Origin of the sequence: Streptomyces sp. 3214.6 (assembly GCF_900129855.1) — a bacterium.
GTDB classification, from domain to species: domain Bacteria; phylum Actinomycetota; class Actinomycetes; order Streptomycetales; family Streptomycetaceae; genus Streptomyces; species Streptomyces soliscabiei.
The window spans coordinates 4,627,285-4,742,627 of the sequence record NZ_LT670819.1; the positions used below are offsets into that span (position 1 = coordinate 4,627,285).

General features: G+C 69.9%; 97 protein-coding genes, 1 tRNA gene and 7 pseudogenes (2 of these 105 only partly in view). 48 read left to right on the forward strand and 57 right to left on the reverse strand.

The features are described 5' to 3' along the window. From B5557_RS20815 to B5557_RS20850, 8 genes are all read right to left on the reverse strand, one after another. On the reverse strand, nucleotides 1-457 hold the 5' portion of the coding sequence (locus B5557_RS20815; RefSeq protein ID WP_079660892.1) for an MFS transporter. 1,013 nt of this gene lie to the left of the window's left edge; the window shows 457 of its 1,470 coding nt (coding positions 1-457); its start codon is at nucleotides 455-457; its stop codon lies beyond the left edge, outside the window. 64 nt (nucleotides 458-521) lie between these two features. After that, on the reverse strand, nucleotides 522-1,553 hold the full coding sequence (gene fbaA, locus B5557_RS20820; protein WP_079660893.1) for a class II fructose-bisphosphate aldolase: 1,032 nt from the start codon (nucleotides 1,551-1,553) through the stop codon (nucleotides 522-524). Nucleotides 1,554-1,670: 117 nt separating this feature from the next. After that, a complete protein-coding gene (pyrE, locus tag B5557_RS20825) occupies nucleotides 1,671-2,225 on the reverse strand; it encodes an orotate phosphoribosyltransferase (RefSeq protein ID WP_079660894.1) in 555 nt (184 codons plus the stop codon). A 10-nt stretch (nucleotides 2,226-2,235) separates the two neighbouring features. Further along, the gene (locus B5557_RS20830) at nucleotides 2,236-3,024 is read right to left on the reverse strand and encodes an aldose epimerase family protein (RefSeq protein ID WP_079660895.1); all 789 of its coding nucleotides are present in this window, start codon (nucleotides 3,022-3,024) and stop codon (nucleotides 2,236-2,238) included. 64 nt (nucleotides 3,025-3,088) lie between these two features. Then, entirely contained in the window at nucleotides 3,089-3,892 is an 804-nt protein-coding gene (locus tag B5557_RS20835) for an SRPBCC domain-containing protein (RefSeq protein WP_107472617.1), read from the reverse strand. 124 nt (nucleotides 3,893-4,016) lie between these two features. After that, on the reverse strand, nucleotides 4,017-5,666 hold the full coding sequence (locus B5557_RS20840; RefSeq protein WP_079660897.1) for a polyamine aminopropyltransferase: 1,650 nt from the start codon (nucleotides 5,664-5,666) through the stop codon (nucleotides 4,017-4,019). Nucleotides 5,667-5,745: 79 nt separating this feature from the next. Further along, nucleotides 5,746-6,306, reverse strand: a complete 561-nt coding sequence (locus tag B5557_RS20845) for a DUF2617 family protein (protein WP_079660898.1) — start codon at nucleotides 6,304-6,306, stop codon at nucleotides 5,746-5,748. Between the two features lie 408 nt (nucleotides 6,307-6,714). Next, a complete protein-coding gene (locus B5557_RS20850; protein WP_079660899.1) occupies nucleotides 6,715-7,032 on the reverse strand; it encodes a hypothetical protein in 318 nt (105 codons plus the stop codon). A 141-nt stretch (nucleotides 7,033-7,173) separates the two neighbouring features. On the opposite strand from B5557_RS20850, the gene B5557_RS20855 reads away from it, so the two are divergent. The 3 genes from B5557_RS20855 (at nucleotide 7,174) to B5557_RS20865 (ending at nucleotide 9,063) form a co-directional block, all read left to right on the forward strand. After that, entirely contained in the window at nucleotides 7,174-8,373 is a 1,200-nt protein-coding gene (locus tag B5557_RS20855) for a pyridoxal phosphate-dependent aminotransferase (protein ID WP_079660900.1), read from the forward strand. Nucleotides 8,374-8,535: 162 nt separating this feature from the next. Next, entirely contained in the window at nucleotides 8,536-8,793 is a 258-nt protein-coding gene (locus tag B5557_RS20860; RefSeq protein WP_037676836.1) for a type II toxin-antitoxin system Phd/YefM family antitoxin, read from the forward strand. A gap of 9 nt (nucleotides 8,794-8,802) precedes the next feature. Further along, entirely contained in the window at nucleotides 8,803-9,063 is a 261-nt protein-coding gene (locus B5557_RS20865) for a Txe/YoeB family addiction module toxin (protein ID WP_067029017.1), read from the forward strand. A 70-nt stretch (nucleotides 9,064-9,133) separates the two neighbouring features. On the opposite strand, the gene B5557_RS20870 is transcribed toward B5557_RS20865, so the two are convergent. Beyond that, nucleotides 9,134-10,354 (reverse strand): hypothetical protein, encoded by a 1,221-nt coding sequence (locus B5557_RS20870; RefSeq protein WP_159424404.1) that lies wholly within the window; start codon nucleotides 10,352-10,354, stop codon nucleotides 9,134-9,136. Here B5557_RS20870 and B5557_RS20875 point away from each other — a divergent pair. From B5557_RS20875 to B5557_RS20890, 4 genes and pseudogenes are all read left to right on the forward strand, one after another. Continuing rightward, a pseudogene (locus tag B5557_RS20875) lies at nucleotides 10,265-12,222 on the forward strand (DEAD/DEAH box helicase); the annotation flags it as partial. The gene B5557_RS20870 and the pseudogene B5557_RS20875 sit on opposite strands and share 90 nt — an antisense overlap. After that, entirely contained in the window at nucleotides 12,219-13,532 is a 1,314-nt protein-coding gene (locus tag B5557_RS20880) for an SWIM zinc finger family protein (protein ID WP_079660902.1), read from the forward strand. The pseudogene B5557_RS20875 and the gene B5557_RS20880, both read left to right, overlap by 4 nt. Before the next feature lie 157 nt (nucleotides 13,533-13,689). Continuing rightward, a pseudogene (locus B5557_RS20885) lies at nucleotides 13,690-13,917 on the forward strand (aminotransferase class I/II-fold pyridoxal phosphate-dependent enzyme); the annotation flags it as partial. Nucleotides 13,918-14,149: 232 nt separating this feature from the next. After that, complete coding sequence (locus B5557_RS20890; protein ID WP_079660903.1) at nucleotides 14,150-14,998, forward strand: S1 family peptidase; 849 nt, start codon at nucleotides 14,150-14,152, stop codon at nucleotides 14,996-14,998. A gap of 266 nt (nucleotides 14,999-15,264) precedes the next feature. Here B5557_RS20890 and B5557_RS20895 read toward each other — a convergent pair whose 3' ends face one another. The 7 genes from B5557_RS20895 to B5557_RS20925 form a co-directional block, all read right to left on the reverse strand. Continuing rightward, nucleotides 15,265-18,840, reverse strand: a complete 3,576-nt coding sequence (locus B5557_RS20895; protein ID WP_079660904.1) for a BTAD domain-containing putative transcriptional regulator — start codon at nucleotides 18,838-18,840, stop codon at nucleotides 15,265-15,267. Between the two features lie 266 nt (nucleotides 18,841-19,106). Next, complete coding sequence (locus B5557_RS20900) at nucleotides 19,107-19,730, reverse strand: hypothetical protein (protein WP_231976424.1); 624 nt, start codon at nucleotides 19,728-19,730, stop codon at nucleotides 19,107-19,109. Nucleotides 19,731-19,904: 174 nt separating this feature from the next. After that, entirely contained in the window at nucleotides 19,905-20,855 is a 951-nt protein-coding gene (locus B5557_RS20905) for a sporulation-delaying protein SdpB family protein (RefSeq protein ID WP_079660905.1), read from the reverse strand. Between the two features lie 17 nt (nucleotides 20,856-20,872). After that, nucleotides 20,873-21,364, reverse strand: coding sequence for an SdpA family antimicrobial peptide system protein (locus B5557_RS20910; protein WP_159424405.1), 492 nt, complete (start codon nucleotides 21,362-21,364; stop codon nucleotides 20,873-20,875). A gap of 109 nt (nucleotides 21,365-21,473) precedes the next feature. Next, entirely contained in the window at nucleotides 21,474-22,115 is a 642-nt protein-coding gene (locus B5557_RS20915) for a hypothetical protein (protein ID WP_231976425.1), read from the reverse strand. 431 nt (nucleotides 22,116-22,546) lie between these two features. Further along, the gene (locus B5557_RS20920) at nucleotides 22,547-23,041 is read right to left on the reverse strand and encodes a hypothetical protein (protein WP_180291552.1); all 495 of its coding nucleotides are present in this window, start codon (nucleotides 23,039-23,041) and stop codon (nucleotides 22,547-22,549) included. A gap of 736 nt (nucleotides 23,042-23,777) precedes the next feature. Continuing rightward, nucleotides 23,778-25,424, reverse strand: a complete 1,647-nt coding sequence (locus B5557_RS20925) for a M4 family metallopeptidase (RefSeq protein WP_079660907.1) — start codon at nucleotides 25,422-25,424, stop codon at nucleotides 23,778-23,780. 227 nt (nucleotides 25,425-25,651) lie between these two features. On the opposite strand from B5557_RS20925, the gene B5557_RS20930 reads away from it, so the two are divergent. After that, nucleotides 25,652-25,933 (forward strand): hypothetical protein, encoded by a 282-nt coding sequence (locus tag B5557_RS20930; RefSeq protein WP_079660908.1) that lies wholly within the window; start codon nucleotides 25,652-25,654, stop codon nucleotides 25,931-25,933. An 8-nt stretch (nucleotides 25,934-25,941) separates the two neighbouring features. After that, nucleotides 25,942-26,310 (forward strand): hypothetical protein, encoded by a 369-nt coding sequence (locus tag B5557_RS20935; protein ID WP_079664904.1) that lies wholly within the window; start codon nucleotides 25,942-25,944, stop codon nucleotides 26,308-26,310. Nucleotides 26,311-26,416: 106 nt separating this feature from the next. Here B5557_RS20935 and B5557_RS20940 read toward each other — a convergent pair whose 3' ends face one another. Both B5557_RS20940 and clpB read right to left on the reverse strand, forming a co-directional pair. Beyond that, a complete protein-coding gene (locus B5557_RS20940) occupies nucleotides 26,417-26,971 on the reverse strand; it encodes a YbjN domain-containing protein (protein WP_079660909.1) in 555 nt (184 codons plus the stop codon). Nucleotides 26,972-27,155: 184 nt separating this feature from the next. After that, the gene (gene clpB / locus B5557_RS20945) at nucleotides 27,156-29,753 is read right to left on the reverse strand and encodes an ATP-dependent chaperone ClpB (protein WP_079660910.1); all 2,598 of its coding nucleotides are present in this window, start codon (nucleotides 29,751-29,753) and stop codon (nucleotides 27,156-27,158) included. Nucleotides 29,754-29,983: 230 nt separating this feature from the next. Between clpB and B5557_RS20950 the strand changes: the two genes are divergently transcribed. Next, a complete protein-coding gene (locus B5557_RS20950) occupies nucleotides 29,984-30,397 on the forward strand; it encodes a pyridoxamine 5'-phosphate oxidase family protein (protein ID WP_079660911.1) in 414 nt (137 codons plus the stop codon). Nucleotides 30,398-30,595: 198 nt separating this feature from the next. Here the strand turns inward: B5557_RS20950 and B5557_RS20955 are convergent, their stop codons facing one another. Next, complete coding sequence (locus B5557_RS20955) at nucleotides 30,596-30,931, reverse strand: hypothetical protein (RefSeq protein WP_079660912.1); 336 nt, start codon at nucleotides 30,929-30,931, stop codon at nucleotides 30,596-30,598. Beyond that, entirely contained in the window at nucleotides 30,928-31,203 is a 276-nt protein-coding gene (locus B5557_RS20960; protein WP_079660913.1) for a hypothetical protein, read from the reverse strand. The genes B5557_RS20955 and B5557_RS20960 overlap by 4 nt, the downstream gene beginning before the upstream one ends. 142 nt (nucleotides 31,204-31,345) lie before the next feature. Between B5557_RS20960 and B5557_RS20965 the strand changes: the two genes are divergently transcribed. Next, on the forward strand, nucleotides 31,346-32,329 hold the full coding sequence (locus B5557_RS20965; RefSeq protein WP_079660914.1) for a helix-turn-helix transcriptional regulator: 984 nt from the start codon (nucleotides 31,346-31,348) through the stop codon (nucleotides 32,327-32,329). Between the two features lie 76 nt (nucleotides 32,330-32,405). Further along, a pseudogene (locus tag B5557_RS20970) lies at nucleotides 32,406-33,392 on the forward strand (helix-turn-helix transcriptional regulator); the annotation flags it as partial. Here B5557_RS20970 and B5557_RS20975 read toward each other — a convergent pair. Beyond that, the gene (locus B5557_RS20975; protein WP_079660915.1) at nucleotides 33,361-34,473 is read right to left on the reverse strand and encodes a helix-turn-helix transcriptional regulator; all 1,113 of its coding nucleotides are present in this window, start codon (nucleotides 34,471-34,473) and stop codon (nucleotides 33,361-33,363) included. The pseudogene B5557_RS20970 and the gene B5557_RS20975 overlap by 32 nt on opposite strands. 386 nt (nucleotides 34,474-34,859) lie before the next feature. Here B5557_RS20975 and B5557_RS20980 point away from each other — a divergent pair, with 386 nt between their 5' ends. From B5557_RS20980 to B5557_RS20995, 4 genes are all read left to right on the forward strand, one after another. Next, a complete protein-coding gene (locus B5557_RS20980) occupies nucleotides 34,860-36,407 on the forward strand; it encodes a circularly permuted type 2 ATP-grasp protein (protein ID WP_079660916.1) in 1,548 nt (515 codons plus the stop codon). Then, nucleotides 36,404-37,336, forward strand: a complete 933-nt coding sequence (locus B5557_RS20985; RefSeq protein WP_079660917.1) for an alpha-E domain-containing protein — start codon at nucleotides 36,404-36,406, stop codon at nucleotides 37,334-37,336. Before B5557_RS20980 ends, B5557_RS20985 begins: the two co-directional genes overlap by 4 nt. 2 nt (nucleotides 37,337-37,338) lie before the next feature. After that, on the forward strand, nucleotides 37,339-38,193 hold the full coding sequence (locus B5557_RS20990) for a transglutaminase family protein (protein ID WP_079660918.1): 855 nt from the start codon (nucleotides 37,339-37,341) through the stop codon (nucleotides 38,191-38,193). An 82-nt stretch (nucleotides 38,194-38,275) separates the two neighbouring features. After that, nucleotides 38,276-38,866 (forward strand): hypothetical protein, encoded by a 591-nt coding sequence (locus B5557_RS20995; protein WP_159424406.1) that lies wholly within the window; start codon nucleotides 38,276-38,278, stop codon nucleotides 38,864-38,866. Between the two features lie 31 nt (nucleotides 38,867-38,897). Here the strand turns inward: B5557_RS20995 and B5557_RS21000 are convergent, their stop codons facing one another. Continuing rightward, nucleotides 38,898-40,007: a sugar ABC transporter substrate-binding protein gene (locus B5557_RS21000; RefSeq protein WP_079660920.1), complete on the reverse strand. Its 1,110-nt coding sequence runs from the start codon at nucleotides 40,005-40,007 to the stop codon at nucleotides 38,898-38,900. 394 nt (nucleotides 40,008-40,401) lie between these two features. Between B5557_RS21000 and B5557_RS21005 the strand changes: the two genes are divergently transcribed. Beyond that, nucleotides 40,402-42,426: a fibronectin type III domain-containing protein gene (locus B5557_RS21005; protein ID WP_107472618.1), complete on the forward strand. Its 2,025-nt coding sequence runs from the start codon at nucleotides 40,402-40,404 to the stop codon at nucleotides 42,424-42,426. A gap of 31 nt (nucleotides 42,427-42,457) precedes the next feature. Here B5557_RS21005 and B5557_RS21010 read toward each other — a convergent pair whose 3' ends face one another. The 5 genes from B5557_RS21010 to B5557_RS21030 all read right to left on the reverse strand — a co-directional run bounded on the left by B5557_RS21010 (nucleotide 42,458) and on the right by B5557_RS21030 (nucleotide 48,230). Next, entirely contained in the window at nucleotides 42,458-44,188 is a 1,731-nt protein-coding gene (locus B5557_RS21010) for a type IV secretory system conjugative DNA transfer family protein (RefSeq protein WP_079660921.1), read from the reverse strand. Between the two features lie 46 nt (nucleotides 44,189-44,234). After that, a complete protein-coding gene (locus B5557_RS46270) occupies nucleotides 44,235-46,343 on the reverse strand; it encodes a peptidoglycan DD-metalloendopeptidase family protein (RefSeq protein ID WP_079660922.1) in 2,109 nt (702 codons plus the stop codon). Nucleotides 46,344-46,350: 7 nt separating this feature from the next. Then, the gene (locus tag B5557_RS21020; protein ID WP_079660923.1) at nucleotides 46,351-47,028 is read right to left on the reverse strand and encodes a hypothetical protein; all 678 of its coding nucleotides are present in this window, start codon (nucleotides 47,026-47,028) and stop codon (nucleotides 46,351-46,353) included. A 259-nt stretch (nucleotides 47,029-47,287) separates the two neighbouring features. After that, nucleotides 47,288-47,659 (reverse strand): DUF4913 domain-containing protein, encoded by a 372-nt coding sequence (locus B5557_RS21025; RefSeq protein ID WP_079660924.1) that lies wholly within the window; start codon nucleotides 47,657-47,659, stop codon nucleotides 47,288-47,290. Nucleotides 47,660-47,696: 37 nt separating this feature from the next. Then, nucleotides 47,697-48,230 (reverse strand): hypothetical protein, encoded by a 534-nt coding sequence (locus tag B5557_RS21030; protein WP_079660925.1) that lies wholly within the window; start codon nucleotides 48,228-48,230, stop codon nucleotides 47,697-47,699. Between the two features lie 328 nt (nucleotides 48,231-48,558). Between B5557_RS21030 and B5557_RS21035 the strand changes: the two genes are divergently transcribed. The 13 genes from B5557_RS21035 (at nucleotide 48,559) to B5557_RS21095 (ending at nucleotide 62,889) form a co-directional block, all read left to right on the forward strand. Continuing rightward, entirely contained in the window at nucleotides 48,559-50,256 is a 1,698-nt protein-coding gene (locus B5557_RS21035; protein WP_079660926.1) for a conjugal transfer protein, read from the forward strand. A gap of 66 nt (nucleotides 50,257-50,322) precedes the next feature. After that, the gene (locus B5557_RS21040) at nucleotides 50,323-50,586 is read left to right on the forward strand and encodes a hypothetical protein (protein ID WP_079660927.1); all 264 of its coding nucleotides are present in this window, start codon (nucleotides 50,323-50,325) and stop codon (nucleotides 50,584-50,586) included. 64 nt (nucleotides 50,587-50,650) lie between these two features. Further along, entirely contained in the window at nucleotides 50,651-51,136 is a 486-nt protein-coding gene (locus B5557_RS21045; RefSeq protein ID WP_079660928.1) for a hypothetical protein, read from the forward strand. Between the two features lie 87 nt (nucleotides 51,137-51,223). Beyond that, nucleotides 51,224-54,217 carry an ATP-binding protein gene (locus B5557_RS21050; RefSeq protein WP_079660929.1) on the forward strand — a complete coding sequence of 998 codons (2,994 nt, stop codon included), beginning with the start codon at nucleotides 51,224-51,226 and terminating at the stop codon, nucleotides 54,215-54,217. Further along, a complete protein-coding gene (locus B5557_RS21055; protein ID WP_079660930.1) occupies nucleotides 54,214-54,972 on the forward strand; it encodes a hypothetical protein in 759 nt (252 codons plus the stop codon). The genes B5557_RS21050 and B5557_RS21055 overlap by 4 nt, the downstream gene beginning before the upstream one ends. Nucleotides 54,973-54,978: 6 nt before the next feature. Then, the gene (locus B5557_RS21060) at nucleotides 54,979-55,572 is read left to right on the forward strand and encodes a hypothetical protein (RefSeq protein WP_231976426.1); all 594 of its coding nucleotides are present in this window, start codon (nucleotides 54,979-54,981) and stop codon (nucleotides 55,570-55,572) included. 98 nt (nucleotides 55,573-55,670) lie between these two features. Further along, the gene (locus B5557_RS21065; protein ID WP_173877710.1) at nucleotides 55,671-57,860 is read left to right on the forward strand and encodes a hypothetical protein; all 2,190 of its coding nucleotides are present in this window, start codon (nucleotides 55,671-55,673) and stop codon (nucleotides 57,858-57,860) included. Nucleotides 57,861-57,900: 40 nt separating this feature from the next. Continuing rightward, a complete protein-coding gene (locus B5557_RS21070; RefSeq protein WP_079660932.1) occupies nucleotides 57,901-58,530 on the forward strand; it encodes a hypothetical protein in 630 nt (209 codons plus the stop codon). A 106-nt stretch (nucleotides 58,531-58,636) separates the two neighbouring features. After that, entirely contained in the window at nucleotides 58,637-59,188 is a 552-nt protein-coding gene (locus B5557_RS43775; protein ID WP_159424407.1) for a hypothetical protein, read from the forward strand. Beyond that, nucleotides 59,185-60,258, forward strand: a complete 1,074-nt coding sequence (locus tag B5557_RS21080; RefSeq protein ID WP_079660934.1) for a hypothetical protein — start codon at nucleotides 59,185-59,187, stop codon at nucleotides 60,256-60,258. Before B5557_RS43775 ends, B5557_RS21080 begins: the two co-directional genes overlap by 4 nt. Then, nucleotides 60,255-60,905 (forward strand): hypothetical protein, encoded by a 651-nt coding sequence (locus tag B5557_RS21085; protein ID WP_079660935.1) that lies wholly within the window; start codon nucleotides 60,255-60,257, stop codon nucleotides 60,903-60,905. The genes B5557_RS21080 and B5557_RS21085 overlap by 4 nt, the downstream gene beginning before the upstream one ends. 133 nt (nucleotides 60,906-61,038) lie before the next feature. Then, nucleotides 61,039-62,580, forward strand: coding sequence for a WhiB family transcriptional regulator (locus tag B5557_RS21090; protein ID WP_079660936.1), 1,542 nt, complete (start codon nucleotides 61,039-61,041; stop codon nucleotides 62,578-62,580). Nucleotides 62,581-62,625: 45 nt separating this feature from the next. Further along, nucleotides 62,626-62,889, forward strand: a complete 264-nt coding sequence (locus B5557_RS21095) for a hypothetical protein (RefSeq protein ID WP_079660937.1) — start codon at nucleotides 62,626-62,628, stop codon at nucleotides 62,887-62,889. 36 nt (nucleotides 62,890-62,925) lie between these two features. Here B5557_RS21095 and B5557_RS21100 read toward each other — a convergent pair whose 3' ends face one another. Beyond that, a complete protein-coding gene (locus B5557_RS21100) occupies nucleotides 62,926-63,585 on the reverse strand; it encodes a Uma2 family endonuclease (RefSeq protein ID WP_079660938.1) in 660 nt (219 codons plus the stop codon). 104 nt (nucleotides 63,586-63,689) lie between these two features. Further along, nucleotides 63,690-64,148 carry an ATP-binding protein gene (locus B5557_RS21105; protein WP_079660939.1) on the reverse strand — a complete coding sequence of 153 codons (459 nt, stop codon included), beginning with the start codon at nucleotides 64,146-64,148 and terminating at the stop codon, nucleotides 63,690-63,692. A gap of 218 nt (nucleotides 64,149-64,366) precedes the next feature. On the opposite strand from B5557_RS21105, the gene B5557_RS21110 reads away from it, so the two are divergent. Together B5557_RS21110 and B5557_RS21115 are read left to right on the forward strand one after the other, a co-directional pair. After that, nucleotides 64,367-65,248 carry a helix-turn-helix domain-containing protein gene (locus tag B5557_RS21110; RefSeq protein ID WP_079660940.1) on the forward strand — a complete coding sequence of 294 codons (882 nt, stop codon included), beginning with the start codon at nucleotides 64,367-64,369 and terminating at the stop codon, nucleotides 65,246-65,248. A gap of 10 nt (nucleotides 65,249-65,258) precedes the next feature. Next, the gene (locus B5557_RS21115) at nucleotides 65,259-65,441 is read left to right on the forward strand and encodes a DUF397 domain-containing protein (protein WP_079660941.1); all 183 of its coding nucleotides are present in this window, start codon (nucleotides 65,259-65,261) and stop codon (nucleotides 65,439-65,441) included. Here B5557_RS21115 and B5557_RS21120 read toward each other — a convergent pair. Next, the gene (locus B5557_RS21120) at nucleotides 65,428-65,976 is read right to left on the reverse strand and encodes a hypothetical protein (protein WP_079660942.1); all 549 of its coding nucleotides are present in this window, start codon (nucleotides 65,974-65,976) and stop codon (nucleotides 65,428-65,430) included. The genes B5557_RS21115 and B5557_RS21120 overlap by 14 nt on opposite strands. Nucleotides 65,977-66,028: 52 nt before the next feature. Between B5557_RS21120 and B5557_RS21125 the strand changes: the two genes are divergently transcribed. Beyond that, entirely contained in the window at nucleotides 66,029-68,686 is a 2,658-nt protein-coding gene (locus B5557_RS21125; protein WP_079660943.1) for a hypothetical protein, read from the forward strand. A gap of 91 nt (nucleotides 68,687-68,777) precedes the next feature. On the opposite strand, the gene B5557_RS21130 is transcribed toward B5557_RS21125, so the two are convergent. The 5 genes from B5557_RS21130 to B5557_RS21150 form a co-directional block, all read right to left on the reverse strand. Beyond that, nucleotides 68,778-69,245, reverse strand: a complete 468-nt coding sequence (locus tag B5557_RS21130) for a heat shock protein transcriptional repressor HspR (RefSeq protein ID WP_079664907.1) — start codon at nucleotides 69,243-69,245, stop codon at nucleotides 68,778-68,780. A 5-nt stretch (nucleotides 69,246-69,250) separates the two neighbouring features. Next, nucleotides 69,251-70,429: a molecular chaperone DnaJ gene (dnaJ, locus tag B5557_RS21135; RefSeq protein ID WP_079660944.1), complete on the reverse strand. Its 1,179-nt coding sequence runs from the start codon at nucleotides 70,427-70,429 to the stop codon at nucleotides 69,251-69,253. A 57-nt stretch (nucleotides 70,430-70,486) separates the two neighbouring features. Next, nucleotides 70,487-71,149, reverse strand: coding sequence for a nucleotide exchange factor GrpE (grpE, locus tag B5557_RS21140; RefSeq protein ID WP_079660945.1), 663 nt, complete (start codon nucleotides 71,147-71,149; stop codon nucleotides 70,487-70,489). Further along, nucleotides 71,146-72,987 (reverse strand): molecular chaperone DnaK, encoded by a 1,842-nt coding sequence (gene dnaK / locus B5557_RS21145; protein WP_079660946.1) that lies wholly within the window; start codon nucleotides 72,985-72,987, stop codon nucleotides 71,146-71,148. The genes grpE and dnaK overlap by 4 nt, the downstream gene beginning before the upstream one ends. A gap of 95 nt (nucleotides 72,988-73,082) precedes the next feature. Beyond that, entirely contained in the window at nucleotides 73,083-74,498 is a 1,416-nt protein-coding gene (locus tag B5557_RS21150; protein ID WP_079660947.1) for an MraY family glycosyltransferase, read from the reverse strand. Nucleotides 74,499-74,705: 207 nt separating this feature from the next. On the opposite strand from B5557_RS21150, the gene B5557_RS21155 reads away from it, so the two are divergent. From B5557_RS21155 to B5557_RS21165, 3 genes are all read left to right on the forward strand, one after another. Continuing rightward, nucleotides 74,706-76,997 (forward strand): (Fe-S)-binding protein, encoded by a 2,292-nt coding sequence (locus B5557_RS21155; protein WP_079660948.1) that lies wholly within the window; start codon nucleotides 74,706-74,708, stop codon nucleotides 76,995-76,997. Between the two features lie 212 nt (nucleotides 76,998-77,209). Continuing rightward, the gene (locus tag B5557_RS21160) at nucleotides 77,210-78,262 is read left to right on the forward strand and encodes a Yip1 family protein (protein ID WP_079660949.1); all 1,053 of its coding nucleotides are present in this window, start codon (nucleotides 77,210-77,212) and stop codon (nucleotides 78,260-78,262) included. Nucleotides 78,263-78,492: 230 nt separating this feature from the next. Further along, the gene (locus B5557_RS21165; RefSeq protein ID WP_231975984.1) at nucleotides 78,493-79,281 is read left to right on the forward strand and encodes a hypothetical protein; all 789 of its coding nucleotides are present in this window, start codon (nucleotides 78,493-78,495) and stop codon (nucleotides 79,279-79,281) included. A 39-nt stretch (nucleotides 79,282-79,320) separates the two neighbouring features. Here the strand turns inward: B5557_RS21165 and B5557_RS21170 are convergent, their stop codons facing one another. Both B5557_RS21170 and dcd read right to left on the reverse strand, forming a co-directional pair. Next, a complete protein-coding gene (locus B5557_RS21170; RefSeq protein ID WP_443031263.1) occupies nucleotides 79,321-79,830 on the reverse strand; it encodes a phosphoribosyltransferase in 510 nt (169 codons plus the stop codon). A gap of 41 nt (nucleotides 79,831-79,871) precedes the next feature. Beyond that, the gene (gene dcd / locus B5557_RS21175) at nucleotides 79,872-80,447 is read right to left on the reverse strand and encodes a dCTP deaminase (protein ID WP_079660951.1); all 576 of its coding nucleotides are present in this window, start codon (nucleotides 80,445-80,447) and stop codon (nucleotides 79,872-79,874) included. Between the two features lie 670 nt (nucleotides 80,448-81,117). Here dcd and B5557_RS21180 point away from each other — a divergent pair. Both B5557_RS21180 and B5557_RS21185 read left to right on the forward strand, forming a co-directional pair. Continuing rightward, nucleotides 81,118-82,566, forward strand: a complete 1,449-nt coding sequence (locus tag B5557_RS21180; protein WP_079660952.1) for a M1 family metallopeptidase — start codon at nucleotides 81,118-81,120, stop codon at nucleotides 82,564-82,566. A gap of 191 nt (nucleotides 82,567-82,757) precedes the next feature. Further along, a tRNA-Gly gene (locus B5557_RS21185) sits at nucleotides 82,758-82,831 on the forward strand. 110 nt (nucleotides 82,832-82,941) lie between these two features. On the opposite strand, the gene B5557_RS21190 is transcribed toward B5557_RS21185, so the two are convergent. From B5557_RS21190 to B5557_RS21200, 4 genes are all read right to left on the reverse strand, one after another. Continuing rightward, nucleotides 82,942-83,199 carry a DUF6221 family protein gene (locus B5557_RS21190; RefSeq protein ID WP_143688204.1) on the reverse strand — a complete coding sequence of 86 codons (258 nt, stop codon included), beginning with the start codon at nucleotides 83,197-83,199 and terminating at the stop codon, nucleotides 82,942-82,944. Between the two features lie 4 nt (nucleotides 83,200-83,203). Next, nucleotides 83,204-84,379, reverse strand: a complete 1,176-nt coding sequence (locus tag B5557_RS21195; RefSeq protein WP_079660954.1) for a tyrosine-type recombinase/integrase — start codon at nucleotides 84,377-84,379, stop codon at nucleotides 83,204-83,206. A gap of 543 nt (nucleotides 84,380-84,922) precedes the next feature. After that, nucleotides 84,923-85,084, reverse strand: a complete 162-nt coding sequence (locus B5557_RS43780; RefSeq protein ID WP_159424408.1) for a hypothetical protein — start codon at nucleotides 85,082-85,084, stop codon at nucleotides 84,923-84,925. 877 nt (nucleotides 85,085-85,961) lie between these two features. Further along, nucleotides 85,962-86,399 carry a hypothetical protein gene (locus tag B5557_RS21200; protein WP_159424409.1) on the reverse strand — a complete coding sequence of 146 codons (438 nt, stop codon included), beginning with the start codon at nucleotides 86,397-86,399 and terminating at the stop codon, nucleotides 85,962-85,964. A gap of 1,516 nt (nucleotides 86,400-87,915) precedes the next feature. Between B5557_RS21200 and B5557_RS46275 the strand changes: the two genes are divergently transcribed. After that, a complete protein-coding gene (locus tag B5557_RS46275) occupies nucleotides 87,916-88,503 on the forward strand; it encodes a DUF4145 domain-containing protein (RefSeq protein ID WP_159424410.1) in 588 nt (195 codons plus the stop codon). A gap of 334 nt (nucleotides 88,504-88,837) precedes the next feature. Continuing rightward, nucleotides 88,838-89,140: pseudogene (locus tag B5557_RS46280) on the forward strand (transposase); the annotation flags it as partial. Nucleotides 89,141-89,152: 12 nt separating this feature from the next. Here B5557_RS46280 and B5557_RS21220 read toward each other — a convergent pair. The 5 genes and pseudogenes from B5557_RS21220 to B5557_RS21240 form a co-directional block, all read right to left on the reverse strand. Beyond that, nucleotides 89,153-91,165, reverse strand: a complete 2,013-nt coding sequence (locus B5557_RS21220; protein ID WP_079660958.1) for a S9 family peptidase — start codon at nucleotides 91,163-91,165, stop codon at nucleotides 89,153-89,155. Nucleotides 91,166-91,547: 382 nt separating this feature from the next. After that, nucleotides 91,548-91,738, reverse strand: a pseudogene (locus tag B5557_RS45265) (transposase); the annotation flags it as partial. Nucleotides 91,739-91,763: 25 nt separating this feature from the next. Next, a complete protein-coding gene (locus tag B5557_RS21230) occupies nucleotides 91,764-92,162 on the reverse strand; it encodes a type II toxin-antitoxin system VapC family toxin (RefSeq protein ID WP_079660959.1) in 399 nt (132 codons plus the stop codon). A gap of 284 nt (nucleotides 92,163-92,446) precedes the next feature. Continuing rightward, on the reverse strand, nucleotides 92,447-93,343 hold the full coding sequence (locus B5557_RS21235) for a nuclear transport factor 2 family protein (RefSeq protein ID WP_079660960.1): 897 nt from the start codon (nucleotides 93,341-93,343) through the stop codon (nucleotides 92,447-92,449). A gap of 30 nt (nucleotides 93,344-93,373) precedes the next feature. Further along, nucleotides 93,374-95,143: a protein-arginine deiminase domain-containing protein gene (locus tag B5557_RS21240; RefSeq protein WP_231975985.1), complete on the reverse strand. Its 1,770-nt coding sequence runs from the start codon at nucleotides 95,141-95,143 to the stop codon at nucleotides 93,374-93,376. A gap of 131 nt (nucleotides 95,144-95,274) precedes the next feature. On the opposite strand from B5557_RS21240, the pseudogene B5557_RS46285 reads away from it, so the two are divergent. Both B5557_RS46285 and B5557_RS21250 read left to right on the forward strand, forming a co-directional pair. Then, nucleotides 95,275-95,569, forward strand: a pseudogene (locus tag B5557_RS46285) (transposase); the annotation flags it as partial. 499 nt (nucleotides 95,570-96,068) lie between these two features. Next, on the forward strand, nucleotides 96,069-97,775 hold the full coding sequence (locus B5557_RS21250) for an RICIN domain-containing protein (RefSeq protein WP_079660963.1): 1,707 nt from the start codon (nucleotides 96,069-96,071) through the stop codon (nucleotides 97,773-97,775). Nucleotides 97,776-97,828: 53 nt separating this feature from the next. Here B5557_RS21250 and B5557_RS46290 read toward each other — a convergent pair. The 5 genes and pseudogenes from B5557_RS46290 to B5557_RS21275 all read right to left on the reverse strand — a co-directional run. Further along, a pseudogene (locus B5557_RS46290) lies at nucleotides 97,829-97,969 on the reverse strand (non-reducing end alpha-L-arabinofuranosidase family hydrolase); the annotation flags it as partial. A gap of 65 nt (nucleotides 97,970-98,034) precedes the next feature. Continuing rightward, nucleotides 98,035-98,820, reverse strand: coding sequence for a hypothetical protein (locus B5557_RS21260; RefSeq protein ID WP_079660964.1), 786 nt, complete (start codon nucleotides 98,818-98,820; stop codon nucleotides 98,035-98,037). Beyond that, nucleotides 98,817-99,347, reverse strand: a complete 531-nt coding sequence (locus tag B5557_RS21265) for a SigE family RNA polymerase sigma factor (RefSeq protein ID WP_079660965.1) — start codon at nucleotides 99,345-99,347, stop codon at nucleotides 98,817-98,819. The genes B5557_RS21260 and B5557_RS21265 overlap by 4 nt, the downstream gene beginning before the upstream one ends. A 424-nt stretch (nucleotides 99,348-99,771) precedes the next feature. Next, the gene (locus B5557_RS21270; RefSeq protein ID WP_079660966.1) at nucleotides 99,772-100,485 is read right to left on the reverse strand and encodes a TetR/AcrR family transcriptional regulator; all 714 of its coding nucleotides are present in this window, start codon (nucleotides 100,483-100,485) and stop codon (nucleotides 99,772-99,774) included. Between the two features lie 51 nt (nucleotides 100,486-100,536). Further along, nucleotides 100,537-102,153 (reverse strand): gamma-glutamyltransferase family protein, encoded by a 1,617-nt coding sequence (locus B5557_RS21275; RefSeq protein WP_079660967.1) that lies wholly within the window; start codon nucleotides 102,151-102,153, stop codon nucleotides 100,537-100,539. Between the two features lie 184 nt (nucleotides 102,154-102,337). On the opposite strand from B5557_RS21275, the gene B5557_RS21280 reads away from it, so the two are divergent. The 3 genes from B5557_RS21280 (at nucleotide 102,338) to B5557_RS21290 (ending at nucleotide 104,958) form a co-directional block, all read left to right on the forward strand. Further along, complete coding sequence (locus B5557_RS21280) at nucleotides 102,338-103,213, forward strand: ABC transporter substrate-binding protein (protein WP_079660968.1); 876 nt, start codon at nucleotides 102,338-102,340, stop codon at nucleotides 103,211-103,213. 31 nt (nucleotides 103,214-103,244) lie between these two features. Beyond that, a complete protein-coding gene (locus B5557_RS21285) occupies nucleotides 103,245-104,090 on the forward strand; it encodes an amino acid ABC transporter permease (protein ID WP_079660969.1) in 846 nt (281 codons plus the stop codon). Between the two features lie 85 nt (nucleotides 104,091-104,175). After that, complete coding sequence (locus tag B5557_RS21290; protein ID WP_269460224.1) at nucleotides 104,176-104,958, forward strand: amino acid ABC transporter ATP-binding protein; 783 nt, start codon at nucleotides 104,176-104,178, stop codon at nucleotides 104,956-104,958. A gap of 218 nt (nucleotides 104,959-105,176) precedes the next feature. Here the strand turns inward: B5557_RS21290 and B5557_RS21295 are convergent, their stop codons facing one another. Both B5557_RS21295 and B5557_RS21300 read right to left on the reverse strand, forming a co-directional pair. Then, the gene (locus B5557_RS21295; RefSeq protein ID WP_079664909.1) at nucleotides 105,177-106,358 is read right to left on the reverse strand and encodes a hypothetical protein; all 1,182 of its coding nucleotides are present in this window, start codon (nucleotides 106,356-106,358) and stop codon (nucleotides 105,177-105,179) included. Between the two features lie 388 nt (nucleotides 106,359-106,746). Continuing rightward, nucleotides 106,747-107,751 (reverse strand): LysR family transcriptional regulator, encoded by a 1,005-nt coding sequence (locus B5557_RS21300; protein WP_079660971.1) that lies wholly within the window; start codon nucleotides 107,749-107,751, stop codon nucleotides 106,747-106,749. Nucleotides 107,752-107,870: 119 nt separating this feature from the next. Here B5557_RS21300 and B5557_RS21305 point away from each other — a divergent pair, with 119 nt between their 5' ends. Continuing rightward, entirely contained in the window at nucleotides 107,871-108,791 is a 921-nt protein-coding gene (locus B5557_RS21305) for a zinc-binding dehydrogenase (RefSeq protein WP_079664910.1), read from the forward strand. 86 nt (nucleotides 108,792-108,877) lie between these two features. Continuing rightward, nucleotides 108,878-109,312, forward strand: a complete 435-nt coding sequence (locus tag B5557_RS21310) for a nuclear transport factor 2 family protein (protein WP_079660972.1) — start codon at nucleotides 108,878-108,880, stop codon at nucleotides 109,310-109,312. A 243-nt stretch (nucleotides 109,313-109,555) separates the two neighbouring features. On the opposite strand, the gene B5557_RS21315 is transcribed toward B5557_RS21310, so the two are convergent. Then, on the reverse strand, nucleotides 109,556-112,486 hold the full coding sequence (locus B5557_RS21315) for a SpoIIE family protein phosphatase (protein WP_079660973.1): 2,931 nt from the start codon (nucleotides 112,484-112,486) through the stop codon (nucleotides 109,556-109,558). A 161-nt stretch (nucleotides 112,487-112,647) separates the two neighbouring features. On the opposite strand from B5557_RS21315, the gene B5557_RS21320 reads away from it, so the two are divergent. Continuing rightward, nucleotides 112,648-112,728: a twin-arginine translocase TatA/TatE family subunit gene (locus B5557_RS21320; protein WP_443031363.1), complete on the forward strand. Its 81-nt coding sequence runs from the start codon at nucleotides 112,648-112,650 to the stop codon at nucleotides 112,726-112,728. Nucleotides 112,729-112,768: 40 nt separating this feature from the next. On the opposite strand, the gene tatA is transcribed toward B5557_RS21320, so the two are convergent. The 3 genes from tatA to mgtA form a co-directional block, all read right to left on the reverse strand. After that, nucleotides 112,769-112,996 carry a Sec-independent protein translocase subunit TatA gene (tatA, locus tag B5557_RS21325; RefSeq protein WP_079660974.1) on the reverse strand — a complete coding sequence of 76 codons (228 nt, stop codon included), beginning with the start codon at nucleotides 112,994-112,996 and terminating at the stop codon, nucleotides 112,769-112,771. Between the two features lie 116 nt (nucleotides 112,997-113,112). After that, nucleotides 113,113-114,834, reverse strand: coding sequence for an LCP family protein (locus B5557_RS21330; protein WP_231975987.1), 1,722 nt, complete (start codon nucleotides 114,832-114,834; stop codon nucleotides 113,113-113,115). Between the two features lie 303 nt (nucleotides 114,835-115,137). After that, nucleotides 115,138-115,343, reverse strand: the end of a protein-coding gene (mgtA, locus tag B5557_RS21335; RefSeq protein ID WP_443031264.1) for a magnesium-translocating P-type ATPase. The gene runs 2,452 nt beyond the window's last position; only the last 206 of its 2,658 coding nucleotides appear in the window; the start codon falls outside the window, past its right edge — the gene reads right to left on this strand; it ends in the stop codon at nucleotides 115,138-115,140.

The window sequence follows — 115,343 nt, forward strand, 5'->3', positions numbered from 1 at the left end:
CGACGGCCGCCCCGATGCCCCCGAACCCCGACCACAGGCCGACCGCCCGCCCCCGGTCGTCGCGGTGGAAGGAGGCCTGGATGATCGCGAGGGAGCCCGGCGTGAGGAGCGCGCCCCCGACGCCTTGCAGGGCACGGGCGGCGACCAGCACCCCGGCGTTCGCGGCGAGCCCGCACAGCAGCGAGGCGGCGGCGAACCACACCACCCCGACCAGGAAGACCTTCCGCCGCCCGTACCGGTCCCCGAGAGAACCGCCGAGCAGGATCAGCCCGGCCAGCGTGAGCAGATAGGCGTTGACCGTCCACTGCAGGGCGGCGAGGTCGGCGTCCAGGTCGCGGCCGATGCGCGGCAGGGCGACGTTGACGACGGTCGAGTCCAGCAGGGCCATGCTGGAGCCGAGCACGGTGGTGAACAGGATCCACTTGCCCTGGGGGGAGGCCAGCCGGACATCGGGCATGTCCTCAGGTATACAGCGAGCCCGGCGTCGTGGGCAGACGCCGGGCTCGGTGCACCGTACAGACTTACTTGATCTTCTGGCCCGCCGAGCGCAGGTTCTGCGTGGCCTCGAGGACACGCGCGGCCATGCCCGCCTCGGCCAGCTTGCCCCAGGTCCGCGGGTCGTAGGTCTTCTTGGAGCCGACCTCGCCGTCGACCTTCAGGACGCCGTCGTAGTTGCGGAACATGTGGTCGGCGACGGGACGCGTGAAGGCGTACTGCGTGTCCGTGTCGATGTTCATCTTGACGACGCCGTTCTCCAGCGCGGTCGCGATCTCCTCCGGGGTGGAGCCGGAACCGCCGTGGAAGACGAAGTCGAACGGCTGGGAGCCGGCCGGCTTGCCGTACTTCGCGGCGATGCCCTCGTTCAGCTCCTTGAGCAGGTCGGGGCGGAGCACGACGTTGCCCGGCTTGTACACGCCGTGCACGTTGCCGAAGGACGCGGCGAGCAGGTAGCGGCCCTTGTCGCCCAGGCCGAGCGCCTCCACGGTGCGCACGGCGTCGTCGACCGTCGTGTACAGGGAGTCGTTGATCTCGTGCGAGACGCCGTCCTCCTCGCCGCCGGTCGGGGTGATCTCCACCTCGAGGATGATCTTCGCGGCGGCGGTGCGGGCCAGCAGTTCCTGCGCGACGGAGAGGTTGTCGGCGAGGGTCTCCGCCGAGCCGTCCCACATGTGCGACTGGAACAGCGGGTTGCGGCCGGCCTTGACGCGCTCCTCGGAGATCGCGAGCAGCGGCCGCACGAACCCGTCGAGCTTGTCCTTCGGGCAGTGGTCCGTGTGCAGCGCGACGGTGACCGGGTACTTCTCGGCGACGATGTGCGCGAACTCGGCGAGGGCCAGGGCGCCCGTCACCATGTCCTTGCTGTACTGGCCGCCCGCGAACTCGGCGCCACCCGTCGTGATCTGGATGATGCCGTCGCTCTCCGCCTCGGCGAAGCCGCGCAGCGCCGCGTGCAGGGTCTGGGACGAGGTCACGTTGATGGCCGGGTAGGCGAACTTGCCTGCCTTCGCCCGGTCGAGCATCTCGTTGTAGACCTCGGGGGTTGCGATGGGCATTCGTCCGCTCCTTGGGTGTGCGGGTTGCGTGCTGTGAACTGGGTGCTTACGGCCCTGACCTAGACCTGGGATGCGACGTCATCGTCGTCCCCATCTTTCCAGACATGCCGGGGCAGGTCAGTCGAGGCCCAGGTCGTCCTTGGAGAACGCGAACAGGTAGGGCACCCCCGCGCCCTCGCGGATCTTCTCGTCGGCGCCGGTCGCCCGGTCCACGATGGTCGCGACGGCCACCACCTCGGCGCCCGCCTCGCGCACGGCCTCCACGGCGGCGAGCGGCGAACCGCCGGTGGTGGAGGTGTCCTCCACCACGAGCACGCGCCGGCCCGCGATGTCCGGGCCCTCGACGCGCCGCTGCAGTCCGTGCGCCTTCGCCGCCTTGCGCACGACGAAGGCGTCCAGCCTGCGGCCCCGCGCGGCGGCCGCGTGCAGCATGGCGCCGGCCACCGGGTCGGCGCCCATCGTCAGACCGCCCACCGCGTCGAAGTCGAGTTCGGCGGTCAGGTCGAGCAGCACCTGCCCGACCAGCGGCGCGGCCTCCCCGTCGAGGGTGACGCGTCGCAGGTCGACGTAGTAGTCGGCCTCCAGACCCGACGACAGGGTCACTTTGCCGTGTACCACGGCCTTGTCCTTGATCTGCTGCAGCAGCGCGCCGCGTACATCCACGTCCGTCATGCCCCTCAGCTTAGAGGCGGCTCCAGCGCCAGGTGGTGTGGGCCTCCAGCGGCTCCAGGGGCGTGACCAGGCGCGGGAGGGTGTTCAGGCCGTCGGGCGGGCCGGTCTGCGGCTCCACGCACACGGCCGCCTCCTGCTCGTCGTAGACGACGACCCATTCCTCAGGGCTGGTCACCCGCACCGCGAGCTGTCCGGGCCAGGTGAGGGTGACGTCGACGCCGCCGGGCATGCCGAAGCAGTCGTCCCACGGGCCGGGCGTGGGGTCGATGCGGTTGCCGGTGGGCAGATGGTCGTCGCCGCGTTCCTCCTGCCAGGCGGGCTCGAAGGCGACCCGCACGTCCTCGTCCCCGAGGTTCCGGTTGAACCACGGGTGCCAGCCGATCTGCGCCGGGAACGACGAGTCGTACGTCTCCACGGCCATCCCGAGCGTCAGGGCGTCCTCGGCGAGCGTGACCACCTGGGTGACGCGGCCCGCGTACGGCCAGGGCTCCACCAGGTCGTACGTCAGCACGACCTCGTCCGCCGTCCGCCGCGCGACCTTCCAGACGCCGTCGCGGACGGTGCCGTGGATGGCGTTCGGCGCGGCGTTCAACGGCATCTGGTGGACGGTTCCGCCGTCCCGGAACCGGCCGTCCCGGATCCGGCCGCACCAGGGAACCATCGGGAAGCACCCGAACCGCTTCCCCTGGCGCAGCAGTTCGAGGCCGCCGACGCGCAGCCCACCGACCCGGCCGCCGTTGCCCGGCTGCACGGTCACCTCCGCGTCGCCCGCGGTCAGCGTGATGTCTTCGTTACTCACGGGACGAGCCTAGTGGGGCGATCAAGGGGGTCCCGGCCGGAGGGGGCTCGACCGGAGATCGGCGTCAACCGCGCCGGCGCAGTGCCCTGCCGACCACGATCGCCGACGCCACCACGAGTGCGGCCGCGGGCGCGGCCCAGCGCAGGGTGCTGTTGGGTACGACGGTCTGCGGGGCCGGGACGGGAGCGTAGCGTCCGCGCGGCGGAGCGTGGTCGACCTCCTCGGCGCTGCGCCCGATCATCGTCCGACGCGCGTGCGCCGCCTCGGCGGGCGGCTCCCCGGGGGCGGTGAGGTCCTCGAAGACGGGGGCGGGGGGCAGGGGCTCGTCCACGTCGCCCACGTCGTCCACGTCGTCCATGTCGTCCTCGTCGTCGAGGTCGTGGACGTCGATGACCTCGACGTCGTCGCCGCCGTCGTCCGCCTCTTCGGCTTCGGCCGTCTCCTCGGCCGCGCCCGCTCCCAGGTTTGCCGCGAAGCGGTTCAGCAGGCGGGCGATCGCCGAGTCCACCGTCTCCGGCGGCAGTTCGGTGACCCGGCCGTCGGCCGACGCCGTCCCCTCGAAGCGGAGCGTCGTGCCGGCGCCGGTCTCCCGCAGCCGCAGGGTGAGGGCGAGTTTCACCGTGCCGCTGCCGCGGGCCTCGGTCGCGTCGCCCTCCACGGCGTACGTACCGTCCTCGCGTGGCGTGACGCGTACGGCACCCCGGTAGGTGATGGTGTGGCCGCCGATACGCACCTTCAGCCGCCCGGCGACGGGCTCGGTGCCGGCGTCCTGCTGGAGGCCGGGGACCGCCCGGGCCACCTGCGCGGGGTCGGCGAGGGCCGCCCGCAGCCGCTCGGCCGGAACCGGAACCAACACCTCTTGCTCCATGAGTGGGGAGCCTACCCAGCGGTCACCGGAAAGCACCCGGCGAAACCGGGATTCGGCCCTGCCGAGCTCCGACCGGTGGTACGCGACCGCACTCGGAGCAGGCCACTACGGCGTCACCCCGGCGTCAGTACCGTGGATGGATCAACGTGGAGGCCCGTACGCCCGGCACCCGGGTGTCCTGTACGGCCCGGGCGTCCGCGGTCAGGTCCGCCTGGGTCAGGGTGTGCAGGGGGAGCTCGGCGTGGTCGAGGCGCAGGGGTGGGCCGGGGGCCGGGCCGGGGGCGGCGGTGGCCAGGACGAAGCCCCAGTCGCCGGGGGCGCGGGAGGTGTCGGCGGTGCGGTCGGGGCCGGCGGTGAAGCCGGTGTCGCGGCCGTCGACGCGGTAGGGGGCGGTGTGCAGGCCCGCCGCGCGCATCGTCGCCTCGACCGTCCAGAACACGCGGCGCCGGGTCGCGACCGGGCCGGCGTGCACGGCGAGGCGGCCGCCGGGGGCGAGCGCGCGGCGGGCGAGGCCGTAGAACTCCTGGGAGTAGAGCTTCGTGCTGGCCGTGATCCCGGGGTCGGGCAGATCGGTGACGATCACGTCGTACGTCGCCGGGGGCGCTCCGCGCAGCCAGTGGAAGGCGTCCGCGGTGGCGACGTGGACGCGGCTGTCGCCGTAGGCGTGATCGTTGAGGCGGGACAGGGCGGGGTCGGTGCGGGCGAGCCGGACCAGGCCGGGGTCGAGGTCGACGACGTCGACGCGGCGCACGCCGGGGTGGGTGAGGGCCTCGCGGGCGGCCAGGCCGTCGCCGCCGCCGAGGATCAGCACGCGCGCGTGCGGCCCGTTCATCGCGGGGTGGACCAGGGCCTCGTGGTAGCGGCGCTCGTCGCGGCCGCCGACGCGGAGCCGGCCGTCGAGGTAGACGTCGAGGGGCCGGCCCTCGACGCCGCCGGTGAGGACGATCTCCTGGACGCCGGTGCGTACCGCCACCCGCACGTCGTCGCCGTACACGGCCTGCCGGGCGGCCTGTTCGAAGTCGTCGACGAGGACGGCGGCGGAGGCGAGGACGCCGAGGACGGCGATGTTGGCGACGAGCAGGAAGCAGCGGGCGCGGCAGGTGAGGTCGCGCCGGAAGAGGCCCAGGACCAGGGCGGCGCCGGCGATCACGTTGACCCCGCCGGTCAGCAGCGAGCTCGTCAGCTGGCCCAGCAAGGGCAGCAGCAGGAAGGGAAAGGCGAGGCCGCCGACGAGCGCGCCCACGTAGTCGGCGGCGAAGAGGTCGGCGACGGCGCCACCCGCGTCCTGGCGGCGGATGCGCTGGATGAGCTCCATGAGGAGGGGGACCTCGGCGCCGATGAGCAGGCCGATGGCGAGGGAGAACGCGACGAGGAGGATGCGGGGGCCGTCGGCCCACAGGCCGCCCCAGTCGCCCGTCCAGGCGAACACGGCGTACAGCGCCATGGCGCTGCAGCCGCCGACCAGGGCGAGGCCGGCCTCCAGGGCGCCGAAGCCGGCCGCGGCGAAGCGGCGCAGCCGTTTGGCGGCGAGGGAGCCGATGCCCATCGCGAAGACCATGACGGACAGCACGACGGAGGCCTGGGTGACGGAGTCGCCCATCAAGTAGGAGGCGAGGGCGACGAGTTCGAGTTCGTAGACGAGTCCGCAGGCCGCGCAGACGAAGACGCACGCGAGGACCAGCAGCCGCCCGGTGTCCGGCCGGACGGGGATCCTCGCGGGTCCGCGCCAGGGCGGCGGGGCACCGGGTGGGGCCGGCGCGTGCGGTTCGATCACGACTGCGACGTTACGTCACGGCGCGGGTACCCTTCGTCACCCACACGTGTGAACTCGGGGCTGTGGAGGCGCCGGGCGTTTAAGTCACCGTCCACTGGGGGGTGCCGGTCGGGGACGGGTCGTCGAGGCTCGCCGGTACGCGGATCCCGACTCTCGTCCGGGTCGCCACCAACTGCCCGTCCTGCGGGTAGGCGTGCCAGGTGCGCCAGTGGACCTGGCCCTCGTGACGGTGGGCGAGCAGGGCGGTGAAGGCGTGCGGGCTGCCGGGGAAGACTCCGGCGAGGCCGTGCGGATGCTCGGAGACGAGGGCCAGGAGTTCCTGGGCGCGGCCCGCGAACTGGCCGGGCGAGAGCACCTCGACGCGTGCCGCGAACTCGTACTCCCAGTCGCCCAGCCGCTTGGCGACGCCCAGCGGGAGGGGGGTGCTGCTGCCGGGGATGCAGGCCACTGTCTCCGAACAAGAGCCCTGGTCCTCGTCCAGCAGCACCTGGTGCGAGGCGCCGAGCAGTCTCAACTGGAGTTTCGCCCCGCCCAGTTCGAGGTCGAGGGTGGCGAGGGCGGGCAGCGGCTCGCGCCCCAGGGCCCAGGCGAGATCGGCCGCGCGCGTGTCGGTGTAGGAGGTGTTCAGGGTCGTGAGCATGGGTCGACTCCGCGGAGACGCAAAGAAGAGAGGTTGGGTCCGGCGCACCCCGGTCGACACCGGGAGAACGGCCCCGGTCAGCCCGGTCTGGGAAGGTCGTCCGCTCGGGACGTCCGAAGGGGTCCGAGGGGCTGCGTTGGTGTTTTAGAGGGAATCATGAACTGTGGTGGCGCCACAGCGTTTTTACCCAACTTCGTGGGGTTTCCATCCCTCGGGGGGCTCCACAGCGCAACTGTTCAACTGTGGCGCACGCCAGGCGGTGGGAGATGCATCCGCGCGCCCCACATGAACGGCGCGACCGCGGGTACACGCTGCGGCCGCCGGCGACGTGGCGCGACCGCGGAGCCCGTGGTCGGCCGGGCCCCGCGGTCCGGATGCGGCTCCCCCCGGGAGCTCGGCTGCCCCGTGTCAGCTGCCTCCGCCGCATCCGCCGCCGCCGCAGGACGACCCGCCCCCGCAGGAGTGGCCGCCGCCGCAGGAGTGGCCGCCGTGACCGCCACCGTGACCGCCGTGGTGGCCGCCGCCGGAGCCGCTGTCTCCTCCGCCGGAGCCGCTGTCTCCTCCGCCGGCCCACCAGCTGCCGCCGGCGGCTGCGCTGCCGCCCCCGCCGTGTCCGTGGGACCGGCCGCCGCGGTGCGACCTCGCGGCGTTGCTCTTCCCCGCGTTGACCACCAGGGCCGCCACGAACACGATTCCGATCACCGCCAGGATGATGCCGAAGACCATGGCGCCACCCTCCTTCCCTCTTCCCCCGAAGCGGCCCCCCGTGGGCGCCTCGCGCGCCGCGTGAGCGTTGCGTGAACGGGGGATGCCCGGCCGTCCCGGCCGCCAAAGCGGAGTTGAGGAACTCCAGAGCTTCGGCGCAGGATGTCGGGCATGACCTCCACCGCGCGCCCCTTCCTCAACCGTCGCCTCGCCGAGTTCGGGACGACGATCTTCGCCGAGATGTCCGCCCTGGCCCTCGCGACGGGCTCGATCAACCTGGGCCAGGGCTTCCCGGACACGGACGGCCCCGAGGAGGTCCGCGAGGCAGCCGTGCGGGCGCTGCGGGACGGACGCGGCAACCAGTACCCGCCGGGGCCGGGCGTCCCCGAGCTGCGCACGGCGATCGCCGGCCACCAGCTCGGCCGCTACGGCCTCTCCTTCGACCCGGACACCGAGGTCCTGGTCACCGCCGGCGCCACGGAGGCCATCGCCGCCACCCTGCTGGCCCTCCTGGAGCCCGGCGACGAGGTGGTGGCCCTGGAGCCTTACTACGACTCCTACGCGGCCTGCATCGCCATGGCGGGCGCCGCGCGCGTGCCCGTCACGCTGCGCCCGGACCCCGAGCAGGCCCGGTTCCGCCTCGACCTGGACGAGCTGCGCGACGCGGTGACGGACCGCACCCGGCTGTTGCTGATCAACACCCCGCACAACCCGACCGGCACGGTCCTCACCCGCGAGGAGCTGACCGCGATCGCCGAGCTGGCGGTGGAGCGGGACCTGCTGGTCGTCACGGACGAGGTGTACGAGCACCTGGTCTTCGACGAGGCCGAGCACGTGCCGCTGGCGACCCTCCCCGGGATGCGGGAGCGCACGGTCACCATCGGGTCGAGCGGCAAGACGTTCTCGTTCACCGGCTGGAAGGTCGGCTGGGTGACGGCGACCCAAGAACTCACCTCCGCCGTCCGTTCCGCCAAGCAGTTCCTGACGTACGTGGCCTCGGGCCCCTTCCAGTACGCGGTCGCCGAGGCGCTGCGCCTGCCGGACAGCTTCTTCGAGGAGTTCCGCGCCGATATGCGACGTAAGAGGGAGCTGCTCGCGGACGGGCTGGAGCAGGCGGGTTTCAAGGTGTTCCGGCCGGCAGGCACATACTTCGTCACCACCGACATCCGCCCCCTCGGTGAGACCGACGGCTTCGCCTTCTGTCGCGCCCTCCCCGAGCGGGCGGGTGTCGTCGCCATCCCGAACGCGGTCTTCTACGACCACAAAGAGACGGGGGCACCCTACGTCCGGTTCGCGTTCTGCAAGCGCATCGAGGTACTGGCGGACGCGACGGAACGGCTCCGCAAGGCATTCGCGCCCTGATCACCGTTCCTCAGGGCCGGTCGCCACATCCTCGTTGCCCGCCGCACATCACCCGCCCGGAACTTTCGCGCCAGAGGCCGCCCGGTCTCGGGCGTCATTCCGGCGCTTGCCGCACCACAGGAGTCGACGTACAATTTTCTGTACGTGAAGGGAGGGTAGATCGTGAAGACCATGACGTATTCCGAGTCGCGCGCACGGTACGCCGAGGTGCTCAACTCCGTCACCGACGACCGCGAAGAGGTCGTCATCACCCGGGCCGGACATGAGCCGGTCGTCATCGTCTCACTTGAGGACTACGAGTCGCTGAAGGAGACGGCGTACCTGCTACGGAGCCCGGCGAACGCCCGGCGCCTGCTCGCCTCCATCGACGAGTTGGAAAACGGCGGCGGCACCGTACGCGAGCTGGCGACCGACGAGTAACGGCCGCGAATGAAGATCACATTCTCCTCCCGCGCCTGGGAGGACTACCTGTGGTGGCAGCTTCAGGACCGGAAGATCCTGAAGCGCATCAACACACTCATCGCGGACATCGCCCGGAACGGCAATGAGGGGATCGGCAAACCGGAACCGCTCAAGCACGGGTTCCAGGGCTACTGGTCGCGCCGCATCAACGACGAGCACAGACTGATCTACAAAGCCACCGAGGATGGCGTCCTGATCGCACAGTGCCGCTACCACTACGAGAGCTGACCGGACTCGAGCGGATCGAGCACAGCCTCTGTCGGCCTCAGCGTCGCGTAGCGGTCAGCACCTCGGCACCTCATCCTCGACGCTGGGATCCGACTTTGGTCGCGGACCTGCGCAGTCGCTTCGCCAGTGCCTTGTCCCGAGCCCTCAGAAGCCGCCCTGCCGCCTCCAGCACGGCCCCGGTGGCGGGGTGGCGGCAGCGCCACAGGTCGTCGGCGGCCTGTTCCAGCAGCGGCAGCACCGAGTCCCCCTCCTGTTCCAGGAACATGGCGAGTGCCTCGTCCGCCACGCCGAGCGGGCCCCACAGATGGTCCACGAGCCTCCACAGCTGGAGTTCCGGGCCGTGTCCTTCGGGGATCTCACCACGGTCGGCCAGCGTGATCGCCGCGGTCTCGGCGCAGCCGGGGACCTGGGAAGCCGCGGCTTTGCGCAGGACCGCGAGCGCTCGCGGTTCATCGAGTTCCGCGAGCACCGGCGCGGCGGCAAGGCGGTGGAGGGCAGCATCGGCTTCCAGACCGGCGCAGGCGTCGATGAGCTGGACTGCGGCTGAGCCCTGGCCCCTATGACTGATCCATCCGGTGATCTCGGAGTGGGCGGACTCCTGGTCGTAGTCGAGCAGGGCGTCGAGCAAGGTCGGGGCGTCTGCGTCGGCCAGTTCGCCGATGAGAGGAGCGTGGAATCCCTCGGCGAGCAGGTACTCGCGCAGTCCGTGGCGTCCCAGCGGAGTGAGCCGGAGCCGTGTCCCGGCCGGCGGAGTGCCGTCGCCGTCCTCGGCGCTCGCCTCGATACCGAGGATGCCGAGGATGACGTGATCCCGCTGCCGGCTCGTCTCCGGACCGGTCTCGACCTCCGCCGCCTGATACTCGGCGAGGACAACGGCCGCCTGGTCGAGGATCTGCAGGAGGAACAGTTCGACCAGCCGTGCCTCCTGCTTCGGGAGCCCCTCGCGAAGAGCGCCGACGAGCAGCGCGGTGTCCAGCCATTCGCCGTCGGGAACCTCGTACAACGCCCGCAGCACCACCGCCGTCAGGCCGAGGCCGTCCTCGTCCTCTATGTCCACCGCGCCCAGCAGCACCGGGGACAGGCCGAGGTTCCCGAGGTCGTTCAGATCGTCGAGGTCCTCTCCGAGCGCATCGCACCAGAGTTCCAGTACTCCCTCGTCTTCCGCGGCAGCGGGCAGGCCGGCACCGGGGTGGGCGACGCCCCTGCCGGCCTGGAACTGTCCGACGAGGAGGCCCAGGCGCTGCTGGGCGACGCGGCGGAAAGCCTCGCCGCCGCCGGGGTCGCCGTGCACTGGCCCAAGGAACTGGTTCGCGAGCTGACCGCCTCCGGCGTCCTGGAACCCGTACGCCGCCAGGGGACGCAGTCCTCGGCCGAGTCCTTCCTGTCCTCCGGCGGCCTGTTGGACTTCCGCTGGCAGGTCGCCCTCGGGGACCGGGAACTCACCGCGGAGGAGCTGGAACGGCTGGTCCAGGCGCACCGGCCGATCGTGCGGCTGCGCGACCAGTGGGTGGTCGTGGACCAGGAGCTGGTCCGCCGGCTGCGACGGGCCGCGCAGTCCAGGACGGCGACGTTCACCGCGATCGACGCCCTGGGCGCCGCGCTGACCGGCAGCGTCGAGGTGGACGGCGAACAGGTGGCGGTCACCGCCGGCGGCGTACTGGAGGAACTGGACTCCGGATCGCCGACCCCGAGGCCCGCGCCGCGCGCGAGCCCCGGGGACAGCCGGAAGCCCTTGCCGCGCCCCTGCGCGACTACCAGTTGCGCGGCCTGAACTGGCTGCACCGGATGACCTCGCTCGGCCTGGGCGGCTGCCTCGCCGACGACATGGGCCTGGGCAAGACCATCACCCTGATCGCTCTCCACCTGCGCCGCCAGGAACGGCAGACCACCGCCGGCCCCACCCTGGTGGTCTGCCCCGCCTCGCTGCTCGGCAACTGGGAGCGCGAGATCCAGCGCTTCGCACCGGACACCCCCGTGCGCCGCTTCCACGGCCCCGGCCGCGACCTGGCCGGCCTCGACGGTGGAGCGGACGGCGGCTTCGTCCTGACCACCTACGGGACCATGCGCCGCGACACCGAACGCCTTACCACGCAGCCCTGGGGACTGCTCGTCGCCGACGAGGCCCAGCACGTCAAGAACCCGCACGCGCTCACCGCCCAGGCTCTGCGCCGGATCCCCTCGCGGGGGCGGGTCGCACTGACCGGCACCCCGGTCGAGAACAACCTGTCCGAACTGTGGTCACTGCTCGACTGGACCACCCCCGGCCTGCTCGGCACGCTCACCTCCTTCCGCGACCGCTACGCCACGGCTGTTGAAGGCGACCGCGACGAACAGGCCGCCCGGCATCTGGCCGCGCTGGTCCGCCCCTTCCTGCTGCGCCGGCGCAAGTCCGACCCTGGCATCGCTCCCGAACTACCGCCCAAGACCGAGACCGACCAGCCGGTGTCACTGACGAAGGAACAGGTCTCGCTGTACGAGGCGCTGGTACGCGAACTCATGGCTGAGATCGAGGAGAAGCAGGGCATCGCCCGGCGCGGCCTGGTGATGAAGCTGCTCACCGGCCTGAAGCAGGTCTGCAACCACCCCGCGCAGTTCCTGAAGGAACCCGCGGGATCCAAGCTCCCGGGCCGCTCGGGGAAGCTGGAACTGCTGGACGAACTCCTGGACACCGTCCTGGCCGAGGACGGGTCGGCCCTCGTTTTCACCCAGTACGTGGCCATGGGCGCTCTGATCGAGCGCCACCTGGCCGACCGCGGCGTGGACACCCTGTTCCTGCACGGAAGCACCACGGTCAAACGCAGGGAGGAGATGGTCGACGCCTTCCAGAGCGGGGAGAAGAAGGTGTTCCTGCTGTCCCTCAAAGCCGCCGGTACCGGTCTGAACCTGACCCGGGCCGGACACGTCATCCACTACGACCGCTGGTGGAACCCAGCCGTGGAGGACCAGGCCACCGACCGCGCCTACCGGATCGGACAGACCCAGCCGGTCCAGGTGCACAAGCTGATCGCCGAGGGGACCGTGGAGGACCGGGTCGCCGAGATGCTCCGTCAGAAGAGGGAACTGGCCGACTCGGTGCTGGGCTCGGGCGAGGCGGCGTTCAGCGAACTGAGTGACAGCGAGCTGGCCGAACTGGTCACGCTGCGAAGGACGGGACGATGACCGGGCGCAACCGGCCGGGCGAGTCGGCCGCCCGTACCTTCGAGGCACTCCCGCCGACCAAGGGCAGCCGCGCGCCCTTCGCCGAGTCCTGGTGGGGCCGCGCGTGGCTGCGGTCCTTGGAGGAGTCCTCCCTGGACTCCGGCCGCCTCTCGCGCGGCCGGACCTACGCGCGCGGCGGCGCGGTCGGACCGGTCACCGTCGCCCCCGGCTCGGCCGCCGCCCCGGTGCAGGGCAGCCGCCGCACCCCGTACCGCTCCAGGGTCCAGGTCGAGCAGCTGACGGACCAGCAGTGGGACCGGCTGCTGGACATGATCGCCGAGCGGGCCGCCAACATCGCCGCACTGCTGGACGGCGAGATGCCCGCCGGGCTCGCCGACGACGCGGCAGCCGCCGGTGTCCCGCTGCTGCCCGGCCCACGGGACCTCGACCCCGAGTGCAGCTGCCCCGACTGGGGCTACCCCTGTAAACACGCCGCGGCCCTCTGCTACCAGGTCGCCCGGCTCCTGGACCGCGACCCCTTCGTACTGCTGCTCCTGCGGGGTCGTGGCGAGCGGGAGCTGATGGACGAGCTCGGCCGCCGCAACACCGCCCGCGCCTCCGCCGAAGCCGCGGCGGACACGGCAACCGCAGGCACGGGCCCCGCGGCGCCCCCGGCCCGGCCCGGCGATCCCGCCGGGCCCGCCTTCGTCTCCCGCACCGCACTCCCGCCCCTGCCCAGCCCGCCGCCGCTGCCCGAACGGTCCGGCCGCGGCCCCGCACTGGTGGACTCGGCCGTCCCGGAGCCCGGTCTGGACCCGGCCGCGCTCGAACTGCTCGCCGCCGACGCCGCGACGCGTGCCCACCACCTGCTCGCCGCAGCCCTCGGCGCACGGCACGCCGACACCGCCCCACCCGCCCCGCTCACCGAATGGCAGGACGCCGTACGCCTCGCCGCCACTCACCCCACCCTGGACGTCTTCGCCAGGATCGCTTCGAACTGCGGCCGCACCCCCGGCGAACTCGCAGCCGCCACCCGCGCGTGGCGGCACGGCGGCGTGGCATCCCTGGACACCCTGGAAAGCCCCTGGAACCCGCCCGCCTCCCGCCTGGAGCGCGACCGCGAGGCGCTGCGAGCGGACTGGGCCGACGGCAGACCACCCCGGCTCCGCTCCTGGCGAAACCGCTGGACCGTCGAGGGCCGCGACGCCCAACTGCGCCTGGGCCGGGACGGACTGTGGTACCCGTACACCAAGGACCAGGGCACCTGGTGGCCGGCCGGACCGCCTGACGCCGATCCCGCCGTCGTCCTGACCGCTCTCCTCGAAACATGATGCTCGGGATGCCCCGCGATCCACCGATTCCGTCCCCGGCCGCACGGTGCGTTCGGTCGCGCGGCGGAGATGCGCGGATCCGGTCGGCGTCCCGACCGGCAACGGCGGACTCGGGTGAGCCCGGTGCGCCACATATGAATGAGTGCGTGAACGAGGAGTGGCCTGGGTGACGGCGACCCAAGAACTCACCTCCGCCGTCCGTTCCGCCAAGCAGTTCCTGACGTACGTGGCCTCGGGCCCCTTCCAGTACGCGGTCGCCGAGGCGCTGCGCCTGCCGGACTCGTACTTCGAGGCGTTCCGCGCCGACATGCGAGCCAAACGCGAACTGCTCGCGGGCGGCCTGGAGCAGGCGGGGTTCACGGTCTTCCGCCCGGCGGGCACGTACGTGACGCGGAGCCAGGAAACAACCCGACCGGCGACAACTGACTTCGGCGGCCCCGCGTGCCCGCATCGGCATGCGTAGGTGAACGAGGCGGTCGGATGTCGCTGATATCCGCGCTGTCCTCGCGGCTGAAAGGCGCCCCTTGATCTCTTGCACCCCTACGCCAACAATGTGCATGACAAAACAGTGGGTGGCCGGAAGGTTTCCGGTCGCCTTGTCATAAGGGGACCCCCACGTGAGAAAGCCTCTCGTCGCCGCGATCTTCGCTCTGGCCGTCGCCGGGGCGGGCGCGGTGCCCGCGGTCGCGGCGCCCGTCGGCGTCAAGCCCGCGGCCAAGGCGGCCGAGCCGACGCTCCAGGCCGTCAGCCTCGCCGGCACGGTGGCGCTCAGCAACTGCTCCGGCTCGCTCGTCCGCTTCCCGAACTCCGTGGACACCGACCCGGCGCTGGTGCTCTCCAACGGACACTGCAGCAGCCTTATGGACCCGGGGGTGGTCATCACCAACCGGCCGGCCAACCGGCCGTTCAGCCTGCTCGACTCATCAGGCGCCCAGGTCGCCACGCTGAAGGCCGAGAAGCTCGCGTACGGGACGATGACCGACACGGACGTGGCGATCTACCAGCTCACCACCACCTACGCGGCGATCAAGAGCTCGTACGGGGTGTCGGCGCTGACCGTGCGGGACACACACCCGACCGTCGGTACCGCCGTAACCGTGGCGTCCGGCAGCTGGAAGATGCTCTTTGACTGCAACGTCGACGGGTTCGTCCACCAGCTCAAGGAGGGCAAGTGGACCTGGAAGGACTCGGTCCGCTACACCTCCGCCTGCCAGACCGGCGGCGGCACCTCCGGCTCTCCGGTGATCGACCAGTCCACCGGTGAGATCGTCGCCGTCCACAACACCGGTAACGAGGACGGCGCCTCCTGCACGGTGGACAACCCCTGCGAGGTGGACCCGAGTGGCAACGTCACCGTTCGCAAGGGCATCAACTACGGCCAGCAGACCTACCAGATCCCGGCCTGCTTCACGACCGGCAACCAGCTGGACCTGAACGCCGCCGGGTGCACGCTGCCGAAGCCGTAGCGCTCCGTTGTCAGGTAGAGCGCGCTGACCATGACCTGCTCGGCGCGAGCGTTCATGTCCGTGACGCGCTGGGCACGGTAGGCATCCCAGTCGTCGATCGACGCAACTGTGCGGGGCCCGATGCGTGCCCCGCACAGGGAGACGGATCCAGGATCGACTTCGGTTGAGTCCGCCCACCGGGCAATGTGCGAACGCCGAAGAACGATGGCGATGACGAAGAGCGTTTTGGCGACGGGCGTTTTGGCGACGGGCGATGGGCGACGGGCTCAACCCTGATGAGATGTCATGCCCAGGGCGCGGAAGATGTCCTGGGCCTCCTTCCGATACAGGGCCGGGTCCTCCTCGCCGGTCGCGGCGACGGCGCGGCCAAGGATGTCGAGGCTCTCGGCCAGGGCCCTGCGCCAGCCGGTGCCGCGGTGCACCGCGAGGGCCTCGTGGGCGCGGGCGGCGGCGGTGGCCGCTTCGCCGTGCAGCAGTTCGGCACGGGCCAGGGCGGTGAGGGCCTCGCCCTGCACCATCAGGTGATCCGTACCCCGGGCGATGTCCAGCGCCCGGGAGATCTGCTCCCGGTCGGGGTGGTTGGTCACGGCGGCCAGGCCGAGCAGGGCACGTGCCCGCAGTTCGTCCGCGCCGCGTTCCTCGGCCAGCTTGAGCGCTTCCCGGTAGACGACATCCGCCTCGCCGGGGCGGCCGAGGGCGAGCAGGACGCTGCCGAGGGCGATGCGGGCGTCCGCGCGGTAGTGCTCCTCGCCGTCCTGGTCGAAGAGACGGGTGGCGGTCGTCGCCATGTCCAGGGCGGTGGTGAGGTCACCGGCGTCGCGGTGGACGGAGGACTGGAACCGCAGCACGTACGCCTCGCTGCCCTGTTCGCCGCTCTCCCGGACCATCGTCAGGGCGGTCGTCAGGTGGTGCGCCGCCCGCGCGGGATCCCCGAGGAGGTACAGGGTGCGTCCCAGGTTGGCGTGGGTCAGGATCCGGTTGTGCTGGGAGTCGAGGTTGCGCGGAGCACGCTCGGCCCGCCGCAGACGGTCCAGTGACTCGGTCAGGCGGCCCAGGTCGCGCAGCGTGATCCCGAGCGTGAGCAGGACGACCGGGTGGCCGTCCGGCATGCCGTTGCGCCGGTCGATCTCCGTGGCCCGTTCCAGGTACTCCGCGCCGCGTGTCAGCCGGCCGACGAGCCAGTTCACACTGGCGAGGTTGGTGAGCGCCACAGCCGTACCCTCCAGCCAGCCGCCTGCCTCGGCGAGGGCGAGCGTCTGCTCGAAGTGAGGGATCGCCGCATAGGGGAGGCTCTGGTGGAGGTTCGCGGCGCCGAGCAGGTTGTGCATGGCGGCCTGGGCCACGGGCTCGTCGGCGGCACGGGCGGCGTCCAGGGCGGCCCGGCCGAGGGCCGCCCAGTCCACGGCGATCTTGCGGGTCCAGGAGTGGCCGACGAGGGTGTAGGCGAGCCGCCAGGAGGCGGGGTGGCACTCGGCGGCTGCCTGCTGGACGGCCGCGGCGAGGTTGGGCAGTTCGTCGTCCAGCCAGCGGATCGCCGCGGCGGCGTCGGGGATGCGAGGCGGGGGCACGGCGTTGCCGCGGCCGGCGCCGCCGTCGCCATCACCACCTCCGTCGCCGTGAGTGCCGCCGTCCGGGCCGCTGGTGCCGGTGGGGGGCAGGGGGGCCTGGCCGGGGTACAGCAGTTGGGCGCAGTGGCCCGTGGCGTTCAGCAGCCAGGTGTACAGGGCGTCGGAGGCCGCGTGGCGGTCCTCGGCGGTCTCCTCCAGGCGCAGCCGCTCGGCCGCGTACAGCGCGACCAGGTCGTGGCGGCGGTACCGGCCGGCCCGGTGTTCCCGCAGCAGATGGGCGGCGGTGAGCCGTTCCAGTAGCGCGGCGGCCTCCGCGGGGGCGAGGCCCGCGACGGCCGCGGCGGCGTCGAGACCGGTCTCCGGGCCGGGCACCAGGGCCAGCAGACGGAACATCCGCCGGACCGGGGCGTCGAGGGCGTGGTACGAGAGGTCGAAGGCACCGCGTACGGCGGTGGTCTCGTCGCCGGTGACGGACAGGGCGGTCAGCCGGTCGCCGTCGCGCAGTTCGGCGACCTGTTCCTCCAGTGTGCGCCAGGGGGTGTGGTCGAGGTTGGCGGCGGCGATCCGCAGCGCCAGGGGGAGGTGCCCGCAGGCGTGGGCGAGTTCGGCCGCCGCCCACGGGTCGGCGTCGACGCGCGCCGCGCCGAGGGTGCGATGCAGCAGGAGCCGGGATTCGGCGGGGCTGAGCACGTCCACCCCGATCCGACGGGCGCCGTCGCGGGCGGCGAGTCCGGCCAGCCGGTCGCGGCTGGTGACCAGCACCAGACAGCCGGGCCCTCCGGGCAGCAGCGGCCGGACCTGCTCCGCGTCCGCCGCGTTGTCCAGGACGACCAGCATCCGCCGCTCGGCGGCCAGTGTCCGGTACAGGTCGGCGGCGGTCTCCGGCGTCCCCGGAATGGCTTCCGCGGCCACCCCCAACGCCAGCAGGAACCGGGTCAGCGCCTCCACGGGGCGCACCGGGCCCTCCGGTGAGTGGCCGCGCAGGTCCACGAAGAGCTGGCCGTCGGGGAAGCGGTCACGCACCCGGTGCGCCCAGTGCACGGCGAGGGCGGTCTTGCCCGCTCCCCCGGCACCGGTCAGGGCACAGACCCCGCTCCCACCGCCCGGTCCCTCCCCGGAGGCGGGCAGCAGGGCGTCCAGCCGGGCCAGGTGATCGTCGCGTCCGGTGAAGAACGCGGCGTCGTAGGGCAGCAGCGCGGGGGCGATCGGCGGGGCGGCGGGTGCCGGTGCCTGGGCCTGGGCCTGCGCCTGGGCCTGGGCCTGGACCTGCGGCCGGGAGGTGGCGGCGCGCGGTACGTCCATGCGCAGGATCCGCAGATGGGCGTCGGTCAGCTCCGGACCCGGGCGGACGCCGAGCTGGTCGTCCAGACGGTCCCGCAACGCCGTGTACAGGCTCAGGGCGGCGGCCTGCTCGCCCGAGGCCGCGAGCGCGAGCAGCAGCCGGGCGTGGACCCCTTCGTGCAGTGGCTCCAGGTCGGCGGTCCGGCGCAGTTCGTGGACGGCGTTCTCCGTCGTACCGGCGGCCAGGGCGCTGTCCGCGTACGCCTGGACCAGGGACAGACGCAGCCGGGTCAGGCCCACGGCGGAGGGGTGCTCGCGCAACCCCGGCGCCATGCCCTGGAGGACGGGGCCGCGCCACAGCCGCAGGGCGGCCTCGGCCCGCGCGTACGCCTCGGCCCGGTCGGCGGGCTCGCCCCCGTCGTCGGCGAGGCAGGGCAGGGCGCGCGAGGCCAGGACGGTGAACCGCGCCGCGTCCGAGTCCTGTTCGTCCAGGTCCAGTACGTAGCCGGTCCGGGTCCGGCGCAGTACGCCGCCGGGCGGGTCCTCGGGGTGTGTCGCCGGGGTGAGCAGCCGGCGCAGCCGGGCCACGTAGGTGTGGACCATGTTCGAGGAGCTGGCCGGGGGTCGGCCGTCCCACAGGGTGTCGACGATCTCGTCCTGCGACACGGCGGTGCCCGGGTGCAGACCGAGCAGGGCCAGCAGAGCGCTCTGTTTCACCGCGCCGGGTTCGGCGGGCCGGCCGGCCACCTGGAGCAGGAGGGGACCGAGGACGTCGAGCCGGAGCCGCCGTTCGTCGCCGGGTTCCGGCGCGCTGTCCTGTCCCAGTACCTCCATGAGCCTGAGCACCGACGGGCTGCGCGGTGAGCGCGCCCGGCCCCGCTCGATCTCGCGGATGGTGCGGGTGCTGACCCCGGCGAGTTCGGCGAGCTGCGGCTGACTCAGACCCAGCTGCGCCCGACGGCCACGGAGCCAGGCCCCCAACTGCTCAGGCATGCACCCCTGCTTCTCCCCGCATCCCCGCCGCCCGGCACCGGCGGCGGCCTGACCAAGCGGAACCTCCCGCCACGGATGGATGACAGTACGTGTGCGAGCCACCGTTTGGAGAGATCATTCTCCGCCAACAAGCGGCCGAAAATCCTCAGGCGGAAATTATCTGACGTCATGTCAACTTTCTTCTCATACAGGTGACTTGTACAGCCGAACCGCATCAGCACGCAGGGCGGCTCCGCCGCACGCGACGGAGCCGCCCCTTCGAGGATCTACTTGCCGGCCAGCAGCTTGGTCACGATCGCGACGGCCTTCTCGGTCGTCAGACCGCTCTTGCCTTCCTCGAAGCCCTCCCTGAACACCAGCTTCGTCACGGCTATGGCCACATTCGCCACAGCGACCACGTTCACGACCGCGACCTTGTTCGTCGTCACGAAACTAATCGTGTTGGCGCCCACGGCGGCGCTGGTGTTCTTGCCGGTCACGATCACCGCACCGGAGCCGGTGCCCGTTTCAGTGACTTCCTTGCCGATAGTCGCAGCCATAGTGTCCAGCCGCTCCAGCCCGTCACGGACCCGGAACGGGTCACCCGAGGTGACATCCGCGCGGAACTCCTCGGCGAACCCCGACTCCTTCAGCGTGGCCAGCGCCAGAAAGACCTCCACGTCCCTGGGGGTCGCCCCGACAACCTTCCCCTGCACCAGCGCCAGCTCCGGATACTGCTTGGCCACCACCCCCTCACCCATGAACCCCAGGATGATCTCCGCCGCCGTGAATCCCGAGCACTTCTGCTCCGCCTTGGTCAGCTGCTCCGCGTGCGTCGGCTGCACCGACGCCCACGACACACCCGCCGTACCCGTCGACGCCACCACGCCCACAGCCACCGCGAGCGCCACCGCACGCGCCCCCACAACCAGACGGCCTCGGCTCTTACGCATGATGAGTCCTCATCTCTTGTCGAAATCGGTTTCCACACGACACGGAGCGCCCCCGCCCAGAGACGACCGACCGGGGGCGATGCACGAAAGGGGGCGGTGCCCCAAGGGAAGTTCGGGCCGCCGAAGCGTCCCTCAGCCGGGAACGAGAGTCGTGTCCCGCAGCGATGTCTCGGGCGCCTCGTCGTCACGGGCCGCGCGCCGCGCTCGTAGCGCCGCCAACCGGGGAAGGGCGAGGTTCGTGGTCGGAACCTGGTAGGCGATGACCAGGGCGCCGAACATGATGAACGCGAAGCTGAAGAGGCCCATGAAGAGCGCGATCCCCGCGTGGAGAGCGATTCCCAGCCAGAGCGTCTTGCGGCGCACCTCGGCCTTCCAGAAGAGCGAGAACGCTAGGGCGAGTTCCATGACGAGGACTCCCCAGGTCAGGGCGGTGACCGTGTACGCGTTCTCCAGCAGGGGCTGCATCACGGGCTGCCAGAACGGCAGGAGACCGAAGAACGGATCGTTGAGCCAATAGGCGAGCGCGGTACCGTCCGCCCATTCCGCCACGCCGAACTTCGCCACAGACGACTGGAAATAGATGCCGGCCACCTGGATCCGGATGGCCCAGTGAGTGACGTAGCAGAAGGCGGCGGCGGAACCGCCGAGTTGCTTAGCACCACCCTTGGTGCTCCAGTGCCACCTTCTGTCGTCCACCAGCCCGAACGGAACTATGGACAGGGTGAGGATCAGGGCCACCGTGTCTCCGCCGTCGGGCAGACTGAGCGAGGAGGCGATGCTGAACGCGACCCACCAGTGCGGTATCACCCAGAACCTCGGCCGCCAGCCGATCATCACGGGGATCAGAACGGCTGCCAGCAGATAGCGGCGCACCTCCGGACTCAGCGCGTCCCCGCCGACACAGAATCCCGAGATCGCGGACAGCCCGTCGCAGTACGGGGCGTCCTTCATGCCGATGACGGGATGGAACAGGGCCGCGGCCGGGGTGAGGAACAGTGTGGCGAACATGCCCACGGCGATCAGCGTGCGCATCAGACCGTACACATTGGTGCGTGGGTCGAACCGTTCGGCGGCTTCGGGCACCGCCGGAATCCTGAGTCTCAGCACTGGATGTTCACCTCCGCCGCCTTCGTGACCCGATACTGACCTTCTGTCAGCTTTCGCCAGGCCCATGGAATCGGTTCCTCAAGGGTGAGCACGGCCTTCCCGCACAGCGTCGGGATCGGAGAATCGTTGCGGATCTTCGGAGCCTTGCCGAAATCGTCGAGGCCGCAGTCGGAGACCGTGTACCCCTTACATTTCTTCCAGGCCCGCCCCGGTGTGGCATACATCAGGGTTGCCAGCTCGGGGCCTTGGGCCCGTGTTCTTCTGCTGGCCCCGAACAGATTGGACGCGGACGCGTTGGGTCCGATGAGCAAGCTCCGTGGCGGCCCGTCGGACGAAATCCTGTAAGCACCGTTCGACGGGCTCCGGGGACTCTTCGTGAAGAACGACCAGCCCTGGGGCCAGACCTTGCTGACGTATTGACGCGATGCGACGACTCCCGGCGAAGTGACTGCCGAACTCGGCAGGGCCACCAGCAGCGACGTCACACCGACCGTTCCCCACAGAACGGCTCCGCCGAAGAAAGCTATGCGAGACATGTCTTCTCACCCCCAAGGGCGGCTCCGCCGCACGCAGCGGAGCCGCCCTTTCGAAGATCTACTTGCCGGCCAGCAGCTTGGTCACGACCGAAACGGCCCTGTCGGTCGTCAGACCGCTCTTGCCTTCCTCGAAGTCCGCATTGAATGAGACCAAGATCACGGTGTTATGGTCGCCGGTGCCCGGGTCCACGGGCCCCTCGGCACCTTCCTTGTCCGCATTGAAATTGACCAAGATCACGGTGTTATGGTCGCCGGTGCCCGGGTCCACGGGCCCCTTGGTGACTTCCTTGTGGACGGCCACGCCCATGGCGTCCAGCCGCTTCAGCCCGTCACGGACCCGGAACGGGTCACCCGAGGTGACATCCGCGCGGAACTTCTCGGCGAACCCCGACTCCTTCAGCGAGGCCAGCGCCAGAAAGACCTCCACCTCCCTGGGGGTCGCCCCGACAACCTTCCCCTGCACCAGCGCCAGCTCCGGATGCTGCTTGGCCACCACCCCCTCACCCATGAACCCCAGGATGATCTCCGCCGCCGTGAATCCCGAGCACTTCTGCTCCGCCTTGGTCAGCTGCTCCGCGTGCGTCGGCTGCACCGACGCCCACGACATATTCGCGGCACCCATCGACGCCGCCACGCCCACAGCCACCGCGAGCGCCACCGCACGCGCCCCCACAACCAGACGACCTTGGCTCTTACGCATGATTCCTCATCTCTTCTCGAATCGGCTTCCACACGACACGGAGCTCGCATCCATTGGGCTGCGGCGTCTCCGCTCCTCGACTCTAGAAAAACGGGGTCAACAGAAAGCTGGACGGATTCTTGACCCATCCGCCACCCACCTGACCTGCAAAAACACGCCCACCGGCCCGCACACAGGCAGCCGCACCGGCAGTTCCTTGCCGGTAACCGGAAAACGCATGGCTTACCGAGGCAGTCGACCGCCTGCATTCAACCGGCCCCGGTCTTTGCCGCGTTTCCCATCTGGGGGAGGTCTTGTGCCGCAAACGCCAACAGGTCACGCGCCCACGGGCGATGAGGTCCACCACACGGACCTGGACCCGAGGGCGGCGTCGTTGGTTGGGCATGGCGAAGGGGCCGCATCGAGATGCGGCCCCTTCGTGGTCTTGTGTATCAGCAGTGGGAAGCGCCCCCCGGGCGGTTGTTGAGGAGGTACACCCTGCCTTTGTCTTTCAGGACGGCGGGCGGACAGGTCGCGATCCACGCGGCCCCTGCGTCATGGTTCTTGACCTTCTTGTCACTGCAGTACTCGACGCGGTCCAGGGTCTTGAAGCACTGGAACGCCGGGTAACCGCCAGCCTCCGGGGACTCTTCACCGGAGCAGCTGAGCGCCTTCTCCGGACGGGGGTCGAGGAGGTACGGCTTGCTGGTGACGCCCTTCAGGACGTCCGACGGACAGGACCCGATCCACGCGGCCCCTTCCGCATCGTTCTTGACCTCCATGTCGCTGCAATACTCGCCGCCCACGGTCTTGAAGCACTGGTAGGCCGGGTAACCGCCACCCTCCGGGAACTCTTCACCAGTGCCGGCAGCGAAGGTGGTTCCCGACACGGCGAGGAGGCCGGAGACGGCCAGAAGGGCGGCGGGCAGGACGGTGCGGATACGCATGGCTCTCCTGTGGATGTGATCGGGGTGTGAGTCGGGCCGTTTTCCTCTGGGCTTCTCGCGAAACCCCGTCGGTCGGCCGCTTTCTGAGCCAGAGCCTAGGAAGCGGCCCCACAGAAAAGGCTGGAGCCGTTCTGGATCCGTCGGACCGGTCTGCCTATAGCTGCCGACCTGCGAAAACGCCGCTCATTGAGTGCGGTGGCGCATCGTGACCGGCAAGGCGGATTGAGGAAACCGGCAATCGACCGGCAATCGCGCCGCAGGGCGGCGTCGTTCAGGTGATCCGTCCGGTTCGATCACGTGATGCCCACCCAGGCCGATCGCCATCTTCGTCGGGGAGCAGACTGCCGGGGAACCTTTTCGTTCTGGCCCCTGTGGCTGTTCAGTGGCCATTCCCCCCGCCACGGGTGCCGGCTGCGGGATGTCGCACGAGAGTGCACGCCTGCCGCCGGTGAAAGGAGGGTGTGCAGCCCGAGTTGGGCGGCGGCAGCGCAGTTCTCGAGCCGGTCGTCGACGAAGAGCGAAACACTGGACCTGGCCGGCCGAATCGAGGGCGCCGCAGCGGGCGGGCCCGCCGCAGGGCCTACCCGGCCTTGCCCCGCCTCCCGCGCGGACCGCCCTCGAAAGTGGGGCGCACCGGCTCGGCCGGCGGCCGCTGCGGTCCCCGGCCCGGGGCCGCAGCGACCGCATGACCGTCGTCACGCATGACCGTCGTGACGCGTCCGCCGCAGGATGCCGCTCAGTTCACGTTGACCGCGCTCCAGGCCGCCGCCACCGTGTCGTACTCCGCGCTGCCCGCGCCGTAGAGGTCGCGGGCCGCGTTCAGGGTGGCCGCCCTCGCTCCGGAGTAGTTCGTCGTGGACGTCATGTAGACGGTCAGGGCGCGGTACCAGATCGCGCCGAGCTTGGCGCGGCCGATGCCGGAGACAGTCGAGCCGTTGTACGTCGGGGAGTTGTAGGTGACCCCGTTGATCGTCTTCGCGCCGCTGCCCTCCGCGAGGAGGTAGGCGAAGTGGTTGGCGACGCCGGACGAGAAGTGGACGCTGAGGTTGGCGACCGAACTGCTCCAGTAGTCCGCGGAACCGCCGTCCCTGCTCGGCTTGTCCATGTAGCGCAGAGCGTCGTGCCCGAAGCCGGAGCGGACGACCTTCTCGCCGATCAGGTAGTCGCCGGGGTCCTGCGCGTTCCCCGCGTAGAACTCGACCAGCGTTCCGAAAATGTCGGACGTCGCCTCGTTCAGACCGCCGGACTCGCCCGAGTAGACCAGTCTGGCCGTTCTCGAGGTCACTCCGTGGGACATCTCGTGGGCGGCCACGTCCAGCGAGACCAGCGGCCCGAAATGGGTGCCGTTACCGTCGCCGTAGGACATGCAGAAGCAGTCGTCGTTCCAGAAGGCGTTGGAGAGTTTGTTGCCGTAGTGGACACGGTTGTAGGAGCCCTTGCCGTCGTTTCCGATGCCGTTGCGGCCGTGGACGTCCTTGTAGTAGTCCCAGGTCATATCGCTGCCGTACTGGGCGTCGACAGCGACAGTCGAGCGGTCGGCGGTCGTGCCCGTACCCCAGTGGTTGTCGTCGTCCGTGAAGAGGGTCACGGGGACGCGGCTGCCGCAGGTACCGCCACTGCACACGTCGGTCTTGTCGGCCGCGTCAGCGGTGTAGGTGTTGCCGCGTGTGGGGTCCTTGAGCTGGTAGGTCGATCCCGAGAGGGTCGTCTCCAGCGGGAGCGTGCCGGCGTACAGGGAGTTGCCGTCGCCGGTGGCCGTCTCCATGGTGTCCCAGGCATCGATCCGGGCACCCGTACGGGCATCGGTCAGCACGGTGCGGGCGACCGGGTTGCCGAGCGAGTCCAAGGCGGTGGCGTACGTGCGCCAGGCCAGTCTCGGGGCACCGTGCAGGGCGTCAACGACGAGTTGGGGCTTGGCGTTCACCTGCTTCAGCGCGTCGCCCGGCTTGGCCGCGCGCAGGGCGTTCACGGCGACGTCGGCCGCCTCGGTGGCCGACACCTTCGGGGTGGTGCTCGGCAGTGAGATCGCCGCCCTCGTCGCCCGGTCGGCGCCGCGGTAGGTGCCGTCGGGGGCCAGATGGACGACTAAGTCACCGCCCAGGACGGGGAGTTGGCGGTAGGTGCGGTCGTAGCGGACGTGCTGGGCGCCGTCCTTGTCCACGATCACGTCACGCACGGAGGTGTCCTGCGCGGAGGTGAGGCCCAGGGCCGCGGCCCGGTCGGCGAGGGCCGCCGACGCGTTGTCGAGGGCGGTGGCCCGGGTCGGCCTGTCGGCCGCCTCGGCGGCCGGGGGGAGTGAGGCGGCCAGAAGTGTGGCGGTGGTGGCGGCGATGCCGACGGTGGCGAGACGGGAGCCTCGGACGTGCTGCCGTATCCGACTCATCAGTGTCTTCTGTCTCCTTGAGAAGGCGCCGTGGGGGCGCGTGCCCGGGGGGTGGCACAGGGGGGGTGGCACAGGGGGGGTGGCACATGAAGGGGCGCTGAGGGCAGCGCTGATCTTGTCCTGGCATTCAAGAGGGCACATGCCTGTCATGTCCATACCCGCTGCGCGATGGACGGGAGAAGCGCAGCAACGGGAGAGGACCGTTTCCGCGACCGCCCTCGACACCCCTGAACCGGGGCCTCGGAACTGGTGGGTTCACGTATCCAGGGAGTCGACAGGGCGACGCCCGCGACCGGCTTGCCGAGATAGCCGCTGGGGAAGGACTGTCTCTCCGCGCCTACCTGGCCAGGCTCGCCGAGACCCTCCTCACTCCGGCGGAGCGGGCCGAACGGGCGGAGAAGGCACGGGCGGTGCTGCGGGCGTGGAACGGATACGACCCGAACGAGGACGAGCGGGCCGAACTGGACGCCGAACTCGACCGTCGCATGGCCGAAGCGGGTGCCGCGTGATCCGTGATGTGCACGTGTTCCTCGACGACAGCGCACTGGTGGCCGCCGGAAGCGGCAACGTCCTGGCCTCGCGGCTGATCCATCGTGCTCATGCCGAGCAGGGCTGGTTCCTGTACGCCACTGTGTGCGCCCTTGTCGAGGCCGACCGCGCCCGGCCGGGCACAGCAGAGCACCTTGCCGCGCTGCCCGGCATCGTGACCGTCGACCTGGACCTGCCGGCCGCCCTGTCGGTGGCCCGAGCGACCACATGGGCCGACGCCCACACTCTCTACGCCGCTCAGCCCAGCCCCGACCGACCGGATGGCGCCTTGATCGCGACCATCCGGCCGCACACATGGAAGGAGCAGCCGGCGCGCACGCTGGACCTCAGTCCTTGATCCAAGCGACAAGCCGCACCGAACATTTGGCCGGGACGGACGGGAGCGGGTGCCCCTCCACAGGCTGTGGACGGGCACCCGCTCGACGTAGGGGCAGGTCCTGGACCTACTCGTCGTCCTCGGCCTTTTCGATGCCCTCGCCGGGGTTGCCGTCGGCGTCGTTGATCTCCGACTCCAGGCCCAGCTGCTCCACGAGCCACTTGTCGAACTCGATCGCCGCGCGCACCCAGCTCACCGTCGAGGAGACGAACAGCTCGATGTTCACGCCGGCGCCGATCAGCAGCTGCGCCTCGCCGATGAGGCGGACGGTGCCGTCGTCGTGGGTGTGGGTGTAGACCTTGGGCCACAGGGTGCGCCGGTTCCAGTCGTCGATCGACTCCAGCAGCTGCACCTTGTCGTCGATCTTGTGGGGCCGGTCGTAGAACGTCCGCACCGAGTAGACCTGCTGGTCGCCCTCGCCGCGGAACATGAAGTACGTACGGAACTCCTCCCACGGCGCCGCGAGGTCACCCTCGTCGTCGACGACGTACTTCAGCTCCATCTGGTCGAGGAGCTGCTTCACGAGATCCTGGTCCGGGACGACGGGGCCCGCCGGTCCACCCTGGGGCTGCGGCTCGGGCTGGCCCCCGAAGTTCGGAATCGAGGACGGGTCGATGGACATACTGGGTACTCCCGCGGTCGTCTGGATCGTCCGGCCATCGCTGAGACCAGACGTATAGCCCACCCTCTCTCTCTTGCCCCGTGCCCGGCAACCTGCCCCGGCCGACAGGCTTCCACCACGCGACGGATCAAGGACGTGAGCACCCGAACGCCGGGACCCGCGTCCCCTCACCTCGGCCCCGGAACTACAGCGTCTTGCCCGTCGTAGGGCCGACGATCAGGCCCTCTCCGAACGCGTCCACACGGACCGTGTCGCCGTCCTTGACCTCGCCCGCCAGGATCTCCTTGGCGAGGCGGTCGCCGATGGCCGTCTGGACCAGGCGGCGCAGGGGCCGGGCGCCGTAGGCCGGGTCGTTGCCCTCGTCGGCGAGCCAGGCCAGGGCCGCGTCGGTGATCTCCAGGGTGAGGCGGCGCTCCGCCAGCCGCTTCGCGAGGCGGTCGATCTGGAGGCGGGCGATCCGGCCGAGCTCCTCCTTGCTCAGCGCCGAGAAGACGACCAGGTCGTCGAGCCGGTTGAGGAACTCCGGCTTGAAGGACACCCGGACCACCTCCAGGACCTGCTCCTTCTTCTCCGCCTCCGTCGTGACGGGGTCGACCAGGTACTGGCTGCCCAGGTTCGACGTCAGCACCAGGATCGTGTTGCGGAAGTCGACCGTGCGGCCCTGGCCGTCGGTGAGCCGGCCGTCGTCCAGGACCTGGAGCAGGACGTCGAAGACCTCCGGGTGCGCCTTCTCCACCTCGTCCAGCAGGACCACGCTGTACGGGCGCCTGCGGACCGCCTCCGTGAGCTGGCCGCCCTCCTCGTAGCCGACGTAGCCGGGGGGCGCGCCGACGAGCCGGGCGACGCTGTGCTTCTCGCCGTACTCCGACATGTCGATGCGGATCATGGCCCGCTCGTCGTCGAAGAGGAAGTCGGCGAGGGCCTTCGCGAGCTCGGTCTTGCCGACGCCGGTCGGGCCGAGGAAGAGGAACGAGCCGGTGGGGCGGTCCGGGTCGGAGATGCCCGCGCGAGAGCGGCGTACGGCGTCCGAGACGGCCTGGACGGCCTCCGTCTGGCCGATGAGGCGGCGGCCCAGCTCCTCCTCCATGCGCAGCAGCTTCTGCGTCTCGCCCTCCAGGAGGCGGCCGGCCGGGATGCCGGTCCAGGAGGCGACGACGTCGGCGATGTCGTCCGAGCCGACCTCCTCCTTGACCATGGTGTCCTTCGCGGCCTCCTCCTCGGCCTCGGACGCGGCCTCCAGGTCGCGCTCCAGGGTCGGGATCTCGCCGTACAGCAGCTTGCTGGCGGTGTCGAAGTCGCCGTCGCGCTGGGCGCGCTCGGCCTGGCCGCGCAGGTCGTCGAGCTTCTCCTTCAGCTCGCCGACCCGGTTGAGGGACTGCTTCTCCTTCTCCCACTTGGCGTTGAGGCCGCGCAGCTCCTCCTCCTTGTCGGCGAGGTCGCGGCGCAGCTTCTCCAGGCGCTCGCGGGAGGCGGCGTCGGTCTCCTTGACGAGCGCCAGCTCCTCCATCTTCAGCCGGTCCACGGACCGCTGGAGCTCGTCGATCTCGACGGGGGACGAGTCGATCTCCATGCGCAGGCGGGAGGCCGCCTCGTCGACCAGGTCGATGGCCTTGTCGGGGAGGAAACGGGAGGTGATGTAGCGGTCGGAGAGCGTCGCGGCGGCCACCAGGGCGCTGTCGGCGATCTGGACCTTGTGGTGGGCCTCGTAGCGGCCCTTGAGACCGCGCAGGATCGCGATGGTGTCCTCGACGGTCGGCTCCGCCACCAGCACCTGCTGGAAGCGGCGCTCCAGCGCCGGGTCCTTCTCGATCCGCTCGCGGTACTCGTCGAGCGTCGTCGCGCCGACCATGCGCAGCTCACCGCGCGCGAGCATCGGCTTGAGCATGTTGCCGGCGTCCATCGCGGAGTCGCCGCCGGCGCCCGCGCCGACGACCGTGTGCAGCTCGTCGATGAAGGTGATGATCTGGCCGTCGGAGTCCTTGATCTCGGCCAGGACGGTCTTCAGCCGCTCCTCGAACTCGCCCCGGTACTTGGCGCCGGCCACCATCGCGCCGAGGTCGAGCGCCACGAGCCGCTTGTTCTTCAGCGACTCCGGGACGTCGCCCTTGACGATCCGCTGGGCCAGCCCCTCGACGACGGCGGTCTTGCCGACGCCGGGCTCGCCGATGAGGACGGGGTTGTTCTTCGTACGGCGGGAGAGGACCTGCACGACCCGCCGGATCTCCTGGTCCCGCCCGATGACCGGGTCGAGCTTGCCCTCACGGGCGGCGGCGGTGAAGTCCGTGCCGAACTTCTCCAGGGCCTTGTACTGGCCCTCGGGGTCGGCGCTGGTCACCCGGCGGCCGCCGCGGGCCTGCCGGAAGGCCTCCAGCAGCTTCTTCGCGGTCGCGCCCTGCTGGGTGAGCACGTCACCGGCCTGGCCGCCCTTGGCGGCGATGCCGATGAGCAGGTGCTCGGTGGACAGGTACTCGTCGCCGAGGTCGCGGGCGCGGCTCTGCGCGTCGGCGATGACGGCGAGCAGTTCGCGGTTGGGCTGCGGGGGCGCGACAGTGGACCCGGTCACGCTGGGCAGCGAGCCGAGCGCCTTCTCGGCCCCGGCGCGCACGGCGGCCTGGTCGGCGTCGACGGCCGCCAGAAGGTCGACGATGTTCTCGTTGTCCTGCCCCTGGAGCAGCGCGAGCAGCAGGTGGGCGGGGGTGAGGTCGGCGTGTCCCTGGGACACGGCCCTGCTGCCGGCCGCGTTGATCGCGTCCCGGCTCCGGTTGGTCAGCTCGGCGTCCACGTTCGCTGTCTCCTCCTTGCGTCAGCGCTACCCGTTACTGACTCAGTCAGCGTACACAAAGTTGAGTCTATTCCGCTCAAGGTGTGCGGAACAGGGTGGGACGAGAGTTGGGGGTGGGGGACGGCGGGGGGACGGCGGGGGGACGGCCGGGGGGGCGGCGGGGGGACGGCGGGGGGACGGCGGGAGGGGCGGCCCGGGAGGGGCGGCCCGGGAGGCAGTAGTTTCGGGCCATGGCCGCATACCCCCAGGACCCGAGCGCCCCCGACGCGCCGTATCTCGCCTTCTGGCGCGAACGCCATCTGTGCACGCTGACCACACCACGCCCGGACGGCAGTCCGCACGTGGTTCCGGTCGGAGTGACCTACGACCCCGAGGCCGGCCTCGCCCGGGTCATCGCGAACAAGACGAGCACGAAGGTGGGCAACGTCCTGGCGGCGGGCCCGGCCGGCGCCCGGGTCGCGGTGTGCCAGGTGGACGGGCGGCGCTGGGCCACGCTGGAGGGGCGCGCTCAGGTGCGTACCGAGCCGGAGCGGGTGGCGGAGGCCGAGCGGCGGTACGCGCAGCGGTACGGGCGCACGCCGAGCCCGAACCCCGCGCGCGTGGTGATCGAGATCGAGCTGACCCGGGCGATGGGGCAGGGCTGACGGCGCGGCCGGCGACGCGGCTGACCGGATTCCGGTTCTGTCCCGTTGTGTTCCGGCGTCGTTTTCCGGCCAACGCTCAAGCGGGTGCATAACCCGAAATATCCCCGCAAACTGCAGCGGCGTCACCGTGTTCAGGTCACGGTGACGCCGCTGCGGGGGGAAGCGCCTGAGCGATCTTTTTACGACGGGGGAATCGCGTCAGGCACTGCGGGGGGTGGCTGAGGTGGTCTTCAGGGGCGGGGCCTCGGTCTCGACGAGCCGGTGGTCCCGCTGGTCCAGGTTCACAAAGATCATTCCGTATCGAATGGCGCACCGCACGGGCTGCGGTGCTCCCCGGGGCTTGCGCAGGCACCGGTAGGCCCGTACGTCCTCGTCCTCGTCGCGCGTCACGACGACCGGCTCACCGAAGACCGTCACCATCAACGAGTCACCACTGTGGGGGATGGCGGTGACCAGGTCGATGAAGTGCCAGCCGGAGCGGTAGGCGGTGGCCATTTCGCGGCGGAAGGAGCGGTCGTCGGGTGGAGTGGTCATGACTCGGCGACCCACGTGCTGTCGGCGGGAGCGACCCAGGTGCTGTCGCCAGGAGCGACCCAGGTGCTGTCACGCGGCACGTCCGCCGCGGTCACGACCCACGTGCTGTCGCGCGGTGCGACCCAGGTGCTGTCGCCGGCCACGACGGCGGTGCCGGCGCCCGGGCTCCACGTACTGTCGCGCGCCGTGTCGCCCGTCGTCCCCGCAAGGCCGCTCAGCGCTCCGAAGGCCAGGGCGGCGGAGAAGGCGGCGGCAAGCGCCGAGCGAAGCATTCTCTTATGCATAGTCGGCTTCGTCCTCATTTGAAGGTCACCTCTCCCCCGTCGACTACGACGATGGCCCATTCGGGCACGTCATGGCCACACAATCGATGCATCATGTTCCTGCACGTTCAGGACCCTGGGGGGTGGAGATTTGACGAAAAATGAGACAAAGCAGACACATCCTCATGCGTCGACTGAGCTGTGCGAGGAAGGTCGCCGTCTCTATGGGAACGCACTTCGGACGGGCCGCATAGCCCGTGCGGACGTGGAGCCCGCTCCGTGTTTGATGGAGTTCGCCCTGCTTCATGCCGACCCCGACGACGCGAACTGGCTGCGCCCGGTGCCCCCGTCGATCGCCCTGTCCCAGCTGCTCAACCCGATCGAACGCGAGATCACCCAGCGCAGACGGCTGTCGGTCGAACTCGCCGACGCTTTCGAGCCGTTCATGACCCTCAGCGCCCAGCCGACGCCGACCACGCACTCGATCACGGTGCTGGAGGGCATCGACCGCATCAACGCGGCGCTCGATCTGGCCACCTCCCAGTGCCAGACCGAGATGCTCACCGTCCAGCCGAGCCGCCGCCGCCTGGAGCACACCCTCGTCCAGGGCCTGGAGCGCGACAGACCGCTGATCGAACGCGGCTGCCGCATCCGGACCCTCTACCAGCACACGGCCCGCTACAGCCCCGAGACCCTGGCCTACGTCTCCCAGTTCACCGACGGCAAGGTCGAGTACCGCACCATCGACGAACTCGTGGAGCGGCTGATCATCTGCGACGAGACGGTGGCCTTCATCCCGACCCGCGACGACGGTCAGGTCGCCCTCGAACTCCGGCACCCGGGGCTCGTCCGCTACCTGATCAAGGTCTTCGAGTTCATGTGGGGCCGCGCCGTACCCCTGGCCACCGGCGCCCCGTACGAGACCGCGCCCGACGGCATCACGGACATCCAGCACTCCATCGCCAAGCTCCTCGTCGAGGGGCACGTCGACGAGGCGATAGCCCGCCGGCTCGGTATGAACGTCCGCACCTGCCGTGCCCATATCGCCAAACTCGCCACCGCCCTGGGCAGTGGCAGTCGTGCCCAACTCGGCTTCCTCATCGCCCAGTCGGGCATCCTCAGACAGGAACCCTGACACCCGCACGATCTCACGGACGCACGACCTCACGGACGCACGACCTCACGGACTCACGGACAGGAGGCAGACCGCAGTGAGCGCGCCGCCGCACCCCCACCACGGCGTGGAGAACCTGTGCGCCGCGGGCGCGAAGCTCTACGAGCAGGCCCTGCACGACGGACGCGTCAAGACCGAGGCGGCCGAGACGGCGGCCCCGTGCCTGCTGTCCTTCGGCCTGCTGCAGCCGGTCGTCGACGACCTCGCCCAGCTCGAACCCGTGCCCCCGGCCCTCGCCCTGCACCGGCTGCTGCGCGCCTCGGGCACCCGCATCGCCGAGGAACGGCGCCGCGAGGAACAACTGGCGACGCTCTTCGAGCCCCTCATGCGCGTCACCGGCAGCCGCACTCCCCCCACGGACCCCACCTCCCTGCGGATCATCAGCGGCACGGAACGGATCAACGCGGCCATCACCGAGGCGATGGCCGAGGCGACCGACGAGGTGCTGTGCATCCAGCCCCACGTGCACTACAGAGGGCCGCGCGGCGAGGCTGCCCAGGCCGTCGCCATGGCCCGGGACCAGGCGCTGCTGGACCGGGGCTGCCGTATCCGCACCCTCTATCAGCACACCCAGCGCCACCAGCCGCTCGTCCTGTCCCGCTACGAGCAGCTCCGCGGCGCCGCGGAGGCCCGCACCCTGGACGAGGTCACCGACCGGCTCATCGCCATCGACGGAACGGTCGCCTTCATCCCCGCGGGCGAGGACGGGCTGCTGGCCCTGGAGGTCCGCCACCCCGCCCTCCTCAGGTACTTCACCACCACCTTCGACCGCCTCTGGCGGCTCGCCATCCCCATGTACCCCCAGGCGGTCCGACGCCCCTCCCTGGACGGGGTGACGCCCCGCCAGCAGGCCATCGCCGCGCTGCTGGTCGAGGGCCACACCGACGCCGTCATCGCCGACCGCCTCGGCATGAACATCCGTACCGCCCGCGTCCACATCGCCAAGCTCGCCGCCACCCTCGGCAGCGAGAGCCGCGCCCAACTCGGCTATCTCATCGGCCGGTCGGGGATCCTTGACCGGGAACAGCACCGGGGGCGGGAGCAGGCGCCGGAGCAGGTGCAGGAGCCGGGGCAGGTGCAGGGGCCGGGGCAGGTGCAGGTTCAGGTGCCGGGACACTGACGCCCGACGGGCGGTCCAGGCCGACCTGGGCTATGCGGACCCCCAGTTGGGTGCGGCTGGCGGCGCCCAGGGTCTCGGAGAGACGGGCGATGTGGGCACGGCAGGTGCGGACGCTGATGCCCAGGCGCTCGGCGATGACGGCGTCCTGGTGGCCCTCGGCCAGCAGGGCGGCGATGGACTGCTCGCGGTGGGAGATGCCCTCGATGCGGGTGTCGGGGAGCGGGGCGGTGAGCGGGATCGCCAGCCGCCACAGCCGCTCGAAGACCGTCACCAGGTAGGAGATCAGGGCCGGGTGGCGCAGCTCCAGGGCCATCGTGCGGTCGGTGTTCGCCGGGATGAAGGCGACCGTGCGGTCGAAGAGGATCAGCCGGTCGATGACCTCGTCCAGCGTGCGGGCCTCCACCGCGTCGCCCATCAGCTCCAGGTAGGTGAGCAGGCCCTGGCCGTGCCGGGCGACATGGTTGTACAGGTCGCGCATGCGCACGCCGCGGCCGCGCAGTTCCAGCGCCCGGTGCAGGCCCTCCGACAGTTCGTGCTCACGCCGGATGCCGCCGGGCTGCACGGTGAGGACCTCCGTCGTGCACGCCTCGGTCGCCGCGTCCAGCGCGGCCTGGATCCGGGAGGAGCCGTCCAGGACCCGGATCGCCGCGCCCTCCCCGGCCGTCGCGCCCCGCGCCGGACCGCCCAGGCCCGCGTACCACTCGAAGGCGGCGACGGCCGCGCCCATGCGCCGCCCGCTCGCGCTGACCTCGTCGTAAAGTCCGTGCAGCAGCCGGGTCATGACCTCCTGCGGGGAGGTCGGCACCAGCCAGTCCATGTCGTCGGGGTCGGGGTGCAGAAGGGCCAGTTCGAGGAGGCACGGGACCGGCTCGGCGTCGGTCCGGGCCACCCGACCGCGCCGTACGGCCCGGGAATACACGCGGTCCCCGGCGTCGCACAGTCGGTCGGCGCCGTGTGGATGTTCCTCCGTCCCGTGCCCGGCCATCGCCCATCCCACCCCCGCCCACGCCGCTTCCGGAGCGCAACTATGCGCGGCCCGGACCGGGTCCGCAACACGGCTTGTCCGGCCGAGGCCGAGGAAAACCACCCGTCTGCGTGAGTTCCTCCCGGCCTCCTCCCCCCGCACTGCAACAAGCTGATGGTGGTGCGGGGCCTTTGCAGCGGTGCATCGTTGACTTCCGTCTTCCCCCGGGTGCTCCCCACTCGGGGGAAAGCGGAACCAACCCGGCCGGACCACGGGGGAGTCCGGCCGGGCTCCGGATCATCCCCGCATGCCCTTGCGCCCCGAACGCCCCGGTACCCGGGGCACCCGTGCGCTCCCGGAAATATCCGAGTGATCGTCGTGTTACGTCCCGCACTTAACGTCGGCCCATGGCGGACATATTTGACGCGTACGCGCTGGCCGACGCGTGGGACGAGATGTTCGAGCGGCCGGGTGAGGTCAGGACCGCCTATGAGCCGGTGCTGGCGGCGCTTCAGCCGATCGAACCAGGTGAACTGCGCTTCAGGGCCGACCAGATGGCCCGCGCCTTCACCGACCGGGGCGTGACCTACGCCTTCGCGGGCGAGGAGCGGCCCTGGCCGCTGGACCTGGTGCCCAGGATCCTCGACGCACTGGAATGGGATTTCATACAACGGGGCGTGAGTCAGCGGGTCAGGGCCCTGGAGGCCTATCTCGCCGACGCCTACGGGCCCTGCCGCGCCTTCGAGGACGGGGTCGTGCCCTGGCGGCTGCTGCTGGGCTCCCCGCACTTCCACCGCGCGGCCCACGGGGTCGAACCGCCCGGCGGGGTGCGCATCCACGTCGCCGGCATCGACCTCGTCCGGGACGAGGCCGGGGACTTCCGGGTCCTCGAGGACAACGTCCGGGTGCCCAGCGGGGTGTCGTACGTCATCGAGAACCGGCGGGCCATGACCCGGGTGTTCCCCTCCCTCTTCGACGGGCAGCACGTCGTGCCGGTGGACGGCTATCCGGCACGGCTGCTCGCCGCCCTGCGCGCCGCCGCGCCCGCGGGGACCGCGGACCCGCGGGTCGTCGTCCTCACCCCCGGGCCCAGCAACGCCGCCTACTTCGAACACGCCCTGCTGGCCCGGCTGATGGGCGTGCAGCTGGTCGAGGGGCACGACCTGGTGTGCCGCAACAACCGGGTGTGGATGCGCACCACGAAGGGCGAGGTCCCTGTCCACGTCGTCTACCGGCGGCTCGACGACGACTTCCTCGACCCGCTCCACTTCCGCCCCGACTCGGTGATCGGCTGCCCGGGCATCATGACGGCGGCCGTGGCCGGACGGGTCACCCTCGCCAACGCCGTCGGCAACGGCGTCGCCGACGACAAGCTGCTGTACACCTACGTCCCGGACCTGATCCGGTACTACCTCGGCGAGGAACCGATTCTCCCCAATGTGGAGTCGTACCGCCCCGACGAGCCCGGGCAGCTCGACGCCGTCCTCGACCAGATCGACAAGCTGGTCATCAAGCCGGTCGACGGCGCGGGCGGGCAGGGCATCGTCATCGGCCCGAAGGCCGACGCGAGGACGCTGGACAAGACACGCAAGGCGGTCGCCGCCGACCCGCGCGGCTTCATCGCCCAGCGGCCCGTCGCCCTGTCCACCTCCCCCACCCTCGCGGGTGAGCGCATGGCGCCGCGCCACATAGACCTGCGGCCGTTCGCCGTCAACGACGGCACCGACGTCTGGGTGCTGCCCGGCGGGCTGACGCGCGTGGCGCTGCAGGAGGGCAACCTGATCGTCAACTCCAGCCAGGGCGGCGGCTCCAAGGACACCTGGGTCCTCGCCGAGGGCCCGGCGGACGGGCCGGCCGCCCTGCCGGCCGACGACGCGCCGCCGGCCGTCGCACCCCGCCAGCTCGGCCCCGACGGAACCCCCGCCGGCGTACAGGAAGGGGCGCAGCAGCAGTGAACGACGTGATCCTCTCCCGCATCGCGGAGGCGCTGACCTGGACCGGCCGCTATGTCGAACGGGCCGACGCCACCGCGCGCATCCTCGACGCCTATCTGCACCGCATGCTGGAAGACCCCTGGCGCGACGAGGACGCGGCCTGCCGGTCGCTGTACGCGATCCTCGGCGTCGACGCGGGCCCCGACCCCGTCGACATGCAGCAGGTCCTCGACCAACTGGCCTTCGACTCCCGCTCCACCTGCGCCATCGAGGGCGCGCTGGGCGCCGCCCGGCTGAACGCGAGGAGCGCCCGCGAGGCCGTCTCCTCGGCGATGTGGGAGTGCCTGAACGCCACCTGGCACGCCCTCGCCGACCAGCGCCGCGCGGCCCGCCGCACGGGACCCTACGGCTATCTGGAGCTCGTCCGCAGCCGCGCGGCCCTCTTCTTCGGGCTCGCCGACTCGACGATGAGCCGCGACGACAGCTGGCGGTTCGTCGTCCTGGGCCGCAGCCTGGAGCGCGTGGACATGACCGTACGGCTACTGTCGGTACGCGTCCTGGACGCCGCGCACGCTCCCGACTGGCCGACCCTGCTGAGCGCGTCCGGCGCCGACGAGGCGTACGCGCGCGTGTACGGCGGTTTCGGCGACACCCCGAGAGTGGCCGAATTCCTCCTTTTGGACCGGGACTTCCCGCGCTCGGCGCTCCACGCGCTGACGACGGCCGAGGAGTGCCTCTCGGCCCTCGGCCGCCCCCGCCAGGACCCCGCCCGCCGGCCCATCGGCCGGCTGCGCACCCGCCTCGAATACCTCGACACCCACGCCCTGGAAGAACAACTGCCACTGCTGCTACGGGACTTGCAGACCGCCTGCATGGCCTCGGCGGAGGCGGTCGCCGAGCGGTTCTTCCCGTACCAGGGGCCCGTCGTATGGGCCCAGGAAGGAGCGTGAGCATGAGCGCCAACGGCACCCGCAGGCTCCGTATCCGCCACACCACCCAGGTCTCCTACGCGCAGGCGGCGGTCTCCTCGCACAACGAGGTCCGGATGACCCCGCTCACGCTGCCCGGACAGACCACCCTGGACGCCCGGGTGACCATCCGCCCGGCGGCCACGACCTGGTCGTACTGGGACTACTGGGGCACCCAGGTCACCGCCTTCGAGCTGATGGACCCGCACGCGGACCTCACCATCACGGCGTCCAGCCTGGTGGAGACGTCCCCGCCGGCCGGCCTGCCGCCCTCCCCCGCCTGGGCGGAGATCACCGAACGCACCGCCACCTCCCGGCTGCTGGAGTTCGCGGGCCCCACGGTCCGTACGACGGTCCCGCCGAAGCTGGTGAAGAAGGCGCGGAAGGCGGCCGCGGGCCTGGACCCGCACGAGACGGTCGTGGCCGTGTCCTCGCTGGTCGCCGACCGGGTGACCTACCTGCCCGGCGTCACCGGCGTGAACACCTCGGCCGCCGAGGCCTGGGAGCAGGGGGCGGGCGTCTGCCAGGACATCGCGCACGTCACGATCGCGCTGCTGCGTGGCCTCGGGCTGCCGACGCGGTACGTCTCCGGCTATCTCCACCCCGAGCGGGAGGCGGAGCTGCACCGCCCGGTGGCCGGGCAGAGCCACGCCTGGGTCGAGTACTGGGCGGGCGACTGGCACGGCTACGACCCCACGAACCGGACCCGGGCCGACGAGTCCCACGTGGTGGTCGGCCGGGGCCGCGACTACGACGACGTCACCCCGCACAAGGGCGTCTACCGGGGGGTCGCCGGCGGGCCGCCGGAGGTGACGGTGGAGTTCACGCGGGTGGCGTGAACCGGGCGCGTGACGGGGCCTCCCCTTTCCGGGGCGGCCGCCGGACAATCCAGGTATGGCGAGGAACCGGGCAAGGAACCGTGTGACGAACCGTGCAAGGAACCGGGTACGGAACCGGGTACGGGCCCTGACCATGGGGGCGGTGCTGTGCGCGGCGGCGGGCTGCGGAGGGGGCGGGAGCGACGGCGAACCCTCCGCCGCCTCCTCCGCCGCCTCCTCCGCCACGGCCACACAGGCGGCCTCCCGCCCCTACAAGGACGGGCATCTCACCTTCACCCTGCTGTTCCTGCGCTGCGGGCTGAACGCGGTCTCCGGGTCACACAGCGAGGGACAGCCGGACGGGCAGTTCTGCTGGGCGCGGCTGCGGGTGGACAACCAGGACCCGCAGTTCCACACGTACGTGGCGAAGAGCCAGCGGCTGGCGGGCGTCCCCGGGCGCCCGGGGACGCCCGACACCTTCGCCATGGCCGTACGGCGCCAGCACGACAGGGTGGAGATCGGCGGGCACGATCTGATCGAGGTCGAACTCTGGTACGACGTCCCGCGCGACGCCAAGGTGAGCGGTCTGCGCGTCTCGGGCGACCGCGATCCGGCCGGCTATCTGAGCACCAGCCCGGCGCCGTTCACGCCGGGCGGGGTCCTCATCGCGATGAAACCGCTGATGGGCTGGTAGCCGACGGGCCCAGGGACACGACCCAGGGACCTCAGCTCAGCTTCAGGGCGTCGCAGGCGGCCTTGTACTTGGCGGTGCAGATCTGGGCGACCGTGAAGATGCCGTCGGCGATGACGGTCGTCTTGATGTTGCTCTTCGTCAGCGCGACCACGGTCTGCAGCTTGGCCGGAATGCCCTTGGTGGTCGGGCTGTCGACCTTGTCGCGGGTGAGGGCTTCGAACTGCAGCTCACGGCCCTGGACCTTGGCGACGGCGGCCTGGGCGGCGGCCGCGGCCATCGCCGGGTACGGCTTGTAGACGCTCATGTACTGCTCGCCGGTGATGATCCGCTGCACGGCCGGCAGCTCGGCGTCCTGACCGGTGATCGGAGGCAGGTCGCTGTCGCTCATGCCCGCCGCCTCGAAGGCCTTGACGATGCCGCCGGCCATGGCGTCGTTGGCGGAGTAGACACCGGCGATGTTGTTCTTGCCGAGCGCCTCGATCGCCTTCGTCATCTCGGCCTGGGCGATCTTCGGGCTCCACTTGTCGGTGTCGTACGACTTCGCGATCGTGACCCGGCCGTTGAGCTCGCTGAGCGCGCCCGCCTTGAACTGGCCGGCGTTCGGGTCGGTGGGCGCGCCGTTCACCATGACGATCTTGTCCGCGGTGCTGGGGTTGCTGATGGCCTCCGCGAGGCTACGGCCCTGCACCTCACCGACGAGCTCGTTGTCGAAGGAGACGTACGCGTCGATCGGGCCCTGGGCGAGGCGGTCGTAGGCGATGACGGGGATCTTCGCGTCCTTGGCCTTCTGCACCATGGGCGCGATCTCCTTCGCGTCGACGGCGTCGAGGAGGATGATGTCGACCTTGTCGTCGATCATCTTCTGCATCTGGGTGTTCTGCGTCTTGGTTTCCCCGTCGGCGTTCGCGTACTCGGTCGTGCCCTTGTTCTGCGTGAGCTCGGCGACCGTCTTCTTGATGATGGGGTAGTCGAACTGCGCGTACCGGGTGTTCGTCTCCTCCGGCATCAGCACGCCCACCGTGATGTCGTTGCTCCGGGTCGGTGTCGCGCTGCCGCTGCTCTCCGAGGCTCCCAGCATCCCGCACCCGGCGAGCGAGAGGGACATCGTGGAGGCGACCACGGCTATGGCGATACGACGCATTCGGGGCTCACTTCAGGTGCGTTCGGTGCGATTCCGGGCACACATGGGTGCGACATGGTGACCCAGGTGTCTCAAAAGACAACGCGGCGGCGACCGCCGGAGTCAAGCAGAACCGGTTAACGAAGGAGCAACGTCACACTCCGCTTAGCGGACGAAGACGCATGGAGACGAAGCGAAGACCTTGCGAAGACCTGTCGGAGACCGGTCGCGGAATCCGCTGTGCGACCGTCGCGGAAATCGCCGTGCGCCGATCCGGAAATCGGGCGGGAAATGGTCCAAGGAGCCGTACAACCAACGCCGTTCCTCACGGGTCATGATCACGACAGGGCTCATCACGACCCGCTTCATCACAACCCCGCCTCATCACTCCAGGCTTCGTTCGACGAGAGGACCCATGCGCCCCGCCAAGAGCCCCGCCAGACTCGCCACGGCCGTCGTGCTCGCCACCACCGGCGGTCTCGTCACCACCGCCGTCGTCATCGCGCCGACCGCCTCGGCCGCGACGACCTGCGCCTCCCCGGTCTACGTACGCCAGATCTTCGCCAACACCACGTTCTCCGGCCCGGCGAGGCAGACGGGCTGCGATGCGGCGATCTCCGAGAACTGGGGCGCCAAGGCCCCCGCCTCCGGCCTGCCGTCCGACAACTTCGGCGTCCGGTGGACGGTGACAAGGGACTTCGGCTCGGGCGGGCCGTTCGTGTTCTCGGCCGCCGCGCGGGACGGGATCCGGGTCTACGTCGACGGCGTCCGCAAGGTCAGCCTCTGGAAGAACGGCACGGCGACGGTGAGTCAGGCCGTCAACGTGACCGTCCCGTCCGGCAGGCACACCCTCCGCGTCGACTACGTCAACTGGACGGGCGCCGCGAACGTCGGCTTCGGCTACACGCCCCGCACGTCGGCGACCGTGGACAAGGTGCGGCCGCTGGCGCCGACCGGCGCCGCCTGGGACCACACCCCGCACACCGGCGGCGGCGAGGCCGCGATCCTGCGCTGGGCCGCCAACAAGGAGATGGACCTCGCCGGTTACCGCGTCTACCGGCGCCCGCAGGCCGATGCCGCCTGGACCCGGGTCGGGGCGACCACACTCCGCACGTTCACCGACGTCCCCCCGTCGACCGGACAGTCCTACCTCTACCAGCTCCGCGCCTACGACAAGGCGGGCAACGAGTCGGCAGGCACCGCCGCCCTCGGCCCGGTCCCGACGCCGGACCTCACCGCGCCCGCCGCGCCGGTCCTGACGGTCACGCCCACCGTGGACTCCAACGACCTGTCCTGGACGGCCCCGGCGGACGTCGTCGCCTTCTCTATCTTCCGCAAGGAGACCTCGGGGACCGAGTGGACCGAGCACCCGGAGATCACCGACAGGAGCTGGAGGGACACCGGCGCGGTGTACGGACGGTCCTACGACTACAAGGTCGTCGGGTACGACGCCGCCTGGAACCACTCCGAGTCCGCCGTCGTCAGCGGCCGGCCCACCATCGCCCCGCCGCAGAACGTCACGGCCGCCACCCCGTCGTACGGCGCGGTGATCACCTGGACCGAGCCGGCCGGCGGCGACACCACCGCCTACACGGTCCTGCGCTCACCCGCCCCGGCGGACGGCACCCGGACCTGGACGGCCATCGACTGCCGCAGCCGTACGACGAGCACCGACGGCACCGGCGCCACGGTCCGCTCCTGCACCGACTACGACGGTGACCAGGGCGCGACCTACGCCTACGCGGTGCGCCGGAAGGACTCCTACGACCGCTGGTCGGTCCCCTCCCGGGAGATCCTCGTCACCCGTCCCGGCGACGAGATAGCACCCCCGGCCGTCACGAACCTGACCGCCCAGCCCCTGGAGTACGGCATCAAGCTCGACTGGGACCCGAGCCCGGTGGCCGATCTGAAGGAGTACTGGCTCTACGAGCAGCCGACGCGGTACGACGAGCCCCGGTACCTCGGCATCGTCGACGCGTCGAAGTCGGAGACCGTGCTGCGGACGCCGGCGAACGGCGAGGCGCGGCGGTTCGTCGTCGTCGGCGTCGACAACTACGGCAACGTCGCGACCTTCCACAACTGGGAGTGGAGCGAGCCCGTCGCCACGGTCGAGGTCACCGAACTCGACCTCGGGCCGACCACCCCGGCGCCCGAGGTCACGGCCTGCGACCTGAGCGCCTCGGCCGTCCGCACGGGCGGTGTCATGGTGGACCCCTACTGCTTCGGGGCGCGCTTCACCGAGGCCGACGGCTACCACGTCCACCGCTGGGACCGCAGCACGAACAGCTGGGTCCGCCTGACCGACTCGCCGGCGACAACCTCCTACTGGACCGACACCACCGCCCCCGCCGGGACCACCCTCTACTACCTGGTCTCGTTCACGGAGGCGGACGGCACGGAGGCGTTCACGAACGTCGCGGAGGCCGTGACCCCGGGGTGACCGGCGCGGTCGCGGCCAGGTCGGCGGCGGCTCAGCGCGCCCCCGGGTCGTACTTCCTCAGCGAGGCCTGGACCTCGGCCGCGTACGCGCCCTCCCACCACGGGACCGTCTCGACCAGCACCGGCTTGGTGCCGGAGGCGAGGACGAGGGCCCGGCCGGGGGGCATGGCGCCGAGGTCGGAGACCTGAAGGACACGCTCGCGGCGCGTGGACTCGCTGATCGCACGGGCGCCGGACCAGCCGCCGAACTCCGACTCCCGGCTGGTCTGGTACTCGCGCAGCTCGTATTCGCCGGCCAGTTCGCTCAGGTCGCCCAGGAAGCGGGTGTCGGAGACGCCGCCGCCGTACACGCGGACGTTCGCGGCGGACCACAGCTTCTCCATGCCGCGCTCGCCCCACACCTCGATGCCCTGCGCCCAGGACTGCAGGATCGTCATCAGGATGATGCCGCGCGAGCCGTAGTGGGAGTACAGGTCGGGCAGGGAACGCCAGCGGCAGACGTTGGCGGCCTCGTCGAGGACGCCGACGAGGGGCAGCGGGAGACGGCCGCCGCGCTGGGTGGTGGCGTACTCCTCGGCGGCCTCGACGACGGCGACGGTCAGCGCGGTCACGAGCGGCCCCGCGGAGTCGCGTCCCTCCCGGCTGAGCGAGTACAGGGTGCCGCCACTGCGGACGAACGCGTGCGGGTCGAACTGCCCCGCGTACTCGTCGGCGGGCGGTGTCACCCACCGGTTGACCTCCGGATTGACCAGGCAGGACGCCATCTGCTGGGCGACGCCGTAGATGCCGCTGCGCTGCTTGTCGGGGGCGTTGATCACGCCGGCCAGTCCGTCCGCGGGCATGGCGTGTCCGGCGCCGCGCAGGATCCGCTCCGGGGCGTCGTCCTTGGGGTTGGACAGCCAGGTGTAGATCTGCGTGATCGGCGCCTTGGCGCAGGCGGCGGCGAGCAGCAGGTTGGCGAGGAGGTCCTGGCCGGCCGGGTCGAAGAAGGCGTCGGTGGCGGCGTTCGCGTCACGCGAGCCGCTCGCGAAGTGGTCGGCCATCTTGCGGGCCTTGGCGACGTCGGTGACGTACGACAGGGGGTTCCACCACCAGCTGGGCTCCTCCTGCGCGAGCTGCTGCGGATCGAACACCCACACCGGTCCGCGCGCGGTGCGCGGGCCCCGGGTGGCGTCCACGATGTCCCGCTTGTTGGAGGTGACGAGGACGGCGCCGGGCCCGTCGAGGATGGCGGGGATGGCACGCCGGGTCGTCTTACCGGTCCGCGGCCCCCAGATGTCGACGTGCATGTCCTCGTACGACCCGTACAGCGGCTGCCGTCCCTTGACGGACCGTCCGATGAACACGCCGGGCGTGGACGACTGCACGCCGAGGCGCTCGGCGGTGGCGGCGGCGCCCTTCATGGTCAGCTTGCCGAGCTCCTCGCCCTGCGCGAGATGCTTGGCGGCGCCGTCCACGTCGGGCTTGTTCCGGAAGCGCTCGCGCACCCGGTACCCGGCCAGCGCGAGAATCCCGACGACCACGGCCTCCCCGGCCGCGACGGCACTGGCGGGCGAACCCGGCCAGCTGTAGTCGCCCTTGATCACCTCGACGAGGAACGTCAGCGGATTGGAGGCCGGCGCGGGCGCGTCGGCGTATCCGGCCCCGATCTTCGCCGCCAGCCAGGCCCCGGCGGCGACGACGAGCACGACCGCGACGGCGATGACGATCTCAAAGGTCCAGTCGTCCTCGGCGCGGGGCTTCTTCTTCTGTTCTGCGGTCACCCGCGGGTCCGTCCTTTCTGGACTTCTGGGGCTGTCTGAGGGGGGGTCAGGCGCCCGTCGCACTGCTCGTGCCGTCGCCCTCGACCGCGTTCGTGCCCTGCGGGATCGGGACGCGGTAGACGCCGGTGATCTCGGCCTGGTAGTCCCAGGTGCTGAACTCGACCGACTTGCCGGGACGCGGAGCATGGATGATCTTGTGGCCCTTGGCGTCCCAGACCAGGCCCACATGGCTCGACCTGCCGCCGCCTTCCGGCCCGAAGAAGATCACGTCACCGGGCTGGGCATCCGACAGATCCACCTTGTACTTGCTCAGGTAGGGCTGTTGCGAATACGTCGTACTGCCGATGTCGATCTTTCCGTCGCTGGCCATGTAGTACGCCCACTGCGTGAAGCTCGAACAGTCGAAGCTGGTGGGGTTCTGCCCCTGCAGGCGCGGCGCGCCATAAACGTACGGGGTGCCGATGCCGCGCTGGGCCCAGCCGAGGACGGCGCGGATCACCGGGTCGTCGGAGTCGGGGATGACGCCGGAGGCGCCGGCTCCGTCGGGCGCGACGGCCGCGCCGCCGTTGCCCTGGGCGCACTGGGCGTACTGGTCGTCCCTGCTCTGCTCCGCTGAACCGGGGACCGTGCCGTAGTCGGGGTTGGCGGTGACCCGGCCGTCCATCCAGGCCTTCGGGTCGACCATGCCGGGGCCCTGGTCCTGGCCGGCGACGAAGGGGTTGTCGACGCCAGGGATCCGGACCTCCCAGTGCAGGTGAGGTCCGGTGACGTTACCGGTCGCGCCGACCGTGCCGATCTGCTGGCCACGCTTGACGGTCTGCCCGACGGACACCTTGATCGAGGTCTGGTGTGCGTAGAGCGTGATGACGCCGTCCGCGTGCTGGATCTCCGTCTCGTTGCCGTACGAGCCGCCGGGGCCCGCGTGGACCACCTTGCCGTCGGCCGGGGCGTAGATGGGGGTCCCGGACGTCGCCACGAGGTCCAGGCCGGTGTGGTAGCCGAGGCTCCACATGCTGCCGTTCTGGTGGTACGGCGTGCCCAGCGAGTAGGTGCCCTCCTTCATGGGCCACTGCCAGTCCTTACCCCCTACCACGGTGGGCTGCTTGGCCTCGGGGAAGGCGACGGTCGTCACGCTCGCAGTGCTCGCCGGTCCCATGGTGTACGCGGCCGGCGCCATGGCGGTGGTGGTCTCGCCGTCGTCGTCCATGGGGGGCGTGGACCACGAACGGGCCGGGGACGAGGGGATGCTGAGGGCCTTGGCGGGCTGGGCGTCGTTGCCCACCGGCTCCGGGATGTCCGACTGCTGTCCGAGGGTCGGGAAGTCGGGGTTCTTCTCGATCGTCTCCTTCAGATGCGCGTACCAGCGCTCGATGAGGTCCTTGTCACCGGTGAGCACCCCGCGGTAGCGGGCGGCCTGGGTGAGGACGACCCGCGGGTAGATCGTGTTGGAGGCCGTGGAACCGGAGTAGTTCTGCAGCGCCTTGAAGGGCTCGGTCTCGGCCTTCTTGGCGTGCAGGAACTTGGCGGCCGCCCAGGCCGCGTCGTCGATGTTGTAGAGGTCCTTCTTGCCGTCGTCGTTGCCGTCGGAACCGTAGTCCGTCCAGGCCGGGGGGCCGAACTGCAGGATGCCCATGTAGCCGAGGGAGTTCTTGCCACCGGGTGCGGCCGACTTGTCCTGGCCGAACTTGGTCTCCTGGTACATCTGCCCGGCGATGAGCGTCCAGTCGAGGCCGTCGTAGTTGGCGGCGGCACGCATCGCGGCGAGGATCATCTTGGGCGGTATCTCGGCGCGGGCGGTCTCGCTCGGCATGTACATCTTGCCGGCCGGCATGATCGGGTTGGTGGCCGCGGCGTCACCGGTGTTACCCGCGTTGGCGTTGTTCGCGTAGTCGCCGCAGGCCGCGTTCGTCGCGCCGTTGCCGACGCCCCCGACCATGCTGCCGATGAGCAGCAGAACCAGGAAGACCACGGACGCGGCGGCCAGCCCGCCACCGCCGCCGATGATCATCCACCACTTGAAGCTCTTGTCCTTCTTCTTGCCGCCGTCGCCGTTCTGGCCTCCCCCGGACCCGGCCGCGAGCTTGCCCGCCTTCTTGGCTGACTTGGCGACCTTCGCGGCCTTCGCCGCGGCCGCGAGTACAGCGGGTGCCACCACGGCCGGTTCACTCCCCCGAGTCTTCGGAGGAGCCGACGTTGCCGAGTCCGAAGACGTCGAAGCCGGAGACCTCCCACCGAGTGCCGTCCTCCTTGACGGTCACCAGCCACTCGTTCTCCTCGGTCGAGGACTGCCCGCCGGAGGTGTGCGTGGTGGTGACCTTCACCAGGCTGGATATCGTCCTGCCGCTGCCGCGCACCACGTCGTCGGCTATCACCGCGTCGCGCTCCACGACCGCCGCGCCCTTGGACGAGCACTCCTGCGCCTGGCAGGTGGCCCACTCCTTGCCGGACGGCAGTACGGTCGCCTGCTTCATCTGTGTGTCGCCGGTGGTGAGTCCGAGCAACGGGGTGCTCCAGGCCGCCGCCTTGCTGGTGTGGTCGTAGGTGGTGAGCCCGGCCATGTACCTGGCCATGACGGCGTGGGCCTCGGCCACTTCGGAGGGCTCGACGATGGGGGTGGCACCGCCACTGGGCGCATCGGCGCCCGAGGACCCCGAAGACCCCGAGTCCGCGGCGGCGCCGTTGCGACCGCCGGAGGTGGCGGCCGGCGCCGCGTCCGTGCCGTCATCGCCGCCGTCGTCTCCGTCGAAGACGGTGAACACCGTCAGCACGAGAATCAGCAAAGCGCCGAGCACGACCAGAGGCAGCAGTACCGTGCGCTTGTTCTCGGCAGGCAACTCCACGTTCCCGCGCCTTCCTTGTGCTCAGCCGGTACGGCGGTCGACGGGTGACCGGGACACGGTAGGTGGCGGCAACAACGTGAGGTCTGGGGTTTTCCCGACGGGGAAAGGGGCGGGCGCCCCTCGGGAAAGGGCGGGAAAGCGGTCCGCCGTCAAGCCACAGCGGTCACTGCGTCCCAGCCCAGCGCACAGCAATGCCCCAGGTGGCCATGGGGAGAGCATGGTCGGCTTCGCACTCCGCTCACCGCGATTCCTCCTCCGCTCACCGCGATTCCTCCGGCCGCGGATCCACCGGCAGCGGGTCGAAGGGGTAGGCCGTGTGACCGTCCTTCGGCGAACAGGCGGCGAACGGGCCCGAGTCGGCGTCCATCAGGACCCGCAGGTGGGGATCCGCATGGTGCAGCCACCAGGTGGACATGCCGAGCGCCGGATCCTGGCGCAGGTGTTCCCAGGCCAGCCAGAGGGCGGAGAGGCGGGCGCCGGCCTCGGGGTGCTCCCACCATTTCGGGCACCAGGTGGCCGAGGAACCGTTGATGCGGCGGCGGATCAACTGGGCGAGGTAGTCGGAGACGAAGACGAAGACGTCCGCGAAGTAGAACTCCGGTTCCCTGGCGGGCTCTTCGGTGCCGCTCATCCTTGCCCCTGTCGGTCGGTCTGCGGTGGTCACGGGATCAGGTCAGGAAGATACCGAGCAGCAACACCACTGCCACGATCGCGCCCATGACGATGCGCGCCGTCGGATCCTCGCGTTCCCAAAGGTCGTGGACGACGCTCCAGCCGCTCATCCGCGCCGCACGGCCCCCCTGCAGTCGGGCGGTCAGGCTTTGCTGCTCCTCGTCGACGACCTCGTCGTCCGCCGACTGCGGCTCGGGATCCTCGTCGAACCCGACCGGCAGCCCCTGCTGCTCCTGGGCCACGAGAACCATCTGTTCGAGGAGTTCGGGAATCGTGTTCGGGGTCAGGGGATAGGCGAAGGTGCCGTACGGCGTCTCCACGCACAGGCGGGCCTGCCAGGGGTCGCCGGGTTCGTAACCGTCGACCCAGGCACGTTCGGCGTGGAACACCTGCGGTGCCTGGAAGGCCGCCGCGGCGACGGGGGCAGGGGTCTGCTGGACCGGCGGGGCCTGCTGGACCGGCGGGGCCTGCTGAGGGATCTCCCAGGTTGGCGGGTCGGGCTGCTGCGGGTTCCCGTTGTGGTCGGTCAACTCTCGTCCTTCGCCGGGTCCGTCGGGTCCAGGGGGTGCCGGGGCGGTGCCGGGCACGTCGGGCAGACATGCCCAGCGCATTGTGGGGCCGGCGCGGGTCGGCGCGGCACGGAGTCTTCCCGCCGTGTCCCTGACACTTTTCCCGACAGGTTTCCCCGAGGGACCCCGCCGGGAATTCACCGTCTCCCGGCGAGGAAAACGACACCGGTCCCGTGACGGGTCTTTGTCACACTGCCAGCGCACCTGGCTGGGCCAGGGCCCGTCGTGCGGTGCGGTCGTGAACCCGCCCAGGCGGACGGGGAACCGACTCGCTGGAGTAACCGACTCGATGACAGACCACAACAGCCCTGCTGGCGCGGTCGGCGGAGGCCAGCCTTCCGGGCAGCCCGGGTCCTTCGGTCCTTCCCAGCAGCCACCGCAACAGGCGTGGCAGGGACAAGGGCAGCAGGCCCCTGCCCCGCAGCCCGCCGCCCCGCAGGCTTCCCAGCCCCAGCCCCAGCAGCTCCCCTCCGACGCGGCCCGCGCACAGGTCGCCGCCGCCTGGGTGCGCAACACGCCCCGGGCCGGCCAGGCCGTCGTACCGTCGCTGCCGCCGCGGGAGACCCGCCCCCAGGGCGAGTCGAAGAAGGAGAAGCGCGAGCGGGAGCGGGCGGCGCGCAAGGCGGCGTACGAGCAGAAGAAGGCGGAGAAGGAGCAGCGCAAGCGGGGCGGTACGGCGACGGCTGCGGCCCCCGCGCCCGTCGCGCCGACCGCGGCTGCCCAGCACATCGCCCCTACCGCCACCGCGTCGGCGCCCCAGGCCCCCGTCGCCGGTGCCCCGACGCTTTCGCTCAGGCCCACGGCAGGCGCTCCCGCGCACACCGCCACCTCGGCCGGTGTCACCGCCCCCGCGCACACCGCCCCGAAGCCCAGCCCCGACCGTGACTTCGTCGTCCCGAAGCCCGGCGGCCGGATCCCCACCGGCGGACGCCGCACGCACGTCGCGCTCCGCGCCACCCTGCTGATCACCACGTGCGTGTTCGCACTGGGCTCCTGCGGTGTGATGGGACTCGTGGTCGGCAAGTCGTCCGGTGCCACCACCGCCGGACTGGACGAGGCGGACGCCACCCGCTATCGCCTCACCGAGTTCCCCACCGAGCAGGCGGCGGCCTTCGCGGAGCAGTACGCACAGCTCTGCATGACGTTCTCCCCGGACACCTCGTCCACCCGCCGGACCGACCTCGCCCGCTACGCCTCCGCCGGCGTCGACCCCGAGTGCGGCTGGAGCGGCGAGGGCACCAGCAAGGCCGTCTCGGCCACCTGGGACGGAACTGCGGAGAGGCTTCCCGAGTTCGGTGACCACGGCCGGTACATCGGCGTTCAGGTCCGGACGGACGACGGCACGCTCACCACGCTCACCGTCCCGGTGTACGTGCAGAACCTCAAGACGGGCGAGGGCATGCGCGTCGCCGGCGACGTCGGCCAGATGCCGTTGCCCGCGCGTGCGGACGTGCCGGAGCTCGACCAGCGCGACGAGGTCGTGGACGACACGCTCTCCACTCAGCTCCAGCAGAAGGTGCTGCCGGGCTACTTCGAGGCCTGGGGCGCCTCCGACGCGACCGCGATGTCCCGCTTCATCACACCCGACGCGACCCTGACAGCCACGACCGGTCTTGCCGGGCGCATGACGAAGCCGCAGGTCGGCACGGTCGTCGCGCTCGTCCCGGCGAGGGTCCAGGGCACCGACCCGTACGCCTACAGCGCCGGACAGGCGGTCCAGGTGCGCGTGGTCGTCGACTGGAGCGACGCGAAGGGCGTCGCCGTCAGCCGCGCGTACCGGATGACGATCGTGAACACGGCCCAGGGCTGGTTCGTCAAGGACATCCGGGGCGGCGTCCTCGACGAGCAGGGCGGCCGGGCCGACAGCGACGAGACCGACAGCGACGCCGCGACGGGGAGTGCCTCCCCGTCCGCCCCGGCCTCCCCGTCCGCCTCCCGCTCGACGACCCCCCAGGCGCCCAAGAGCAAGCAGCCCGGCAAGCCCTGACCGGCACCGCACCGCCGTCACCCCCCGCGCCACCTACCACCGCTCCACCACCCGAGAGGAATCACCATGTACCTGGCAGCCGGTACGACACTGGACGAGATGTTCGGGCAGATCGAGACCATCCTCCGCAACGCGGGCACCATGGTCGCCGTCATCGCCCTGCTCATCCTCGGCATCCGCATGCTGATGTCGATGAAGCGCGGAGACGGCATGCGCGAGGCCTTCCAGGGCTTCGGCATGATCGCGCTCGCCGCCCTGATCATCGGTGGCGCCGGCGGCCTCGCCGGCGTACTGATCGGCCTCGGCAGCCAGATCGGCGGCGGCAACTGACCCACCGTCCGGGCCTTGCCCGACGGTCCGTCAGTAGCCGTCCCTACCAGGGGAGTTCGCAAGCATGAGCCAGGAGGCACCGCCGGAGCCGCTGGTCGCGTACGACCACACCGATCTGGTCAACCGCCCCAAGCGGATCTGGAACTGGGGCAACATCCCGCTGCCGGGCCTGCTGCTGCCCGCACTGGGCGCGGCCTTCGGCTTCGGGCTGATCTGGCTCATCGCGCTGTTCACGATGTCGGCGTTCCTGCCGTTCCTCGGGATGTCGATGTGGACGTCGATCCTCTACTTCGGGCCGCCGTTCGCCGTCTACTTCGTCTGGGGACGGCCGCTGCCCTCGGCGCTCACGCTGAGCCAGCAGCTCGTGGTGTGGACCGACTGGTGGTTCCAGCCCAAACGCCTGCAGGGCCTCGCCGCCGACCAGGAGCCCGAAGAGCTGCACTGGCAGGTCATCCTCTTCACCCCCGGCTCGCCGCGCTGGCAGGCCCGCTACGACGCCGCGCGCCGGACCGCCGCCGCACGCGGCAGCGCCTTCTCCACCTACCGCTGACCCCTACCTCTCCTACCTCTCCTCCCTCACCTCTCCTCCCTCACGTCCTTCACGTCCTTCACGTCGACCACCGCAGGTGACTCCTCCATGTTCATGCTGATCCTTCTGGGCGGGGCGGCCGCCTTCTTCGTGGTCGCCATGATCATGGCCGCCTCGTCGAGCAAGAAGAACGGTCAGGGCGGCCAGGGCGGCTCCAGGCAGTCGTCCTCCTCCCGCTCCAGGCCGTCCGGCTCCTCGGCGTCCGCCCGCCGCGAGGACCTCCGTCTCCCCTACCGCTACGCCGACGACATGATCTTCGTGCACGGCGACTCGGTGTGGACGGGCATGGTCCTGCCCAACGCCATCGACGAGTACCTGAACGCCGGCGAGCTCCAGGCGATGGCCGAGGGTCCGGCCCGCGGTCTGCTCAACCTGGCCCGCGGCGACCGCAACGTCGAGTGCCACTACCGCAAGGTCTACCAGCCGATCACCGCGCTGACCTGGGCGGAGGAGCTGAACGCGATCGCCTGGGAGCCCACCGAGAACTACAAGGCGTACAACCTGCGCAAGGCCGAGTACCAGGAGCGCATCGGCGCCAAGCGGGAGCGCAACATCCTGCTGGTGAAGCTGGGTTCGCTGAAGCGGACCAGCGGCGGCACCGGTGTCCTGGCGCAGGACGACGAGCCGTACGACGAGCCCGGCCTCCTCCAGGGCGTGCGTGGCGCCGCCGACCAGGCCGCCGCCACCGCGACCGGCGTCGCCGACGAGTACCTCTCCCCGCACGTCCTCGCCGAGTGGACGCAGACGGCCGTCGAGGTTCACGAGAGCCTGGAGGGCCTCAAGGGCACCCCGCTCAGCCGCGAGGAGCTCGTCTGGCTGATCCGCAAGCCGCTCCACGGCGACCTGCCGGTCCCGCCGGAGCCGGTGCTCGGCTCGCGCGCCTGGGGTCCCAACCAGTTCGACCTGGTCGTCGACTTCTCCGGCGAGAACCGCAAGACGCACATCGTCCTGCACCAGTACGACGAGGTGACGGGCGAGCAGCAGACCAGCTACACCACGACACTCGTGGCCGCCAACTGGCCCGCGGAGACCCGCTTCCGCCAGTCGACGGCCTGGGCGCGCTACGCCGCCCAGCACGTGGACTTCCCCGTCGAGATCGACATGCGGTTCACGCTCATCCCGTACCTGAAGTTCAAGGACCGCGCCGACAAGATCCGCGGCAACCTCGTCGACGAGATGAACGACATGGCCAACTCCGGCCGCAGCCCCGACACCAAGCTGGCCACCCAGGTCACCCGCGCCCAGGAGCTCGTCGACGACATCGAAGAGCACAAGATGCCGGGCATGGAGGCGCAGATCCGCTTCACGATCTCGGCTCACGACGTGAAGGAGCTGGAGCGCCGGCGCCGCGTCCTGGAGATGCAGTTCAAGCAGGACCTGAAGGTCACGCTGCTGCGCCCGACCCGCCAGCAGTGGCGGCTGCTCCAGTCCCAACTTCCGGGCGACGCACCCAAGTTGCCGATCGCGCCGTATCTCCGTCTCCAGGAGGTAGAGCAGCTCGGCGCCGGACTTCCCACGGCCGGAACGGAGCTGGGCGACAACCCCGAGCAGCGGTCGGGCAAGCGGCTCGGCTGGGTCGGCAACCTGGTCGGCTGGGCGGGCAAGATGCCGGTCCACTACTCGCTCCACGTCGGTCCGGCCCGCAACGACGGCGGTGGCCTGGCCATCGTCGGCGCGTCCGGCGGCGGCAAGTCGTCGCTGGCCCTGCAGAAGTTCTACGAGGAGTCGGAGTCGGGCGTCCGCTGCCTGGTCATCGACCCGAAGACCGACTTCGCCCAGATGTGCTACTACCTGGCCTTCGGCGCCCAGGTGAACGACCCGGCCTTCGCGGGCGACGCGGAACAGGGCCTCCTCGGCACCCCGCAGAGCCGGTTCCAGCCCGTGAACCCGGAGTTCTGGGCGGAGACGGAGGTCGTCGACCTCCTGAAGGGGCAGGCGGGCGTCCTCGACCCGTGGGTCATCGCCCGCGACGTCCCCGCCGGCCGCCTCCTCGCCGAGTCCATGCTCCGCGGCTTCCTCGGCGACGAGGACTACCAGCGCGTTCGCCTCCCCGTCATCGAGGGCATGGCGACCGTCATCGGCCGCTACAACTCCGCGATCCGCCAGGCCGTCGAGCAGGGCTACACCGCCCGCGACGCCGAACTCGCCGTCCCCCGCCCCACGTTGTGGCAGGTCGTCGACGAGGTCGTCGCGGCGTACGACCACGCGGTGGCCAGCGGCGACCGCGAGGCGATCAAGGACCTGAAGCTCGCGCAGATGCTCCTCACCGAGCTGCGCACCCTCCCCTACGCCCGGCTCGCCTTCGCCGAGCACCCGCAGCCCCTCTCCAGCATGCGCAAGCGCCGCACCGTCATCACCCTGCGCGGCTTCCAGTCGCCGGCGGCCTCCGACCCGCGCAACTGGAACCCGGCGGAACGCCTCGCGGCGACAGCCCTGATGGCGGTCGTGGAACTGGGCAGCCAGATGCTCGACGTCGGCTACGAGAAGAACCCGGTGACCGGCGAGATCGGCCTGCGCCCCAAGGCGCTCTTCGTCGACGAGGCGTACGTCGTCACGGCGACCGAGTCCGGCCGCGACCTGATGCGCCGCGCGCTGAAGCAGGGCCGCTCCTACCTCGCGGTCACCGTCCTGATCACCCAGCAGGCCATCGACCTCGTCCAGATCGAGGACTCCGAGGCCCGCAGCGGCGGCGCCAACCAGATCCACACCGTCTTCGCCTTCAAGCAGAAGTCGGCGCAGGAAGCCTCCCTGGTGGCCCCGCTCCTGGGCCGCCCGGAGAACGACCCGAAGGTCATCGCCGCCCTGCAGGAACTCCGCACGGGCGTCTGCCTCCAGCGCGACGCGGACAAGCGCGTCGGCACGGTCGCCGTCGACCTGGTCTTCAAGGAGATCCTCGCCGCCACCGACACCAACGGCACCACCCGCCCGGCCCGCCAGGGCATCAACCCCCCGCTGAGCGTCTGGGACTGGACGTTCCTGCAGGAGGCGGAGGAGGACCCGGCGGCCTCCCAGCCCGCCACGCAGGAATCGGCCGCCGTATGACCCCGCCCGACCCCACCTCGTCCCCGGAGGCCCGTCCCCCCATGTCCCTGCCCAAGCCCCTGACCAAGCCCCTGACCAAGCCCCTGACCACGGGCATCGTCTCCCTGGCCCTGCTCACCGCCTTGACCGGGTGCGGGTCCGACTCCGACTCCGGCTCCGGTTCGGACGGCAAGGGTTCAGCCACCTCCTCCTCCGCCGCCTCCGGATCGGGCTCGGACTCCGCGTCCAAGAGCCTTCCCAGCGCCAAGACGCTGAGAGACGTCCAGGAGTTCATCTCCGGCGCGGGGCTCCCGTGCAACAACCTCACCGAGGACGAGAGCGCGAACGGCACACCCGCAGAGGGATTTCTCGGCCCCTCGGACGAGGACGACACCGAGGCCCAAGCAGCCGAGAAGGACGCCTGGGGGATCAGGAAGTCCGGCTTCTGCGGAGAAACCCGGTCCGACATCGGCGGCTGGGTCATCTACCTGCTTGGCGACATGAAGGCGTTCCAGGAGAACTACCGCAAGCAGGCCCAGGAGTTGGCAAAAGAGGGGGGTTGGACCGGCTCGTTGACATACGGGCGGTTCTTCGTCGGCGCTGACTTCATCATCGACCCAACGAACGTGCAGACGAGCAAGACCCTGCTCGAAGCCGGGATGTTGGTGGAGAACTGCGACCCCAAGTTCAAGGTTCCCGAGGGATACGTCAAGAAGGACGCGCAGGCGAGCGGCTGCGTGCTGACCAACTACCTCCTCGATCCCCTGGACCAGTAGGCAGACATGAAACTCGGGAAAGCACTCACCATCGGTGTCACACTCGTCGCGTTCACGGCGGCCGCAGGGTGCGGAAGCAACGACGACAAGGGCGAGAACAGCGGGAGCGAAAGCCCGACCGCCAGTTCTTCCGGCAGCACCGGGCAGGACGCGGGCGGCGGCCTGCCCAAGGCGGCGGACCTGGCGTCCATCGCGTACTACGTGAACAAGCACACCCCCTGCCTGGACCTCAAGACGGGCGCCGACTACGACGCCAACCACGACGGCGACAAGACCGCGTGGGGCGCCGACGAGGCGGCGGACCCGTCCTGGGGCATCAAGGAACGGGGCGTGTGCAGCGACGGATCCAATGACCCCGTCGCCCTCCTGTCCGTGGCGGACATGAAGAAGTTCCAGACCGCGGCCAAAGCGCACAACGAGAAATTCCTGGTCGGCCAGGACTTCGCGGTCATTCCGGTCGGAAGCCAGGCGATCCAGGAACTGCAGAAGTCCGAGCTCCTGTTCCTGACCTGCGATCCGGACTTCTCGGCACCGAGCGGTTTCCAGAAGTCTCCGGGCCTGGTCGACGGCTGTGTGCTGAGCAACTACTTCGGCGACTGAACCCGCACATCGAGCACCTCAACCTTGCCCACGCGTACCCCGAAGGAAGACAGATGCATCCGCGCAACGCACTGAGCCGTCGAATACGGAAAGCCGGTGTGGCCGCCCGTGCCGGCCTCTTCGTGGTGCTGGCGCTGATCGCCCTCACCCTGGCCGCGCCGAGTTCGGCGTACGCGGACTTCTCCTGCAACTTCACCGGCGACGAGAGCTACCACATGGACTCGCCGGGCAGTAACGGCGAGGGCATCATGCCCGCTGTCGTGCAGTGGGAGGACGGCGGCGGCTCCAAGAACCTCGGCGACGAGAAGGGCACGGTCAAGGGCGCCTTCAAGGTGGAGAAGGGCGAGGCCCAGCGCTACACCCTGTATGAGTTGAACGGCATGCGAGGCCTGAACTGGTCCATGACCTTCAAGGGCAGGGGCAACGCCGCCGAGAAGAACGGCACGTGGGGCAGCGGAGCCGATTCCTGCAAGGTCATGGCCTACGTCAACAACGGGATCGCGGACGCCGTCTTCTACGGCACCAAGGTGCTCACCCGGTTCTCCATCTCCATCAAGGAGATGGCCTCCAACCCGAGCCCCTTCTCGGGCCTCTACACCGGCCGCGACAACGTGGTGACGACCCTCCGTGACAACGTCCTGAAGCCCGCCCTCACGGTCATGATCCTGCTGGTCGGCCTCTGGGTGTTCACCAAGTGGCGGAAGGGGGACATGCGTGAGGTGTGGGCGGGAGTCTCCTGGACCGCTCTGACCGTGATCGCGGTGATGGCCTTCCTCACCGGCAACAACTACGACAGGGTCGTACAGAGTTCGGACGAATGGATCGCCAGCGCCAACTCCGCACTCAGCTCGACCGTACTCGCGGGCGTCTCGGGCAAGATGCAGAGCCCCTGCGATCTGCCCAACAACGGCAAAGGCCTGCCCGGAGAGGTAGGTCTCCGGTTGTCGAGCTGCGCCATGTACGACACCCTCGCCTTCCGCCCCTGGGCCATGGGCCAGTTCGGCGATGTGGGCGCGAACTGCGTCTTCAGGAAAGACAGCAACGGAAAGGTCTCCGGCACGGACGGGACCTGCACTTTCAGCAGTGACACCAAATACGACTGCTACTGGGGCGAGAAAGGCACGCCCCGCTGCGGGGACCTCCGCGTGCGCCAAGCGGTCGCCCAGTCCTGGACCAACGTCGATGACCAACGCGGGGACGACAAGCCGAACGGAGACAAGTTCGGGGATTGGGAAACCATCCGTATCGAGATCGCCGGCGGCGAGGATGTACCGGACAAGAAGCTCTACCCGGTCGCCTTCAACGACTGGGCCGGCAAGAACGCCACCGACCGGGTGGGCATCGCCTTCTACTCCCTCGTGGCCGCCTTCATCGTCGGCGTGATGGTCCTCGCGCTCAGCGCGCTCACCCTCCTGTGGCACGCAGTCACACTGATCCTGATCATGCTGTTGCCGCTGGTCGCCACGCTCGGCATCCACCCCTCCCAGCAGAAGCTGCTGAAGAGCTGGCTGGAGACGTTCATCCACAGCTTCGTGCTGCGCGCCGGCTTCGGCGTGATCCTGACCGTCCTGCTCGTCCTCTACCAGATGATCCTGCCCGCGCAGATCGCCCTCGGCACCCAGCTGCTCATGCTGCTGCTGGTCACCGTCGCCGTCGTGATGATGCTGAAGAAGCTCCTCGCCGGGAACTTCACCCCGCAGGTCGCGGGCGGCGAGGACACCCTCGGCATCCGGGACGGCGCGAACGCCACCTTCGACAAGGCCGCCGCCATGGCCCCGGGCCTCGCCATCGGCTCGGCCCGCGCCAGCGGCCGCGTCGCGAGCACCACCGCCAAGGGCACGGGCCGCGCGGCCGGCAGCACGCTGCGCGGCGGCGCCTGGGCGGTGGACAAGTTCGCCAACAAGGGCCGGGGCCGCGCCGCACTGCAGAAGCGAGGCTGGCTCGGCCAGTCCAAGCAGGAGCAGCGGCAGACCGCGTACCGGTCGGCGGAGGGGGCACGCGAGGCCCAGGAGGCGAGGAACCGCCCGCCGGAGGAGCAGGAGGCCCAGTCGCCTCCCACCCCCAGGCGCGGCCGCCGGGTCAGCGACTCGGGTGCCAAGCAGGCCCCGCAGCAGTCCACGCCGCCGACCGAGTCCCGCCCGGCTCCCGCGCCGCAGTCGCAGCCGTCGGCGCCACGCCCCCGGCCCGCACCGGCCGAGGCACCGCCGGCGCCGCGGCAGCAGACGCCCCCCGTGGCCCCGGCGCCCCCGCCGCCCCGGGACCCGCGTGGCCCCAGCGGCCGCGTCTGACCCCGCCCCCTGCCCGTAAGCAGCATCAGAGGAGCCACCCATGCCCGTCCTGACCGCCGACCGCACCCCCGACCAGTTGGTCGCGGAACTGGAGCGGCTCGTCGAGGTGGACTGGCCCACGGTGTGGGCGGGGGTGCCGGACGACGAGGAGAAGCGCTCGCACTGGTGCGCGGGGTTCGGCTGGCGACCGCTGTGGTTCGAGGCGGGCCAGTGGGTCCGTACGGCCCAGGGCGCCCGCCTCCACCTCGCCTCGGTGGCTCCCGCCCGCCCGGTGACCCGCGTCGAGCACGCCCTGTGGTCGGTCCGGGCGGGCGCGGCGGCGGAGAACGAGTCCCTGATGGCGCTCGCCGCCGCCAAGTGGCCTGCGTACGTCACCGCCGTCCAGGCGGTGCTGAGCGTGCCCACCTGGTCCGGTGACTGGGACACGGCAGGCTTCCCCGACTCCCCGGGACGCGGGTACTGGCGGGACGCGGAGTGGCGAGGGGTCCACCGCGACCCCTACCGGCTGGCGGTGTGGTCCTTCCGTACGCCGGGAGCACCGCTGTTCGTGCTCAAGGCGAACCTGGCGGCGGGTACGGCGGCGGGTTGGGGCCCGGGCAGTGCGACGATCTCCCTCGCCTGCCACGGGCCGGCCGACGCCGAGGACGACGGCCCCGGCTGGCTGTTGTGACGACTGTGCCGACCACCGAGACGAGAGACTGATCATGGGCCTCACTTCTGGACCTCAGGACCGCACCCCGCAGGAGCTGGTCACCGAGCTACGCGGACTGGCCGACGTGGACTGGCCGACCGTATGGTCCGGCCCGCCCTACCCGGGTAAGGGCCTGGACATGTGGTGCGCGCAGTTCAACTGGGTGCCGACCAGTTTTGAGCGAGTGCTCCAGGTGCGTACCGACAGCGGCGGCACGTTCACCCTCAACAACCTCGCCGGCAGTTGGGCCCCGGTGACCCACGTCAGCCACTGGGTTTGGGGCGCCGGGGCCGAGACGGCTGACGACAACCCTGCAGTACTGGCAGCAGCGGCACGTACGTGGCCGGTGTACCTGGCTGCTGCCTGCGCTGTGCTGGGGGAACCGACTTGGGAAGGTGCCTGGGATGCCGATGACTTCCCCGAGAACCTCGGCAGTCACGATGTCGGATCACGCGACTTCCGACTCACGCACAAGGATCCACATCGGCTCGCCTACTGGCTGGGGACGGAGAGCACCAGCCCGATGATCGTCATGGAGATCAGCCTGGCCGCGGGCACCGCACAGGACCTCTTTGACGGGGCCGCAAATCTGTCCCTGAAGTTCTATCCGCACCCTGTTGAGATCGGAGACCTGTGAGCGCTCCCCTGATACCCCAGGAGGTCGAGAACCTCGCGATCCAACTCGCCAACGAAGAGGCCGGGCGGGCCGCGGAGGCGAGATCACGGGAAGGCGCGACCGCCATAGTCCTCCGCCTCAAAACGGAGGCGGCCGCCGCAGGCATGCCCGTCAAGGAATACATCGACGCCCTGACCAGGGACCCGGAGGGAGTCACCCCTCCGGAAGGCACCAGCCCCACCAGCGCCTTCTGGTCGCACGGCACCAATCACCCGAAAGCCCCGGCGAACTGGAAGGGCGACCACGTCCTCGACAACCGGTACGTCGCCGAGGCCTGGGCACGCATCGAGAATGACCGCGACGCGGGTTCGGCGCGAACCCTCGAAACGACGGAGGGCGGCCGCCGACTGAACGAGATGTACCTCTTCGAGGACGCGGTACGCCAGGCTCTCGGTGGCGACGAGAAGGGCTTCACATACGAGTGGGCCCGCGACTGCTGGGGCAGCATCTCCCAGACCTACGCCGAGGCCTCCCAAGGCCCTGTCGTCGTGTTCGCCGAGACCGCCCACACCCGCTCGATCCTGTACAACCGCGAGCTCCCGACCCTCCAGACCAACCCGAACGTCGGCCTCGACAACATCCACTTCGCCTACGCGGCGCCCCTGGACTGGCCGACGGAGGCACGGGCCGAGATCGGCACCAACACGGTACGCGCTCAGGTGCAGGTCGACGACCCCACCCTCCCTCACTACGTCGACCCGGCCGCGTACCCCACGCAGGACCCCATCGCGCGTAAGGCAGCCGTGGCCGCCGAATGCGCGTCGGTGACAGCCGAACGCACCGAACGAGCTGCGGAGAAAGCCGGCACCGCCTCCAGCGCGACAGAGCCGAAGGCCCCGGAAGCCGAGACACCCGCAGTGGAAGCCCCGGCACAGCCCGAGAAGCCGACGGCCGCCGTGCCTGTGTGGCAGATGGGCTTCAAACCCACCCCCGTCAAGCTCGAAGCAGATTCCTCTGGCCCCTCCGTCGAGTCGGTGGCCCCGCCCGAGCCCTCTCTCGGAAAACAAGCCACAGGCACGGGGTTGGGATGAACACGAGAGGCAAGACCGCGCGGCGAGACACGCCCCCGCCGCCCAAGAACCTGGCCCAGACACTCCGCCGTCTCCTCCACCAGGACGAAAACGACCCCTGGGCGGTCAAGCTCCTTCCGCGGATCGTCTTCGGCCTCGCCGCCGCCTACACCCTCTTCGCCATAGCCTCCGAGAGCGGCTCCGGCTTCGTCACGGTCTGCGCCCTGATCCTCGTCGGCGCGGTGGTCTGGCTGCTCCGCCGCCGCACACAGCTCCTCCTGGGCCTCGGCTCGACCATCCTCTCCGCCGCGTTCACCGGCTACTTCTCCGCGGTGGGGGACTCCGTCCGCGCGTCCACCAGTGCGACCGTCACCGGCCAGGCCGCCTTCGGCTACTGGGCCCTCGCCGGCATGGCCCTCCTCGGCGCGTGGATGGTGAAGGATCACCCGGGCCGACGCGGCGTCACCGTGCTCCTCGCGGATGTGATCCTCGTCATCGCATCCGTCGTCGGGATGTTCCTGCCAGAAGCAGGCGTACCGGTCGGTTTCCTCGCCGTGATCGCGGTCCTGGCGCTGCGCGGAAGCACCGCGAAAGCGGTTGTGGCCCGTTCCCGCCGGGCACTCGGCCGCCTGCGGCCGCACAAAGCCACTGACCCGACGGACAGTTGAGGCTCGTGTGAACTTTTCGTCTCGTCACTGTGCCAGATCGGCACATGCTTTGCAGATGCGTTGCACCTGGTTGACGGGTCGTTCTAGAGTCCCCTCCGATCACGGATCACCACGGGGGACAACACACATGCGTATGGCCAGCCATACGGTGCTGCACGCGCGCCCAGCGCGCGGGCCGGTACGAGGGTCGACGGCGGGTGCCCACATACCCGACGCCGCCCTGCCCTGCCAGCGCCGACCGGACGTCTTCCAGCACCCGCTGCTGGAGGCGTCGACGGACATCCCGGACGCCTCACCCGACACCTCACCCGAACAGCGCCACCAGCACCTGGTCCTGCTCCGCACCGCCCGTGACCTGTGCGCTTCCTGCCCGCTGTGGGCGGAATGCCTCCAGGACGCCGTCGCCCACGCCGAGCCCTACGGCTACGCGGCCGCGACCACGCTGGAAGACCGCCGCTGGATCCGCCGCGCCCTCGCCATCGGCGACACGAACGGCAATTTGCCCACCCACCCGACGGACGGCCCCGCCTCCGCAACCGGCACCGGCACGAGCTCCGGTTCCGGTTCCGGCGACACCTCCCGCCGACTGCTCCGGCTGCGCTCCCGCACCACCGACGCGGCCGCCCGGCACGCCGCCGAGCGAGGCCTGCCCGAACTGGAGCAGGTCCTCGACGCGTTCGACGCCCGTCAGGATCAACTAGCCTCCTATCAGAGGCAGTTGCCCGCGATACCGAGGCAGTTGCACGAGCACACCGCCGCACAGTCACCCCACAGCGACAGACATCCCCACCCGCACGCACACCCGGAAAGCAGGAGCGAGGACATGGCAGCGGCCGAGTCCGGGCAGCGGATCGCCTTCTCGTACGAGGATCCCGCCCAGGCCGTACGACAGGCTCTGCTGGCCCCCCTGGTCCGCTCTGCCCTGCCCACGCTCGACAGCCTCGAGCAGCTGCTCACGATGCTGGCGAGCGTGCCCGGCGGCGACATCGCCTCGGAGCTGCCGGACAACCTCCGCGCCGTACGCAAGGCGGTGGAGGCACTGGCCCCGCCCCCCGAGGACGCAGGCCGGCGCTCCTCCGGTCCCACCGCACCCAGCACCTCCACCGCCCCCGCCACCGGCAGCCCCCTCCGCGCCCTGACGGGCTCGGTCTCCGTCGAACTCGCCACCACCGACCCGGTGGCGGCCCTGCGCCGCGACTTCCTGGAACCGCTGCTGCGCGAACTGGCCTCCTCCCTCGCCAACATCGAGAAGGTGGCGACCATGCTGGCCGCGACCTCGGACGGCGACGAGGTCCGCCTGGAGCCGATCCGCGCCGCGCTCCAGGGCATCCGGGCACGCCTCCCGCACCCGACTACCCCTTCCGGGGGAACGACCGCAGGCACCGCCCGCCAGTCCACCCCCCTCCCGGCTCACGCGGCCGCCCCCAGCATCCGGGCCGCCGTGGAAACAGCCGTGTCCACGTTTCCCGGCCCTTTCTCCGCCCGCGACGTCCTGCGCGCACTCCCGCCCGGCATCTACGGCGACCCGTCGAAAACGATCAGTAACGTCCTGTCCGCGCTGGTCAAGTCGGGCCGCCTGCAACGCCTCGCCCGCGGCACGTACGCTCGCACCGTGGACGTCGCCATGGACGTCACCGCGGACGTCCCCGATCAGGACGAGGCGAAGAGCGCCTGAGCCGGACCCGAGCCGGACCCGAGCGAGAAGGAACCGAGACCCCCGATGACCGAACCGACGCCGCCACCTCCGCCTCCCGCCACGGCGGACGCCCAGGTGCACGTCTTCTCCCCCAACGCCGGCCTGATCGACGGCGTCCCGGTCACCGCCCCGCCCTACGGCGACATCCAGGACGTGGTCCTGTCGATCCTCCAGCAGCGAGCCCAACAACTCGGAGCCCCCACCCCGGCCACGATCACCGACAACCGCTACGGCGGCGCGATCCGCCTCCTGATCCACCCGGACGGCACGACGGAACAACTGGGCTGAGCGGCTTCGGCTTCCGCCTGGACTTCCGCTTCGGATTCAGCCCCTCTTGGGCCCGGTGATCGCCTCACCGATGACGAAGCCCTTCGCGGGGCCCTCGGGGATGCTGACGTCCGTCCCGTAGGGCACGCGATGAATGTCCTCCCAGTCGGCCTTGTCGGGGCAGGGCCCGGTGAACAGGGTGACGGCACCCTGGTCGTCGTAGTCATCGATGAGGACGTATACGGGGATGCCGGCGCGAGCGTACTCGCGGCGCTTCTTCACACGGTCACGCTCAAGGCTGCGTGTGCCAGGGGAGGCGACTTCGAAGACGACTCGCACTCCGGCGGCGGTGAGGCCGAGGCCGTCGTCCGTCACGTAACGCTCAGGGTCCCTGGCGACGACGAACAGATCGGGGACCCATGCGGAGCCCTCGTGGATAACGTTCGTGTCGTTCCGGGTGGCGAAATCGCCACCCTTCAGAAACTCTCCCAGCGCCTCGTCGAGCAGGAAGATGATCTGGCTGTGTGAGTAGCGGCCGGTGGGCGACACCTCGATGGCTCCCTCGATGATCTCAGCGCGGTAGCCCTCGGGGAGTTCCATGGCCTTCCATGCCTGCCAGACGACCTCGTCCAGGTCGGATCCGTTCTCCGGCAGGGACACAGGCTCGATCATGGTGTCAGGCATCGTCTCGGGCCTCTCGTGCGCAAGAGCGGTCATGGCGGCATCACCTCCTCAAGTGTGGGCTTGGCGTCCCTTGGGGCACAAGCGACGCGATCACGGTAGGTACTGCAATAGGACCGACCAGGGGAAATAGACCCTGTTCACCCGTTCGAGCGACGAAGAAACGATCTACCGCTCCCGCCCAACTCGAACCACACCCCCTTCGCATACCGCCCAGCCCGCTCATCGGCGACACCCCACACATCCGCCATCTCCTCGACGAGCGCGAGCCCTCTCCCCCAACAGGCGACGGCCCCGGCGGCGGGGTACGTGACGACGGGCGGGTCAGGACTCTCGTCGAACACGCTGACCCGCAGACCGCCCGGCGAGAGCCGGATACGGAGCATGGCGGTGCCCTTGGTGTGCAGGTGCACGTTCGTGACGAGCTCCGAGGTGCACAGGGCCGCCGGCATGACGAGGGACTCCCGGTCATGAGTGAAGAGAACGGCGCGGACGAAGTCCCGGCACACGCGGGGCGAGGTGACGTCGGCGGGGGCGAACAGGCTGTATTCCCAGGTGAGTTGAGCTGGGCGGTGGGCGGCACGACGGGCGGGGTTCATGGCGGGCGGCTCCTTTACATGCCCGGCGATGGCGTCGCCCACAGGGTGTGGGTGCTCTGTCGGCTTATGGGCAGCAGACATTGGATGGTTTCAGTGCGTGACTGATTCCACACCCAAGGTAGTGACACGGGTTTACAATTTTCAAGCTAGTCACTCAGATCAGTGGACGAACTCACCCGATCCGGAGAGACTTTGGGCGACCGGACGAGGAGTAACCCGTGGGACTGCGCACCACCATCACCGAGCGCCAGCGACGACTCGGCTACGAACTCAAACAACTGCGCGAACGAGCGGGATTGAGTGCTGGTGAGGCCGCCGAGCGGATCGGTATGGGCCGGGCCCAACTGAGCCAGATCGAGACGGCGAAGACGACGATCCTCACGGAGCGACTCCGCGAGTTGTGTCACCTCTACGCATGCAAAGATGAGACCTATATCGATGCGCTGGTCGCCATGTCCGAGGCCACCGGCAAGGGCTGGTGGACAGCCCACAAGAAGCCCATGGAGCAAGGGCCGCTGAACATGGCGGAACTGGAAGCTGGTGCCGTGGCCCTACGGGTACACCAACACCTGCTCATCCCCGGCCTGTTCCAGACAGAGGACTACGCACGAGCCATCTTCGCCACCCCCGGCCTGGGCTTCGAACGCGTCGAGGAGGCTCTGGAGTTCCGTATGGAACGACAGCAGGTACTCACCGGCGACGACCCGCCCGCCGTGCACGCCGTGGTCCACGAGTCCGCCCTGCACATGCGATTCGGTGGCACCGAGGTGCTGCGTGGTCAGCTGCTCCGTCTCATCGAGCTGGCCCGGCTGCCCCACATCACCGTGCAGATCTACCCGTTCACCTCGCGGGCCCATCCCGCCCTCTCCAGCAACTTCGTACACGTCATCCCCGCCGTCGCCGAACTGGGCACCGTGGTGCTCGAACAATTCGGCAGCTTCCAGTACCTGGGCGACCGCGACAGCCTGACCCAGTACGGGACACTTTTCGAGAGCCTCACCCAGTACGCCCTGGCCCCCGTCAACGTATCGTTGGCCCCGGAAGCACACTCCATGAAGGACTCGCTGGCCCTCATCCAGCATCTGCTCTACACCCTTTGAGGAGGCCCCGGTGCCTGAACAACTCACCTGGCAGAAGTCGTCGTTCAGTGGCGGCCCCCAGGGCGAGTGCCTCTACCTCGCCCCCACCCCCGACGGAACGATCCGCCTCCGCGAGAGCGACACCCCGGACGTCATCCTGTCCACCACCCAGGAGACCCTCGCAGGCCTCCTGCACCACCTCAGGGGGCGCTGACCTCGTCGATGTCCGCGAGGACTGCGCGAGCCTGCCTGATGTTCATCTCGAGAATGTCACGCTCGAACTTGCGCGGCTCGCGCCGATAGCGGGCCTTGCCTACTTCGGAGGTGAAGGCGCTTGCCGGAACGGCATCCTCCCCCGGCGGAATGAACTTGGGAATCTCTTCGAACGCCGCAACGGCATAAGCCACCGCATCACGCAATTGGTAATGCTCGGACTCAGGTGTGTTGAGGAGCTTCACTCCGGCTGATTCGGAGATCCGGAAGGCGATTTCAGCGAACTCTCCCGGGTCGATGATCTGTGACGGCTCCGAGCCGCCGAACGCGGGAGGAGGAGGCGGAATCTCCTCAGCCATGCGGAAGGTGAAACGGCGAGTCGTGCCGCACTGCCTGCAAGCACCCTCGTACACCGCCACGATGTCGTCGCCGTGCTGTTCCAGACGATGCTGGCGCTCGAAGTCACCAGATCCGCACTCGCAAGGATGCAGATCCATGTAGAGGTGTGCTTCAAAGGCTGAGCGCGCTGTCAACATGGCATGATCCTACGGGCCGTTGATGAGCATGTAGACGGAAGGTACGGGGGACGTGCTGCTACCGGAGTCCGAAGAGGCCACTGCCGCACTGCTGCGCGACCGGCAGGCAACGCTGGTCGCGGCGGCGGAACACAATCTGGAGGCCGTGGCGTTCGTCGTCCTGGGAGAGCGGTTCGGCTCGTGCACGAAAATACCGCGCACGAAGGACGAACGGGAGCACTTCCTTCTGGAGGACACCCAGGGCGGCTCGGCCAAAATCTGCGTGGATGCCATTCCTATGGAGATGGGCACCATCGCCTACACGGTGACGAACACGACGTCGGGCTACTACATCGTGCAGCTATCCGACCGTCTGCCGAGCGAACACCTGTCCCGCGTCCTCGCCCACGAGGTGGGTGAACTCGTCGCCGTACGCGACCGCTCCAGCCAAGGGCTGGCACCTGTGCGCGAGAACTTCCTGAACCAAGGGGCCGAAATCGGTGACCGCGCCGAATTGTCGAGCCAGGACCACGGACGCATAGGCGAACTCAACTGGCTCGCCACCCGAGCATCCGACGTGGAACTTCCCGAGCAGCAACGGGCCGAGGCACGTTCCGAACTCTCAGCAATGCTCGACCGATGCGGTATGAGGCCCGTAGCCGCCTTGGCGGAGGCGGACACCTACAACGCCGAATCCAAGGCAGCTCGTGCAAGACACCTTGCGTCCAAGGACTTCCTCTCCGTCGATGCCGAACGCCTGGTCGACGCCCTCGCCCACCCCATAGAACAACTCCCCCCGGCCGACGCCACCGCCCTCCAGGCATCCCGCGACGCAGCCGTCCGTGCCCAACGGCAGGTCGAGGCGTTCATCGGCCGGCGGGAAGTCACCATGCCCCTCCCCGGCTACGACCAGAACGGCCTCCCCCTCCCCCGCGACCAGTTGGCACCCGCCGCCGCGCAGTGGGCGGAGTACCGCGCCCAGGTCAGTCAGCGCACCGTGCAGTCGCTGGCGGGGCAGCTCGCGGCCGGGCAGTTCCCGTTGCGCCAAGTAGTCATCGGCGGCGGAGCGAGCCTCACCGGACGCAGCCCGGACGCGCTGCTGATCGACGGCGTCGGCCGGTGGCACCTGGACCCCGGGGACGGCATCGTGCAATCCGCGGACCAGGACCGGGATCTCGCCCAGTGGATGGGCGTCGACCCGTACGCGGCGGTCGAGGATCCCCGGCACCGTATCTCCATCCACGCCGTCCGCGTCTGGGAGGACCAACTCGCCACCCAGGGCGACCTGGTGAACGGCCACGCCCGGCTGCGGCTTGGCCGGAACGGCGAACTCCTGGCCGAGGTGCGCCCGTTGGGCGAGGATGGCAAGGAGAGCCCAGCCCCCCTCTGGGTGGCCTGCGACGGCACCCCCAGCATCGCCACCGGTCTGACCCCGGAGGTCGTACCGGGCATGCCGCGCGGCGACTTCGCCGTGGAGAGCCGCGCCGAAGCCGTACGGCTGATCGGCGACCGGCTCCGGGAGCTGGAGGGGCAGGGGACGGCCGGTGCGGGTGAGTTGCGCGCCTGGCTGACGCAGGCCGAGCGGGGCGGCGCGGACACCCGTACCGTGCTCGACGCCCTGAACGCCTCCCCAGCACTCAAGGACGCCCTTATATCCGGCCTGGAGCCCGACGCCGCCACCCGCATGGGCAACTGCTTCACCGCCCTCGACTCGACCCGGAAATGGGAGTCCGCACGTGAGGCGGCGCCGGGGCGGGCGCTGCTGGGCGACGAGGTCGCCGAGAGCCGCTTCGACGCCCACGCCGCCAAGGAGTGGATCGTCGTGGGTTCCGGCGGAACCGCCGTCGCCAACGCGGAGATCATCCTGATCCAGAACCGCGAGGCCCACGTCACGATCATCGGCTCGAAGCCGCCGCCGGCGCTCCAGCACCAGGTCCAGTTCCCGGCGATGCAGGAGAAGTACGGCCACGGCGAGAACGGCGAGAAGCGGCTGTCCTTCGTCGAGGCCCGCGTCGGAGCGATCGAGACCTACCAGGACGAGCAGGGCGTCACCCGCTTCCAGGTCCCCTACGTCGACCAGGACACCAAGGAGCGGCACATGGCCCGCGGCGACGGCTACGTCACCAGCCTCGGCCGCACCAACCCGCTCCCGCCCGCCCTCCAGGACCTCGCGAACGCGGTGCGCGACCGGGGCGGCGAGATCTCCGGGGACCTGCTGTTCGACAGGGACGACCAGTACATCGGCTACGGCCTCACCTTCGCCGTGGACGGCCACGAACACCGCGTCGACGTGGACGGCGCGGCCTCCTGGCAGCTCCCGCGCGAGGTGTTCGCCCCGGAGACGGGAATCCAGGGCGAGCTGAACCGGATGGGCGTGCGCGGTCTGCCGTCCGAGACCGGCAACGCGGCCCCCGGCTTCTCCCCGATCGCCCGCCAGAGCGCCCTGCGCGCCCGCGCCGTCGCGGCGGCAGCAGCCGGCGACGAGACCGCCGTACGACGAACACCGACCGTCCCGGAACGCTGGCGTCGCCCGGAACCGAGCCAGAACCAGACCCGAGGCCAAGTCCAAGAGGCGGCCCCCACCCCCTCCGTCCCCGGCTCCCACCTCTGGCAGCTGGGCATGCCCCAAGGCGCTACGACCCGACCGTCCGCCCCCGCCCGGCAACCGCAGCAACAGCCGCCCGGCCACGAACCCCCGACCCCGACCCCGACCGTCGGCATGGGCGACTGACCGGCCGTGAACAACAGCGAAGGGGCCCGGAGTCGAAACTCCGGGCCCCTTCCCATATACACCTCAGCCGGTACACCTCAGTCGGTGCGCATCAGTCCGACGACTGCTGCCGCTTAGGCCTCCACACCACCAACGCGCTGGTCTGCTGTACCTCCTGGTACGGCACCAGGTCCCGTCGGTACGACGCGTGCACCGCCGCCTCGCGCTGCTGCATCGCCGCGGCCGCGCCGTCCAGCGCGGCCTCCATCTCGGCCACCCGGGACTGCAGGGCGGCCACCTGGTTCTCCAGTTCGATGATCCGCTTGATGCCGGCCAGGTTGATGCCCTCGTCCTGGGACAGTGCCTGCACCGTGCGGAGCAGTTCGATGTCACGGGCCGAGTAGCGTCGGCCCCGACCGGCGGTGCGGTCAGGGGAGACGAGGCCCAGACGGTCGTACTGGCGCAGCGTCTGCGGGTGCAGGCCGGAGAGCTGGGCCGCCACCGAGATGACGTAGACCGGGGTCTCCTCGGTCAGTTCATACGGCCCACGAAAACTGTCACTGCGTCGACGGCCGTCCATCACTCTCAGGCTCCCTTCGCGGCCTCGAACAGCTCCTCCCGCGGGTCCTCGCCCGCGGTCGCCTCGCGATACGCCTCCAGCGCGTCACGAGCCTTCCCCGACAGGTCCTTCGGGACACTCACCTCCACGGTGACCAACAGGTCGCCGCGGGTGCCGTCCTTGCGGACCGCGCCCTTGCCCCGCGCCCGCATGGTGCGGCCGTTGGGCGTGCCGGGCGGCAGTTTCAGGGTCAGGGACGGTCCACCGAGCGTCGGCACCTTGACCTCGCCGCCGAGGGCCGCCTCCGTGAACGTCACCGGCACGGTCACCGTCAGGTTGTCGTCCTTGCGGCCGAACACCGGGTGGGGGTCGACGTGTACGACGACGTAGAGGTCGCCGGACGGGCCGCCCCGCTCGCCGGGTGCGCCCTTGCCACGCAGGCGGATGCGCTGCCCGTCCGTGACCCCGGCCGGGATGCGGACCTGCATGGTCCTGGAGGACTTGGCGCGCCCGCTGCCCTTGCAGTCCAGGCAGGGGTGCTCGGCGATCAGGCCGCGGCCCTTGCAGTCGGGGCAGGGGTCCGTGAGGGAGAAGCCGCCGCCGGAACCCCGCGCGACCTGGCCGGTGCCGACACACGTCGGGCACACGCGCGGCGTGCCGTTCTTGTCACCCGTGCCGGAGCACGCCTTGCAGGGGGCCTGCGAGGACATGCGCAGCGGGACCGTCGCACCCTCGATGGCTTCCGTGAAGGTGAGGGTGACCTCGGTGTCGATGTCCTGGCCGCGCCGGGGCTGGGTACGGGTCGTGCCCGGGCCGCCGCGGTTGAACAGGCCACCGAAGACGTCCCCGATGCCGCCGCCGAAGCCGCCGGAGGCCCCGCCGGTCTGGGCGCCGCCTCCGAAGAGGTCGCCCAGGTCGAAGTTGAAGGAGCCGCCGCCCGCTCCGGGGCCCGGACGGAAGCCGCCGTTGCCGAAGAGGGCGCGTGCCTCGTCGTACTCCTTGCGCTTCTTGGGGTCACCGAGGATGTCGTTCGCCTCGGAGATCTCCTTGAAGCGCTCCTCCGCCTTGGCGTTGCCCTTGTTGGCGTCCGGGTGGTACTCGCGGGCGAGCTTCCGGTACGCCTTCTTGATCTCGGCCTCGGTGGCGTCCTTGGGGACGCCGAGGACCTTGTAGAAGTCCTTCTCGATGAAGTCCTTGGTGCTCACCCTCGACGTCCCTCCTCTCGCGTAGTCACGACGATCGCCAGGGCGATCGCGTCAAGCTCAGCCCTCGTCCGGGCCACCGCTCTCCTTGTCGTCCGCCGCCGCCGTCTCGGCCTCGTCGGCCTTCGTGGGCTGTGCGCCGGGCTGCGGTTCGGCCACGGCCACCCGCGCGGGGCGGATGGTTCGCTCGCCGATTCGATACCCAGGCTGCAGAATCGCCACGCACGTCGTCTCGGTGACGTCGGGCGCGTACGAGTGCATCAGGGCCTCGTGGATCGTCGGATCGAAGGGCTCGCCCTCCTTGCCGAACTGCTGCAGGCCCATCTTGGCGGCCACGGTCTCCAGCGACTCGGCGACGGACTTGAACCCGCCGAGGAGTTCGCCGTGTTCGCGCGCGCGGCCGATGTCGTCGAGCACGGGCAGGAGCTCGGTCAGGAGGTTCGCGATGGCGATCTCCTTGACCGCGATCCGGTCGCGCTCGACCCGACGGCGGTAGTTCTGGTACTCGGCCTGGAGGCGCTGGAGGTCCGCGGTGCGCTCGCCGAGCGCGGTGCGCACCTGGTCCAGCTGGGCCACCAGACCGGCTGTCTGGTTCGCGTCCCCGGCCGGGGCCGCCCCCTCCGCCGAGGCGGAGGAGGGGGCAGCCTTCGGCTCGGCGTCTTCAGGGGTGGCGCCGGAGGGGACGTCGGGCTTCTCCTCGAAGCCCGGGGTCTCCTCCGTCACGCGGCACCGTCCCTGCGCTCGTCGTCCACGATCTCGGCGTCCACGACGTCGTCGTCAGCCTTGGGGGCCTCGGCGCCGGCGGACGGACCACCGGCGGCCTGGGCGCCCGCGTCGGCGTACATGGCCTGGCCGACCTTCTGGGAGACCGCGGCGACCTTCTCGGTGGCCGTGCGGATCTCCGCGGTGTCCTCGCCCTTGAGCGCGGCCTTCAGCTCCTCGACGGCGGCCTCGACCTCGGTCTTGACCTCGCCGGGGACCTTGTCCTCGTTGTCCTTGAGGAACTTCTCCGTCTGGTAGACGAGCTGCTCGCCCTGGTTGCGGGCCTCGGCGGCCTCGCGGCGGCGGTGGTCCTCGTCCGCGTACTGCTCGGCCTCCTGGCGCATGCGGTCGACCTCGTCCTTCGGCAGCGAGGAGCCGCCGGTGACGGTCATCTTCTGCTCCTTGCCCGTGCCGAGGTCCTTCGCGGTCACGTGCATGATGCCGTTGGCGTCGATGTCGAAGGAGACCTCGATCTGCGGGACGCCACGCGGGGCCGGCGGCAGACCGGTCAGCTCGAACATGCCGAGCTTCTTGTTGTAGGCCGCGATCTCGCGCTCGCCCTGGTAGACCTGGATCTGCACCGACGGCTGGTTGTCCTCGGCCGTCGTGAAGATCTCGGAGCGCTTCGTCGGGATCGTCGTGTTGCGCTCGATGAGCTTGGTCATGATGCCGCCCTTGGTCTCGATACCGAGGGACAGCGGGGTCACGTCGAGGAGCAGGACGTCCTTGACCTCACCCTTGAGGACACCGGCCTGGAGCGAGGCGCCGATGGCGACGACCTCGTCCGGGTTCACACCCTTGTTGGCGTCCTTGCCGCCGGTCAGCTCGCGGACGAGCTCGGCGACGGCGGGCATACGGGTCGAACCGCCGACGAGAACGACGTGGTCGATCTCGGAGAGGTTGATGCCGGCGTCCTTGATGACGTTGTGGAACGGCGTCTTGCAGCGCTCCAGCAGGTCGGCCGTCAGCTGCTGGAACTGGGCGCGGGTGAGCTTCTCGTCCAGGTGCAGCGGGCCCTCGGCGGACGCCGTGATGTAGGGCAGGTTGATCGAGGTCTCGGTGGACGAGGACAGCTCGATCTTCGCCTTCTCGGCGGCCTCGCGCAGACGCTGCAGCGCCATCTTGTCCTTGGCGAGGTCCACGCCGTGGCCGGCCTTGAACTGCTGCACCAGGTAGTCGACGACACGCTGGTCCCAGTCGTCACCACCGAGGTGGTTGTCGCCGTTGGTGGCCTTCACCTCGACGACGCCGTCACCGATCTCCAGGAGGGACACGTCGAAGGTGCCGCCGCCGAGGTCGAAGACGAGGATCGTCTGGTCGTCCTTGTCGAGGCCGTACGCGAGCGCGGCCGCGGTGGGCTCGTTGACGATACGAAGGACGTTGAGACCGGCGATCTCGCCCGCTTCCTTCGTCGCCTGACGCTCGGAGTCGTTGAAGTAGGCCGGGACGGTGATGACCGCGTCGGTCACCTTCTCGCCCAGGTAGGCCTCGGCATCCCGCTTGAGCTTCTGCAGGATGAACGCGGAGATCTGCTGCGGGTTGAAGGGCTTCCCGTCGAGCTCGATCTTCCAGTCGGTGCCCATGTGACGCTTCACGGAACGGATGGTCCGGTCCACGTTGGTCACCGCCTGGCGCTTGGCGACCTCGCCGACCAGCACCTCACCGTTCTTCGCGAAGGCGACGACGGACGGCGTGGTCCTGGCACCCTCGGCGTTGGTGATGACGGTGGGCTCGCCGCCCTCCAGAACGCTGACGACGGAGTTGGTTGTGCCCAGGTCGATGCCGACCGCACGTGCCATGGTGATCTTCCTCCAGCTGACTTGAGTGGAACGGACTCAAGTGTGCACGAGGCTCGCCACTGGGTCAACAGACCTGAGTCGTATCCACTCAACTCTTATCCGTTCCTTACACGCAATCCCGCGTTGACCTGCGAGGATACGGATCCACCGGTCCGCCGAATCTCGGCCCGAGGGGGACGGTCAACGGACTCGGGTTGACGCCGAGGCGCGTACACCGCAGCCCGCCGGGCATCGAAGCGATCACCGGAGAGGCCAGGAGGAACGACAGACCGACCGGCGGACCGGCCGCCCGCGGACCGGTCGGGGGAGCGGTCCGGGGACCGGGCGACCGACCGCGCGGCCGACCGGGCGGAAAGGCGGACGGAAGAACGGATGCCGGTGCCGGCACGGGTGGCGGCCCCAGGACCGGACGGGGAGCCGGAGGAGGACGCGGCGGCTGACGGAGAGCCGGACGAGGAAGCGGATCGGGACCCGGGCCGGGAAGCGGACCGGGAGGCGGATCGGGAGCCGGGCCGGGGTCGGCGAGTGCCACGCGCGCGTGGCGGCCCGTACACCGGGACCCGCAGCAGCCCGATCACGACGACGAGTGCCGCGCCCGCGACCCACCACACCGCCCGCACGTCCACCAACCCCGCATGCACCAGCACCCCGACGAGCACCGCCGAGAACGCCGCGAGGCCGAGCAGCACGGTCACCCCCTGGGCGGTCAGCCCGAGCCGCCGCAGCCGGTGGGCGAGATGGTCGGGCGCGCCGCGCAGCAGAGGCCGTCCGGCCAGCCGTCGCGACGCCGCCGCCAGGACGACGTCGGCCCCGGCGACCGCGGTGAGCGCGAACAGCACCCCCGTGCCGACGACCGGATCGTGCCCCGCGCGGGCGACGACGGCCGCCGCGGCGAGCAGGAACCCCGTGAAGAGCGACCCGCACGCGCCGAGCGCCACGCGCGCGGGAGGCCAGTTGTGCATGAGGAACCCGGTCAGCGCGGCGGCGAGCACGCTCAGCAGCACCACAAGCCCGTCCATCACCTCGACGGCGACACACGCGGCGACCCCGAAGGCGGTGACGACCCCGACGGTCCCGGCCACCCCGTCGGCGTGGTCGAGCGCCCTGAAGGCCAGCGCGCCGAAGGTGATCCAGCCGACGCCCAGCATCCCGGAGACCACACCGGTGTCGCCGTACGGCACCACGAAGGCCGCCGCGACCGCCGTGCCGAGGACGAGGAAGCGCACCTTGAGCCGCCACACGTCCGCGATCAGCCCGAGCGCGGCGACGGCGCCCCCGGCGACGAGCAGCACCTCGATGCCGTCCCCGAGCGGCGCGATGCCCGTCCAGTCCCCGGCGACCGCGACAAGACAGGTGGCGAGCACGACGGCCGCTCCACCGAACAGCGGAACCCGTCGCTGCCGCTGCCGCCGATCCAGCAGCCCGAGGCGCAGGGCGGGCACGCGCAGCAGCGCGGCGAGGACGGCGGAGAGGAGCAGGGCGGTGGCGGCAGCGACGATCCCGTAGAGCACGGATATAAATTAGTCATAAATGTACCAATTTGGTACGAATAACACGGCCCAATTACGGCGGATCCCTGAGGCAACCCTCAGCGACTCAGATCACTCCGCACCCCGCTACAGTGCGACGCAGAATAAGGGGTACTCTCAGACGGACTGCATAAGTTACCGCTTAGTAATCTCCACCGAAGTCCCCTCGCAGGCCCGAGGAGCCCCGAAATGCAACTCGCCGCGATCATCGTGTCGCTGGTCCTGACCGTGGTCGGCGTCGCGCTCCTCGCACGCGCCATCGGTCAGTTCGTCCGGTACTTCAAGCTGGGCCAGCCGGTCCCCGCCGGAGCACGGACAGACAACCCCTACGCGCGCAGTGTGACGCTGGTACGGGAGTTCCTCGGCCACACGCGGATGAACCGCTGGGGCATCGTGGGCTTCGCCCACTGGTTCGTGGCGGTCGGCTTCCTGACGCTGCCGCCGACCCTCGCCCAGGCCTTCGGCCAGCTCTTCAAGGCCGACTGGACGCTGCCGGTCATCGGCGACTTCCTGCCGTTCGAGCTCTACATCGAGTTCATCGGCGTGATGACGATCCTGGGCATCGCCGTCCTGATGGTGATCCGCCTGCTGAGCCTGCCCTCGCGGGCCGGCCGCAAGTCCCGCTTCGCCGGCTCCAAGGCCGGCCAGGCCTACTTCGTCGAGTACGTCATCCTCACCATCGGCCTCGCGATCTACACACTGCGCGGCCTGGAGGGCGCACTGCACCACGTGGACCACTACGAGGCCGGGTACTTCGCCTCGTACCCGCTGGTCCTGGCCTTCAAGGGGCTGAGCGTCTCGGCGCTGCAGAACCTGGTCTACCTGGTCGCGATGATCAAGATCGGCACCTCGTTCGTCTGGATGATCGTGGTCTCGCTCAACACCAACATGGGCGTGGCCTGGCACCGCTTCCTGGCGTTCCCGAACATCTGGTTCAAGCGCAACGCGGACGGCGCCACCGCCCTGGGCGGCCTCCAGCCGATGACGTCCGGCGGCAAGCCGATCGACTTCACCGACCCCGGCGACGACGACGTCTTCGGCGTCTCCCAGGTCGAGCAGTTCTCCTGGAAGGGCCTGCTGGACTTCTCCACGTGCACCGAGTGCGGCCGCTGCCAGTCGCAGTGCCCCGCCTGGAACACCGGCAAGCCCCTCTCCCCCAAGCTGCTGATCATGTCCCTGCGGGACCACGCCCACGCCAAGGCCCCCTACCTGCTGGCCGGCGGCGGCAAGACGACGGAGGGCGAGGAGAAGGCGTCCGAGGAGCAGCTGGCCGGGGTGCCCGCCGCCGCTCTCGCGGAGGCCGAGCGGCCCCTCATCGGCACCGCCGAGGAGAACGGCGTCATCGACCCGGACGTCCTGTGGTCCTGCACCACCTGCGGCGCCTGCGTCGAGCAGTGCCCGGTGGACATCGAGCACGTCGACCACATCGTCGACATGCGCCGCTACCAGGTGATGATCGAGAGCGCGTTCCCCTCCGAGGCGGGCACGATGCTCAAGAACCTGGAGAAGAAGGGCAACCCCTGGGGCCTGGCCAAGAAGCAGCGCCTGGAGTGGCTCAAGGAGGTCGAGTTCGAGGTCCCGGTCGTCGGCAAGGACATCGAGGACCTGACCGAGGTCGAGTACCTGTACTGGGTCGGCTGCGCGGGCGCGCTGGAAGACCGCGCGAAGAAGACCACCAAGGCGTTCGCCGAGCTGTTGCACATCGCGGGCGTCAAGTTCGCGATCATGGGCGGCGACGAGAAGTGCACCGGTGACTCCGCCCGCCGCCTCGGCAACGAGCCGCTGTTCCAGGAACTCGGCATGGAGAACGTCGCCGCGCTGAACATGGCCTTCGGCGAGGAGACGGACGACGAGGGCAACGTCACGCCCGAGTCGAAGAAGCCGAAGTCGGCGAAGAAGATCGTCGCGACCTGCCCGCACTGCCTCAACACCATCGGCAACGAATACCCGCAGCTCGGCGGCGACTACGAGGTCATCCACCACACCCAGCTGCTCCAGCACCTGGTGGACGAGGGCAAGCTGATCCCGGTCACCCCGGTCGAGGGCATCATCACCTACCACGACCCCTGCTACCTGGGCCGCCACAACAAGATCTACACGCCTCCGCGCGAGATCATCGCCAATGTCCCGGGCCTCAGGAACGAGGAGATGCACCGCCACAAGGAGCGTGGCTTCTGCTGCGGCGCTGGCGGCGCGCGGATGTGGATGGAGGAGCGGATCGGCAAGCGCATCAACAACGAGCGCGTCGACGAGGCTCTCTCGCTGAACCCGGACATCGTCTCCACCGCCTGCCCGTTCTGCCTCGTCATGCTGACCGACTCGGTCAACGGCAAGAAGAACGAGGGCAAGGCCAAGGAGTCCATCCAGGTCGTGGACGTCTCCCAGCTGCTCCTGGAGTCGGTCAAGACCCCGGTCGACGACGAGCCCCCGGCCGGCGAGACCGACGCCGAGAGCGAGCCTGAGCCGCAGCCGGTGAAGTAGCGGGTATCGACGCCCCCGTGTCCCACCCGGACGCGGGGGCGTCGCGCTCCCCTGAAGAGCCGCCCCGAAGAACCGCCCCGAAGAACCGCCCTGAAGAACCCCTGACGCCAACCCCGTTGCTCCCCTTAGGGGATGTCACAGCTCGGCAGCAAAGCCGTGTGCGAACGGTGGGCCGGGCACACCACTCTGCAGGACCAGGTACGTTCGAAGGCGTGGCTGGATTCAGGATCGGACGCGGCGGCCGGGACAACCGGGCCCCGCAAGCGCGACCGCAACACCCTCCGTACGGGCAGCAGGCGCCCCAGAGCCCCTCGCGGCCCTCGGGCCCGTCGACGCCCTCGGGACCCTCGGGACCCTCGTACGGCTACCCGTCGGCCCAGCAGCCGTACCCGCAGCAGCGTCCGCAGTACGGCGGCCAGGGCGCGGGCGGCGGCCAGTGGCCGCAGGCCAACGGCGGCGGCTACGGCGGCCAGAGCGGCGACGAGCCGGAGTACTTCGGCGGCGACGCCCCGTACGGCGCGCCGCGCGGGCCGCGCGGACCGGGCGGCCCTGCCGGTGGTGGCGCTGGTAACGCCGGTGGTCCGGCGGGCGCCCCGTACGACCCGTACGCGGCGAACAACCCGGGCCACACCCAGGCCTTCTCGATCGACGACCACAACCAGTACGACCAGTACAACCAGGGTGGTACGTACCACGCGGGCTCGGCTCCCGCCGGCCCCATCGGTCCGCGCCTGCACTGGAAGGAACTGCTGAAGGGCGTCGTCCTCGCCCCCCAGCAGACCTTCCTGCAGATGCGGGACTACACGATGTGGGGCCCCGCCCTCGTCGTCACCTTCCTCTACGGCCTGCTCGCGGTCTTCGGCTTCGACAGCGCGCGCAAGGACGCGATCAACGCGACGCTCTCCAACGCGATCCCGATCGTCCTGACCACGGCCGTGGCGATGGTGCTGAGCTCCTTCGTGCTGGGCGTCGTCACGCACACGCTGGCCCGTCAGCTCGGCGGCGACGGCGCATGGCAGCCGACGGTCGGCCTCTCCATGCTGATCATGTCCCTCACGGACGCCCCGCGCCTGGTCGTCGCGATGTTCTTCGGCGGCGACGCGTCGTTCGTCCAACTGCTGGGCTGGGCGACCTGGGTGGCGGGCGGCGCCCTCCTGACGATGATGGTCGCCCGCTCGCACGACCTCCCGTGGCCGAAGGCGCTGGGCGCGTCCTCGATCCAGCTGATCGCCCTGCTGTCGATCGTGAAGCTGGGGACGTTCTAGCCCGCACCCGGCGGCCACACGCAAGGGCACTGGAACAGGCCTAAGGACCCTCGGCGGATCGCCGGGGGTCCTTTCGCGTCCAGTCACCCCAAGCGACACGTCACGCCAAGTCGTACGTCACATATGCCGCATGTCGGACCGTATCGACTACAGAGCGTCAGATAATGTGACTCACCTTGGACCTCCCCCTTCAGGAGTACTTAGGAGTACGCGTGAAAGCTCGCTTTGGCGTGAGACGGGGAACGGTGCTCGTGGCCGCCCTGCTGGTCGCCGTCATCGCCGCGTTCCTTCCGGGATCGGCCTCCGCCGGCACGGACGACAACCGAGACCACCCGGACCACTGGGGCATCATCACCCGCAACACGATCGGCTCTCCCGTCGCGGAACTCCGCAACGGGCCGTACGGCTCGTTCGGCGTGACCGGCACCGCCGCGAGGCCGCCGTACGGGCGGGGAAGCCTCGGCATCGAGGTGGCGGGCAGGTCGTTGAATCCCCCTCTGACCCCGGAGGTGAACGAGCAGGTCGACTTCGGCAACGAGGTGAACTTCTACGGAAAATCGCTGCTGGGGCTGCGCCGAGTCGGTTTCCACGTGTTCCAGACGCAGCAGAACGTCGACCACGGCGGCCCGACGAACATGCCGAACATCAGGTTCGAGATCGACCCGAACCTGAACGCCACCGACGACTACTCCACGCTGGTGTGGCTGCCGGGCCCGTCTCCCGTGACGAACAGCTGGAGCCCGTTCCTCGACGCCACGCGCAGCGGCGGCTGGTTCCTCACGGACAACACGGGCACCCTGACCGGCTGCACCCTTGCCACGCCGTGCACCTTCACCGCGCTGAAGGCGGCGTTCACGTCCCGCAACGCCAAGCCGACCGTCAACACGGTCTCCGTGGGCAAGGGCGGCCTGGACGTGAGCCGCGACTTCATGTGGATCGGCGCGGTCGACGGCCTCCGCCTCAACGACCACGTCTACGACTTCGAGCGCAGCGGCGTCACGGCGCGCAAAGTGCCATGACGCCGTGCGGAGGAAGGTACGCGGCGGGGCCGGAACGCGTCAGACCGCTTCCCTGGAGGGCGTGACAGCCTCCCCCGCCTTACGCACGACGGGCAGGACACTCCACGGAAAGTTGATCCAGTCGTCGGTTCGCTTCCACACGTACTCGCACTTCACGAGCGAGTGCGACTTCTCGTAGATGACGGCGCTGCGTACCTCGGCGACGGTGTCCAGGCAGAAGTCGCGGACCAGCTTGAGCGTCTTGCCCGTGTCGGCGACGTCGTCGGTGATGAGGACCTTCTTGTCCGAGAAGTCGATGACGTTCGGAACGGGCGCGAGCATGACGGGCATCTCGAGGGTGGTGCCCACGCCGGTGTAGAACTCGACGTTGACCAGATGAAGATTTTTGCAGTCGAGGGCGTACGCCAGCCCGCCGGCGACGAAGACGCCGCCGCGGGCGATGCTGAGGACTATGTCGGGTGCGTACCCGTCGTCGGCGATGGTCTGCGCGAGCTCGCGGACGGCTGTCCCGAACTGCTCGTAGGTGAGATTCTCCCGAGCCACGTCCACGTTCACTGACTCCGCGCCCTCTGTCCCTCCCACGCCGGCGCTCACACCTGGGTCCGATGGAAGTTCATGAAGGACCGGGAGGCCGTCGGCCCGCGCTGGCCCTGGTACCGGGATCCGTACCGCTCACTGCCGTACGGGGACTCAGCCGGCGAGCTGAGTTTGAACATGCACAGCTGGCCGATCTTCATGCCGGGCCAGAGCTTGATCGGCAGGGTGGCGAGGTTGGACAGCTCCAGGGTCACGTGCCCGGAGAACCCTGGGTCGATGAACCCGGCGGTGGAGTGGGTGACCAGCCCGAGCCGCCCGAGGGAACTCTTCCCCTCCAGCCGCGAGGCAAGATCGTCGGGCAGCGTGATGACCTCGTAGGTCGAGGCGAGCACGAACTCCCCGGGGTGGAGGATGAACGGCTCGTCGCCCTCGGGCTCCACGAGCCGGGTCAGGTCGGCCTGCTCGACGGACGGGTCGATGTGCGGGTACCGGTGGTTCTCGAACACCCGGAAGTACCGGTCGAGCCGGACATCGATGCTCGACGGCTGCACCATGGTTTCGTCGTAGGGATCGATCCGGACCCGTCCGGCGTCGATCTCGGCCCGGATGTCCTTGTCTGAGAGAAGCACGTCCCGAGGATACGCAAGGCGCGCGGAGCCGCCACAATCGGACGACTCCACGCGCCAGGCCCCTCGTGTCGTTCTGTCGCTACCGCTTCTCGAGAGTCACCGGCACGGCGTTCCGCAACCGCGCGCACCGAGGACATCGGACGAGCCGCCCGGGACCGAGCCGGTCCGCCTGCTGCATCGGAAACGAAGCGGTGCTGAACACGTGCCCATCGGCACAACGGACGACGGTGCGCTCCATCAAGTCCTAGAGTCCCTTCCCCAAGAGCCCCGTCCGGCTGCTTCCACCGGACAACGAAAGCCACATTACGGGACGAACGGGATGACTCTGCAGGCGGCACTCCGACCCCGCCCGACCCCTCTTCGGCTCCCCCACCGTACGCCCCAACTCCGGCCCCTCGCACCCGGATCGCTCCCCTCGACACCCGCCGGGCATCCGCTGGGCGGCCGCGCGATACGGCCGGATTCGACCCTTCGAATAGCTTTGAATTGCTTGCGCCCCTGAACGCCTCTTGGAGAAGCTGGGACCGCTTCAGGCGTGATATCCCGCCACCGATCCGGTCCACTCGCAGATCATCCCGCTGAGAGGCCTAGCCCTGTCATGCCCATGCTCATACCCATACCCATACATATACGTTGGCCCATTTCCATACGACCCTCTCGCCGAGCCCTGATGGCCGCCGTCACCGCGGCAGCCATCTCCTCCGCCACGCTCACCGGCGGCTCGATCGCCCGGGCGGCCGACGGAACGCCCGTCCCGTCCCCCGGTGCGGCCGGGCTCGGCGACCCGCTCTTCCCGCTCGACGGCAACGGCGGCTACACCGTGCGCCACTACACCCTCGACTTCGACTGGCAGGCGCCCAAGACGCCGTTCGCGGCGAAAACGACCATCGAGGCCATCTCCACCCAGGCGTTGTCCCGCTTCAACCTCGACTTCGCCGGCAACACCCTCACGTCGGTGTCGGTGGACGGCTCCCCGGCGGACGCCGTCCGCGAGGGCGACGAACTCGTCGTCACCCCCCGTTCGGCCATCACGAAGAGCGCGGCGTTCACCGTCACGGTGACCTACACGGCCGACCCCACCCAGATACGGCACCGCGACGACGCCATCGAGGACTACGGCTGGATCCCCACGCCCGACGGCACCGTGCTCTATCCGCAGCCCAACGGCGCCAAAATGATCTTCCCGGCGAACGACCACCCCAGTCTGCGCGCGCCGTTCACCTTCCGGATCAGCACACCGAACGACCTGACCGCCGTGGCCAACGGCCGACTCCAGTCCCGCGAGAAGCGCCCCGAAGGCCGGGTCCGCTGGACGTACCAGTCCGGACAGCCCATCGCCCCGCAGCTGGTGCAACTGGGCATCGGCAAGTTCACCACGGACGACCACACCGGCCCCGGCGGCCTGCCTGTCCGCGACTACGTGCCCGATGGCCTCGCCGCACCCACCAAGGCCTACCGCGACCTCACCGCCCAGCACCTCGCCTGGCTCGAACAGCGCCTGGGCCCCTACCCGTTCAACCGCTACGGCATCCTGGTCGGCGACACCGACCTCGGGGTGGCGCTGGAGACCCAGACCCTGTCCCTGGTCCCGAAGGCCGATCTCCTCGGCACCCAGGTCGACGCCGAGCGCAATCTGGTGCACGAGCTGACCCACCAGTGGTTCGGCGACAGCGTCGCCATCCGCACCTGGTCGGACCTGTGGCTGAGCGAGGGATACGCCCGCTTCTACGAGCGCCTGTACTCGGAGTCGCACGGCGGCAGCAGCTTCGAGGCCGCCATGAAGACGGCGTACGAGAATCACAACCTGTGGCGACGGGACTACGGAGCCCCCGCCGAGCCCACCGAACCCAACCTCTTCAAGCGCATGCGCTACGACGGCTCGGCGCTGGTGCTGTACGCGCTGTGCGAGAAGGTCGGAGAGGCCGCCTTCGACAGGATCTCGCGGGCCTGGATCACCCAGTACCGCGGGAGGACCGCCGGCACGGCCGACTACATCAAGCTGGCGTCCAAGGTCTCGGGCCAGGACCTGACCCCGTTCCTCACCCCATGGCTCTACGGCCCCACCACCCCCGCAATGCCCAACCACCCCGACTGGGTGGCAGCCCCGGCAACCGATTGAGCCCCCGGGGACGGCGTCACCCGAGCGGCAGAGCAACAGAGCAACCGAACACAGGGAGGCAATCCGCCCCCGACCAACCGATCATCTCTGAACGGCAGTCGACGCCTCAGCCCCCGGGCTTCAGCGCCCGGGGCCTGGCATGGGGTAGAGTGACGGAGCGTTCCGACACCGGTCACCGACCGGCGCCATACGCGGGTGTAGTTTAATGGTAGAACATCAGCTTCCCAAGCTGAGAGCGCGAGTTCGATTCTCGTCACCCGCTCCATGCGAAACCCCCAGGTCATGGACCTGGGGGTTGTTTGTTGTCTAGACCGGTGTGGAGGCTACGCACCACAACCGCACCACTAGGGCCCGCAGCCTCCCCCTTTCTGACCTCTAGGGTCGCCACTCCTCGCGGTAGTCAGAATGCTCTGCGTACGACTGAGCGAGGACGCGAAGCGCGTACCCAAGACCGGCAATGCGCGAGTCCGTGGAATCCATCACCTTGAAGTCCCGCGCCAGCATGTCGATCAAGTCGAGCATCGGCAGATGACTGTCGAGGAGGGCCTCGCCACCGAAGGTGTGAGCCACGTAGGCATGGGCGTGGTTGTCCTCCTCGTTGCGCGCACGGAGGAACTTCAGAAGGTCGTCCATGAACTCATGCTCGCGCGCTGTCTGCGTCGCCACCAACCTGCTTGGCCCTCTCCCTACTGTGGTGCTTCGCACGCTCAGCGCGGACCAGGTCATCGAGCCCGGCGGCGACGTCGCCCTGCCGCTCCTCGTCGGAGTGCTGATAGATCAGCGCGGCCTTCTCGGATGACTGGCCAGCGCAAACCATCGTGTCCTTGAGGGTCGCGCCCGAACGGGTCGAGAGCGTGTGTCCGGTGTGCCGAAGGTCGTAGAAGCGGAAGCCGTCCGGAAGGCCGACGACAGCACGGGCCCGCCGCCATTTGCGGCCGAAGGACGTGCGCCGGAAGGGGGCGCCCTTCTCGCCGACGAAGAGCAGGCCCCCGGGCTCCTTCTCGGCGAACCAGGCGAGGTGCTGCTTCACCTCCTTGTGGAGGGAGGCCGGGAGGGCGACGGCACGGACGCCCGCGTCGGATTTGGTCTCGCCGGGGGCCCTCTTGCCGTTGGTCCGCTCAGGCTCGGCAACGCGGACGCGGATCACCAGGTTGTCGAGGTCGACGTCCCGGCGGCGGAGGCCGGCCAGCTCCTCGGGGCGCATCGGGCCATACGCGCCGAGGCAGACCATGAGGCGCCAGCGGATACCGATGGCTTCGGCCAAAGCGTCGACCTGGGCGACGGTGGCGATGCGCCGTTCAGCGGCGGACTCCTTGCCCGCGCCCTTGATCCGGCACGGGTTGCGGGTGATCAGGTCATCGTCGACAGCGGTCTCAAGGATGCCTTTCAGGAGGCGGTACGACTTGGCGACGGTGGTTTTCGCTTTGGTGGTGCGGAGGCGCTCAGCCCGCCATTCACGGACGCGGGGAGCGGTGATCTCGTCCAGGTCGAGCGTCCCGAAGGCAGGGAGGATGTGCAGCCGAAGGAGGTGCTTGTACAGGTCCTCAGAACGAACAGCCAGCTCCCGTTCCTCGACCCGCTTCTCGGCGTAGACGCCGAAGTTGACCGCGCCGGCGTCGGGAGCGCGCCAGTCCCCGCGACTGAGGTCTGCCTCAACCTGGGACAGCCAGATCTCCGCATCTTTCTTCGTGTCGAAAGGCTCTTCCGCACGGATGCGGTTGCCGTCGGGCCCGAGGTACGACGCCGTCCACTTGCCGGACCGGTACTGCCTCACCGCTCCGAAGCGGCGACGCCTCCCCTTCTTGTTAGCCATCAGGCAGCCCTCCGAAGCGTGTTGCGGCGGAGCCTGATGGGCTCGACCGTGCGGGACTGTACGAACTCCTCGACCGCGCTCTCGGGGATGCGCACGTGTCGGCCGACCTTCAAGCGGGTGCGGCTTGACGTGGGCCTGTACCGTGAGCGCCGCAGACCTCGGTAAGGATTGAGCGGGTGCCCATGCAGGCGATCAGACGCGTCGTTGCTGGCGTTCTCCTGCTCTGCGGTGCGTTGCTTGGTGCGCGGGAACTTCAGCGCCAGGCTTCCAGTCGCAGCGGGAAGAAAAGCCTCATGGCGCTTGCGTTCGCCCTCTGTGCTGCTGGCGTGCTGATCAGCCAGGCATAGCGGAACTCCTCGTAGCCGAACCGAGGCGGCCGGGGTTCCGCAAGGAAGGGGTATTCGTGCTCCCTGCGTGCCCGGTCAGATGGCGAGCGACGGGGAACGTCGGCAAGTCGCCCTGAAACGCGCAGGTCACCGTCTTACCAGGTCAGGGCACACTCGCATACGCGATCTTCCAAAGTAGGGCTCTACGCGCCGACGATCAGCCTGGCTGGAGTCGTCCCGTCGCGGTGAGGGTGGCCGACGCCGTCCACCAGTCGCGTGGTCCGCACGGATCGTGCGTGGTGTGGTGCACGAGCCGCACCAGGATGTTGGTCCGGAGCACCTGCTGCCCGGCCTGGTCCGCGGTGAGGTTGATTGTCACAATGCGGCGTGGGTCGGTACCGGGCGGAGTCGGGACGTACAGGCGTGCTCCGACTTCCCCGGCTGGGCGCGACACGCAGTGAGTGTCGGCGCAGGCTCGCACTGCCGACTGCGGGTGCGAGCGCGTCCACGCCGAGACGTCTAGCTGGACGGAGGGAACCGCCGACACCGCCGAGGCCGCGCACACCGTCGGCTGGGTGGTACACCCAGCAACCGCACCGATCATGACCGTGCTGACCCCAAGCAGTCGGACCATGCTGAATCGTGTCGCAACCGGCCCTGTGAAACGAGGACTCATACCCGTTAGACCTTGCTGCACCGATTTTGGTTGCCGCCGTAGCAACAACCTCATGGAGCGGGCTTCCGAGCGGAGCCGGGGCCGTGGAAGAGCACTCAACCGTGACCAACGTTGACAGTCGCCAACAGCTCAACGGCTTCAGAGTGTTGATCCATTACGTCGCCGCAGGTCGCACGAGATCGGTTGTGGCTGTACAGCAGCGAAGTACAGCAACTACCGCGACCGCAACCGACCGGCACGAGCCCCGGACGCCCGGCTGACCAGCCGAGCAGACCTCAGCGACCGCCCCGCCCGTAGTTCGCATCGAGGGGCAGGGTGAGTGTCTAACTGCGTGACAACGTCCACGAACAGCGGCGAACAAGCGCGAACGTCTGCGGACCATCAGCGCAGGTGAGAGCAACGCCAGCCCAGGGCACCACCCCCGCCCAAGTTGCTTCGGGACGAAGAGGTCCCCTGCCCGAGTCGGCCCCGGGAACCCAAGTGCAGCTCGGTTCCCGGGGCGGTTCCCTCTCCCCACCCCGGAGTGTCGGCCGCACGCTGTACCGGCAGGTTAGGAAGATCGCCGTCGTCGAAGGGTCGGTCAGCGCCCGTAGATGTGACCTCGCACCAACGGGTCGTGCTCCAGGACGAAGTCCGAGACCTGCCAGAAATCCGCCAGGCGTGAATGCTGCAAGGCGGCTTCTCGGTCGAGCTTGCGACCGAAGAGCGGGCCGTCAGGGTGCGCAAGGCCTGCCGTAACAAGGGTGGATGCGGGCTCGTCCTGGCCGGCGACCGGCCCCACCCGACATGCGAACGAGACGTGGTCGTCCCACTGGTCGGACCCGACGCCCCACATGCCGAAGATCACGTCTATCCACGCGTCGTGATCCCGGTCCTTGTGGTGGTAGCAGTTTGCGAAGTACACCGCGTAGGGCACGCCGTCGGCGTAGACGTAGTTCCAGGCTCGCTCGATGGGGGCTTGGCAGCAGTCGCACTGGAATTCGCGGGTCTGCCGGTCAGGGCCGAAGGTCAGTGACATGAGGGACATGATGAGGCAGAGGTCAGGTGCTGGAAGACCAGGGTCGGCAGTGCCCCGTGGGATGGTTCCTGAGGAGGCACTCAGCAACTGTGGACTATCCGTGGACTGGTCCGGCCTGATCTGTCGTGGGCAGGACCATGACCTGCTGCAATGCCCGGGTGCCAAGCGGCCTCCGGAGCCGTGTGCCGCTGGCGTCGCTTCCCGGACGCAGCTGAGGTGTCGATCTGTGACAGCACGTCGTGGGCGGCTGTGCCCCGTTTCGCTGAAACGGTCGGTTCATGGGCCAACCTGATGTAGACCTGCTTGACCGAGCGTAACGGCGCTTAGGTCAAGCAGGGGGCTGGGGATAGAGATGCGTGGAAGGGAACTGCCGTACCCGGACGGGTTCGGCCAAGAGGACGCGGCGCAGTGGATGAAGGAGTGCTATGCCGATGAGGGTGTTGATCGCTCTGGCGAGCCTGCGGTGCTAGTGCGCGCGAGTGCTCCAGCCAGCCGTGAAGTGTTCCACGGCGACGAGCAGTGCGGGCTCATTGTCGGCGAAGGCAGGCAGTTGGATGACGCCAGCTGGATGCTGCTAGGTGACGCGCAGGCGGTGGGTTATCGACCTTGCGAGCGCTGCGGTTCCCCCGAGAGGTAGGAAGATGTGACCAGCGCAGATCGGCCTAAACCGCGCCGTAGCGATGCCAAGCGCGCCCAAGACCAGCGCCGCCGTGAGCGCATGCGGAGCAACGGGGGCGTCGAGCAGTACACAGTGGGAGAGATCGGTGCACGCGATGACTGGATCTGCGGTCTGTGCCGAGATCCAGTAGGTCAGGCCTATCAGCACCCGGACCCGCGGTCCCCGAGTATCGACCACGTTCGCGTCGTCGCGGTTGGCGGCAGTGACACGCGCGACAACGTGCGCCTCACACACTGGGGCTGCAACCATGAACGCAACGCCAGTACCCCGCTGGGGACTGTCGAGGAGGCCGAGATGCAGCGCGCTGCCCTCCTCCGGATCCCCGCGCTCCGGGACTTTGCAGAGACTCTCAGGGCAGAGGACATGCTTCGCCGATCCCAGGCCTCCCACTCACCCGAGAGGTATCGAGCCAAGTTGGCGCGCCGAGTGGAGCGCTACGAGCGCGAAGGACGCTGACCGCATACGCATCTACGAAGTCGCGTGCCACAACCAGCTAGAGCCCGGAGTCAGTCACGGTTAACGAGGGTGGCTGACGGAGTTTCTCGCGTCCGCTAGCTCGATCAACGAAGTTGCAGGTCAACTGTCCTACGTTCCAAGGTTGTCGGGGGTACACAGCGGGTGGACCGATCCCGAAGACGCTGCGTGTTGAACTGCCCGACGTGAGCCGTCGTTCTCAAGCGCCGTCCTATTCGTCAGTGCCTGTTACGCCAAACTCACGGTTGATGAGCAGCGCCTCCGCTAGCTTCGGAGTGTGACTCTTGAGCTGCCTCATCCGACGGCACCGGTCGTCGTCCACTGCCCTGAGTGCGATAAGCCAGTAGCGGAAGGGCCCTGGTCGTGACCCAGGACGATGACCTCGAAGGACGCTGGTCTGACCCCGTACGGGTCTACCCACCTACGGGTGGTCAGCTCAGCTTCAGCGTTCCGAGCAAGCTGCGCGACGAGTGTGAAGAAGCTCGCCGTTGCTTCACCAGCAAGTCCTTCACTGCTACGGCTGTCATGGTCCGACGGGTCCTCGAAGGTCTCTGCCACGACCAAGGAGCGACCGCGAAGCCACTGATAAATGCGCTCAAGCAACTCGCGGCCGACGGGAAGCTTGATGGTCGCTTGCTTGAGTGGGCCCAGGAGTTGCGAGGTCTCGGTAACCACGGAGCGCACCACACCGGCATACCGGTACAGAGGCAGGATGCACATGATGCTCTGCTGCTCACAGAAGCAATCTTGAACTACGTATACGCCCTCCCCATGCAGTTCGAGGCATTCCGGCGGCGCAGGGCAGGTGAGCCTCCGTTGCTCCCGCCGGCCCTCGCAAGCATCCAGGTGCAGCAAGCTCCTTCGGCCGAAGCGGTGTTCCCCGGCGATGGGCCGAGCGCCTGCACCACAAGCGCACCAGATACAGCGGGGAGCAGCGGGGAACCACGGTGAAAGCATGCCGGCCCGGTTAGACGGTTCTGCAGCCATCCGCCGAGGTGAGCGCCCGAACGGGCCCCAGATGACCGCAGCTTCCCAAGCTGAGAGCGCGAGTTCGATTCTCGTCACCCGCTCCATGACTAAGGCCCAGGTCAGAGACCTGGGCCTTGTCTGTTGTCTAGTCCAATTCGAGTGCCACTTGCCCTTCGCGTGCCAAGTCGGCAGGTAGTGGCTGCACCCCAGAAGCACGGCTGCCGCCGTCGGCACGGACCGGAAAGCGACACCATGCCAGCGGCGAGCAGTACCACGAGGCGAGCGCCCACAAACGCAGAGATCCCGCCCGATCGAAATGATCGGACGGGTACAACTGCCGGACTCTGGAAGCCCGCTGCTCGCGGCCCCGCCGAACCGGCCGCCGACGACAGCAGCCGCCCCACGCCCCGCCGGCCACACGTTCGTCGGCGTGGAACCGTCCCACCACGCCGTCGACATCGCCACCCGCGTGCCCCGGCAGTACACCGGCGTCGCAGGCGAGGTCACCAACTGCCGGGCCGGGGTGTCGCTGCACCTGGCGTCCGCCAACGCGTCGGCCGCGGTGAACCGGCGTCCGTTCCTGCCCAAAAGCAGGGATCCCGCCTCGTCGAAGGCCGACGCCCGCCCGCGGTCACAGCAGTCCGGGCCGCTGCCACTCGGCACCGAGGACGTGGTGGTCGAGGAAGTTCAGGAACGCCTCGTACCAGACCTGGATGTGGCCCGGGGAGAGGATCCAGTGGTTCTCGTCCGGGAAGTACAGGTACTTCGCAGGCACCTCGAACCGCTGCAGATCCTGGAAGAGCGCGGCGCCCTGGCCGACCGGCACGCGGTAGTCCTTCGCGCCGTGGATGACCAGCATCGGCGTACGGATCTTCGCGGCGTCCAGGTACGGGGAGTGCGCCTCGTACCGCTCGGGCCGGGTCACCGGGTCCCCGAAGATGCACTGGAAGTACCAGGGCGCGTCGGTGTCGCCCTGGAAGGACCGCAGGTCCCACAGGCCCGCGTGACTCACGATCGCCTTGAACCGATCGGTGCTCGTGGCGACCCGGTTGGCCATGTAGCCGCCGTAGGAGCCGCCCCCGAGCGCGGTGCGCGCGGCATCGATGTCGTCACGGGCCTCGGTTGCGTCGGTCAGCGCCATCACGTCCGTGTACGGGACCCCGCCCCACTGCCCCCAGCCGCGCCGGTGGCCCTGCTGACCGTAGCCGGTCGACAGGGCCGGGTCGGGCAGCAGCACCGCGTAGCCGCGGGCCGCGAACGGCCACGGGTTCCACCGCCAGGTCCAGCCGTTCCAGCTGCCCTGCGGCCCGCCGTGCACGGCGACGAGCAGCGGCGCGGGGTTCTCGGCCGACGCGCCCTCGGGCAGCACGAGCCAGCCGCGCAGCCGGTACCCGTCCGCCGCGTTGGCGTGCACCTCGGTGAGGGTGCCCGGCAGCGCGTCGAACGCACCGGGGGCGGGCAGCTCGACCGGCGTCTGGTCGGCGACGCCGGCCTCGAACCTGACCGGCCGCGGCGGCGAGTCGATCGCGTTGCGCAGCGCGTACAGCGTCCGCCCTTCGGGGGCCACGCAGAGCGAGCCGTACGCGCCCGAGGCGGTGAGCCGGGTCACGGCGCCGTCCGCGTCCCGCCGGAAGACGGGCGCGTGCCCCTCCACATCGGCCACGAAGAAGAGGGCGTCGTCGACCGGCGAACAGACGGCGCCGACGGGCCAGTTGTCGAACCCGGGCAGCAGATCGACGGCCTCGCCGCCGTCCACGCCGACCCGGACGAGCGTCATGTCCATCGACTCGTCGTAAGTCGGCCACGTCATCCGCGAGCACACGACCGCCGAGCCGTCGTGCGTGAACACCGGCGCCTCGTAGAGGTGCTCCACATCGCCCAGGACGAAGACCTCCTCGCCGGTGGCCGCGTCTGCCACCACCACGGCGGTGCGGTTCTCGGCGGGCACCCGGCCGGGTACGAACCGGGTGTAGGCCACTCGCGTCCCGTCGGGCGACAGCGCCACGTCCCCGGGGTGCTCGAGGCCGACGCCCTGCCCGCCGGCATCGACCACGGCGCCCTCGGCCCCCGCGCGCACGAAGGTGTGCTGTTCCTCGGGGCCGAGATCGCGGTCCCAGGCGCGGGTCGGCCCGGCCTCGTACAGGATCGCGGTGACCTTCGCGTCCTTGCGCGCCGTGCGCAGCTTGCCGTGTGCGTCGGCGTCGGCGGCCCCGGGCAGCAGCCCGGCGGTGTGGGCCAGCGCGCCGGAGTCCCGGGCGACGGTGAACGCGGTGATCCCGCCCGGGTGCCGGGCCACGACGGCGGCCTCACCACGCCCGGGCAGCGCCCACAGCGCGGCGCCCTCGTGCTTGTCCTCCTCACTGTCGTCCTCGCGTTCCGACAGGAAGTACAGCACCCCGTCCGGGCCGAACGCGGGCCCGGACTCGCCCTTCCCCGACCGGGTCAGGCGCAGCGCCTCGCGCTCCCCGGCCGGATCGATCTCCCACAGCCCGGACACGAACCTGGTCCGGTCCTCCGACAACGTCTGCACGGCGGCGACGAGACGGCCACCGTCGGCGGACAGCGCAAGGGAGTTGACGCGAGGCTGGGCGAGGAACGCGGGCAGGTCGTGGAAGGCGGTCGTGCCACCGGGGATCGCAGACATGCGGACGATTCTTGCTCGCGAAGGAGGCGGTGAACAGCGGATTGCGGGCGCCGCCCGCCAGGGGTGCCTGCCGCCCGTCCGGCGAAACGCAGAGATCCCGCCCGATCGAAGTGATCGGACGGGATCCCGTCAACCGCCTACGAGCTGACTCGTGAACGGCGCTGGAGCGGTGGCCGATCTGATCGGCTCGTTGAACGAGACGAACTCCGGGCGCGGGCGGATGGTGCCAACCTCTGCATCCCGGGCACTTCCGCGAACGGTGGCAGCCTGGACGCACGCCACATGCTCACAGAGGCAGCGATACCGTCGATCAGGGACACGGACTTCGTCCGCTTCGTGCGGGCCGACTTCCCTTTGACGCGGGCTCCGGCGGCGGGTCGGTCCGGGCGCCGGCCCCATGCTGTTGAGCACGCACGATGGCGGAGTCCACCGCGATGTCCCAGTCGACCTCCCTCGCGGCATCGGCCGCGGCTTGCACCTGCTGCAGCAAGCGTTCCCAGGTGCCGTCGGCCGACCAGAGCCGATGGCGTTCAAGACCGTCTTCCACGGCCCGAACCGCTCCGGCAGATCCCGTCACAGGTCCTTCAAGCGCCTCGGCTCAGACCTTCTCCGAACTCACGCGTGGGTGCTCGGCGGTGAGCAGCCCGATGTCTTCCACATCGGAAGTCAGGATCGTCACCCGGCCGGGATGCTGCAGGGCGGTCGCGCACAGCATGGCGTCGATGGCGTACTTGTGGCCGTGCAGCCCCGCTGCGCGCAGCAAAGCGCCGGCGGATTGCGCGACGGCCTGGGTCACCGGCTCGACACTCAGGCGGGACAGGGCCCACTTCAGTGCGGCATCGTTGATCTTCGGGTGGATCACCTCGACCAGCACGGCGACTGAGGTGATCACTGGCAGGTCCGCGTCGCGAGCCGCCGTCAGCCACTCGTGGATTTCCCGATCACGCTGTACGGCCTTCGCCAGGCACTCGCTGTCCAGGACCAGGGCACCGCTCACGTGGCTGCTCCGGCATGTGAAGCGCCACCGGTCAGCCGGGCACGCTTGGCCGCCACGGCCTCGGGGTCGGCCGGGCCGTGCACCTTGTCGAAGTCCGCGATCAGCTCGTCCGGCCGCCGGACTGGCGGTGTCGGCCTGCGGAGCGCCGGTAAGACCAGAATCCGTTCTGGCACAGCGCGAAGAAACAGGAAGCCACGGATTCCCGACCGAACCGCGTGCCGCGTAGCGGCACAGCAACCAGTCACGGAAGGCCAGAATCCTCGGGCTTCAGCCCGAGGAGCAAGTCAATGCCCGTCGGCGACGACGTCCCAGTGCTCGGTGATCTTTCCGTCGACCACGCGGAAGAGGTCCACGACGACGTAGTCGGAGCTGAAGACCCACACCAGGTCCCCGTCGGCGAGGGTGTTGCCGAACCGGGTCCCGCCGCCTCCGGTACTGCTGGGCGAGGGGGCGTCCTGCGTGTTCTGCTCGAAGAACTGCTTCAGCGGAGCCGTTCCGTTCGGGGCCGCCGGGTTGTGCTGGTAGTACCGCGGGTTCCAGCTCTTGTCGATCACGGTCGCGTCACCGTCGGAGAGCTTGCGGTACGCGTCGACCGCGAACTTCCGGTTCTTCTCCTCCTGCTCCTCGGACAGGGTCGGTGCCCCGTTCGGGTACCGGTACACGTCGCTGAACAGCGAGTTCCCGCTGGCCGTCTTGGCCGGCACGGTCTGCGTGATGCCCCAGTGCTCGACCAGCTTGCCGTTGTCGACCCGGAACAGGTCGGCCTGGGCCTCGCCCGTCGCCTCGTTCGCCGGGGTGGCCGACGCCTGCCAGTGCACGGCCACCAGGTCACCGTCGGCTGCCACGTGCTTGACGGTCGCCACCGCACCGGGGATCTTCGCCTTGACGTCCTTGAACTGCTTGACCTGCCCGTCGGCTCCACCGGGCACCGACTTGTCGTGCTGCACGTAGTCGGTCGCGACGAGTTCCTTCACCACGTCGGTCTTGTCCTTGTTGAACGCCTCCGAGTACAGGCGCAGAACGAGCGCCTTGTTCCGCTCCTCGGAGGCCGACGCCGAGCGGGCCGCGGCGGACGTCGTCGACGAGGCGGCCGGGTCGTTGCCGGACGTGCTGCTGCAGGCGGTCGCGAAGCAGGCCAAGGCCACGGCAGCGAGCCAGGGCAGGGTCTTGCGGTATCTCACTTGAGTCTCCTGTGTACGGTCAGTCCGGTTCTACTTGGGGGAGTTGAACCAGGGGGTGCCGGCGGCGCGGATCGTGTTGGTGCCGCAGTGCACCTCACCGGCGGAGACGTGGTGGGTACGCCAGTCGTCCAGGTAGCGCACCCGCATGCCGACCTTGGCGTACGCCTTGGTCACCGCCTGGGCGAGGATGTCCTTACCGCCGATGACCGGGCCCCACGGCTTGGGGGAGACATACGTGGTGGGGGTCAGCACGACGCCGTTGACGGCACCGGGGTGGTAGGCGATGACCGGACGGTCCTGCGCTCCGGGGGAGCCACCGAAGCCACCCTCGAACATCGCCGGGATCTTCACGATCTCGGCGTCCGTGACGCCGGTCTCGCGCTTCAGCAGCGCCAGGTTCTCCTTGATCTTCCGGGCCGCGTAGGCGTTGTCCTTCAGCAACTGCCGGTCGGCCAGGGCCTGGTCGATCGTGGGGACGCGGCCCCAGGCGTAGGAGCGGGGGATGGAGAACACCTTCGTGTGGCCGTGCCCGTCGCGTTGGGCCTTGCGCAGCAGGGCGAGCGCGCCCTCCGGGTCGGCGATGCCGATCTTCCAGCCGCGCGGGGTGTCGGCGGGCAGGAACTGCACGAACTCGTCCACGTGGCCGACACCGAGCCATCCGGTGTCGAGCACCAGGGGGTCCTGCGCCTGCTGGGCCTTGAGGAAGGCCGTGTGCGCGGGCAGCCGGGAGCCGTGCCTGCCGGTGATGATCCGGCCCGCCGGGTAGGACGTGCCGTTGTGTGTGTACGGCGGGATGGTCTCCAGGTTGCCCGTGGAGTTGATCTGGCCGTCGTACCGGCCCTTGTTGATCTGTACGGCGCCGACACCGGGCCCGCGCAGCTCGAAGACCTGCTTGCCGGCGTCACGGTCCATCTGCGCGGAGCGGATCATCACGCGCAGGACACGCGGTTTACCGCCGGGGCCGGGCATGCTGACATAGCCGGGCTCGATGAAGTCCTGCGCCCAGATGTCCGAGCCGTCCTTGAACATGTACGTCGGCTTGGTGATACCGGCCTTGCGCACTTCCCTGGCGAACTCTCGGGCGAACTTCCGCTGGTTGCGGTCATCGCGGTTGCCGTCCACGACCAGCGCCTGCTCGACGCGCTGAAGATGGTGCTGCGTCAGGACCGGGGCGGCACGCAGCATCACCTCGTCCGTGGAGGTGCGGCCGCCGTCGGTGACGGTGAACCGGACGGTGATCCGGCCGTCCCAGTCCTCCCGTATGACGTCCCGCCCGTCCAGACCGAGCCGGAGCCCGGCACGCAGTTCGGCGGCGGTGACTTGGGTGCCGGCGGTGACGTAGGTCCAGGCGTCGCCGCGCTTGAGGAACAGCCGCACCTTGGACCTGCCAGGGCCGACCAGTTGGAGGGTGCCGGTGGCTGCGTCCGAGACGTTGCCGACCGGGACGGTGCGCAGCGGCGCCAGGTACTCGGGCGCCCGCACGACGTCGCTCTGGGCGTCGTTGCAGGCCTCAAGTTGAGCATTGGACAGCCAGCGGCCGTCCGGCGTCCTGGTCTTGCAACGCCGTAATTTGTCACCGAGGTTCGGCAGGAAGATCGCGCCCCGCCCGCTGTTCCACGTCGTCTTGCCCGCGACATCGGAATCCCCGGTGACATCGACCGTGCCGTCACGGTTCACATCGGCACGGATGTCCGCCCGTACGGCCCCCGTGCCCGCAGCCGTGGCCGCCGACACAGTGCCGGAGACGGCCGCCAGGGCGATCGCCAACGCTGTCGCGGTCCTGACCCTCACTCTGTTCATTCCCGTACTCCTCATCGGGTGGTGACCTGCACCGCCATCCCATCTCGACCCCATGAGGCATTCACTCCGCCTACCAGCGAGACCACCCCCGCCGACAGGCCGGACTCCGGTCATCCGAAAGTTGTACTCGTGACGGGCGGCGCAAGTCCTTCCAGGCCATGGGCTCGCCGCTGCCGGACGGCAGCGAGCAGAACCTGCACCAGTTCGTGAACCGGTCCACCTGAGCTCCGATGCCGGTGCGCCGGCGGATCGCCGAGGGGGCTGGTGCCGTGGATGGGCCCGGGCGCCCGGACGGTCGATCACATGCCGTTCCCGAAGGACGGCAGGATGTCGGTCGGCGTCGCCCGCCAGTGCCGCGGTGCGCTGGGCAAGCAGGCCGACTGCCAGGTCGCGGTCAGTGTGCACGCGGTCCCCGACGCGGCCTCGGGGTGGGTGTCCGAGGTACCGGACACCCACCCCTACCGCATCATGCGGCTTACTGCGTGACCTTCTCGACGGTCACGTCGCCCACACCCACGGTCGTGGCGCGCGCGTTCACCAGCCGTCCGAAAGCCCGGGCCGAGGGAACGGAAGAATCGTGGTTGTGCGGCGTCGGGCGCCCTGGCCCCTCCACCACCTGGATCGGCTGGGCGTACGAACGGGAAGCGGTCGAGGCGAAAAAAATCTGTGGCTCTTCGCGGCAACCTTTTCGGCCTCTCGGACCACTCAGTGTTGTCCGGCCAAGTGGTCCGGTCAGATGCAACGGCTGAGAGAGAGCACAGGCGTGTCCCTGGAACGAGAGCACAGACATGTCCCCGGCCCACCCACGTCATCGGTGGCGTCCCGCGTCGGCGGCCACCGTGCCGACGGCGGCGCGCGCGGTGGCCGTCCGAAGCATCGTGGCCGTCGGTTGCTCGCGCGTCGGGGTCTCTGGGCGGGTATCGCCATGGTGGTCGTTGCCGGCTCGGCTGTCGTGGTCAGCCAGGCTTCGGCACAGCAAAAGACCCTGGATCTGAAGAAGTGGTACGTGCTGGTCAACCGCAACAGCGGCAAGGTGCTGGACGACCGCGCCTACGCCACGAAGGACGGCGCGGCGGTGGTGCAGTGGAGCCGTCACGGCGGCGCCAACCAGCAGTGGCGGTTCATCGACGCGGGTGACGGGTACTACCGGCTGCAGAACCGGAACTCCGGCAAGGTGCTGGACGACCTCGGCTGGTCCAAGACCGCCGGCTCCGCTCTCGTGCAGTGGAAAGACCTGAACGGCACCAACCAGCAGTTCAAACTGGCCAAGTCGCCGGACGGCTACGTGCGTTTGGTCAATCGCTTCAGTGGCATGGCTGTCGATGTCCGAAACGCCGCCAAGGCCGACGGGAGCGGCGTCGTCCAGAACCGCGACCGGGGCGGCGCCGATCAGCAGTGGCAACTCGTCCCGGCCGGGAGTGTCGGCGGCGCCGGTACGCCCACCGCGCCGAGCGGCGGCGTTCCCGCAAGCCCGACTCCGAGCGGCACGCGACCGGCGCCTTCGGCTTCGCCTTCGTCTTCGTCTTCGTCGCCCGCGGGCGGTGGCGGCAGCTCGACGAAGCGGTTCATGGGCAGTGACAAGGTGGTCATCGGCGGCTCGATGACCGACGCCTCGGCGACCGCCGCGCCGTTCGACGCGCGCTACGCCTATGTGCACAGCCAGCCCGCGCCCTCGTCGGACTACTACACGGCAGCGAAGTGCAAGGACGGGTGGTCGAGCTGGTGGGGCTGCTGGAACGGCAGCACCACGGCGCCCGGCACGTACGTGACCTGGCGGGACGAGGTGGCGTCCCAGGCGACGTACAAGGGCAGCCCGCGTCCGCAGAAGATGCTCTGGACCTGGTACTCGTTGCGCGACCTCGGCGATGCGGCGGGCGAGGGCGACGGTCCGGGCGAGGTCAAGGCCATCAACCGGGTCGACCTGCTCACCCGGTACCTGAACGACTACCGTTTCTTCCTCCAGAAGATCGGCACGTCGCACGACGCGATCGACATCGAGCCCGACTTCTGGGGCTACGTCCGGTCGCTCGGCGATCCGCACAAGGTTGCCGCGCAGGTCTCGGCCGCAAATCCGAAGGATTGCGGATCGCAGGAGAACAGCGCCGCCGGACTCTCCCGCTGCCTGATCTCGATGGCCCACAAGTACGCGCCGAACACCGCCGCGGGGCTCCACCTCACCTGCTGGGACTGGGAGACCAACACACAGGCTTGCGTCAAGGACTACGCGAAGCTCGGGGCGCAGGACGCCGACTTCCTGGCCACCGATGTGTCGGACCGCGACGCAGGCTGGTACGCACAGCCGGCCCACGGCGGCAGTGACCACTTCTGGACCGACCAGAAGGCCGCCGCCACGCTGCAGTTCTACAAGACGATGGCCGAGTCCGTGGGCAAGCCCGTGGTCCTGTGGCAGATCCCCGTGGGCAACATGGCACAGAACAACACCCTCAACCACTACAAGGACGACAAGGTGGACTGGTTCTTCGCGCACATGAACCAGGTCGCGAACGCCCATGTCGCCGGCCTGTTCTTCGGTCCAGGGCAGCAGGAACAGACCACGGTCGAGTCCGACGGCGGAAACCTGATCCGTAAGACGATCGCCTATCACAACTCGGGCGGTACAGCACTCAAGTAGGCGAAGCTGACGAATGCGCCCTCATCTCTTCGATGGGGGCGCTTTTCGTCATCTTCGATCGGGCCGGTGCCGGACTCGGTGCGGGGGATGCTGCCGGTGAACAGCGGCTGCGGCGCGGACCAGCCGTTGGGGTTGGTGGGGTCGCTCGACGTGCGGTAGACGAAGGGCGACGCGCCCCGCTGGGACGCCAGCACCTACGGCCGCCGTCGCCTCCCCCGCCCGGTTCCACGGCGACCTGCCGGCCACCGCACAGCCGCGTTCACCGCGTCGGGGCGAACCCTCCCCGGACCGACGCGGAGCCGCCCGAACCCTGTGCGTCGACGCGGTAGCCGTCGCCCGTGGCCTTGCGCACGCCGGGGCCGTTGTTGAACTGCGCGGCGAACTCATGGCTCCCGGCCGGCACGGTCAGGCCCGGCTTGAGGACCCAGCGGTAGACCAGCGCGCCGCCGGCCTCCTGGACGGTGAGGGTGAAGTCATCACCCGGCAGGGTCTGCCAGGTGCCGGTGTTCTTCGCCCCGCCGGTCTGCACGATCCGGATCTCGACCGTGAGCGCGGTGAGCGGCTGGGTCGTCTTGAGGACGAGGTCGCTCTGCGTCCAGTAGACGGTGCTCTTCGCATCCAGCGAGCCGGCCGACCGCAGCGGCCCGTTCTGGCTCTCGCCGGCGGTCGGCGAGGGACTGGTGGCCGGCGGAGTCGGGCGCGAGCTGCCCGGGGTGGTGGCCGGGGGCGGCGAGACCGGGGTGGGGCGGGCCGAGGTCGGGGGCGGGGAGCTGACGGCCGGGGGCAGGCCGGCGGGCGTGGTCACGGTGGGCGACGGCGACGGCTTCGCGACGATGGCGGCGACGGCGAGGCCGCCGGTCGTCAGGATGCCGGCGGCGGCGAGCCCGGCGAGGGCGACCCTGGTGCCGGACCGCGCGAACGGTCGCGCGCGGTGCCGGACGGCGGGGCCGGCCATGCCGCGTTCCACCCGGGCCAGCATCCGCGCGCGGTCGGGCCGGTGGGCCTCGGCGGCCTCGCGCAGCCGACGGGCGATTTCCTCGTTCACCGGTTCCTCCTCCCTGGCACCAGGTCCCCGGCCGCGTGTGCGCCCAGGAGCTTTTCCAGCTCGGCCATTCCCTTCGAGGTCTGGCTCTTCACCGTTCCGACCGATATGCCCAGCGCCGCCGCCGTGTCCTTCTCCGACAGGTCGAGGGCGTGCCGCAGCACCACGCAGGCGCGCTTGCGGTACGGCAGCCGGGCGAGCGCCGCGCGGACGTCCAGCACGGCCGCCGCGTCGGGCCCCTCCACCTTCTCGGGGCTGCGGGACCAGAACAGCGTGATCCGGCGTCGCTCCCGCACCGCGCTGCGGATCCGCCCCCGCGCCAGGTTGGCCACCACACCACGGGCGTAGGCGAGCGGGTGGTCGGCCTGCCGCAACCGGTCCCAGCGCTGCCACAGGGCGACCAGGGCATCCGCCGCGAGGTCGTCCGCCGCGTCGGCCTCGCCGGTCAGGAGGTGGGCCAGACGGGCGAGCTCGGCATAGTGGCGTTCGAAGAATTCGTGGAACTCCGCGGACGCGTCATCGAGGACCATCCCCCGGGTCGCCCTCTCCTGGCAATGACGTACGTATTGGTTGCACGTTTAACATTGGTTGCACGTTTAACAACGGGGGCGCAACCTGACAGGGCCCAGCCCGGGACCCGAACGGCGCTCGTGCTCGGTTGCGGGCCGGTGAAGGCTGACCAGTCCGCGCCTGCGCCACGGTTTCGGCGCGGCGTGCTTCGTGCCCTCATGCCCGTCCATCCAGTAGTTCGACTCGGCCTTCCGGCTCCCAGTTGCCGCAGAGGACGAGAAGGTTGCCGCCCCGACGCTGTTTTCTCGGCGACCGGTGCACGGCACGCGGCGAACGGAACCAGTGGTTCGCCCGCCGCCTCGACATCGCCGAGCGCACGGTGCGGGCGCACACCGCCGGCATCGTGCCTCGTGTGCGCGCCGTAAGGACCCGGTGCGCTGCGGCTCAGGTGGGGCGGGCCTCGCGCTCCGACTTCGCCCGGACCGTGTCGATGACCGCTTGGACGGCCGTCACGAAGTTCTGGGGGTCGTCCAGGCCCACGAACCGTGGTGCGACCCGCGCGATGTTGGGGTACTTGTCGGGCGGCAGCGTGAGGTAGTCGGTCTTCCAGGCGTGCAGATCGGCGTCCCGGAGCTCCGGGGACAGCGCGGCCAGGCTCGCGTCCATGGCGCTGTAGGCCAGCACCAGGTCGGCGAAGACCCGGTAGTAGCGGGCGGCTTCGGCGTCGTCGAGGCCGGCCCGGCGCATGCAGTCCAGTTTGCGTTCCACGGACCGGAACTCGTTCTCCCGCCGGGCGGTGCGCGCGGCAGCCAGGGCCCCCACCCGGGGATGGCGGAGAAACGCCTCGTGGATGTGGATCGCGATCTCCATGAGGTCGTGGGCCCAGTCGTCCGTGGGCGGCGGAGTGTTGGCCAGGGCCTCCGCGTGCAGGGCGTCGATGAGTGCCAGCAGCAGTTCGTCCTTGTTGCGGAAGTGCCGGTAGATCGCCGTCGGATGGGCGGACAGCTCACGGCCGAGGGCCTGGAACGTCAGCTTCTCCATACCGGAGGAGTCCGCGACCCGGAACGCCGCCTGGACGATCAGCTCCTGGCTCAGGGTGCCTCGCGGCAGCCGGCTCCGGCTCGCCCTCTTGGTCGTCCTGGCACTGCTGTCGGTCATGCTTCCTTCCCCACGTCGATCGCTCCCATGATCGCGCACCCGGCCATGGTGTCAGCCGGCCACCGCCGAACCGTCCGCGCGCGGATCGGTGGCCGCCGCCAGGTGCGGTGGGCCGTCCCCGGCAACTCGCCGGACCAACTGGCCGTGGCCCACCCCGTCGTCGTTCGCGCCGAGGGACTGCACGGTGAAGCCCGCCCCCTCGATCGCATGGACGCCGGCGGAAGGAACGTCCCGCTCGGTGCTGACGACGCCCGCGCCGGTCGTCACGCCCGCCTCCATGGCTCCGAGGACCCAGCGTGGCACCGACACAGCGTGTTCGGGAGAGGAACCGGCGGCGAGATGCAGGGCCATGTGGGTGTGCACCTGGGGTTGCGCGCGTCCACCCATGGCGCCGTGCGCGCCGACGAGTTCGCCCCCTTCGCGGACCAGCACCGGCATGAGCGTGTGCAGCGGTCGCTTCCCCCCGGCCAGCCTGTTGGGCGAGGCGGGGTCGAGGGAGAACGAGGCGCCCCGGTTGTGCAGGACGATCCCGGTGCCGGGGTCGAGGACGGCGGCGCCGAAGCTGTGGAAGACGCTCTGGATCAGGGAGACCCAGGTGCCGTCCGCGTCGGCCACCACCACCGCCACGGTGTCACCGGTCGCCTTGCGCTGTGCGAGCAGGTCGACCGCCGTGCCCGACAGGGCGTGCTCCGCGATGCGCCGCGCGTACGCGTCGGACAGCAGGTGGTCGACGGGGGCGCTGCTCCACTCCGGGTCGGCGCAGTGGCGGTCACGGTCGCCGGCGGTCCAGGCGAGGACGGAGGCGACCAGGCCGGCGTCGCGGCCCAGCGGGTCGAGCGGTCCGCGGACGGTGCGGGCCACGTCGAGTGCCTTGAGTCCCTGGAGGAAGTAGAGGCCCTGCGAGTTCGCACCGGCCGACAGGTACTCGACGCCGTCGTACTCGGCGGCGAGCGCCGGCGAGAGCTCCACCGTGTGCGCGGCGAAATCCCCCTCCGTCATCGCGGAGCCGCCCGCGGCGAGCAGCTTCACCAGGCTCGCGCCCACCTCTCCGCCGTACATCGCGGCGGGGCCTTCCGAGGCGATCAGGGCCAGGGAGCGAGCGAGGTGGGGCTGGCGCAGCGTCTGTCCGGCCGCGAGGACGTCGCCGTCGGCGAAGAACACGCCGCGCATGCCGGGATCCCGCGCCAGGTTGTCGCTCTCCCGTGCGAGATCGTGGGCCAGTCCGGGGGCCACGGGCACCCCCTCACGGGCGGCGGCCTCGGCGGGCGCGAGCGCGGAGGCGAGCGGACGGGTGCCCCAGTTCTCGGCCAGGGCGCTCCATCCGGCGACCGCGCCGGGAACCGTCACCGGCAGGGCGCCGAGGACCGGCATCATGTCGTGCGCCGCCGTCAGCGACGCCACGTCGACCGCGCGGGGGGACCGGCCGCTGGCGTTGACGAAGCGGACGTCGCCGTCCCGGGTGCCCACCAGAGCCAGCAGGTCGCCGCCGACAGAGCACTGGTTGGGGTACACCACCGTCAGCATGGCGGCGGCGGCGAGGGCCGCGTCGACCGCGTTGCCGCCGCCGCGCAGCACCTCGGCCGCCGCGTCGCCGGCCGCGGTGTGGGGCGTCGCGACGGCCCACCTGCCGCCCGTCGCGGCGAGCGGACGTTCGGTGAATGCGGACATCGTTCCCCTTCCCGAGTGCTCTGGCGGCCGCCTGCGGTGCGGCCTCTTTAACCGTCGCGTTACGTGAGCCTTCTTGACAGTCCGAGAGCGGCGGGCCTAGCTTCCCTGTCATAGTCAACGTTATCGACTATGACATTGACTTACATCGCCGCGCAACAGCGCGACCTCTCAAAGGGGTTCGGAAATGGCCAGGTCGCTCTCCTTCTCCAGCCGATCGGCGTTCGTCATGACCGGCGGCGCCGCTGCGCTCGCCATGGCCCTCACCGGATGCTCCGGGACCTCCGGCGGCGCCGACGCCGCCGCCACGAAGGCGGCGTCTGTCAAGGTGCCCGCGGGAGCGCTCGTGAAGGACGGTCAGATCACCTACTGTGCGGACATCAGCGCGCCGCCGCTGACGTACTACGACGTCGCGCAGAAGCCGGTGGGCGCCGAGATCGAACTCGGGGACGCGCTGGCCGCCGAGCTCGGGGTCCGGGCGAACTGGGCCAACACCAGCTTCAACGGGATCATCCCGGCGCTGCAGGCCAAGCAGTGCGACGCGATCATCACCCAGCTCTACATCAAGCCGGAGCGGGAGAAGGTCGTCGACTTCGTCCCGTACATGTACGCCTCCAACACCCTCGTCGTGGCCGGGAAGAACGCCGACGCCATCAAGAGCGCGGACGACCTGTGCGGCAAGAAGGCGGCCGGGCAGACGGGCACCACCATCGTCCAGTACCTCACCGACCAGTCCGAGAAGTGCACGGCGGCCGGGAAGCCGAAGATCGACATCCGGCAGTTCACCAAGGACAGCGACGCCCTCCAGCAACTGCGCATCGGACTGGTGGACGCCTACGGCACGACTCTGGAGACCGCCGCGTATGTGCTGAAGCAGCAGCCGGACACCTTCAAGCTCGTCGGCGAACCGTTCAACCGCATCAAGGTGGGCGCCGCGACCCGCAAGGACGACAAGGCCCTGCACGACGCGCTCACCCAGGCGCTGGCAGCGGTACGCAAGAACGGCGCGTACGACACGATCCTCAAGAAGTGGAACCTGACCGGCGACGACATCGCCAACTGATTCCCGGGCAGGCACGCAGAGAGAAGACCACGTGACCCACGCAACCGTGCTCGCCGACGCAGGGCAGCCGGTCGGCTTCGACTGGCCGTTCTTCTGGCACTACCTGTTCTCGCCCTCCGGGGCGTTCCTCGACGGACTCTGGCGCACCGTCTACATCTCGGTCATCGCCCAACTGCTCGGCGTGCTCCTCGGGTTCGGCGTCGCCCTGGCCCAGCGCAGCCGTTTCGCCCCGCTGCGCTGGGGCGGCGGGACCTATGTCTGGCTGATCCGCGGCACGCCTCTGCTGGTCCAGCTCGTCCTCGTCTACAACGGACTCGCCGCTGCGGGCATCTACCGCTTCGGTGACGTCCAGGTCGGCGGGCTCGTGCTCCTCGGCGTCGTACAGGCGGCCACGCTGACGCTCGCCCTGAACGAGGCCGCCTACATGGCCGAGATCTTCCGCGCGGCCCTCGGCGCCATCGATCCCGGGCAGGCGGAGGCGGCGCAGGCGCTGGGCATGACCCCCGCGATGACCATGCGGGTCGTGCTGCTGCCGCAGGCGATCCGGATCATCGTTCCGCCGCTGGGCAACGAGTTCAACCTGATGATGAAGTCGACCTCCCTCCTGTCGGTCATCGGCCTGCAGGAGATGTTCCTGACCGCGCAGTCGATCAACTCGGCGACCTTCAAGACCTTCGAGATCTTCCTCGTCGCCGCCTGCTACTACCTCGCGCTGACGACGGTGTGGTCGTTCGTCCAGCGGTTCATCGAGCGCAGACTCGCGGATCCCGGACAGGTGATCGCCGCACCCTCGCTGCGCGAGCGGCTCACCGGTGGCAGCCTGGGCCGCACCACCGGCCGCGAGGACGCCACGCTCGTAGGCAAGGAGGCCCACTGACATGGAACCGATCACGAGGCAGGCCGGGGAACAAGAGGGTCACGGGGCCGGGGCGTCCGCCGGGCCGGCTGACGCATCGGCGGTGATGTCGGCACGCGGGGTGGTCAAGCGCTTCGGCGACGTCCGGGTGCTGAACGGTATCTCCATGGACGTGCGGGCCCGCGAGGTCGTGGTCATGGTGGGGCCGTCCGGCTCCGGCAAGACCACATTCCTCCGATGCCTCAACCACCTCGAACGCATCGACGAGGGCGAGATCCTCATCCACGGCCGTCCTGTCGGCTACCGACCGCGGGCGTCCGGCTCCGATCGGTCGGTGGGGAAACGGCCGGTGGAGGAGCGGCCGAAGGTGGTGGCCGAGCGCCGCCGCAACATCGGTTTCGTCTTCCAGCGCTTCAACCTCTTTCCCCATCTGACCGCGCTCGACAACGTGGCCGTCGCGCCGGCGAAGGTCCTCGGCATGCCGAAAGCCGAGGCCAGGGAGCAGGCACAGGAGCTCCTGGCGAGGGTGGGCCTCGGGCACAAGGCGTCGTCACGGCCGTCGGCCCTGTCCGGCGGCCAGCAGCAGCGCGTCGCCATCGCCCGCGCCCTCGCCATGAAGCCGGAGTTGATGCTCTTCGACGAACCCACGAGCGCCCTCGACCCCGAGATGGTCGGCGAGGTCATCGCCGTGATGAAGGAACTCGTCGACGACGGCATGACGATGATCGTCGTCACGCATGAGATGGGTTTCGCCCGCTCGGCCGCGGACCGGCTGGTCATGTTCGACCAAGGGGCCGTTCTGGAGGAAGGCCCCCCTGAGAAGCTCATGACCGACCCCGCCCACGAACGCACACGCGCCTTCCTGCGCCGTATCAACGAGGGCGACTGAGCAAGCGCGGCGCGGACACGGTCCCCGGGTCTCGGTGAACGCCGAAAGGGCGACCGGCTCCTGCGTCACCGAGGCGACCTGGATGTCCGACTTCGACAGCCCGTTTCCGTACACGGTCCCGAACTTGTCAGCCTTGAGGTACACGTCGGTGTCACCGCCGGGCAGCGGAGCGGTGCGGAAGTTCTCCGGAATGAGCTGCGAGCCGGGGAACTGCCCGATCAGGGAGCCGGCGGTTTCGCCCACCTTCTCCCCGGTGCCGTCGCCCCGAGCGCCGTGTCCAGGGCCTGATCGGTTCCCACCTGCCTGCCGCGGGACCGGGAGTGTCGCCGACGCCGGTCTCGTACCGGCCAGAGCAGGACGTATGCGGTGGAGACGATGACGAAGCCCAGGCGGATCAGGCCGCGGGCCGCGTCACCGGGAACGACGAAGACCGCGCCGTACAGGGTGATCAGGCCGATCCAGCTCCACCAGGGCACCAGGCGCCGCTGTCCGATCACATCCCACAGCAGTGTGCCCAGCAGGACGGAGGCGGTGTAGTACGTGTAGACGCTGGGGTCCAGGGCGATCCGGGCGTTGGCGCCGAGCAGGACGACGGCGGCCCAGCGGCCTCGCCAGACCGCGACGCAACCCAGCGCCAGCCCCAGCGCGGCCTGCGCGGGCCGGTCCCAGGGAGGGGTCCGCGGATCGTCGACGCCGAGCCAGTGCAGCGCGGACGCAGGCTGGTTGGGGATGGTGAACTGGGCTGCGGTCAACGACTGCGGGGCAGTGAGGAGGAACGGCAGCCAGGCGAGCGCGACCAGAGCCGTGCACCACAGACCCGCGCGCAGCCACTGCCCCCTCGGCAGGGCGAGCAGCAGCGGCAGGAAGGCCAGCGCGGTCGGTTTGGAGTCCATGGCCAAGGCCAGGAAGGCGCCCGTCGCAGCGGGGTTGCCGCGGGTGAGAGCGCGTACGGCAAGGGTGGTGAAGAAGAGTGCCAGTACGTCGTCGAGGTGGCCGAAACGGACGGCGACCTCGATCCACATCGGGATGAAGGCCAGGCCGGCGATCAGCACCCGCTGCCTCAGCCGCTGGTGATTGGTGCCCGTGCCCAGGAGATGCCAGGCGGCGCTTCGTCCGGCCACCACCAGGATCAGCAGACCGAGCAGGGACATCACGGCTTCGGCCAGGAACTGCCCGGTGGACTCGGGAAGAGGGTTGAACAGGCCCGCTGCCAGGAAGCTGACGGGACCCATTTGCAGTTCGGGGTGGTGGGCGTACAGGTTCAGACCGCCATCGGCCCTGCCCGAGCCCGCGTAGAGCAACTCCCCACCGGTACGCAGGTAGTGCCAGGAGAACCCTCCGTGCGGCTGGACCAGGGCGAACCAGAGGACTGTCCAGGCGGTAAGCAGCACCAGGTGTATCCGCTGGCTGATGGCCGACACGCGTTCTCGCTTTCGGTTCTCGTTCTGGTCGCCTTGCTCGTTTCCCACACGTCATGTGCCCCTCCTAGAGATGGCGGGAAGGCAGGGCAGGTTCTCGGCGTGCGGTAAGAAGCGGCCGCCTGGTCCGCTGAGCCGGACGGGCGGCGGGTCGCGAGAACGTGGCAGAAGACAGCGCGGGCCGCGAGAAGACGCCCCGTCGTAGGACGCGTCACGCAACGCGGAAAGGGCCTGCGCGACTTGGGAGGCAGAGCCGAGGAAATCGGTCTTCTTCCCCAACTGCACTGCTCAGCAGGCAACTTGCTTGAAATGCGACGCGCACGCGGGACTCAGTCCGAGGCCATCGGCTTGCCGTCTGTTCGGCGAGAGGTCAGCAGTCCCGAGCAGACGCCGGCCTCGGCGCGCCCGCGGCGGCGACCGGTGGCTCGTGAACCGTGAGTTTCGAGTGGTCGATGTCGGGGATCCAGTCACGCTGCGGTGTGTAGTCCAGCCAGCGCCGAGTACGGCCGGCTTCGGTGAAGCCTCGTAGCAAGGTGTCGAGTCCGGGGTGGCGGGAGGATTCGCGCCAGGCCAGCGACCACGCGTACAGCGGTGTCGGGTCGGCGAGGGGAATACAGCGCAGGCCCGCGTGGTCCGGCAGCGGCGCGTCGGCGGGGAAGAGGGTGAAGGCGTCGGGCTCGGTACGGATGTGCCGCACGAGATGGTCCAGGCCCAGATTGGGGCCGTCGTGCCGGCGCGGTATCCGGAATTCGTCGGCGAAGCGGCGCAGGAAGTCGAGGCGGGTCAGTTCCGCCGGACACAACAGCACGCTGTCGCGCAGGTCCGCAGGGCGCAGTACGTCGGCGACGGCCAGTGGGTGGGACGGGCCGACGACTGCGTCGACGGGTTCCAGCCGTACCAGCCGCTGGGTGAGGCTCGCGTCCCGGCCGTCGGGGAGCGGGTGCACCCGGCCGAATCCGAGATCGGTGTCGCCGCGCAGCAACGCCTCCGCCACCGACGGCCAGTCCCGTCCCGGGCTCGGCTCCCACCGCACCGGACCGAGTGCCTGTACCGCGTCGGCGACCGTGCGCATCGGCGCGTACAGATGTCCCCAGGTGTCGATCCGTACGACCGGTCCGGCACCCGTCACCGCCGCGATCGCGCGATCGCCCGCAGCGAGCGCCTCGAGCGCGGCCGGCAGAAACCGCTCCCCCGCCTCGCTCAGCCGGACCCCGCCCTGGCGCCCGAACAGCTGCACGGACAGCAGCTTCTCCAGCCGCGCTATGCGCTTGGACAGCGCCTGTTGGCTGGTGCCCAGCTCTTCGGCGGCCCTCCCGAAATGCAGGGTCCGGGCTGTCGCGACAAAAGCGCGGACCAGCGCGAGATCGAGGTCCATGCCATTGACCCTATGCGACAACCGGGCGTTGTCGGCCAGGCGGATTCGTTGTTGGCCGAGTCCCCGCTCCGCCCGGTCGGATGGTCCCCGAAGACACCACCACCGAGGGGATGATCACGATGAAGGCCTTCATACCGACCGGAGATCCCTCCGAGCCGGTCGTGCTCGCCGATGTGGCGGAGCCGACGCCTCGCCCCGACGAAGTGCTGGTGAAGGTCGAGGCCTTCTCCGTCAACCGGGGCGAGACGTTCAAGCTGGAGAAGCCCGCCCCCGGCGACCGGCCGGGCAAGGACATCGCGGGGCTGGTGGTGCAGTCGGCCGCCGACGGCAGCGGACCGTCCGGGGTCACCCGGGTCGTCGGTCACCCCATGGGAGGCGGCTGGGCGGAGTACGTGGCCGTGCCGACCGACGCGCTCGCCGAGCTGCCGGACAGCGTCTGCGCGGTCCAGGGCGCGGCGCTGCCGCTCGCCGGGCTCACCGCGCTGCGGCTGCTGCGCGCCGCCGGACCCGTGCTGGGCCGGCGGATCCTGCTGACCGGTGCTTCCGGGGGTGTGGGCCACTTCGTCACCGAGCTCGCGACCGCCGCCGGGGCCCAGGTCACCGCCGTGACCAGGAACGCCGAGCGCGGTGCGCGGCTCGCGGAACTCGGCGCCACCGATGTCGTGCACCACGTCAGCGATGCTCAGGGCCCTTACGACATCGTGCTGGAGTCGACCGGCGGGCCGGCACTCTCCCTCGCGCTCGCGCATCTCGCCGGGCGCGGCACGGTGATCTGGTTCGGGCAGGCCAGCCGCATGCCGGCGACGCTCGACTTCTTCGACTTCTTCACCGGGCCCGAATCGGCTTCCATCCGCCATTTCCACTACCTCGACGCGGACAGCCGCCTCGACGAAGATCTGGCGACGCTCGTCCGACTGACCGCCGAAGGCCGACTGCACCCCGAGATCGGCCGTGTCACCGACTGGGCCGACACCGCGACCGTCCTCGCCGCCCTGAGCGACCGCCGGATCCGCGGCAAGGCCGTCCTCACCCTGCCTTGAACCTCACCGCCCTGCCCTGAACCTCATCACCTGTCCTGAACTTCACCGAAACGACCGGCGGCAAGACCGGCCGAAGGAGCAGAATCATGATCACCAGTGACCCCAGGGCCGTCGTCATCCGCTATGTCGAGGCCGTACGCGACGGCGACGGCGATGTCATCCACGACAGCTTCCACGCGGACGCGACCTGGCACTATCCGGGCGACCTGCCCATCTCCAAGGTGTGGCACGGACGCGACGCGATCATCAACGAGTTCCTCGGCGGCATGGGACCTGCCTTCGTCCCCGGCACCCTGGAAATCGAACTGGTCAGTACCATCGCCGAGGGCGACCGCGTGGTGGCCGAATGGACCGCCAGGGCCACGACCGTACGCGGCGACACCTACGACAACCGTTGCCTCGGCATCTACACGGTCCGCGACGGCAGGATCGCCTCGGTCATCGAATACGCCGACACCCGGCACGTGGCCGCGACCCTCTTCCCGGACGAGGACGCCCACCGCCCCGCCGGCACCGAGTGACCCTCCCCGAGGGCCTGTCCGGCGGATCATGCCGCAGACGCGGGGAATGCCACGCCTTCCCCCACTCTCGGCTTCGCTCGAGCGGGTGGTGCCCACCGGGCGCCCATGGCCGACGCGTTCGAGCAGTACGGCGACGCGGCCGTGCTCCAGATGCTCGTGGAGGTGCTGCCGCAGGTCGCCGCCAAGGCGTCCGAACCGCTCAGCGCCGTGGACAGGATGACCGTGATCCACACGGATCCTGCGCTATGGACCCTGCTCCTCGAAGGGGAGCAGGTCCGGGGCTCCGTCGATTCCTCCTGTGTCCGCGAACATCAGGTCCAGCGCATCGGACAGCTGGTCCTTCCGGCTGTCCGGGCCGATCAGGGACTGTTCGGTCCAGATGCACTTTCCCTTCTTCGTGTAACGCGTGCCCCAGCGTTGCGAGAGTGCCGTGATCAGCTGTAGCCCGCGGCCTCCCTCGTCGGTGTCCGTGGCACGGCGGATGCGGGGCATCGTGAGGCTGCCGTCGAAGACCTCGCAGATCAGGTTGACATCCTGGAGGAGGCGCAGGCGGGCCGGTCCCTTGGCGTGGCGTACCACGTTGCCCACCAGTTCGCTGGCCAGGAGTTCCGTGGTGGCCGTCAGGTCGTCCAGGCCCCATGCGCAGAGTTGCTCTCGGACATGGCGGCGGGCCTGGCCGGCGGCCCGGGGGTCGTCGGGCAGGGACCAGGAGGCGACTCGGTCGCCGGACAGGGCGTGGAGGCGGGCGACGAGGAACGCGGCGTCGTCGGCGGCCTGCTGCTCGGCGGGGAGCAGGCCGGCCGTCATCACGTCGCACAGGCGTTCCAGATCCGCGCTCGTACCGTCCTGGTGGGCCGTGTGCAGGAGCCGCGCCAGATCCGTCATGCCCTGGTCGATCTCACGCTTCGCCGACTCGACCAGACCGTCCGTGTAGAACACGAGCAGGCTGCCCTCGGGAACATGCAGCTCGACCGTCTCGAAGGGGGGCTCCGCGGCGCCCAGCGGCGGGTCCGCGGCCTGATCCGGGAAGTGAACCGTGCCGTCGGGGTAGAGCAGCGCGGGTGGCGGGTGTCCGGCTCGGGCGATGCTGCAGAGCTGGGTGGTGGAGTCGTAGAGCGCGTACAGACACGTGACGTACGACTCCTCGCTCATGCCGCTGACGATGTCGTTGAGGTGGGTCATGATCTCGTCGGGGGGCAGTTCGAGGTCGGCGAGGGTGTGGACGGCGGTGCGCAGGCGGCCCATGGTGGCGGCCTCGGGCAGTCCGTGGCCCATGACGTCGCCGACGACCAGGGCGACCTGACAGCCGGAGAGCGGGATGACGTCGTACCAGTCGCCGCCGACGTCCATGCCTCGGCCGGCGGGCAGATAGCGGGCGGCGGACTCGCAGGCGGGCAGATCGGGCAGGTCCCTGGGGAGCAGGCTCCGCTGGAGCTGGCGGGACCGGGTGTGCTCGGCGTCGTAGAGCCGGGCCCGCTCCAGGGCCTGTGCGACGAGGGCGCTGATCGTGGTCAGCAGGGCACGTTCCTCGTCGCTGAGGCGGCGCGGGTGGTCAAAGGTGACCACGCAGATTCCGAACGTGCGCCCGGAAGCGGTCAGCGGCAGGAACGCCCAGGCCTTCTTGTCGGCGCGAGCGACCACGTCGGCCAGCTCGGGATAGCGTGCGATGAACTCCTGCGGAGAGGTGAGGAAGAGCGGCGCGCCGGCCCGGATCGCGTCCCAGGCCGGGTCGCCTGATGCCAGGGGGCGGCCGTCGGCGAGGGCGAGGAAATCGTCCGCGTAGGCGGCGGCTCCGACGTTGTGGAACCTGTCTCCCTCGATGACCTGCATCATGAGCCCGGTGGCGGCGAACGGCGGCAGTACCCGGTGGGCAACCGCGTCCACCACGTCCCGCGAGGTCGTCGCCGTGGCGAGCGCCGTGGTCAGCTCCGCGATACGGGCCGCCCGCTCGGAGGCGAAGCGCTCGGCCGCCCGGCTCTCCTCCTCCAGACGACGCTTCTCGGTGACGTCGGTGAAGTAGATGGTGCGGCCGCCGGGCCCTGGGACCAGCCGCAGGTGGTAGCGGCGCCCGGTGTCCGGCATGTGGACGTCGAAGCCCGCGGACTGTTCCTCGGCCGCGGCCTTGCGGCAGCGGTTCTCCAGGCCGGGGACCTGCCGGACAGCGGGCAGCTCCCACAGCAGGCGCCCGAACATCTCCTCCTCGGAGAAGCCGAGCGTGCGTTCCGTTTCCAGGTTGGCGAAGGTGATCCGCCAGTCGTCGTCCACCGCCAGGAAGCCGTCACTCATGTGGCGCAGGGCCCGGCTGAGCGCGTCACGGGCGGAACGGGACTCGTTGCTGTCCCATCCCATGCCGATCATCCGCTGCGGTTCACCGTTCCTGTCGTACGTGGCCTTGCCGCGGGCCTGGGTCCAGCCCCACGTACCGTCCAGTTTGCGCACCCGGTACTCGGCCTCGAACACGCCGTGGTCCCGGATCGCCCGCTCCACCAGTGCCAGCGTCGGCGCGAGGTCGTCGGGGTGGACACATCGCATCCAGTCCTCGACCCTGCCCGTGAAGTCGGCAGGCCGGGTGCCGTAGAGCTCCAGGGCTGCCTCGTCCCAGATCAGGCCGCCGGTCTGGATGTTCCAGTCCCACGAGCCGACGCTGACCTCCTTGAGGGCCTGCCGCAGACGCTCACCGCTCGGCTCCGTCTGCGAGGGCCGGGTCGGTGGCGGGGCCTGGACCATGCGGTCCTCGATCCAGGCGATCACGGCCCGGAGGAAGTCGCGATGCTCCGGGGTCGGCTCGCCTCCGTCGCCCATCAGGACCGTGAGTGCGCCGATGCTGCGGTCCCCGCTGAACATCGGCAGAGCGATCAGGCCGGTGCCGGGCCAGGTGCGGGCTGCTGAATCCGCCTGCTCCGAGGTGAACGGCACCCATACGCCACTGCCCTGTTGCAGGGCGCGGGCCGGGGCCAGCGGGCCCTCCTGGTCGACGATCTCCCAGGAGCGGGTGAGGGTGGGAGGCAGGCCGGTCACCGACACCAAGCGCAGCGCGGACATGGGACCGCGCAGATGAATCGTCCCCCCCAAGGCATCCAGTTCGGCCACCGCATGCTGCAGTGCCAGCCGGAAGACTTCACTTTCCGCGAGGCCAGGGTCCGCCTTGCCGAGCAAGGCAAGCCGTGCGCTCATACGAGAAATTCTACGACGAGCCCTTGTCCGTAACCGCGCGCTCCTCGATCGAATGTGCGGCGCACGTGAGGAACCGCGAGGAGAGGAACTGGACCATAGGGGGTGTTCCTCCCCTTCGCCAAGATGTGGGCTTCATCTAGGGCGGCCCGGGCATCAAGAAGCTGCCCGAGCTGACGCGTTCGGCGGGCAAGGCGACCAGGATCTTCAAGAGCGAGGCCAAGGCTCTCAAGGAGCAGGACTGATCCTGACCCCCATCAGGCACGTCCACCGACGATGCCTGCGTCAGGGAGCCGAGTGGCTCTCGGCGGCGGGAGCCGTGGCGTCCTCGGCCGGGGTGGCGGCGCGCTGGGCGGCGCCGTCCTCCTTCATGGCCTGGGCCTCGCTCTTGAGGATACGCATCGACTTGCCCAGCCCGCGCGCGGCGTCGGGGAGCCTCTTCGAGCCGAACACCACGAGGATCACGATCGCCACGATCAGCAGGTGCCAGGGTTCCAGTCCGTTGCGGAGCATCCCGCACACCCTTTCTCTACGCCGGACAGCGGTGCGCGCAGGCGCGCGGCACCTTCCGTCTCTATTGCTACCTTGCGCAACTGTACAACCCTGCCGTCACACCGGTCACCGCCGCCTCAGGCGTCGGAGTCGGCCTTGCCTCTCGCCGCCACGTACGCCTGAGCCGGCGTCATGGGGACGCCGTTGAGGGAGACCGTCTTGTAGGGGCTGACCTTGGCGCAGGTCTTCGCCTGGTCGGCGGTCTGGGCGTGGGCGCCCGAGACCGCGGCCTTCGTGTCGGCGGGCGCGGGCGAGGATGCCCCTCCGGGGTAGGTCGTGCCGCTCGGCCAGTCGCTGCCGACCACGAGGGTCAGGCCCGTGCCGCTGCCCTGCCTCAGGTGCGAGGAGGGCAGGCCCAGGGCCTTGGCGGCCGTCTGGGCCTCCGCGTTCTGGTCGGCGCCGTAGGTGAGAGTGGTCGCGGTCGCGGCGCTCGGGGCGTTGGCGGTGGTCGTACCGGGACTGAAGCCCGCGTCCGTGAGTGCGGTGGCGACGGTGGAGGCGCGGCCGGTGATGCCGGTGCCGTTCTGGACGGTCACGGCGATCCGGGACGCGGGTACGGCCGAGGCAGTGGCCGTGGCCGTCACTCCGGCGGTCGCGGAGGCCGCCGCGGACTTGCTTCCGGAGCCGGTGGTCAGGGACTGGTCGTCTGCGATCGTGGAGAACAGGGTCTTGGCACCCGCGCCCACCACCACCCGGTTGCTGTCGGCCGGGTCGGGGGCGGTCTGCATGGTGGTGAAGGTCATCCGCTTGGAGGGGACCTTGTTCAGGTCGGCCGCGAGCGCTATCAGCTTCTTGACGCTGCCGAGGCCGTCGTCCACGGTCAGTGCCTTGGTGGCCGCGTCGGCGAGGTCGTAGACCGCGGTGGGGTCGGTGAGCGTGCCTGCGCTCTTGAACTTGCGGATCATCGCGCTGAGGAAGATGTGCTGGGAGACGGTACGGCCGAGGTCACTGCCGTCGCCGAAGCCGTGCCTGGAGCGGACGAACTCCAGGGCCGCGACACCCTTGAGGGTGTGGGCGCCCTTGGAGAGCTTCAGGTGCGAGTAGGTGTCGTACACGTCGTCGCTGACGCACACGGAGACGCCGCCGACGGCATCGGACATCTTGACCACGCCGGAGAAGTCGAGCTTCACGAAGTGGTCGACGGGGATGCCGGTGAGCTGATGGACGGTGGCCACCTGACAGGCCGGGCCGTACTGCAGCGCGCTGTTGATCTGGCCGTAGTAACCGGCTGTGGACCGGCCGGTCACGGCGTCCTTGCACGACGGCACGTTGGTCATGGTGTCGCGGGGGATGCTCACCACGGTGGCGTTGGAGCGGTCGGCGGATATGTGCACCACCATCTGCACGTCCGCGTTGCTGCTGGTCTGCACCCCGGTCTTCGAGCAGCCGCCGCCCAGCTTGCAGTCCGCCTCGCTGGTACGGCCGTCCGAGCCCATGACCAGGAGGTTGATCGGGGACCGGCCGAACGCGTCGACCTTTTCCGTGCCGCCCTTGCCGTCGAGCGGGACGCTGTTGATGTTGCCGTTCAGGTGCTGGTAGAACCACCAGCCGGCGCCGGCTGTGCCCAGCACCAGGACCGCCAGGCACAGCCCGACGATCCGCAGCACCCGCCTGCCGCGCCGCACCGGGCGGACCCGGCGCCGGGCCCGCGCACCCCCGCGGGTGCGGGATTCCGCCCGCGCCGCGGCCCGGCCGCCCGGCGGGCGTGCCCCGTCGTGTCCGGCCGTACGTTGTCCGGGCACCCTGGCGGTGCGGCTGCGCGTGGTCTGGCCGACAGGACCGTCCCAGGGGTCGCTCATCTCCCACTCCCATGAACGGTCAGACTCGCCCGGCCGGACCGTCAGGGGCGGCAGCAAGGCGTGCGCGGCGGCATACGGGCAGGCGAAGCAAGATCACATCGATTGCGTAGTTGCGCAATCTAACAAAACTGTGGCCTGTGCAGCAGGGATCCTGGGGCAATTCACAGGTGAGGGATCTCATGGAACCGACACGGCGACTTTCGGCTCGGGGGGTGCCTGCCCGGCGTCAGCCTGCAGAGGTTCCTGCGCAACACTGCGAGCTGCTTACGCCTGGGCCGACAGCACTGCCCGCCCGGTGGCGCCTCACCGGGCCGTCCCTCGTTCTGCGCGCCGTCGCTCGTAACGCGCCCCGGCCGCAAGGAGGCCGACGGCGTAGAGCACGAGAACGGCGGCGAGCAGCGGGTAGTACGAGCCGGGGAGCACCGTCAGACCGAGCGACGGCCCGAGCGGTGAGGGCGGCAACAGCAGGCCGACGGCGGCCAGTGCCGCTGCGGCCCCGGTCACGGGGC

Bases quoted from the DNA above. Each gene is read 5' to 3' on its own strand.
- fbaA (WP_079660893.1), bottom strand. From the start codon at position 1,553: ATGCCCATCGCAACCCCCGAGGTCTACAACGAGATGCTCGACCGGGCG.
- pyrE (WP_079660894.1), bottom strand. From the start codon at position 2,225: ATGACGGACGTGGATGTACGCGGCGCGCTGCTGCAGCAGATCAAGGAC.
- B5557_RS20835 (WP_107472617.1), bottom strand. From the start codon at position 3,892: ATGGAGCAAGAGGTGTTGGTTCCGGTTCCGGCCGAGCGGCTGCGGGCG.
- B5557_RS20845 (WP_079660898.1), bottom strand. From the start codon at position 6,306: ATGCTCACGACCCTGAACACCTCCTACACCGACACGCGCGCGGCCGAT.
- B5557_RS20850 (WP_079660899.1), bottom strand. From the start codon at position 7,032: ATGGTCTTCGGCATCATCCTGGCGGTGATCGGAATCGTGTTCGTGGCG.
- B5557_RS20855 (WP_079660900.1), top strand. From the start codon at position 7,174: ATGTCGGGCATGACCTCCACCGCGCGCCCCTTCCTCAACCGTCGCCTC.
- B5557_RS20865 (WP_067029017.1), top strand. From the start codon at position 8,803: ATGAAGATCACATTCTCCTCCCGCGCCTGGGAGGACTACCTGTGGTGG.
- B5557_RS20880 (WP_079660902.1), top strand. From the start codon at position 12,219: ATGACCGGGCGCAACCGGCCGGGCGAGTCGGCCGCCCGTACCTTCGAG.
- B5557_RS20895 (WP_079660904.1), bottom strand. From the start codon at position 18,840: ATGCCTGAGCAGTTGGGGGCCTGGCTCCGTGGCCGTCGGGCGCAGCTG.
- B5557_RS20915 (WP_231976425.1), bottom strand. From the start codon at position 22,115: ATGCGTAAGAGCCAAGGTCGTCTGGTTGTGGGGGCGCGTGCGGTGGCG.
- B5557_RS20920 (WP_180291552.1), bottom strand. From the start codon at position 23,041: ATGCGTATCCGCACCGTCCTGCCCGCCGCCCTTCTGGCCGTCTCCGGC.
- B5557_RS20925 (WP_079660907.1), bottom strand. From the start codon at position 25,424: ATGAGTCGGATACGGCAGCACGTCCGAGGCTCCCGTCTCGCCACCGTC.
- B5557_RS20940 (WP_079660909.1), bottom strand. From the start codon at position 26,971: ATGTCCATCGACCCGTCCTCGATTCCGAACTTCGGGGGCCAGCCCGAG.
- B5557_RS20950 (WP_079660911.1), top strand. From the start codon at position 29,984: ATGGCCGCATACCCCCAGGACCCGAGCGCCCCCGACGCGCCGTATCTC.
- B5557_RS20955 (WP_079660912.1), bottom strand. From the start codon at position 30,931: ATGACCACTCCACCCGACGACCGCTCCTTCCGCCGCGAAATGGCCACC.
- B5557_RS20960 (WP_079660913.1), bottom strand. From the start codon at position 31,203: ATGCTTCGCTCGGCGCTTGCCGCCGCCTTCTCCGCCGCCCTGGCCTTC.
- B5557_RS20975 (WP_079660915.1), bottom strand. From the start codon at position 34,473: ATGGCCGGGCACGGGACGGAGGAACATCCACACGGCGCCGACCGACTG.
- B5557_RS20980 (WP_079660916.1), top strand. From the start codon at position 34,860: ATGGCGGACATATTTGACGCGTACGCGCTGGCCGACGCGTGGGACGAG.
- B5557_RS20990 (WP_079660918.1), top strand. From the start codon at position 37,339: ATGAGCGCCAACGGCACCCGCAGGCTCCGTATCCGCCACACCACCCAG.
- B5557_RS21000 (WP_079660920.1), bottom strand. From the start codon at position 40,007: ATGCGTCGTATCGCCATAGCCGTGGTCGCCTCCACGATGTCCCTCTCG.
- B5557_RS21005 (WP_107472618.1), top strand. From the start codon at position 40,402: ATGCGCCCCGCCAAGAGCCCCGCCAGACTCGCCACGGCCGTCGTGCTC.
- B5557_RS21025 (WP_079660924.1), bottom strand. From the start codon at position 47,659: ATGAGCGGCACCGAAGAGCCCGCCAGGGAACCGGAGTTCTACTTCGCG.
- B5557_RS21035 (WP_079660926.1), top strand. From the start codon at position 48,559: ATGACAGACCACAACAGCCCTGCTGGCGCGGTCGGCGGAGGCCAGCCT.
- B5557_RS21040 (WP_079660927.1), top strand. From the start codon at position 50,323: ATGTACCTGGCAGCCGGTACGACACTGGACGAGATGTTCGGGCAGATC.
- B5557_RS21045 (WP_079660928.1), top strand. From the start codon at position 50,651: ATGAGCCAGGAGGCACCGCCGGAGCCGCTGGTCGCGTACGACCACACC.
- B5557_RS21050 (WP_079660929.1), top strand. From the start codon at position 51,224: ATGTTCATGCTGATCCTTCTGGGCGGGGCGGCCGCCTTCTTCGTGGTC.
- B5557_RS21055 (WP_079660930.1), top strand. From the start codon at position 54,214: ATGACCCCGCCCGACCCCACCTCGTCCCCGGAGGCCCGTCCCCCCATG.
- B5557_RS21060 (WP_231976426.1), top strand. From the start codon at position 54,979: ATGAAACTCGGGAAAGCACTCACCATCGGTGTCACACTCGTCGCGTTC.
- B5557_RS21070 (WP_079660932.1), top strand. From the start codon at position 57,901: ATGCCCGTCCTGACCGCCGACCGCACCCCCGACCAGTTGGTCGCGGAA.
- B5557_RS21085 (WP_079660935.1), top strand. From the start codon at position 60,255: ATGAACACGAGAGGCAAGACCGCGCGGCGAGACACGCCCCCGCCGCCC.
- B5557_RS21090 (WP_079660936.1), top strand. From the start codon at position 61,039: ATGGCCAGCCATACGGTGCTGCACGCGCGCCCAGCGCGCGGGCCGGTA.
- B5557_RS21095 (WP_079660937.1), top strand. From the start codon at position 62,626: ATGACCGAACCGACGCCGCCACCTCCGCCTCCCGCCACGGCGGACGCC.
- B5557_RS21100 (WP_079660938.1), bottom strand. From the start codon at position 63,585: ATGACCGCTCTTGCGCACGAGAGGCCCGAGACGATGCCTGACACCATG.
- B5557_RS21105 (WP_079660939.1), bottom strand. From the start codon at position 64,148: ATGAACCCCGCCCGTCGTGCCGCCCACCGCCCAGCTCAACTCACCTGG.
- B5557_RS21120 (WP_079660942.1), bottom strand. From the start codon at position 65,976: ATGTTGACAGCGCGCTCAGCCTTTGAAGCACACCTCTACATGGATCTG.
- B5557_RS21130 (WP_079664907.1), bottom strand. From the start codon at position 69,245: ATGGACGGCCGTCGACGCAGTGACAGTTTTCGTGGGCCGTATGAACTG.
- dnaK (WP_079660946.1), bottom strand. From the start codon at position 72,987: ATGGCACGTGCGGTCGGCATCGACCTGGGCACAACCAACTCCGTCGTC.
- B5557_RS21155 (WP_079660948.1), top strand. From the start codon at position 74,706: ATGCAACTCGCCGCGATCATCGTGTCGCTGGTCCTGACCGTGGTCGGC.
- B5557_RS21180 (WP_079660952.1), top strand. From the start codon at position 81,118: ATGGCCGCCGTCACCGCGGCAGCCATCTCCTCCGCCACGCTCACCGGC.
- B5557_RS21190 (WP_143688204.1), bottom strand. From the start codon at position 83,199: ATGGACGACCTTCTGAAGTTCCTCCGTGCGCGCAACGAGGAGGACAAC.
- B5557_RS21195 (WP_079660954.1), bottom strand. From the start codon at position 84,379: ATGGCTAACAAGAAGGGGAGGCGTCGCCGCTTCGGAGCGGTGAGGCAG.
- B5557_RS21200 (WP_159424409.1), bottom strand. From the start codon at position 86,399: ATGTCACTGACCTTCGGCCCTGACCGGCAGACCCGCGAATTCCAGTGC.
- B5557_RS21220 (WP_079660958.1), bottom strand. From the start codon at position 91,165: ATGTCTGCGATCCCCGGTGGCACGACCGCCTTCCACGACCTGCCCGCG.
- B5557_RS21240 (WP_231975985.1), bottom strand. From the start codon at position 95,143: ATGAACAGAGTGAGGGTCAGGACCGCGACAGCGTTGGCGATCGCCCTG.
- B5557_RS21250 (WP_079660963.1), top strand. From the start codon at position 96,069: ATGGTGGTCGTTGCCGGCTCGGCTGTCGTGGTCAGCCAGGCTTCGGCA.
- B5557_RS21265 (WP_079660965.1), bottom strand. From the start codon at position 99,347: ATGGTCCTCGATGACGCGTCCGCGGAGTTCCACGAATTCTTCGAACGC.
- B5557_RS21270 (WP_079660966.1), bottom strand. From the start codon at position 100,485: ATGACCGACAGCAGTGCCAGGACGACCAAGAGGGCGAGCCGGAGCCGG.
- B5557_RS21275 (WP_079660967.1), bottom strand. From the start codon at position 102,153: ATGTCCGCATTCACCGAACGTCCGCTCGCCGCGACGGGCGGCAGGTGG.
- B5557_RS21280 (WP_079660968.1), top strand. From the start codon at position 102,338: ATGGCCAGGTCGCTCTCCTTCTCCAGCCGATCGGCGTTCGTCATGACC.
- B5557_RS21290 (WP_269460224.1), top strand. From the start codon at position 104,176: ATGTCGGCACGCGGGGTGGTCAAGCGCTTCGGCGACGTCCGGGTGCTG.
- B5557_RS21300 (WP_079660971.1), bottom strand. From the start codon at position 107,751: ATGGACCTCGATCTCGCGCTGGTCCGCGCTTTTGTCGCGACAGCCCGG.
- B5557_RS21305 (WP_079664910.1), top strand. From the start codon at position 107,871: ATGAAGGCCTTCATACCGACCGGAGATCCCTCCGAGCCGGTCGTGCTC.
- B5557_RS21310 (WP_079660972.1), top strand. From the start codon at position 108,878: ATGATCACCAGTGACCCCAGGGCCGTCGTCATCCGCTATGTCGAGGCC.
- B5557_RS21315 (WP_079660973.1), bottom strand. From the start codon at position 112,486: ATGAGCGCACGGCTTGCCTTGCTCGGCAAGGCGGACCCTGGCCTCGCG.
- tatA (WP_079660974.1), bottom strand. From the start codon at position 112,996: ATGCTCCGCAACGGACTGGAACCCTGGCACCTGCTGATCGTGGCGATC.
- B5557_RS21330 (WP_231975987.1), bottom strand. From the start codon at position 114,834: ATGAGCGACCCCTGGGACGGTCCTGTCGGCCAGACCACGCGCAGCCGC.